We start from the raw sequence: 113,345 nt of genomic DNA on the forward strand, positions 1-113,345 counted from the left end.
CCTCCTGCAGGTCGGCGACCGACCGCCAGTCGTCGCCCGGGCCCGCGGTCCAGCCGGGCCGCTGCAACCGGAGGAGGGGGGTGCCCGCCCCGGCGCAGGCGGCCGCGGCGTTGGCGGTCATCCCGGCGGCGAAGGGGTGGGTGGCGTCCACGACCGCGGCCGGCCGGTGCCCGGCCAGCCAGCGCACCAACCCGGGGACGCCGCCGAACCCGCCCACGCGCACCTCGCCGTCGGGCAGCACGGGGTCGGCCAGCCGGCCGGCGAGGGAGGAGACCACGTGCTCGCCCCGGGCGGTGAGGACGGCGGCCAGCTCGCGCGCCTCCCCCGTGCCGCCCAGGACGAGGATCACCGCGCGCGCGTCGTGGAGTAGAGGTGGCTGTCGGGGAAGGCGGCCGCGGTGAGCACCGGGCCGACCACCACCACCGCGGTGCGGACGACGCCGGCCGCCGCGACCTGGTCGGCGATGTCGGCGAGGGTGCCGCGCAGCACCAGCTCGTCGTCGCGGGAGGCGCGGGCGACGACCGCGACGGGGCCGTCGGGGCCGTAGTGCTCGGCCAGCTGCGGGGCCAGCTCGGCGATCCGCTGCACGGCCAGGTGCAGCACGATCGTGGCGCCGGTGGCGGCGTAGGCGGCGAGCTCCTCCCCCGGCGGCATCGGCGTGGAGCGGGCCGACGTCCGGGTGAGCACCACGGTCTGGCCGACGCCGGGGACGGTCAGCTCGCGCTTGAGCGAGGCGGCCGCGGCGGCGAAGGCCGGCACCCCGGGGACGACGTCGTAGGGCACCCCGGCGGCGTCCAGCCGGCGCATCTGCTCGGCCACCGCGCTCCACACCGACGGGTCCCCGGAGTGCAGCCGGGCGACGTCGGAGCCGGCCTCGTGCGCGGCGACGAGCTCGGCGGTGATGGCGTCCAGGTCGAGGTCGGCGGTGTCGACCAGCCGGGCACCGGGCCGGGCGGTGTCCAGCAGCTCGCGCGGCACCAGCGCGCCGGCGTAGAGCACCACGGGGCACTGCGCGAGCAGCCGGGCGCCGCGCAGGGTCATCAGGTCGGCCGCCCCCGGGCCCGCGCCGATGAAGTGGACGGTCACCGGGTGCCGCTCCAGATGGTCACCGGCATGGCCGGCTTCCAGCCGAGGAACCCGCCGACCGGCTCGGCCCGCTGCACCGCCAGGCGCACCATCGAGCCGCCGTAGCGGGACTGCCAGTCGGCCAGCACGGCCTCGCTCTGCACGGTGACGGCGTTGACCACCATCCGGCCGCCGGGGGCCAGCGCGTCCCAGCAGGCGTCCAGCAGCAGCGGGGTGGTGGCGCCGCCGCCGACGAAGACGGCGTCGGGCTGCGGCAGCCGCCCGAACACCTCGGGGGCACTGCCGTGCACCACGCGCAGGTAGGGCACGCCCAGCCGCGAGGCGTTGCGGGCGATCCGCTCGGCGCGCTCGGCGACCGCCTCGACGGCGACCGCGCGGCAGCCGGGGTGGGCGCGCATCCACTCGATGCCGATGGAGCCCGATCCCGCGCCGATGTCCCACAGCAGCTGGCCGGGCACCGGGGCGAGCCGGGCCAGGGTGACCGCGCGGACCTCGTTCTTGGTCAGCTGGCCGTCGTGCTCGTAGGCGTCGTCGGGCAGGCCGGGGGTGGTGGGCATCGGCGCGGTGCCGCTGACCGCGCGGCACTCCACGGCGGTGACCACCAGCGGCTGCGGCTGCGCGCCCCAGTCGGCCGCCGTCCCGCTGGTGATGCTCTCCTCGGGGCCGCCGAGGGAGGCCAGGGCGGTGACCACCGACTCGCCGTAGCCCCGGGCGGTGAGCAGCCCGGCGACCGCGGCGGGGGTGCCGCCGTCCGACCCCAGGACCAGCAGGCGGCGGCCGGGGTGCACGTGCGGGTGCAGCAGCTCCAGCGGCCGGCCGACCAGCGACACCACCTGGGTGTCCTCGACCGCCCAGCCCAGCCGGGCGCAGGCCAGCGAGACCGAGGACGGCGCGGGCAGCACCCGGACGGCGTCGGCGCCCAGCTCGCGCACCAGCGTCGTCCCGACGCCGGACAGCATCGGGTCACCGGAGGCGAGGACGACGACCGAGCGGCCGGCGAGCTCGGCGAACAGGCCCGGGATCGCCGGGACCAGCGGCGAGGGCCACGGGCGGCGCTCGGCGTCGACCGGCACCAGGTCGAGCTGGCGGGGGCTGCCGACCAGCACGTCGGCGGCCTCGACCGCGGCGCGGGACAGCGGCGGCAGGCCGTCCCACCCGTCGGCGCCGATGCCCACCACGACGATCACGCGGGCAGGTCCCCCTGGGGCCCCGCGGCCTCGGCGAGCAGCTGCTCGCGCTGCTCGGCGGGCAGCCGGTCGACGTAGACGGTGCCCTCGAGGTGGTCGCACTCGTGCTGCAGGCAGCGCGCGGCCATGCCGGTGGCCTCGATGCAGGTCGGGTCGCCGTGCACGTCGACGCCGTCGACCCGGGCGCGGAAGGCCCGGTCCAGCTCGGCGTAGGGGCCCGGCACCGACAGGCAGCCCTCCTCGGTGCGCTCGATCTCCGGCTCGCCCTCCAGCGGCTCCAGCACGGTGAGCTTGGGGTTGACCACGTAGCCGACGACGTCGTTGCCCTCGGCGTCCGGGCAGTCGATGACGAAGACCTGCGCGTCGACGCCGATCTGGTTGGCGGCCAGGCCGACCCCGTCGGCGGCCTGCATGGAGGCGAACATGTCCAGCACCAGGTGCCGCAGGTCGCGGTCGAAGGCGGTCACGTCGGCGCAGCGCCGGTGCAGGACCGGGTTGCTGCCGTAGGTGACGATCGGCCGGGCGACGCCGTCGTAACGGCCGGGCAGGCGCATGGGCGCCGATCGTAGTTGGCACCATCGGCACCCGTGGACGTCGCGGGAGCTGCCGGGATCGCGCTGGGCGCGGCCGCCGACCTGGTGCTCGCCGACCCGCACCGCGGGCACCCGGTCGCGGGCTTCGGCCGGGTGGCCGCTGCGCTGGAGCGGCGGACCCACCGGGACTCCCGGACGGCGGGGGCGCTGCACTGGGCGGCCTTGGTGCTGCCGCTGGCCGCGGTCCGCACGCCGCGGGGACCCCTGGCGCGGACGGCGGCCACCGCGGTCGCGACCTGGGCGGTGCTCGGGGGGACGTCGCTGGGCCGGGCCGGCGCCCGGATGGACGCCCTGCTCGACGACCTGCCCGCCGCCCGCGCGCACCTGCCCACCCTGGCCGGCCGGGACCCGTCGTCCCTGGGCGGGGCCGAGCTGGTGCGGGCCACCGTGGAGTCGGTCGCGGAGAACACCTCCGACGCCGCGGTGGCGCCGCTGGTGTGGGGCGCGGTCGCCGGCGTCCCGGGCCTGCTGGCCTACCGCGCGGTGAACACCCTGGACGCCATGGTCGGGTACCGCTCGGACCGGTACGCCCGCTTCGGCTGGGCGTCGGCGCGGGCGGACGACGCCGCCAACTGGGTGCCCGCCCGGCTGACCGCCGCGTTGACCGTCGTCGTGGCGCCGCTGGTGGGCGGGTCGGCCTCCGGTGCGCTGGCCGCGTGGCGGCGGGACGGCGGCGCCCACCCCAGCCCGAACTCCGGCCGCTGCGAGGCCGCGGCGGCCGGGGCCCTCGGCGTCCGGCTGGGTGGGCGCAACGTCTACGGCACCCGGGTGGAGGACCGGCCCACGATGGGCGACGGCGAGCCCCCGGTCCGGGCCGACATCGGCCGGGCGGTGCGGCTGTCCCGCGCGGTGTGGACGACCGCCGCCGCCCTCGCCGTCGCCGCCCGCCTCCTCCGCCGGTAGGGCCCGGCCTCCGCCGGTAGGGCCCGGCATCGATCAGGTGGGTTGATCCAGGTCCGTCCTCCCTCGCCGGATCTGGTGCAGGGGGATGGACATGGATCAGGTGGGTTGATCGTCGTCCGTCCTGGCTCGCCGGTGCCGGTGAACCAGGACGGACCTCGACCAGCCGGGCTGATCAGTGCCGGACCGGGCGGAGGCGGTGGACGGCCGCCGGCCGCCGTGGCGCGCGGGCGGGTGCGGTGGCGCGGCGGTGCACGACACCGCGGGGTGCGGGCCAGCCGGCGCCCGGGTGGCTGCGCGGCGGGTCGGCCGGGCCGCGCCCACCGCGGGCGGTGACCACCACCGTCGCGACCAGCAGCGCGAGCAGGACCAGCAGGACAAGGACTCCACCGATGCTCATGCCGCCACGGTGGCACCGGGAAGTCTGGTCAAGAACGGTCCAGTCGGGCATGGTGGACCGCATGCCAGTGCTGACCGACCAGTCCACTCGGGCGCACGAGCTCGCCGCGCTGCTGGGGGCCCCGGCCGGCACGGGCCCCCGCTACGCCGCGCTGGCCGCCCGGGTGCAGGAGCTGCTGGGTACCGGGGCGCTGCCGGTGGGCACCCGGCTGCCCGCCGAGCGCGAGCTCGCCGAGGCGCTGGGGGTCAGCCGGGTGACCGTGGCCAGCGCCTACCGCACGCTGCGCGAGGAGGGCTACGCGCGCACCCGGCACGGGTCGGGCACCGTCACCGAGCTGCCGCACGGGCCCGGCGTCGAGTGGCCGCTGCCCCGCGACGGCGACGGCGTGGTCAACCTGGCGCACGCCGCTCCCCCGGCCTCGCCGCACCTGCTGCCTGCTTACACCCGCGCGCTGGAGCTGCTGCCCGGCGCGCTGGGCGACTCCGGCTACCACCCCGACGGGCTACCGGCGCTGCGCCGGGCGGTCGCCGACCGGTTCACCGCCCGCGGCCTGCCCACCGACCCCGACCAGGTCGTCGTCACCGCCGGGGTGATGGACGCCGTCGGCCTGGTCACCACCGCCCTGCTCTCCCCCGGCGACCGGGTGCTCATGGAGCACCCCACCTACCCGGGCGCCGTGCAGCTGGTCACCGAGCTGGGCGCGGTCCCCGTGCCCGTGCCGGTGGACCCGGCCGACCCCGACGCGCTGGTGCAGGCCGCGCACACCGCCGCGCGGCAGAGCGCCCCGCGGCTGGCCTACCTGATGCCCGACCACTCCAACCCCAGCGGCGCGACGCTGTCGGCCACCGGCCGGCGCCGGCTGGCGGCCACGCTCTGGCAGCAGGGCACGCTGACCCTGGTCGACGAGGTGACCACCGGTCTGCACCTGGACGAGGACGCCCCCGACCCGCCGCCGTTCGCCGCCGGGGTGCCCGACGCCGCCACCATCACCGTGGGCGGGCTGTCGAAGTCGGTGTGGGGCGGCCTGCGGGTGGGCTGGCTGCGCACCGACGCCGCGCTCGCCGCCCGGCTGGCCGACACCTACGGCCAGCGGCAGCTGACCGTCGGCGTGCTGGACCAGCTCACCGCCACCTTCCTGGTCGCCGACCTGGACCGGGTGCTCGCCGACCGCCGCGCCGAGCTGCGGGCCGGCCGCGACGTGCTCGGCGCCGCCCTGGCCGAGCTGCTGCCCGACTGGTCGCCCTACCCCTCGACCGGCGGGCTGGCCACCTGGTGCCGGCTGCCCGAGGGGGTCAGCTCGGCGGCGCTGGCCCGGGCGGCCCTGGTCGAGGGCGTGCGGGTCGCCGAGGGCCGGGCGTTCGGCACCGGCGCGGCCTTCGACGACCACCTGCGGCTGCCCTTCACCCGGCCGGCGGCGGAGGTCCGGTCCGCGCTGGCCGTGCTGGGCCGGGTCGCCGACCGGCTGGCCGGTCGCGGCGGCTCGACGACGCCGGTGCGCGCCGTCTGAGCCCCCGACCGGGGGACCCCGGCGGCGCCGGGGGATGATGCCCCGGTCGTCGGTGCCGAGGGAGGAGCGCAGGGTGTTCTACTTCCTCGCCAGGTTCGTGCTTCGGCCGCTGTTCGTGCTGGCCTGCCGGCCGACCGTGGTGGGCGAGGAGCGGGTGCCCCGCACCGGGCCGGTGCTGCTGGCCAGCAACCACCTGTCCTTCATCGACTCCATCGCCATCCCGCTGATGGCCCCCCGCAAGGTCGGCTACCTGGCGAAGTCGGAGTACTTCACCGGCACCGGGCTGAAGGGCTGGCTGACCAAGGTGCTGTTCACCGCGCTGGGCGCCCGCCCGGTCGAGCGGCAGGCCCAGCGCGCCGCGCAGGCCGGCCTGGACACCGTGCTGCACGCGCTCAACGACGGCGAGGCCTTCGGCATCTACCCCGAGGGCACCCGCTCGCGCGACGGCAAGCTCGCGCGCGGCAAGACCGGGGTCGCCTGGCTGGCGCTGACCGCCGACTGCCCCGTCGTCCCGGTCGCGGTGCACGGCACCGACCGGGTGCAGCCGGTCGGCGCACCGTGGCCCCGCCCGGCCAAGGTGACCATCACCTTCGGCGAGCCGCTGACCTTCCCCGAGCACCGCGGCCAGGCCGGCAAGGGCAAGGCCCGCCGCGAGGTCACCGACGCGATCATGACGGCGATCCACGGGCTCAGCGGGCAGGAGAAGTCCGGCTGGTGAGCGCGCTGCTGGTCGCCGGCACCACGTCCGACGCCGGCAAGTCCGTCGTCACGGCCGGCATCTGCCGGTGGCTGGCCCGCGAGGGCGTCTCGGTGGCGCCGTTCAAGGCGCAGAACATGAGCAACAACTCCTGGGTGACCGCCGACGGCGCCGAGATCGGCCGGGCCCAGGTGTTCCAGGCCGCCGCCGCCCGCGCCGAGCCCGAGGCGGCGATGAACCCGGTGCTGCTCAAGCCCGGCGGCGAGCGGTCCAGCCAGGTCGTCGTCCTCGGCCGAGCGGTCACCGACGTGACCGCGATGAGCTACCGCGGGCTCAAGGCGCAGCTGCTCGAGCAGGTGCTGGCCAGCCTGGCCGACCTGCGCAGCCGGTTCGACGTCGTGGTCTGCGAGGGCGCGGGCTCCCCGACCGAGATCAACCTGCGCGACACCGACATCGCCAACATGGGCCTGGCCACCGCCGCGCAGCTGCCCGTCGTGGTCGTCGGGGACATCGACCGCGGCGGGGTGTTCCCCGCCCTCTACGGCACGGTGGCGCTCATGCCGCCGGCCGACCAGGCGCTGGTCGCCGGGTTCCTGGTCAACAAGTTCCGCGGCGACCCCCGGCTGCTGGCCCCGGGCCTGGACCAGCTGCGCGACCTGACCGGCCGGCCCACCCTCGGCGTCCTGCCCTGGGTACCGGGGCTCTGGCTGGACGTCGAGGACTCCCTGGACCTGGACGGCGACCGCGGCCAGGCCGCGCCCCCGGTCGGCGAGGACGTGCTGCGGGTGTCGGTCGTGCGCCTCCCCCGGCTGTCGAACTTCACCGACCTGGACGCCCTGGCCGCCGAACCCGGCGTCCTGGTCCGGTACGCGACCAGCCCCGCCGAGCTGGCCGACGCCGACCTCGTCGTGCTGCCCGGCACCCGCGCGACCGTCGCGGACCTGGCCTGGCTGCGGGAGCGGGGCCTGGACGCAGCGATCGCCCGCCGGGCCGCCGAGGGCCGGCCGGTGCTGGGCATCTGCGGCGGCCACCAGATGCTGGCCCGCACCATCACCGACGACGTGGAGTCCCGGGCCGGCGCGGTCGCGGGCCTGGGCCTGCTGCCCACCGACGTCGTCTTCGGCGCCCAGAAGGTGCTGGCCCGGCCCACCGGGTCCTGGCGCGGCCACCCGGTGCACGGCTACGAGATCCACCACGGCGTGGTCACCCCCGACGGCGGCGAGCCGTTCCTGGACGGCGTGCGGGTGGGCGCCGTCAGCGGGACGACCTGGCACGGCGCGCTGGAGAACGACGGGTTCCGCCGGGCCTTCCTCGCCGACGTCGCGGCCACCACCGGGCGACGGTTCACCGTCGCCCCGGACACCGACTTCGCCGCGGTGCGGGAGCGCCGGCTGGACGCCCTGGGCGACCTGGTCGCCGAGCACGCCGACACCGCCGCGCTGTGGCGGCTGCTGGAGCAGGGCACGCCGCCCGGGTTGCCGCTGCTGCCCCCTGGTGCAGGCTGGACGGCGTGACGCTGCAGCGATTCGTGGATGCCCAGGACGAGGTGTGGGACGACGTCCTCGCCGAGCTGCGCGCCGGGCACAAGCGCACGCACTGGATGTGGTTCGTCTTCCCCCAGCTGCGCGGGCTGGGGCGGTCGGCGACCGCGCAGCACTACGGGATCGCCGACCTGGCCGAGGCCCGGGCCTACCTCGACCACCCGGTGCTCGGTGCACGGCTGCGGCAGGCCTGCGACGTGCTGCTCGAGCACGGGGACCGGACGGCGCACGAGGTGCTCGGCTCCCCGGATGACCTGAAGCTGCGCTCGTCGATGACGCTGTTCGCCACCGCGGACCCGGTGGAGCCGCGGTTCCCCGCCGTCCTCACCCAGTGGTACGACGGGCCGGACGACGCGACCGTGCGCCTCCTCGGCTAGGCCTTCTTCGTCTTCTTCGCGGCCCGCTCGGCCACCGCGGCCCGGTTGCGCTCGATCGCCGCGCGCACCAGGTCCTGGAAGGCCGAGGCGTTGATGGTGTCGCCCTCGAACAACTCGTAGGAGCGGCGCTGGTTGCCACCGAGCTCGCCGTTGAACAGCCCGGTCGGGTCGGGCAGCGAGGCGCCGTGCAGGAAGCCGAGCTTGACCTTGGCCTTGAAGACGTCGCCCACCACGAGGATGCCGTCGAGCTCCCACACCGGGGAGCCCATCCACTTCCAGGTCTCCTCGATCGCCGGGTCGACCGCCAGGATCAGCCGGCGGGCCTCGGCCAGGGTCTGCCCGCGCCAGTCGGCGTGCTTCGCGACCAGGGCGTCGATCTCGGCTGCGGGTTCCACGGGACCTCCGGTGTGCGGGACGGGGTCGGACGATAACCCGGTCCCCTGTGCGCCACGGGCGGGGTGGCCCGACGTCCCCGACGGTGGCCGACCGTCGTACCGGCCGGCCACCGTCGGGGATGTGCGGCGACCCGGGTCAGCCGTGCCGGCGGCGCCCCGCCACCAGCGCGACCCCGCCGGCGACCAGCAGCCCGGCGGCCAGCGCCGTCCAGCTGCCGACCTCGGCGCCGGTCTGCGCCAGCGCGGTCCGGGTCGGGTGCGTCCCCGTGCCCGACCCGCCCCCGGCGCCCGGACCGGCGACCGGCTGCGTGCCCGGCTGGGTGCCCGGCTGGGTGCCCGGCTGGGTGCCCGGGCCCGTCCCCGGCCCACCGGTGCCCGGGCCCGGCTCGGTGCCGGGGCCCGGGTCGGTGCCGTCCTCGGCGCAGGGGAAGGTTCCGGTGCGCAGGGAGAAGCCGTCGGTGTCGTTGTCGTCGGCGTAGTAGGTCGCCCGGTACCCGTCGACGCAGGTCGCCTCGGTGTCGATGGCGAACCCCTCGTTGGCGAGCGTCGGGTCGGCGCCGGCGGGCGGCGCGAAGGTCTCCACCGCGGTGAACGACCCCGACCCGTCGAGGGCGAACAGCGCCGTCTGACCACCGCAGACCTCGTCGCAGACCACCCAGAGCGCACCCAGGTCGGCGTCGAACTGCACGTCGGCGACCACCGGCTCGTCGTCCGGGCCGAACGGGGTGAACAGGTCCACCGGGATCGTCGCGACCCGGGCGAACCCGCCGTCGTCGGCCAGCGCGTAGGCGTGGACGCTGGAGGTGCCCTCGACGCCGACGAGGAACAACCCGTCGCCGTGGCCCGGGTAGCCCGCCGGGTCGTAGGCGCGGCCGGTCCGCTGGTCGACGAACCCGCCGTCGACCAGGTACGCGTCGGGCACCCACGTGATGCCCTCGAGACCGGAGTTGGCCCCCAGGCCCGGGAAGTCCGGCGCCAGGTCCCACTCCGTCGTCGCGACCAGGGTGCCGCCGGTGCCGGTGGGCAGGTAGCGCAGCACCGACGGGCGGCTGACGTCGTCGGCGCGGTCGTCGCGCTCGCTGGAGACGTACACCCCGCCGGCGGAGTCGTCGCCGGCCACGGTCACGCCCTCGGCGTCCACCACACCGCCGGGGCCACCCGGGTAGTCCAGCGTCCACTCCCCCGCGACCGTGCGGCCGCCGGCCCCGTCGTCGACGAGCCGGTACAGCAGGCCGTCACCGTTCTGCACCGCCCACAGCGTGCCGGGCGCCGCGGTGCCCGAGGGCTCGATGTCCAACCCGCTCAGGTCGCCGGTGACGGTGGCCTCGTCGTCGATCGCCGTCTCGTCCGGGCCCCCCGGCCACGGGGCCGGGACCGGGTAGCCGGCGCACGCGTTCCAGGAGCCCTTGGTCGGCTCGAGGGTGGTGACCAGGTCCCCGACGCCGTTCGGGCAGCGCCCGTAGGTCGTGCTCGCCTGCTGGGTCCAGGCGTAGCTGTCGTAGACCACGCCCCCGGGCGAGCTGAGGGTGACCGTGTCGGCCCCACCGAGGCCGAAGCCGAACTGCGCCTGGTCCAGCACCAGGTACCCGCGGCCGGGCACCTCGCTGCCCGCGGGCAGGGTCCAGCTGCCGCCGTCGGCGTCGGTCAGCACCGCGCCGGCCAGGTCGACCGGGGTGGTGCCGACGTTGAACAGCTCCACCCAGTCACCCGGGGTGCCGCCCTGGGACTCCACCTCGTTGATCTGCACCCGGGGCAGGCAGTTGTTCGCCGTCCCCTTGGTGGCGCGGGTGGTGTCGGTGAACTCGCCGGTCCCGTCCGGGCAGCGGCCCCAGGTGACGGTGGCGTGCTCCTCCCAGGCGTACTCGGCGACCAGCGTGCCGGCGGTGTCGGACAGCCGGACGGCGTCGGCGCCGCCCAGGCCGAAGGTGAACCCGGGCTGACCGCCCTGGGCCTGGTCGACGACGTAGAAGCCCCCGGCGGGGACGACCGCACCGGCCGGCAGCGTGAAGGCCGGGTTGGTCGGGTCGGAGTCGCGGAAGGTCCAGCCGCCGATCGCGACATCGGCGGTGCCGGTGTTGGTCAGCTCGGCCCAGTCGGTGTCGTCGCCGTTGCTCTCCACCTCGTTGACCACGACGGCGGACGCGACCGGCTGCGGATCGGGCTCCGGGTCGGGGGTGGAGCAGTCGTTGGCCGAGCCCTTCGTCGGGTTCGCCGTGGTGGTGAACGCGCCGGTGCCGTCCGGGCAGCGGCCGTAGCTGGTCGTGGCGTGCGAGGTCCACGCGTACTCGTCGACGACCGCGCCGTCCGCGCGCAGGAGCCGGACGGCGTCCGAGCCGCCCAGGCCGAAGGCGAAGCCGGTCCCCTCCTCCAGCACGAGGTGGCCCCCGGCCGGGATCGAGGTCCCGGCCGGCAGCTCGTACCGGTGGGTCGGGTCGCTGTCGGTGAGCACGAGGCCGCCCACGTCGACGGCGGTGGTGCCGGCGTTCGCGAGCTCCACCCAGTCGCCGGGGTCACCGCCCTGCGACTCCACCTCGTTGATCGTGACGGTGGACAGGTCGGCGTCGGCGGCCGAGGCGGACGGGGCCAGCAGCAGCGGGCCGGTGGCGGCGCCGGCCACGGCGAGCAGGAGGGCGCCGAGGCGGGCGGTGGACGAGCGCATGGGGTTCGGGGATCCGTTCGCCGGGGTCAGGACCCGGCGAGTCGAGCCCGGCCCGGCGACCCGGAGGTGAACGGCGGACGACCGGCGGGCGGCGCGGGCCGACACGCCGCGCCTATGCCTCAGCTGTGCGACGTCCTGGTCACGCTGCGTCAGGAGACGGCGGCGCGCACCTCGTCCGGCCACGGCACGGGCACCCCGTCCCGGGTGGCCACGTAGGTCGACCGGACGACGCAGCACAGCCGGTCGCCGACCCGGACCTCGAAGGCCAGCGTCAGGCTGGTCCGGCCGAGCTTCTCCAGGCCGCAGGCGACGTCCACGGTGTCGCCCCACACGGCCGACGACGACCACTCCAGGCTCGCCGCCTTGACCAACGGCTGCACCCCGCAGACGCCGTCGGGGTCCCAGCGCAGGCCGACCGAGGGCCACCAGGCGTTGGACGCCTCGTCGGCCCACACCAGGTAGTTGGCGTTGAACACCACGCGCTGGTCATCGCACTCGCTGTACCGGACCGGCGCGCTCCAGGTGACCGACACGGGCGCGATCGTAGGGGAGGCTGGTGACCATGGACGGCGCCCTGGACCACTACCGCGGACCCAACGCCCGGGCGGTCGACAAGGTCATCGACCACGTCGACCACCACTGCGCGGCCTTCATCGGGCTCTCGCCGTTCGCGACCCTGGCCACCGCCGACGCGGCCGGCTCCCCCGACGTCTCGCCCCGCGGCGGCGTCCCCGGCTTCGTGCGGGTGCTCGACCCGCGCACGCTCGTGCTGCCCGACCGGGAGGGCAACTACCGATTGGACAGCCTGCACAACCTGCAGGCCAACCCGCAGGTCGCGCTGATGTTCTTCGTCCCCGGCATCGACGAGACGCTGCGGGTCTACGGCCGCGCCCGGTCGGTGCCGACCGGGGAGGTCGACCTGGACCTCGTGGAGTTCGGCAAGCCGCCGCTGTCGGTGCTGCTCGTCGACGTCGAGCGGGCCTACTTCCACTGCGCCAAGGCGGTCATGCGCTCCCGGCTGTGGGACCCCGACGCCCGGGTCGAGCGGTCGGTCTTCCCGCCGATGGGCCAGGTCTGGCGCGAGCACACCGCCGCCGACTCCCCCGCCCAGCCCGACCACGAGATGCGCACCGAGCTGGCGGGCGAGCTCTAGGCGGTGCGGCGCTCGTAGACCCCGACGACCTCGCCGCGGAAGAAGTCCGTGATGCCCGGGAAGGCGGCCAGCACCTTGTCGTGGTCCCAGTCGTCGACCACGTGGATCTCGTGGTGGTTGTGCTCGAGCTCGCCCTGCGGGTAGTGCACGATCGGGATCGACATGTACACCGCGCGCCCGGCGGCCCGGCCGGCCCTCTCCCAGAGGTCCTGCGCCTCCTCCACCGTCATGTGCTCGGCCACGTCCCCGAGGACGACGACGTCGGCGGCGGGCAGCTCGGTCGTCCGCGCGTCGCCGAGCACGACCTCGTCGTAGAGGTCGCGCAGCCCGTAGGTCTCCACGTAGGGCTCGAACACCTCCAGCGCGGTCATCCGCGCCGGACGGTCGCCGGCCAGCAGCTTGGCGTAGGTGCCGGCGCCGGCCCCGACGTCCAGCAGCGACCCCGGCGCGAGGTCGACGATCTTCTTGCGGGTCCAGTCCTTGCCCTCGGGCGAGCTGATCGGCACCGCCGGAATCTACTGGCGGGCCGCCACCGCCGCAGAACCGTCGTACCCCGGTCCTAGCGTGCCGCCATGGCGCACACCTTCCAGGTCACCTTCGACTGCACCGACCCGCACCCGCTCGCCGACTGGTGGGCCGACGCGCTGGGCTGGCGGCGCGAGCCCAGCGACGAGGCGTTCATCCGCCGGATGGTCGCCGAGGGCCACGCCCTGGAGTCCGACACCACCACCCACCGGGGCGAGCTGGTCTGGGCCGAGGGCGCGGCGATCGTGCACCCCGACGGCACCATGCCGCGGATGCTCTTCCAGCGGGTGCCCGAGGCCAAGACGGTGAAGAACCGGGTGCACCTCGACGTCCGGGTGGGCCGGGACGCCGTGGAGTCCGAGGTGGCCCGCCTGGTCGCCGCGGGCGCCACGGAGCTGCACCGGGCCAGCCAGGGGCCGCACGGGTGGGTGACGCTCGCCGACCCGGAGGGCAACGAGCTCTGCATCAGCTGACCGGGTCGTCCCGGTCGAACTCCCGCGCCATCCGGCGCACCGCGACGGCCTGCTCGTTGCGGGCGCGGGTGCGCTGCCGCTTGCGCACGTGCTCGGGCGCGCGGTCCCGGGCGTCCTCGACCAGCTGGTAGGAGGCCAGCGCACTGGCGCGGACCCTCGAGGTCCCGAACAGGCCGTTGGTGGTGGCCGGCCGGACGGGCTCCGCGCTGGTCATGTGGCACCTCCCCGTGGGGGTGCGCCCCGCACCCAGGTCCATTCAATGACCTCGGCGGCGACATTCCAACCGTGTCCTGACCCACCTTCGTCCCACCGGGTGACAGCAGCAACGCAGGTCACGGGCCAGGCGGCGTGTCGGGGCGGCGCGCCGGGGGCTCTACGGTGGCCCCGTGGCGAGCGGCTGGAAGTCCCTGCTGTCCCAGGTGGTGTCGACCGTGGTCCGGGAGGCCACCCGGACGGCGACCCGACCGACCCGGCGATCGGGCCCGGCGGGTCCGCCCCGGCGCTCGCCGCTGCCGCCCTCCCCCGCCCCGGCCCGCCGGTCGGCCGCCGGCGACTTCACCGGCCGGGGCGAGATCTCCTACTCCCCGCGCGCCGACGGCCGCCCCGACCCGGGGGAGGTCGTCTGGGCGTGGGTGCCCTTCGAGGAGGGCGACGGCCGGGGCAAGGACCGCCCGGTCCTGGTGGTCGGCCGGCACGGGGACGACCTGCTCGGGCTGATGCTCACCAGCAAGGACCACGACCGCGACGCCGCCGACGAGGCCCGGCACGGCCGGGTGTGGGTGGACATCGGCAGCGGCGACTGGGACCGGCAGGGCCGGCCCAGCGAGGTCCGCGTGGACCGGGTCCTGCTCATGGGCACCGACGACGTCCGCCGCGAGGGCGCCGTGCTCGACCGGCGCCGGTTCGACCAGGTCGCCGACGAGGCCCGCCGCGTGCTGGGCTGGTGACTCAGCCGCCGCGGCGCAGCCAGCGCGACAGCAGCGGGGCGGTGAGCAGCATGACGAACAGCCGCAGCACCTGGACGGCGAGCACCACCGTGGCGTCGGCCCCGCTGCCGGTCGCGGTGGCCAGCACCGCGTAGAGCCCACCCGGGGTGGTGGCCAGGTAGGCGGTGAGCGGGCTGACGTCGGCGGTGGCCGAGAGCACCAGGCCCAGGCCCGCCGAGGCCACCACCAGCGCGACGATGAGCAGCAGGGCCAGCGGCAGCGCGCGGCCGACCACCCGCAGGCTGTCCCGGGTGAAGGACAGCCCGACCTGCAGGCCGATCACCAGGAACGCCGCGGCCTCCAGCAGGGCCGGCACCGACGCGTCCCGGGACAGCCCGGTCAGGTCCAGCGTCGCCGCGACCAGCATCGGGCCGAGCAGCGCGGCCACGGGCAGCCGGAGCAGGCGGGCCAGGGGGTAGCCGACCCCGGCGCTGACCAGGGTGAACAGCAACCCCGCCCAGACCCCGGGCCCGGCGTCGACCGGCACCGTCCCGCTGCCGGAGGCACCGAACGCGACGGCGGCGACCACCGGCATCGTGACCACGATCAGCAGCACCCGCAGGTACTGCAGGACGGCGACCATCCGGGCGTCGGCACCCAGCTCGCGCGCCATCACCGTGATCCCGGAGGCGCCGCCGGCGATCATCGCGAAGGCCCCGGTCACCCGGCTGACCCCGCGCTGCAGGGCCATCAGCCGGCCGGCCAGCACGCTGAGCAGCAACGTCCCCACGGTCACCGCCAGGACCGGCAGCCAGTCGGCGGCGATGGTCTCCAGCGTCGACAGCGAGACCAGCGCGCCGATGGAGACCCCCACCACCGCCTGCGCGACGGTCATGCCCTGCTTGGGCGGCACCGGCGGCCCGGCGACGAGCAGGGCGCGGCCCAGGCCCGCGACCAGCCCGGCGAACAGCGTCGCCGAGGGCACCGAGAGCAGCTCCAGCACGACCGACAGGACGACCGCGACGGCCAGCACGGCCAGCCAGTCCAGGAGCAGCCGCCGGTTCATCGGGGCCCACTCTGCTCCTGGGGCGCAGGTCACGCCGCCGGCGAGGGAGGACGACGCCGTGGAGCCGAGCCGCACCCGCCCCGCCGACGCGGCCCGGTCGCCCACCGCGCCGGGGTGGCGGGCGCTGGTCAGCCGCCGGTGATGCGGCGCAGCTCGGCGACGTGGGCGGTGAACGCCGCACGGCCGGCCCGGGTCAGCGACAGCGACGTGCGCTGCCGGGACGCCACGGTGGCCTTGCTGACCCGCACGTAGCCGGCGTCCTCGAGCTGCTTGACGTGCTTGGACAGCACCGAGTCGCTGACCCCGACGGTGTCGCGGACGGCCGCGAAGTCCATCACGTCGACGGCCGCGAGCAGGCCGCAGACCTGCAGCCGCGGCGGGGCGTGCACGACCTGGTCGAACCGGGGCTCGACGGCGGTCACCGCCCTGCCCGGAGGTCGCGCTGGTAGGCCGTCGTCCAGCGGGAGCTGAGCACCGCGGCACCGACGCCCAGCAGGACGCCGGCCCCGACCATGGCGTACCGGACGTCGAGCACCAGCTCGGCGACCAGGCCCACGGCCAGCACGACCGCGCAGGCCAGCGCCCACACCCGCACGAGCGGCCTGGTCGACGGGCTGCCGTGGAACCCGCTGACCCACATCCCCGTGTGCCGCCGGTAGGCCGCCGCCAGCAGGCCGGTGCCGATCGCGAAGACCGGCAGCGCGGCGAGGGTGGCCCAGGGGAAGGCGAAGGAGTACGTCGCGAGGAAGCCGCCCAGCAGCACGCCCAGCGCGGGGTCGTACCAGCGGGGCTGGCGGGCGCGGTCGGCGAGGGCCGCGCGGTCGGTGTCCAGCGCGGCCAGCGAGGCCGCGGCGTCGTCTCGACTTTCCATGCCGGAAAGTCTGCCGGACGACTTTCCGGATCGTCAAGTCTGCGGCGTGGTGAGATGGACGCGAACTGCGACGGCAGTGCAGGAAGCCGGTGCGACTCCGGCGCGGTCCCGCCACTGTCAGCCCCCCGGGGTGAGCCAGGAACTGCCGCCGTCGCCACCTGCCACCTCCGGGCGCGGACACCCGGGGAGAGGAACCCCCGTGGTCTACCCCTTCAGCGCCGTGGTCGGCATGGACGACATGCGCCTGGCCCTGCTGCTCAACGCCGTCTCCCCCGCCGTCGGCGGCGTGCTGGTGCGCGGGGAGAAGGGCACGGCGAAGTCCACCGCGGTCCGCGCGCTGGCCGCCGTCCTGCCCGCGGTGGACGTCGTCCCCGGCTGCCGGTTCGGCTGCGACCCCGCCGCCCCCGACCCGGCCTGCCCCGACGGCCCGCACCCGGCCGACGGCCCGGCGGCGCAGCGGCCGGCCCGCCTGGTGGAGCTGCCGGTCGGCGCCTCGGAGGACCGGCTGGTCGGCTCGCTGGACATCGAGCGGGCGCTCACCGAGGGCGTGAAGAGCTTCGAGCCCGGGCTGCTGGCCGCCGCGCACCGCGGCGTGCTCTACGTCGACGAGGTCAACCTGCTGCACGACCACCTGGTGGACCTGCTGCTGGACGCCGCCGCGCTGGGCCGGGCCTACGTCGAGCGCGAGGGCGTGTCGGTGCAGCACGCCGCCCGGTTCCTGCTGGTGGGCACGATGAACCCCGAGGAGGGCGAGCTGCGGCCGCAGCTGCTGGACCGCTTCGGCCTTACCGTGGAGGTCGCCGCCCCCCGCGACGCCGCGCTGCGCGCCGAGGTGGTGCGCCGCCGGTTCGCCGCCGACGCCGACCCCGCCGGCTTCGGGGCCCGCTGGTCGTCCGAGGAGCGGGAGCTCGCCGACCGGATCGCCGCGGCCCGGGCGCTGCTGCCCGACGTCGTGCTCGGCGACGCCGCGCTGGCCCAGGTCACCGCGGTGTGCGCCGCGTTCGGCGTCGACGGGCTGCGCGCCGACATCGTCACCGCCCGCGCCGCGATCGCGCACGCCGCCTGGTCGGGCCGCGCGGAGGTGACCGAGGACGACGTCCGGGTCGCCGCCCGCCTGGCGCTGCCGCACCGCCGCCGCCGCAACCCCTTCGACGCCCCCGGCCTGGACGAGGAGACCCTCGAGCAGGCCCTGGACGACGCCCGCCCCGACCCCGAGGACGACCCCACCCCCCCGGAGGGCGGTCCGGGTGGCCCGGGCGGACCCACCGACACCGACGCCGACGCCCCGCCCCGCGAGGGCGAGGGAGCCCCTCCCCCACGGTCCGGGCCGCAGGGTGGTGCAGGGGATCCCCTGCCCCCCACCGGCGGGACCGGGGAAGGCGAGGGCGACGTCGCCGGCCCGGCGCCCGAGCGGGCCGCCGTGGCGCCCGACGCGGCGTTCCGCGCCCGGCGCCTGGAGGTCCCCGGCATCGGCGCGGGCGTGGCCGGCCGGCGCTCCAAGGCGCGCAGCGAGCGCGGCCGGGTGGTCGGCTCCCGCCGTCCCGAGGGCACGGTGACCCGGCTGCACCTGGTCGACACCGTCGTGGCCGCCGCCCCGCACCAGCGCGAGCGCGGCCGCACCGGCCCCGGGCTGCGGCTGGAGCGCGCCGACCTGCGGCAGGCCGAGCTGGAGGGCCGCGAGGGCAACCTGGTGCTGTTCGTGCTCGACGCCTCGGGCTCGATGGGCTCCCGCAGCCGGGTGGCCGCGGTCAAGGGCGCCGTCCTCTCGCTGCTCACCGACGCCTACCAGCGGCGGGACAAGGTGGGCCTGGTGACCTTCCGCGGCGCCGGGGCCGAGCTGGCGCTGCCGCCCACGTGGTCGGTGGAGGCCGCCGCGGCCCGGCTGACCGACCTGCCCACCGGGGGCCGCTCGCCGGTCGCCGCCGGGTTGCTGCGGGCCCACGAGGTGCTGCGGGTGGAGCGGGTGCGCGACCCCCGCCGCCGTCCGCTGCTGGTCGTGGTGACCGACGGCCGGGCGACCGGCGAGCGCGGCACCGACCACCTGGGCCAGGCGCACCGCGCCGCCGGGCTGCTGCGGGCCGCGGGCACCGCGTCGGTGGTCGTGGACTGCGAGTCCGGCTTCGTGAAGCTCGGCCTGGCGCAGGTCCTGGGCGCGCACCTGGGCGGGCAGGTGCTCCGCATGGAGGACCTGGGCGCGCTGGTGCAGGACGTGAAGGACGCCGCCTGATGCCGCAGGGGCAGGTCACCGCGGTCCCGGTCGACGGGCTGACCACCAAGCAGCGCCGCAACCGGCCGCTGCTGGCGGTGCACACGGGGACGATGAAGGGCAAGTCCACCGCCGCCTTCGGCATGGCCCTGCGCGCGTGGAACCAGGGCTGGTCGATCGCGGTCTACCAGTTCGTCAAGAGCGCGAAGTGGAAGGTCGGCGAGGAGAACGTCATGACCACCCTCGGCCGGCTCCACACCGAGACCGGCGAGGGCGGCCCGGTCGTCTGGCACAAGATGGGCTCGGGCTGGTCCTGGTCGCGCAAGCAGGGCGACGAGACCGACCACGCCGCCGACGCCGCCGAGGGGTGGGCGCAGATCAAGCGCGACCTGGCCGCCGAGGCGCACCGGTTCTACGTGCTCGACGAGTTCACCTACCCCATGACGTGGGGCTGGGTGGACGTCGAGGACGTGGTGGAGACCATGCGCACCCGGCCGGGCAACCAGCACGTGGTGATCACCGGGCGCGACGCCCACCCGGCGCTCGTGGCGGCCGCGGACCTGGTCGTGGAGATGACCAAGGTCAAGCACCCGATGGACGCCGGCCAGAAGGGCCAGCGGGGCATCGAGTGGTGACCATCCCCCGCGTCGTCCTCGCGGCACCGTCCTCCAGCGCGGGCAAGACGTCGATCGCCACCGGGCTGATCGCCGCGCTCACCGACCGCGGGCTCACCGTCTCCCCGCACAAGGTGGGCCCGGACTACATCGACCCCGGCTACCACTCGCTCGCCGCCGGGCGGCCGGGCCGCAACCTGGACAACTGGCTGGTCGGCGAGGAGCGGATCGCGCCGCTGTTCCTGCACGGCGCCCGCGGGGCCGACGTCGCCGTCGTCGAGGGCGTGATGGGCCTGTTCGACGGCGCCAGCCACCCCTCGGTCGAGCCCGGCTTCGGGTCGACCGCGCACGTGGCCACCCAGCTGCGCGCCCCCGTCGTCCTCGTCGTGGACGCCTCCGCGCAGGCCCGCAGCGTGGCCGCCGTGGTGCACGGGTTCGCCACGTTCGACCCCACCGTGCGCCTGGGCGGGGTCATCCTCAACCGGGTCGGCTCCGACCGGCACGAGGCCATCCTGCGCGAGGCGCTGGGCTCGGCCGGGGTGCCGGTGCTGGGGGCGGTCCGCCGGATCGCCGACCTGGAGACGCCGTCCCGCCACCTGGGCCTGGTGCCCGCCGCCGAGCGGTCGGCCGAGGCGGTGCGCACCGTCCGCGCGCTGGGCGCCGTGGTCGGGTCGTCGGTCGACCTGGACGCCGTCCTGCGGCTGGCCCGCAGCGCCCCCGACCTGGACGCCCGCCCGTGGGACCCCGCGGCCGAGGTCGAGCGGGTCGGGGGCCGGCCGGTGGTCGCCGTGGCCGGCGGTCCCGCGTTCACCTTCGGCTACGCCGAGACCGCCGAGCTGCTCGCCGCGGCCGGCGCCGAGGTGGTCACCGTGGACCCGCTGCGGGACTCCGCGCTGCCGCCGGGCACCGCGGGCCTGGTGGTCGGCGGCGGCTTCCCCGAGGTGCACGCCTCCGCGCTGGCGGCCAACGTCGGCCTGCGGACGGCGATCGCCGAGCTGGCCGCCTCGGGCGCACCGGTCGCGGCCGAGTGCGCCGGGCTGCTGTACCTCGCCGGGTCCCTGGACGGCGAGCCGATGTGCGGGGTGCTCGACGCGCAGGCCGCGATGCACCCGCGGCTGACCCTGGGCTACCGCGCCGCGGTCGCGATGACCGACAGCGTGCTGGCCCCCGCGGGCACCCGGGTGCGCGGGCACGAGTTCCACCGCACGCGCACCTCCCCCGGCGCCGGGCCCTCGCCCGCGTGGCAGTGGAGCGCCGACGGGCCCGAGGGGTTCGTGCAGGGCGGGGTGCACGCCTCCTACCTGCACCTGAACTGGGCCGGGTCCCCGCAGCTGGCCTCGCGGTTCGTCGCGGCGGCCGCCCGAGCCCGGGCGGGGGCGCCGGCGTGACCGTCCAGCGTGGATCAGGGGAGCTGATCCAACTTCATCCTGGTGCACCAGATCTCGTGCAGGAGGACGGACGTCGATCAACCTCCCTGATCAACGCTGAGCAGGAGGTGGTCGTCGGGATCGGGGCGCGGCCGGGTGTCACCGCCGACGTCGTGCTCGCCGCCGTCGACGCCGTCCTGCCCGCCGGTTCCCGGGTGCGGGCCCTGGCCACCGTGGACCGGCGCGCCGCGGAGCCCGGCGTGCGCGGGGCCGCGGCCGCCCGGGGCTGGCCGCTGGTCGCGTTCCCGGTCGAGGCGCTGGCCGCCGTCCCCGTGCCGTCGGTCTCGGCCCGGGTCGCCGCCGCCCTCGGCACGCCGTCGGTGGCGGAGGCCGCCGCCCTCGCCGACGGCGGCCGGCTGGTGGTGCCCAAGACCGTCCGCGGCCCGGTGACCGTGGCCGTCGCGTCCCGGTGACCGACCTGCACCACCACGGGGACGTCGAGGCCACCCCCGGGCTGGTCGACCTGGCGGTCAACGTGCGCGCCGGCGCTCCCCCGGCCTGGCTGCGCGCGGTGCTGCGCGCCGCGGTCGACGACTGCGCCGCCTACCCCGACCCCGCCCGCGCCCGGGCCGCCGTCGCCGCCGCGCACGGCCGACCCGTCGAGGAGGTGCTGCTGACCGCCGGCGCCGCGGAGACGTTCACCCTGGTCGCGCGTGCCCTTCGGCCGCGCCGCGCGGTCGTGGTCCACCCGTCCTTCACCGAGCCCGAGGCGGCGCTGCGCGCGCACGGCCACCCGGTGCACCGGCACCTGCTCGCCCCGCCGTCCTACCGCCTCACCCCGCCGCCGGGGGACGCCGACCTGGTGGTGCTGGGCAACCCGACCAACCCCACCTCGGTGCTGCACCCCGCCGCCGACGTCGCCGCGCTGTGCCGGCCCGGCCGCACCGTGGTCCTCGACGAGGCCTTCGCCGACACCGACCCCGGCGAGCCGCAGTCGCTGGCCGCCCGCCGGGACCTGCCCGGGCTGCTGGTGGTGCGCAGCCTGACCAAGACCTGGGGGCTGGCGGGTCTGCGGGTCGGCTACGCCCTCGGCCCGGCCGACCTGGTGGCCGCGCTGGCCGCCGTCCAGCCGCACTGGCCGGTGTCCACCCCGGCGCTCGCCGCGCTGGAGGCCTGCGCCGGCGTCGACACCGACGGCTGGGCCCGGGAGCTCGCCGGTCACCGGGCAGCCCTGCTGGACCTGCTGCCGGACGGCGTCGAGGTGGTCGGCACCCCGGCGTCGTCGTTCGTGCTGCTGCGGGTCCCCGGCGCCGAGGCGGTGCGGCTGCGGCTGCGCGGGGCCGGGTTCGCCGTCCGCCGCGGCGACACCTTCCCCGGGCTCGACCCGGACCACCTGCGGGTCGCCGTGCGCGACCCGGCGACCTCCGCGGCGTTCGCCGCGGCCCTGGCTGCGATCCTGGAGCGACCATGAGCCTGCTCGACGAGACCATCGCCGCCGTCGCACCCCGCGACCCCGCCGCCGAGCGGGCCGCCCGCGAGCGCCTGGACCGGATGACCAAGCCGCCGGGTTCCCTCGGCGTGCTGGAGGACGTCGCGGCGCAGCTGGCCGGCACCGCCGGGGCCTGCCCGCCGCCGCTGCCGGTCCCGGCCGCCGTCGCGGTCTTCGCCGGCGACCACGGCGTGCACGCCCAGGGCGTCACCCTGTGGCCGCAGGAGGTCACCGCGCAGATGGTGGCCAACTTCGCCGCCGGCGGCGCCGTCGTGAACGCCTTCGCCGCGCAGCTGGGCGCCGACGTGGTCGTGGTCGACGTGGGCGTCGCGGCGCCGTCGGGCCCCGCGCCCGGGCTCTGGGACCGCAACGTCCGGCGCGGCACCGCCGACCTGGCCGAGGGCCCGGCCATGACGCCGGACGAGGCCCGCCGGGCCGTCGAGGTCGGCATCGAGGTGGCCACCGCGCTCGCCGCCGACCACGGCTGCCTGGTCACCGGCGACATGGGCATCACCAACACCACCGCCTCCGCCGCGCTGGTCTGCGCGTTCACCGGCGCGGCCCCCGCCGAGGCCACCGGTCGCGGCACCGGCGTCGACGACCCGACGCTGGCCCGCAAGGTCGCCGTCGTCGAGCGCGCCCTGGCCCGGCTGGACGGGGAGCGCGACCCGCTGACCGTGCTGGCCGAGGTCGGCGGGCTGGAGCACGCCGCGCTGGCCGGCTTCGTGCTGGGTGCGGCCGCCGCGCGGGTGCCGGTCGTGCTCGACGGCGTCATCGCCGGCTCGGCCGCCCTGGTCGCCGCGGCGCTGTGCCCGCCGGCGCTGGAGCACGCACTGGCCGGCCACGTGTCCGCCGAGCCCGGTCACGCGCTCGCGCTGCGCCACCTGGGTCTGCGCCCGCTGCTGGGCCTGGACCTGCGCCTGGGCGAGGGCACCGGCGCCCTGCTGGCCTCCCCGCTCGTCGCCAGCGCCGCCCGCGCACTGGCCGACGTCGCCACGTTCGACTCCGCCGGCGTCACCGAGAAGGCCTGATGCCGGCCACCCCCGTCGACCCCGCCTCCGGGTCGGTCTACCCGATTGGGCTGCGGCTGGCCGGCAAGCGGGTCGTCGTCGTCGGCGGCGGCCAGGTCGCCCACCGCCGGGTGGCCGGGCTGCTGGACGCCCACGCGGTGGTCACCGTGGTCAGCCCGGAGCTCACCCCGGCACTGGAGGCGCTGGTCGAGCCCGGCTCGGTCACCTGGGCGCGGCGGCCCTGGGCCGGGGGCGACCTCGCCGACGCCTGGTACGCCGTCGCCGCCACGGACGACCCCGAGGTCAACGAGGCGGTGGCCGACGAGGCCGAGGCGCGCCGGATCTTCTGTGCCCGGGCCGACGACCGGTCCCGCTCCAGCGTCTGGACCCCGGCGGTCGGCCGGGTCGGGGACGTCGTGGTGAGCGTGCACGGGGGCGGCGACCCGCAGCGCGCCGTCGGCATCCGGGACGCCGTGCTGGTCGGGCTGACCGACGGCACCGTGGCCGACACGGTCTCCCGCCCGCGCGACGGGCGGGGCAGCGTCGTGCTGGTCGGCGGCGGCCCCGGTGACCCCGGTCTGGTGACCGTGCGCGGCCGGCAGGCGCTGGCCACCGCCGACGTCGTGCTCGCCGACCACCTGGCGCCGCAGTCGCTGCTGGCGTCGCTGCCGCCGCACGTCGAGGTGGTCGACGCCTCGAAGCTGCCCCGCGGCCGCTCGATGGCGCAGGAGCAGATCAACGCGCTGCTGGTGGAGCACGCGCTGGCCGGCAAGCGGGTGGTGCGGCTCAAGGGCGGCGACCCGTTCGTCTTCGGCCGCGGCTACGAGGAGCTCGAGGCCTGCGCCGCCGCCGGGGTGCCCGTCGAGGTGGTGCCCGGGGTGACCAGCGCGATCGGCGTCCCCGGGCTGGCCGGCGTCCCGGTGACCCACCGCGGGATGACCCACGAGTTCGTGGTGGTCTCCGGGCACGTGCCGCCGGACCATCCGTCGTCCCTGGTCGACTGGGCCGCCCTGGGCCGGCTGCGCGGCACGCTGGTGGTGCTCATGGGCGTGGAGACCGCGCCGGCGATCGCCGCCGCCCTGGTCGAGCACGGCCGGGCCGCCGACACCCCGGTGGCCGTGGTCGTGGACGGCGCGGGCCCGGCGCAGCGGCTGTTCCGCACCACGCTGGCCGGTCTCGGCGCCACCATCGCCGCCGAGGGCGTGCGCCCGCCCGCCGTCTGGGTGGTCGGCGACGTGGTCGGCCTGGGCGCCTGACCCGCGGGGTGCTCAGACCACCGAGGCGAAGACGACCACGTTCTCCTCGCTGGCACCGGCCGACTCGTCGTAGGTGCCGCCGCAGGTGACCAGCGCGACGTCGGCGCCCTCGGGGTGGCCGTTGAGCGCGTCGGACAGGTCCGACGTCGACTTGTCCAGGCCCGTCAGCGGCGCCTCGATGACCTGCAGCTGCAGCTGGCTGCCGTCGGCCGAGGTGAGGACGACGGGGTCGCCCACCTGCAGCTCGCCGAGCCGGTCGAAGACGCCGGGCGCGTCACCGGGGACGTCGTGGCCGAGCACCACCGCCATCTGGCCCGAGCCCGGCTCGGGGCCGTCGGACCACCACGACGTCGACGCCATGTCCTCGGGCACGCCGTACCCGGCGACCTGCTGGCCGGTGAAGGGGTTGGTGTAGTCGACCGTGCCGCGCTGCTCCACCGGCGCCTGCACGCCGATGGAGGGCACGCTCAGCGCCGCCGGGACCAGGGGCACCTCGGCCGCCGACGTGGCCGGCACCGCCGGGGTGGTGTCGCGGCCGTAGCCGTACCACCAGCCGCCGGCCAGCAGGGTGACCAGGACCAGCAGGACGACCAGGCCGGACGACGACCCGGCGTCGCGGTCAGCCGGCGACGCCACGGCGGGCCCGCAGCCACAGCGCACCGCCCCCGCTCGCGGCGACCAGCGCGCCCAGGCCGAGGAGCCCGGCCGGGGAGGAGTCGTCGGAGGGGGCGCCGCCGGTCGGCGCGTAGCCGGGGTAGGCCACCGCCTGGGTCGGTGCGGCGCTGGTCGTGACGGCCGGCGCGGCGGACTCCACCGGTGCCGTGGTCGGCGGGGTGGTGGTCGTGGGCGCCGCGGGGGCCGGGGTCGGGATGAGCGCGGCCAGGCACTCGGCGAAGTCCAGGACCACCTGCACCGTCCTGGTCACCCCGTCGACGACGACGTCGACGACCATGGTGAGCGACTCCTGGCCGTTCTCGAACAGGTCGGCGAGCTGGTCGGGGTCCAGGTCGAGCAGGCCCAGCAGCTGGTCCTGGGTGATCGGGATGGTCGTGGTGGCCTCGCCGCCCTCGACCGGGGCCGTCGTGCTGCCGCCGCCGAGCAGGCCGATGAGCGCCTCGGTCAGCCCGGTCGCCAGGCCGGTGACCGACACCTGGATGCCGGTGACGAGGCCCTGCACGCAGGCCGCACCGCCCGAGATGATCTCCGTCGGGTCCGGGGTGCCTGCGCCGCCGCCGGTCGGCAGACCGGGCAGGCCGGGCGCACCCGACGTCGGGAACGCCGGCACGACCGAGGTCGGGGCGGCCGCCCCGCCACCGCCGGCACCGGGGAGCTGCTCCAGCACGGAGCCGAGCGGGTCGCTGTCGTCGGCGGACGCGACGGCCGGGGCACCGAGGACGGCGACGGCGGCGATCGCGCCGGTGGCGAGCAGTCGCCGGCCGGTGCGGCGGGACAGGTGGAGCTGGGGCACGGCGGCGACCTCCGTTGGTCGTGCTGGCGGGAGCAGGTGACCGGACAACGACACCCGTGACGGGAGGTTACGGCTAGCTGTGACGGAACGTTCCGGACGACCTGGAGCAGCTATGGTCGACGGGGTACGCCGGTGCCGGGCGTGCTCGAGGCGGAGGTGCCCCGTGGAGTTCGTGCTCACCCTGGTCGTCGTGCTGGTGGTGCTGGCCGGCCTGGTCACCACGGCCCTGGTGCTGGCCACCCGGCGCGCCGTGCGCGCGGTGCAGGGCAGCCGGGCGGTGCGGCACGGCCGCGAGCTGTCCCAGCTCGCCGGCACCGCGGTCGCCGTCGTCCGCAACCCGGCCCGGGCCGACCGCACCGCCGCCGCGCTGGCCGCCCGGGTGACCGGCGCGTCGATGACCCTGCACCGGGAGGTCGACGCCGCCCGCCGGGCCGGGGTGCACCTGGGCGAGGTGCCCGACGTGCTGCCCCGCCTCGTCGCCGAGGGGTCCGCGCTGTCCCGGGCGCTGCGCGCCGAGGTCGGCGCGCCGTCCGCGCACGGCCCCCGGCTGGCCGACGCCGCCCGCGCCCACCTGGCCGCCGTCGGCGAGGTGACCGCCGCGGTGCGGGCCAGCGCCGCGCTCCCGGCCGCGCACGGGTCGGTCTCGGCCGAGGCGTCGCGGGTCGCCGCCGGCCTGCAGTGCTACAGCGACGCCTACCTGGAGCTCGTCGAGCGGGACCGCACCGCCTGAGCCGGGGGTTGCGGCGGCGCTGCGCCCGGCGAGACGGGGGTCACGGCGGTCACTAGGGTCGTGCACGAGGCAGCGTCGCCGGACCTCCGCCGGCCGACGCCCGACCCGTCGACCGATGCGAGGTAGCGATGAGCGAGGCCCACAGCCTGACCGACGAGATCCCCGCCGGCGGGGTGTTCGAGCCCCCCGCCGAGCTCGCGGCGCACGCCAACGTCACCGCCGACACCTACCGGCGCGCGGAGGAGGACCGGCTGGGCTTCTGGGCCGAGGCGGCGCAGCGCCTGGAGTGGACCAAGCCGTGGGACGAGGTCCTGGACTGGAGCAACCCGCCCTTCGCGAAGTGGTTCGTCGGCGGTGAGCTCAACGTCGCCGCCAACTGCGTGGACCGGCACGTCGCCGCCGGCAACGGCGAGAAGGTGGCCTACCACTGGGTGGGCGAGCCCGGCGACACCCGCACCATCACCTACGCCCAGCTCAAGGACGAGGTCAGCAAGGCCGCCAACGCGCTGCTGTCCCTCGGCGTGCAGGCCGGCGACCGGGTGGCGATCTACCTGCCGATGATCCCCGAGGCGGTCATCTCCATGCTGGCCTGCGCCCGCATCGGCGCCGTCCACATGGTCGTGTTCGGCGGCTTCTCCCCCGACGCGCTGGCCTCCCGCATCGAGGACGCCGGCGCCAAGGTGGTCATCACCGCCGACGGCGGCTTCCGCCGCGGCGCCCCGTCGGCGCTCAAGCCCGCCGTCGACGAGGCGCTGACCAAGGTCGGCGGGGTCGAGCACGTCCTGGTGGTCAAGCGGACCGAGCAGGACGTCGAGTGGACCGAGGGCCGCGACCAGTGGTGGCACGACCTGGTCGACGGCCAGTCGCCCGAGCACGAGGCGCAGCCCTTCGACGCCGAGCACCCGCTCTACATCATGTACACCTCGGGCACGACGGCGAAGCCCAAGGGCATCCTCCACACCTCCGGCGGCTACCTGACCCAGGTCTCCTTCACCCACTGGGGCACCTTCGACCTCAAGGCCGACACCGACGTCTTCTGGTGCGCCGCCGACGTGGCCTGGGTGACCGGCCACTCCTACATCGTCTACGGCCCGCTCTCCAACGGCGCCACCTCGGTGATGTACGAGGGCACCCCGGAGACCCCGCACCGCGGCCGCTGGTGGGAGATAGTGCAGCAGTACGGCGTGACCATCCTCTACGCCGCCCCGACCGTCGTCCGCACGTTCATGAAGTGGGGCGCCCAGGAGCTGGAGCCCTTCGACACCTCGACCCTGCGGGTGCTGGGCTCGGTCGGCGAGCCGATCAACCCCGAGGCCTGGCTCTGGTACCGCAAGGTCGTGGGCGGCGGGACGGCGACGGTCGTGGACACCTGGTGGCAGACCGAGACCGGCGCGCACATGATCGCCCCGATGCCCGGCGTGGTGGCCACCAAGCCCGGCTCGGCCCAGCGCGCGGTGCCCGGCATCTCGGCGTCGGTGGTCGACGAGGAGGGCAAGCCGGTGCAGCCCGGCGCCACCGGCTACCTGGTGCTCACCGAGCCGTGGCCGTCGATGCTGCGCACCATCTGGGGCTCCGACGAGCGGTACGTGGACACCTACTGGTCCCGCTACGGCACCTCGGTGTACTTCGCCGGGGACGGCGCCAAGCTCGACGAGGACGGCGACATCTGGCTGCTCGGCCGGGTGGACGACGTGATGAACGTGTCCGGGCACCGCATCTCCACCACCGAGGTGGAGTCGGCGCTGGTCAGCCACCCGACGGTGGCCGAGGCCGCGGTCGTCGGCGCCACCGACCCCACCACCGGGCAGGGCATCGTCGCCTTCGTCATCCTGCGCGGCGGCGCGGAGGACTCCGGCGAGGACCTGGTGAAGGAGCTGCGCCAGCACGTGCGCAAGGAGATCGGCCCGATCGCCAGCCCCCGGCAGATCATGGTCGTGGCCGAGCTGCCCAAGACCCGCTCGGGCAAGATCATGCGCCGCCTGCTGCGCGACGTCGCCGAGAACCGCGAGCTCGGCGACGTGTCCACGCTGACCGACTCCTCGGTGATGGACCTCATCGGGCAGCGGATGCCCGCCTCCTCGGAGGACTGACCCGGGGTGCGCGGGGGCCGGGTCCCGGCCCCCGCGCACTCCACGTCGGGCCGGTGGGGCCCGGATGAGGCACGATCATGGTTCGACAGCGCGGTCCCGCCGCGTCGCACCGCCGAGGAGAACCCGTGGCCCACAGCGCCCCCACCACTCGACTGTCCGGTCAGCCGGTCGGCCCCGAGGAGCCCTCCGTCGGCTCGCTGGTGCAGAGCGCCATGTCCGACGTCTCCACCCTGATCCGCAACGAGGTCGAGCTGGCCAAGGCCGAGATCGGCGGGTCGGTCAAGAAGGTAGGCCTCGGCGGCGGGCTCGTCGCCGTCGGCGGCGTGATGGCCCTGTACTGCTCGATCTTCCTGTTCATCGGCATCGCCGAGCTGCTCACCTGGCTGGGCCTGCCCCGCTTCGTGTCCTACTTCATCGTCTTCGGGGTCCTGCTCCTGCTGGCGGGGCTGCTGGTGCTGGTCGGCATCCGGACCACGAAGAAGTTCCGCAAGCCCGAGCGCACCATCGAGACGCTCAAGGACCTGCCCGACGTCATGCGGCGCGAGGCCCCGGGCCAGCGCCAGCACGACCTGCCGGTGGTCCGCGACGGCCACATCGAGCGCGCCGCCCCGCACGCCCGCCTGGGGTGAGTGCACCCGACGCGACCAGCGCGCTGGTCCCGGGCCCCTGGCGGCACCGCGACATCTCCGCCAACGGCGTCCGGCTGCACGCCGCCGAGGCCGGCGATGGCCCGCTGGTCCTGCTGGTGCACGGCTACCCGCAGTTCTGGTGGGCCTGGCGGCACCAGCTCACCGCGCTGGCCGACGCCGGTTTCCGGGCGGTGGCGGTGGACCTGCGCGGCTACGGGGGCAGCGACAAGCCCCCGCGCGGCTACGATCTGCCCACCCTGGCGGCCGACGTGGCCGCGGTGGTGCGCGCCCTGGGCGAGCCCGACGCGGTGGTGGTCGGCCACGACTGGGGCGGGTTGGTGGCCTGGACGATGGCCGCGCTGCACCCCCGCACGGTGCGCGGGCTGGTGGTCGTCTCCTCGGCGCACCCCCGGGAGCTGCGGTCGGGCATGACCGACGCGGCCCAGCGGCACGCCTCGCGCTACGCGCTGCGCTACCAGCTGCCCCGGCTCCCCGAGCGCCGGCTGACCCGCGACGACGACGACCCGGTCGCCGACCTGCTGCGCCGGTGGGCCGGCCCGGGCTGGGTGCACACCGCCGACTTCGCCGACGCGGTGGCCCGCTACCGGGACGCGGCCCGCATCCCGCAGGCCGCCTACGGGGCGATGGAGTTCCACCGCTGGGCCTTCCGCTCCCAGTTCCGCCCCGACGGGCTGCGGTACGCCCGCCGGATGACCGCGCCGGTCACCGCGCCCACGCTGCAGCTGCACGGCACGCTGGACCCCTGCGTGCTGCCGCGCACCGCCGCCGGGTCGGGCCGCTACGTGGCCGGGGCCTACGAGTGGCGGGAGCTGGCCGGCGTGGGCCACTTCCCGCACGAGGAGACCCCCGACGTCGTCAGCGACGCGATCGCGGCCTGGGCCCGCTGATCACTCGCAGGGCCCGGTGTCGACCGGGGTGGTGGCGGTGCTGCCCTGGGTGACGGCGTCGGCCACCTCGGCGTCGGTGAGCGCGTAGCCGGTGTTCGGGTCGTCGACGGCCGAGGCGAAGACCACCCCGAGCACCGACCCGTCGGCGGCCAGCAGCGGGCCGCCGGAGTTGCCCGCGCGGACCTGCCCGTAGAGGGCGTAGACGTCGCGGACCACCGTCTGCTGGGAACGGAAGTCCGGGCCGCTGATGGCCCCGCGGTCGCGCACCCGGGCGGCGCCGACGTAGAGCCCGCCACCCCCGGGGTAGCCCATGATGATCGCGTCGGAGCCCGAGCCGACCGGGTCGGCCGCGAAGTCCAGCGGCACCTGCGGCAGCCCCGGGACGGCGAGGACGGCCACGTCGGTCTCCTCGTCGACGTAGACCGGGACGGCGTCGTAGGTCTCGCCCTCGGCGGTCACCACGGGGTCGGTGACGCCGGCCAGCACGTGGGCGTTGGTCATCACCCGCTCGTCGGCGAAGACGAAGCCCGAGCCGTCGATCTGCCGCGAGCACGAGGGCGCGACCCCGCTGATCTTGACCACCGAGCCCTGCACCTGGCCGACGACGGCGCTCTGCGCCAGCGTCTGGTCCGGCACCGGCACGTCGCGCACCTGGGTGGGGGTGAGCGGGTCGAGGACGTCGGGCAGCCCGCGGCGGTCGATGGCCTCGCGCAGCGAGTCGTACAGCGACCGGACGCCGGAGGGCACGCCGCGGTCGACGGCCTGCACCAGCGTGGACTGCCGCACCTGGCTGGCCACGGCCGGGAAGGCGGAGTTGGCCAGCGGGGTGGCCACCATCCACGCGACCAGCAGCACCGCGACCGCGGAGATCAGCGCACCGGCCACCGAGTCGACGATCTTCGCCGGCTCCCAGGTGACCTTCTTCCGGATGGCCCGCCCGAGCCAGCCCGCCACCAGCTGGCCCAGCAGCGCCCCCGCGAGGACGACGACCAGGGCCACGAACACCCGCGACAGCGTCGACCCGCCCAGCTCGTCGGCCACCGGCCCGGACAGCTGCGCCCCGGCCACGGCGCCGCCGAAGAAGCCGATGAACGACGCCGCCGAGACGATCAGGCCCTGCCGGAAGCCCGAGAGGGCGAACAGCAGGGCCAGCGCGATGAGCACCAGGTCGACGAGGGACACCGGTCAGCCGCTCGCCGAGGGCGACGCCGCCGCCCCGCTGACCGTCATGGTCCCGACCTGCCCGAGCGCGGTGTGGAAGGTGCACTCGAAGGGGTAGTCGCCCGGCTGGGTCACCGTGAACTCGATGGTCTCGCTCTGGCCGGGGGCCAGCAGCGGGATCTGCTCGGTGATGTCCGCCGGACCCGCCCCGGTGGTGAACATGAAGTTGTGGGTCAGCTGCGTGGCGGTGTTGGTGACCGTCAGCCGCACCGTCCCGGGGGCGACGGTGAACGCGTCGGGGGTGAAGACGTAGTCGTCGCCGGTCTCGATGGTGACCTCCTGGACGCCCTCGGCGTCGGTGGTCACCTCGCCCACGCCCGCGTCGGGGGTGCGGGTCGCCTCGGGCGTGGCGGGGGTGCGGTTGCTGCAGCCCACAAGACCCAGGGCGAGCAGCACCGCGGCCACCAGCACGCGCGCTCGGTTCGACGTCATCGCCCGAGGACCGTACGCGGCGCAGCTGTGGAGCGCGGCTCGTCGGCGACCGTCGGCGCGGCGCGGTCGGCGGGCTCCTCGACGACGTCGCGGCGCCCGCGCACCCGCTCCTGCTCGGGGGCGAGGTCACGGACGTCGGCAGTGTCCCAGGGCCGGGCGACCCCGGCCGCGGTGAGGACGGCGTCCAGCACACCGGCGGTGAACCCCCACACCACCATCCCGGCGACGTCGAAGGCCGGGCCGACGTAGCCCGAGGGGTGCCGCACCCGGAACCGGCGGGCCGGGTCGACCAGCTGGGCCAGCGGCACCCGGGCGACCTGCGCGACCTCGAAGGGGTCGCCGGTGACGGTCTCGCGGGGGTCGTCCCACCAGCCCACGACGGGGACGACGACGTTGTCGCTGGGCCCCAGGTACAGCTCGGGCAGCACCCCCAGCACCCGCACCGACGCCGGGTCCACCCCGGCCTCCTCGTGCGCCTCGCGCAGCGCCGTCGCGACCGGGTAGTCCTCCCCCGCCTCGGCCCCACCCCCCGGGAAGGCCGGCTGGCCGGCGTGCGTGCGCAGCCGGTCGGACTTCTCGATGAGCAGCAGGTCGTCGCCACGGGGTGTCCGCCCGAAGAGGACCAGCACCGCCGAGCGCCGGGCGGTGCCGCTCGCCCCGCCCGTGCGGTGCCGCAGCGGCAGCTCGTCGGCCGCGGCGAGCAGCGCCCGGACGTGCTCGGGGACCCCGGTCAGGTCCGGGCTCACAGGGTGACGCCGAGGTGGTCGGCGACCAGCTGCTCGAACTCGGCCAGGTCCTGCACCGGCCCGATCTGGGTGTAGGCCAGGGTGCCGTCGGCGGCGACGAAGTAGGTGTAGGGCAGGTTGTTGATGCCCAGCTCGGCCATCAGGTCGCGGTACTTGTCGAAGGCGTTGGGGAAGGTGACGCCGGCGTCGGCGGCGAAGGAGTCGGCCGCGGTGAGCGAGTCGCCGCTGTTGACGCCCGCGACGAGCAACCGGGAGCCCGCCGCGTCGGCCAGCTGCTGCACGACCGGCAGCTCCTCGCGGCACGGCCCGCACCAGGAACCCCAGAGGTTGAGCACCATCGGCGTGCCCGGCGCCCGGGACAGGTCCAGCGTGCCCCCGCCGATGCAGTCGAAGGACATCGGCGGCAGCGCGTCGGTCGCCTCCACGGTGTCGCCGGTCTGCTCGGGGCAGGACTGCAGCGCGGTGTCGACGTCCTGCACCGCCGGGTCCGACGACGGGCCGGCCGCCGGGTCCGGGGAACCGGTGCAGCCGGCGAGCAGGACCAGCGCGGCCGCGGCCAGCAGCGCGCGCCTCACAGCGTGTCCGAGGCGGCCGGGCCCTTGACCAGCTTGGCCGCGGCCAGCGGGTCCAGCGGCCCGAGACCGAAGGACGGGCAGGAGCGGGCCAGCCCGCAGGCGCCGCAGGCCGGCTTCTTGGCGTGGCAGACCCGCCGCCCGTGGAAGATCACCCGGTGGGAGAAGTCGGTCCACTCCTTCTTCGGGACCAGGTCGGCGACCTGCGCCTCGACCTTGACCGGGTCCTCCTCGGCGGTCCAGCCGAACCGGCGGACCAGCCGGCCGAAGTGGGTGTCGACGGTCAGCCCCGGCACCCCGAAGGCGTTGCCGAGCACCACGTTGGCGGTCTTGCGGCCCACCCCGGGCAGGGTGACCAGGTCCTCGAGCCGCGCCGGCACCTCGCCGTCGAACTGCTCGACCAGCGCCCGGCCGAGGCCCAGCACCGAGTTGGCCTTGGCCCGGAAGAAGCCGGTCGGCTTGAGGATGGTCTCCAGCTCGGTGCGGTCGGCGGCGGCGTAGTCGGCGGCGGTGCGGTACCGGGCGAACAGCGTGGGCGTGACCGTGTTGACCGTGCGGTCGGTGGTCTGCGCGGACAGCACGGTGGCCACCAGCAGCTCCAGCGGCGTGGTGAAGTCCAGCTCGCAGTGCGCGTCGGGGTGGATCAGCGCCAGCTCCCGCGCCATCCGCCGGGCCCGCCGGGTGCGGCCCAGCGGGGTCTCCCCGTCGTCGAACGGGGGCAGGCCCAGCCGGACGGCGCGGGCCGGCCGGGACGGCACGGGAGGAGCGGGTGCGGACACGCGATCGAGGGTAGGCGGGGGCACCGACGGCGGCGTTCTGTCATCCTGGTCCCACCTGGCCCTCCCGTCCCGCGGGGTGGCCGGGCCGCCGTCCCGAGCCGAGGAGGTGCTGGGTGGTCGCCCTCATCGTCATCCTGTTCCCGCCGCTGGTGATCGCGTTCCTGCTGGTCATGGAGCGGGTCGAGGAGCCGCTGCGGCGGCCCACGTCGCAGCGCCAGGTCGAGGAGTTCCTGGCCACCGCCACGCCCGGCGACGTCGACGCGCTGGCCACCTCGGGCATCCGGCGGGCGATGGACCGGTGGCGCGGACGGCGCCGTGGACGGGTGGTCCGCGGCACCGAGGCCGTCACCGCGCAGCGCTCGTCCGACTGACCCCCGGCCCACCCGTCGTGGGCAGTCCGGTGACGCTCCGCATTGTGGGTCTGCCCACAGGCCCTAGACTCGCCCCGGACGTGGGTGTCACTGCACCCGCCATGACGTCGTACGAGAGGTGCACTGGTGGACGAGGTCCTTGCCCAGTCCGGTCTGTTCCAGGGGCTGTCGGCCGAAGCCGCGGAGCCCACGGCGAGCGGCCTGGAGACCGTGAGCCTGCCCCGCGGGCGGGTGGTCTTCAACGAGGGCGAGCCCGGTGACAGCCTGTACGTGGTGCTGGCGGGCAAGATCAAGCTGTCCCGTCGTTCCCCCGACGGCCGCGAGAACGTGCTGGCCGTGATGGGCCCCTCCGACCAGTTCGGCGAGCTGTCGGTGTTCGACCCCGGCCCGCGCACGGCGACCGCCACCGCGGTCACCGACGTGCGGCTGGCCAAGATGCCCCAGCAGATGCTGCGGCCCTGGATCGAGGCCCACCCCGAGGTCGGCGAGCGCCTCCTGCAGGTGCTGGCCCGTCGGCTGCGCCGCACCAACGACTCCCTCGGCGACCTGATCTTCACCGACGTCCCCGGCCGCGTGGCCAAGGCGCTGCTGCAGATGGCCGACCGGTTCGGGTCGCGCGAGAACGAGGGCCTGCGGGTCAAGCACGACCTCACCCAGGAGGAGCTGGCCCAGCTGGTGGGTGCCTCCCGCGAGACGGTGAACAAGGCGCTGGCCGACTTCGTGCACCGCGGCTGGATCCAGCTGCAGGGCAAGTCCGTCGTCGTCCTCGACGAGGAGCGCCTGCGCCGCCGCGCGCGCTAGCCGTCCCGACTCCGCACGACCGAGGCCCAGGACCCGTCGGGTCCTGGGCCTCGCGCGTCTACAGCGGCACCACCATGCGGATGCGGGTGCCGTCGGGGAGCACGGCCCACGTCTGGCCGTCGGGGTCCTCGGCGAACGTCGGGCTGATCGGCTCCAGCGGCGCGGGCGGGCTGCCGGCCAGCACCGCGGCGACGTCGGGGAACCCGGCCAGCTGGCCCAGGGTGTGGATCGTCGGCGGCAGCATCGGCCGGGTCCCCGCCGCGTGCTCGGCCAGGGCCGCCGCGGGGGTCGACCAGCCCGCCTCGTCGGCCTCGCCGGAGACGTCCTGCGCCTCCTGGCCCGCCGGCAGCGCCGCGGCGAAGAACTTGGTGTCGTAGCGGCGGGGCTCCTCGGGCGGGGTGATCCAGTGCGCGAAGGGCCGCAGCAGGTCCGAGCGCAGCGCCAGACCGCGGGCGGCCAGCAGCTCCGAGAGCGCCAGCTCGCGGGTCAGCAGCGCCCGCCGCTGGGCCTCCCACCCGGCCCCCGACACGTCGGGCACGACCCCGCCGGACGCCGGCCCGGCCAGCAGCACGCCGGCCTCCTCGAAGGTCTCCCGCACCGCGGCGCAGACCAGCCCGCGGGCCGTCGCCTCGTCGCAGCCCCAGGTGCGGGCCCAGGCGGCCGGGCCCGGACCCACCCAGTCCAGGTCGGCCCCGCCGTCCCGCGGGTCGACGCCGCCGCCGATGTAGGCGGTCATCCCACCGGCGAACGGCATGCCCCGGGTGCGCCGCTGCAGGTGCACCTCGACGCCCGCCGGGCCGTCGCGCAGCAGCAGCACGGTCGCCGCCTGGCGCGGCTGCGCGGGGGTCTGCGCGGCCGGCGCCACCGGGATCAGCGCAGCTCGACGGTGAGCTCGACCTCGACCGGCGCGCCCAGGGGCAGCTCGGCGACGCCGACGGCGGACCGGGCGTGCTCCCCGTCCTTGCCGAACACCTTGCCGATCAGCTCGGAGGCGCCGTTGATCACCCGCGGCTGCCCGGTGAAGCCCTCGGCGGAGGCCACGTAGCCCACCACCCGGACCACCCGGGCCACGGCGTCCAGACCGACCAGGTCGTCGACGGCGGCCAGCGCGTTCAGCGCGCACACCTTGGCGTCGTGGGCGGCGTCCTCGGCCTCCACCGAGCCGCCGACCTTGCCGGTGCGGCGCAGGCCGCCGTCGACGAAGGGCAGCTGGCCGCTGGTCATCACCAGGTTGCCGGTGCGCACCGCCGGGACGTAGGAGGCCACCGGCGCGGCCACCGGCGGGAGCCGCAGGCCCAGCTCCGCCAGGCGGGCGTGCCAGCTCTGCGGCTCGCTCACGCCGAGGGCCGCTTCAGGTAGGCGACCAGCTGGTCGCCGCCGCCGGGACCGGGCAGCACGGTGACCAGCTCCCAGCCGTCGACGCCCCAGGAGTCGAGGATGGCCTTGGTGTTGTGGGTCAGCAGCGGGATGGTGGCGTACTCCCACGTGGTCCGTTCGCTCATGGCCCGGGACGCTAGCCTCCCCGGCCGCGACGTGCCCGGACGGCCCCCGCGCTCGTAGGCTCGTCCCCGTGACGACCGACCCGCCCGTGCGCTGCCACGTCGTCACCGGCAAGGGAGGCACGGGCAAGACCACGGTCGCCGCCGCGCTGGCCCTGGCCCTGGCCGCCGGGGGGCGGCACACCCTGCTGGTGGAGACCGAGGGGCGGCAGGGCATCGCCCAGCTGTTCGACACCCCGCCGCTGCCCTACGAGGAGCGCCGGGTCGCCGTCGCCCGCGGCGGGGGCGAGGTCAAGGCGCTGGCCATCGACCTGGACGAGGCTCTGCTGGAGTACCTGGAGCTCTTCTACTCCATGAAGCGCGCAGGCCGGGCGCTGCGGAGGATGGGTGCGATCGACTTCGCCACCACCATCGCCCCGGGCCTGCGCGACGTGCTCCTCACCGGGAAGATCAAGGAGGCCGTGACCCGCAAGGTCGACGGCCGCCGGGTCTACGACGCCGTCGTCGTCGACGCCCCGCCCACCGGCCGCATCACCCGCTTCCTCAACGTGACCGACGAGGTCGCCGGGTTGGCCCGCTCCGGGCCGATCAAGGCCCAGAGCGACGGCGTCATGGCGGTGCTGCGGTCGCCGCAGACGGCGGTCCACCTGGTGACGCTCCTGGAGGAGATGCCCGTGCAGGAGACCGCCGACGCCATCGCCGAGCTGACGGCCACCGGCCTGCCGGTCGGGTCGGTGCTGGTGAACATGGCCACCGAGCCGCTGCTGCCGGCCGCGAGCCTGGCCCGCGCCGCCGAGGGCCGCCTGACCGCCGCCGAGCTGGCCCCCGCGCTGGCCGCCGGCGGGCTGCCCGACGACCCGGCGGTCGCCGCGGGCCTGGCGGAGGAGGCGGTGGAGCACGCCCGCCGCTGGCAGTCCCAGGACGCGCTGCGCGGCCGGGTCGCCGAGCTCGGCCGCCCGGTCACCGAGCTGCCCCTGGTCACCGGCCCGGTCGACCTCGGCGCCCTGCAGGAGCTCGCCTCCCGGCTGGAGGTGCTCCGGTGAGCGCCGGTCTCGAGCTCGACGCCGTGGTGCGCGACCCGGCCACCCGCATCATCGTGTGCTGCGGTGCCGGCGGGGTCGGCAAGACCACCACGTCGGCGGCCCTCGGCCTGGCCGCCGCGGCCGCCGGGCGCTCGGTCGTGGTGCTGACCATCGACCCGGCGCGGCGGCTCGCGCAGTCCCTCGGCCTGGCCGAGCTGGACAACGAACCCCGCCGGGTCGAGACCGGGGGCCCCGGCGAGCTGCACGCGATGATGCTGGACATGAAGCGGACCTTCGACGACGTCGTGGTCGCGCACTCCACCCCGGAGCGGGCCGAGCAGGTGCTGGCCAACCCCTTCTACCAGGCGCTGTCGTCCTCCTTCGGCGGGACGCAGGAGTACATGGCCATGGAGAAGCTGGGCCAGCTGCGGGCCCGCGACACCTGGGACCTGATCATCGTCGACACCCCGCCGTCCCGGTCGGCGCTGGACTTCCTCGACGCCCCCGACCGGCTCTCCCGCTTCCTCGACGGCACGATGATCCGGGTGCTGACCGCCCCCGCGCGGGCCGGTGGCCGGGCCGGGCTGCGGATGGTCAGCGCCGGGTTCGGGCTGTTCAGCCGGGTCATCTCCAAGATCCTCGGCGGTCAGCTGCTGGGCGACATCGCCACGTTCATCGCGGCGCTGGACTCGATGTTCGGCGGGTTCCGCGAGCGCGCCACGGCGACCTACGAGCTGCTCAAGCAGCCCGGGACGGCGTTCCTGGTGGTCGCCACCCCCGAGCCCGACGCGCTGCGCGAGGCCTCCTACTTCGTCGACCGGCTCTCCGCCGAGGGCATGCCGCTGGCCGGCCTGGTGCTCAACCGCACCCACCCGCCGGCCACCACGGCGCTGTCGGCCACCCGCGCCGAGGCCGCGGCCGAGGCGGTCGCGGAGGCCGGCGGGAAGGGCGCCAAGCTGGCCGCCGGCGCGCTGCGGGTGCACGCCGACCGGATGGCGCAGGCCGCCCGGGAGCAGCGCCTGGCCGACCGGTTCGCCCGCGCGCACCCCGACGTCGCCGTCCGCGCGGTGCCCGCCGCCGCCGGGGACGTGCACGACCTGGACGACCTGGCGGTCATGGCCGCCGCGCTGACCGCCGCGGACGGCGACACCGGCACCGGCACCCCGCGCTCGCGGATCCTGCCCGCCCGGCCCTGAGCCGCCCGGGACGGGTGTGACCGCACGGTCCGCGCGTCCGCCTCGACACGCCCGATCGGGTGATCCCGGCAGGTACCTTGGCTGGCGATGTCCGAGACCCGTGCACCCTCCAGAGCCGGCACGCTGGCCAAGCTCGCGGCGACCATCGTGGTCGCCGGCGCGCTGGTCGCGGGCATGATGCTGCCCTTCGTCGGCGGGAGCGGGCTGGTCGCCCGCAACTCCGCCTCGCTTCTGGACGCGCTGCCGGTGGAGCTGACCGACCAGACGCCGAACGGCATGACGACGGTGCTCGCGGCCGACGGCACGGTCATCACGCACTTCTACGAGAACAACCGCACCCCGGTGACCGCCGACCAGATCTCGCCGATCATGAAGCAGGCCCTGGTCGACATCGAGGACAGCCGGTTCTACGAGCACAACGGCCTCGACGTGCAGGGCACCCTGCGCGCGCTGGTCACCAACCTCGCCGCCGGCGGCGTCGAGGAGGGCGGCTCGACGCTGACCCAGCAGCTGGTCAAGCAGACCCTGCTGCAGACCGCCGACACCCCCGAGGAGCGCGAGGCCGCCGACGAGCAGACCGTCGGCCGCAAGCTGCGCGAGGCGCGGCTGGCGCTGGCCCTGGAGGAGACCTACTCCAAGGACGAGATCCTCACCCGCTACCTCAACATCGCCTACTTCGGCGCCGGCGCCTACGGCATCCAGGCCGCCTCGCAGCGCTACTTCTCGGTCAACGCGGCCGACCTGACCCTGCCGCAGGCCTCGGTGCTGGCCGGGCTGGTGCAGAGCCCGACCAACGACGACCCGCTGGCCAACCCGGAGAACGCGCAGACCCGCCGCGACCAGGTGCTCAACCGGATGCACACGCTGGGCCACATCAGCGACCAGGAGCTGGCCGACACCCTGGCCCAGCCGGTCGTCACCGCCGAGGGCCAGCCCCCGTCGAACGGCTGCGTCAACGCCAGCATCGGCGGCTTCTTCTGCGACTACCTCGAGGGCCACCTCATCAACGACCTGGGCATGACCCAGCAGCAGATCGACAACGGCGGCTACACCATCCAGAGCACGCTGCGGCCGGACATGCAGGCCGCCGGCGAGCAGGGCATCCTCAACACCCTGCCCATGGGCGATGCACTGGTCGGCACCTACACCGTGGTCGAGCCCGGCACCGGGCACCTGCTGGCGATGGCCAACAACCGGCAGTTCTGCTCGGACGCCAACAACCCGGCGTGCGAGTCGGTGAACTTCAACGCGGTGGCCAGCAAGGGCGCCGGCTCCACCTACAAGGTGTTCACCGCCGCGGCCGCCCTGGAGCAGGGCTACTCGCAGTACTACACGATCACCACCAGCGACCCCTACGTGTCCCGGGTCTACCGGGGTGGCTGCAACGCCACGGGGAACCGGAACGCCTCCTCCCCGTACTGCGTCGTCAACGCCGGCAACTACCCCGGCACGCTCGACCTCGAGCAGGCGCTGGTGCGCTCGTCGAACACCTACTTCGTCGCGCTGGAGGACGCCCTCGGCTCCGTCGAGGCCCCGGTCCGGATGGCCGAGCGGATGGGCATGCACTTCGACCGGGCCAACCAGACCCCGGCCGACCAGATCATCGCCGAGAACCAGGGGTCGTTCACCCTGGGCCCGTACGCGACCAGCCCGCTGGACCTGGCCTCGGCGTACTCCACGCTGGCCTCGGGCGGCACCCAGTGCGACCCGAACCCGGTCATCTCGATCACCGACCCCACCGGGGCCCCGGCCACCCTGGCCGACGGCACCGTGGTCAACACCGGCGACTCCTGCAACCAGGACGCCATCCCCTCCGGCGTCGCGTCGACGATGAACCAGATGATGATCGGCGACACCGTGGCCTCCTACGGCACCGCCCGCCGGGCCGCCATCCCGGGCCACCAGATCGCCGGCAAGACGGGTACGTCGCAGGGCAACGTCTCGGTCAGCTTCATCGGCTCGACGCCGCGCTACACCGCCAGCGTGATGGTCTTCAACCCCATCGGGAACCAGAACGTCGGCGGCTTCGGCGGCAACAAGCCCGCGACGATCTTCAACGACGCGATGTCGCCGATCCTGGCGAACGAACCCGCCCAGGAGTTCCCCGCCGCCGACGCCACGGTGGCCAACGGCAACACCGTGCTGGTGCCGACCTGCGGCTCGTCCAGCGAGTGCCAGTCGGCGATCACCGGCGCGGGGCTGCGCTACGGCGGCCAGGTGAGCGTGGACTCCGACCAGCCGGCCGGCACCTTCCTCGGGGTCAGCCCGGCGCCGGGCACGCGGGTGCAGCGCGGCGGCTCGGTGCAGGTGCAGGTGAGCAACGGCTCCGCGGTGCCGCCGGCGGCACCCACGGAGGGCCAGCCGGCACCCCCGGTGGACCCGAACGCCCCGGACACCAACGGGGACGGCCAACCCGGCTGACACCCGACAGCACCGACGACGAGGGCCGGACGACCAGGAGGTCGTCCGGCCCTCGTCGCGTCCGGGTCAGCGCGTCCGGGATCAGCGCGTCCGGGTCAGGCGGACAGCTGGCGGCGCACCTCCGCGGCCACCCGGCCGCCCTCGGCGCGCCCGGCGACCTGCCCGTTCGCCCGGCCCATCACCTTGCCCATGTCGCCCATGCCGCTGGCCCCGGTGGCGGCGACGACCTCGGCGACCAGCGCGGCCAGGTCCTCGTCGGACAGCTGGGCGGGCAGGTAGGCCGCGACGACGTCGCCCTCGGCCTGCTCGCGCGCGGCCTGCTCGGACCGCCCGGCGCCGGCGAACGCCTCGGCGGCCTCGCGGCGCTTCTTGGCCTCGCGCCGCAGCACCGCCTGCACCTCGTCGTCGGACAGCTCGCGGGCCTCCTTGCCGGCCACCTCCTCGGCGCTGACCGCGGCCAGCACCATGCGCAGGGTGGCGGTGGTCAGCTCGTCACGGGCCTTCATGGCCGTGGTGAGGTCGTCGCGCAGCTTGCTCTTGAGGTCGGGCACGACGACCAGCGTCCCACGGGCCGCCAACCGGGTTGGCACCTAAGCTCCCCGCGTGCGCCCCGCCCTCGCCGTCCCCGCCGCCCTCCTCGGCGCGGGTGCCGCCACCGTCGGCTACGCCAGCCTGGTCGAGCGGGTGCACTGGACGCTGCGCCGGTTCACCGTGCCCGTGCTGCCGGAGGGCCAGCGGCCGCTGACCGTGCTGCACCTGTCCGACCTGCACATGACCGCCGCGCAGACCGCCAAGCGGGACTGGGTGGCCGCGCTGGACGCCCTGGACCCCGACCTGGTGGTCAACACCGGCGACAACCTGGCCGGCCACGACACCGTGCCGATCGTGCTGGCCGCGCAGGAGCCGCTGCTGGACCGGCCGGGCCTGTTCTGCCTGGCCAGCAACGACTACTTCGCGCCCCGGCCGAAGAACCCGCTCAAGTACTTCAAGACCGACCACAAGCGGGTGCACGGAGACGAGCTGCCCTGGCGCGACCTGCGCGACGGGATGACCGCCCGCGGCTGGGCCGACGTCACCAACGCAGGCGTCACCGTCGAGGTCGACGGGCGCACGATCGCCGTCCGCGGGGTCGACGACCCGCACCTCGAGCGCGACGACTACGACGCCGTCGCCGGCCCGACCGACCCCGGTGCCGACCTCCGGCTGGGTCTGGTGCACTCCCCCGAGCCGCGGGTGCTCGACCGGTTCGCCGCCGACGGCCACGACCTGGTGCTGTCCGGGCACACCCACGGCGGGCAGCTGCGGGTGCCCTTCTACGGCGCGCTGGTGACCAACTGCGGCATCAGCCGGGACAAGGCGCGCTGGCTGCACCGGTGGACCGGTGACACCTGGCTGCACGTGTCCGCCGGCCTCGGGACCAGCCCCTACGCGCCCTACCGGTTCTGCTGCCCACCCGAGGCGACGCTGCTGACCCTGGTCGCCCGGGACACCCCCGTCGGGTCGCCGGAGACGGTGGGTTAGGCTTCGGGACGGCTCTCGGGGTGTGGCGCAGCTTGGTAGCGCGCGTCGTTCGGGACGACGAGGCCGCAGGTTCAAATCCTGTCACCCCGACCACCACCAGAAGGCCCGCTCCCCCGTGGAGCGGGCCTTCTGCGTTCCTCCGGCAGGCGAACCTGTGCCTGTGCCATGATCCGCGCCGTGAACCGCGCCACCGGTCTCCGCCGGGTCCCCGCCCTCACCGCGGCCATGGTGCTGGCCTTCACCGCGTCGGGCTGCTCCAGCGGCGAGGACGAGGTCGCCTACTGCGTCGACCAGTCCAACCAGGTCGTCGACGACGACTACTGCGACTCCGGCTACAGCGGCGGCGGGGGCTACTTCATCTGGCTGGGCTCCCCCGGCCGCTCCCTGTCCCGGGGCTCGGTGGTGCCCTCCGGCGGCACCACGATCAACCCGACCGACTCGACCGCCCGCGCCAACGCCGGCCTGCCCTCCTCGGGCAGCTACACCAGCGGCAGCGGGGGCAGCCGCTCCGGCGGGTTCGGCACCAGCATCGACGGCGGCGGCAGCAGCAGCCACGGCGGCTTCGGCTCCTCGGGGAGCTGAGGTGCGCCGCGTCCACGACGGCGTCGTCCGCCCCGGCTGGCAGGACACCGTCACCGCCCAGGGCCTGACCTACTGGGAGACCGTGCTGCCCGACGGCAGCAGCACCAGCTACTGGCGCGAGGGCGAGTTCTACGACTTCACCGCCGTCGAGATCGCCCAGCTCGAGCGGGACGCCGCCACCCTGTTCGAGATGTGCGTCGAGGCCGGCGACCACATGGTCGCCCACCCCGAGCTCATGCTGAGGATGGGCATCCCGGAGTACACCCACGCGCAGGTCATCGGCACCTGGAACGACGAGCCCTCCAAGCAGAGCGTCTTCGGCCGGTTCGACGTCCGCTACGGCGGGGACAGCCGGCAGTCCCTCACCGACCCCACCCTCCGCCGTCCGCAGCTGCTGGAGTTCAACGCCGACACCCCCACCTCCCTCCCGGAGTCGGCGTACGTGCAGTGGGAGTGGTTCCGCGACACCGGCCAGGGCACCGACCAGTGGAACTCCGTCTTCGAGCGGCTCACCCGCGCCTGGGAGCGCAACCTCGGGCTCATCGAGCGCGACCTGCGCAAGGACCCGGTCGTCTACTTCGCCTGCGACGGCGCCGACCGGTCCGGCGAGGACCTGTTCAACACGTTCCTGATGCGCGACGCCTGCACCCAGGTCCGCGACGCCGGGCGGCCGCGCTACGCCACCCGGTCGATCATGATGAACCAGATCACCCTGGACGAGGCCACCGGCGGCTTCTTCGAGGGCGACCCCGCCGACGGCCGGCACATCGACGTCCTCTTCAAGCTCTACCCCTGGGAGTGGATCGTCCAGGAGGAGTTCGGCCGGGCCGCCTTCGCCGACATGGCCCGCCCCGGCGGCACCGTGTGGATCGAGGCCCCCTGGAAGATGCTCTGGAGCAACAAGGGCCTGCTCCCGGTGCTCTGGCAGCTGTTCGGCACCGACCCCGCCCGCAGCCCGCTGATCCTGCCCGCCTACTTCGCCGACGACGACGTCCCCGGGTGGATGCAGGAGTCGCACGTGCGCAAGCCGCTGCTGTCCCGCGAGGGCGCCAACATCACCATCTACGAGGACGGCCGCACGCTGGCCTCGACCGGCGGCGGCTACGGCGAGGAGGGCTACGTCCTGCAGTCCTTCGCCCCGCTGCCGGACTTCCCCGGCCCGGACGGCTCCCACCACCCCGTGCTCGGCATCTGGATGGTCGACGGCGAGCCCGCCGGCCTCGGCATCCGGGAGAGCGCCGGCCTGATCACCGACAACCAGAGCCACTTCGTGCCGCACGTCGTCGGCCACGGCAGCCCCACCCAGCAGGGAGCCTGATGTTCCTCGACACCGCCCGCGACTACCTCGCCAACTGGCCGATCGCCGCCCTGCAGGTGGTGGTCGTCGCCGCGTTCGTGGCCGCGTTCTGGTACCTGGTCAACGCGCTGACCTCCTTCGACGACAACGCCGAGATCATCAGCCGCGGCAACACCGGCTACATGGTGCAGCGGCTCTCGCTGTCGGCCGCCCTGGTCGTCGGGATGCTCAACTCGCTGGAGTACCGGTTCGACGAGATCGGCTGGGGCGCCGTCACCAACCTGCTCGTCGAGGGCGCCTGGGTCTTCGTCGCGCTGCTGGTCGCCCGGGTCGTGGTGGACAAGATCGTGCTGCTGCGGGTGGACAACGTGCAGGCCATGCGCGAGGGCAACGTGGCCGTCGGGGTCGTGGAGGCCGGCTTCTACCTCGGTCTGGGGCTCATCCTCAACGGCTCGCTGATCGGCAGCTCGCCGTCCTGGCAGACCGGGCTGGCCAGCACCGTGGTGTTCGCCGTCCTGGGCCTGGCCGTGGTCATCGGGGTGTACTTCCTGCACGACGTCGTCACCCGCGGGGTCATCCGCCGCGGCATCGCGGCCGGCTCGCTGCCCGCGGCGTTCGAGATCGCCGGCATCCTGGTCGCGGTGTCGCTGGTCGTGCGGGTCGGCGTGGCCGGGGACTTCACCGGCTGGGGGGCGGGGCTGGCCGCCTTCGCCGCCACCGTGCTCATCGCCGTCGTCACCCTGTACCTGTTCCGGTTCCTCATCGACCTGGTCGTGCTGCGCGGGGTCACCGTGGCCTCCATCCAGCGCGACGGGCAGGTCGTCGCCGCCGGGCTGATGTCCGGGCTGTTCGTCGTCGTGGCGCTGCCGGTCGCCACCGTCGTCGCGGCCCAGCTGTAGGGCCGTGGACCCCGTGAGCCGCACCGAGCGCCTCGACCTCGCCCGCGCCCGCACCGGTGGCACCGCCGCCGAGCAGCTGGCCGCGGCCGCCGCCCGGGCGCACGCCGTCGACGACCTCGGCGCCTTCCTCGCCGTCGTCGACCCCGGGCGAGCCGACCCCGACGCCGCCCCCGAGGGCCCGCTGGCCGGCATCCCGGTCGCGGTCAAGGACAACGTGGACGTCGCCGACCTGCCCACCAGCGGCGGGACGCCGGCCCTGCACGGCTCGCGGCCCGGCCGGGACCACCACGCCGTCGCCCGGCTGCGCGCCGCCGGGGCCCAGGTCGTCGGCAAGACCAACCTGCACGAGCTGGCGTTCGGCATCACCAGCAACAACGCCGCCTACGGCCCGGTCCGCAACCCGCACGACCCCACCCGCTCGGCCGGCGGCTCCTCCGGCGGCTCGGCCGTCGCGGTGGCCACCGGCGTCGTGCCGGTGGCCATCGGCACCGACACCGGGGGGTCGGTGCGGGTGCCCGCGGCGCACTGCGGCGTGGTGGGCTACCGACCCACCGTCGGCCGCTGGGGCGGGCTGGAGGGCGTCGTCGGGCTGTCCGGCACCCGCGACACCGTCGGTGCGCTGACCAGCACCGTGGCCGACCTCGTCCTGCTCGACCAGGTCGTGGCAGGGGCCACGCCGGCCACCGTGCCGCACGCCCGCGTGCTGCGCCTGGGCGTCCCGCTGCCCGGGTTCTTCGACGGCCTGGCCGCCGACGTCGCCGACGCGGTCGGCCGCGCCCTGGACCGGCTCGCCGACGCCGGGGTCGAGCTGGTCGAGGTCGACGTCGACGCCGCGCACGAGCTCGACGCCCGCTGCGGCTTCCCCATCGTCTTCCACGAGGTCCTGCGCACCCTGCCCGCCTACCTGGGGTCGCTGCCGGCCGGGCCGTCCTTCGACGAGCTGGTGGCCGGGGTGGTCAGCCCCGACGTCCGCGGGGCGCTGGAGCACGCGGTCGGCGACCCGGTGCCCGGGTCGGTCTACGCCGAGTGCCTGCAGCTGCGCGAGGAGCTGCGCGCGGCCTACGCGAGCGCCCACGAGCTGGACGGCGGCGGCCGGCTGGACGCGCTGGTCTACCCCACCGTGCCGCTGACCGCCCCGCCGCTGGGCGACGACGACACCACCGACCTCGGCGGCGAGCAGGTGCCGGTCTTCGGCACCACCATCCAGAACACCGGGCCCGGCTCCACCGCCGGCATGCCCGCGGTGTCCCTGCCCTGCGGTACCGGCCCCACCGGGCTGCCGGTCGGGTTGTCGCTGGAGACCCTGCCCGGCGAGGACGCCGCGCTGCTGGCCGTGGCCCGCCGGGTGGAGCAGCTGCTGTCCTGAAGGGCACACCGCGCCACCGCGCGCAGCCGGTGCACAGGCCCCACCCTGGCACCCGATGTCCGAATGGTTGCTCCTGCTCGCCGCGGTGCTGCTCACCGTGCTCACCGGGTTCTTCGTCGCCGCCGAGTTCTCCTTCACCACCGTCGACCGCGGCCAGGCGCAGGAGGCCGCCGACGAGGGACGGCGGGGTGCGGGCGGCGTCGTCGAGGCGCTGAAGGGGCTGTCCACCCAGCTCTCGGCCGCGCAGCTGGGCATCACGCTGACCACGCTGCTCGTGGGCTACCTCGCCGAGCCGGCCCTCGGCGGGCTCATCGACGGGCCGCTGGAGTCGCTGGGCCTGTCCCCCGCCGCGGCCACCACGGTCGCCGTCGTCCTGGGCATCACCCTGGCCACCACGCTGCAGATGCTCATCGGCGAGCTCGGCCCCAAGAACCTGGCCATCGCCAGCCCGCTGACCGTCGCCTCGGTCGTCGCCCCCGGCATGCGCGCGTTCACCGCCGTCTTCGGCGTGGTGGTGCGCGCCCTGCAGCGGCTGGCCAACGCCATCGTCCGCAAGCTCGGCTTCGAGCCCCGCGAGGAGCTCGACGACGCCCGCGGCGCCGGCGAGCTGGCCGCGGTCGCCCGGCGCAGCGCCGAGGAGGGCGACCTGTCCCCCACCGCCGCCCGGCTGCTGGACCGCTCGCTGGGCCTGCGCGACAAGTACGCGACCGACGTGATGACCCCGCGCACCCGGCTGGTCACCCTGCCCGACACCGCCACCGCCCAGCAGGTCATCGACACCGCGATCGCCAGCGGCGCGAGCCGGTTCCCGGTCTGGCACGGCGACCTGGACGACGTCACCGGCCTGGTGCACGTCAAGCAGGCCGTCGCCGTCCCCGAGGACGACCGCGGCACGGTGACCGCCGGCGAGCTGGCGCGTCCGGTGCTCGCCGTGCCCAGCTCGCTGCACCTGGACCCGCTGCTGGACCTGCTGCGCGACGAGGGCCTGCAGCTGGCCCTGGTGGTCGACGAGTGGGGCGCCACGCACGGCATCGTCACCCTGGAGGACATCGTCGAGGAGCTGGTCGGGGAGATCACCGACGAGACCGACCGGCCGCTGCGCCAGCTGCGCCGGCGCGGCGACGGCTGGGACGTCTCCGGCCTGCTGCGCCCCGACGAGGTCCGCGAGCGCACCGGCGTCCCCGTCCCCGAGGGCCGGTGGGAGACCGTCGCCGGGTTCGTCGCCGCCCAGCTGGGCCGGCTCCCCGCCGAGGGCGACACCGTCGACGTCGAGGGCCACCGGCTCACCGTCACCCAGCTCGACGGCCGGCGGGTGGCCGGGCTGCGCACCGACCCCCTCCCGGACGCCGCCGAGCTCCCGGCCCGCCAGCACGAGGTGGCGCAGGCGTGAACGACGTCCTCGCCCTGGCGATCCTGGTCGCCCTGCTGCTCGGCAACGCCTTCTTCGTCGCGGCCGAGTTCGCGCTCGTGTCGGCCCGCGTCGACCAGATCGAGCCCCGCGCCGCCGCCGGCTCGGCCCGCGCGCAGCGGACGCTGGCCGCGATGCGCAACGTGTCGCAGATGATGGCCGGCGCGCAGCTGGGCATCACGCTGTGCTCGCTGGGCCTGGGCGCGGTCGGCGAGCCCGCCGTCGCCCACCTCATCGAGGTGCCGCTGGAGTCCGCCGGTGTCCCGGAGGGCCTGCTGCACCCCATCGCGCTGGTGGTGGCCCTGAGCCTGGTCACCGTGCTGCACATGGTGCTCGGCGAGATGGTGCCCAAGAACATCACCATCGCCGGCCCCGACCGCGCCGCGATCGCGCTCGGCCCGCCCATGGCCAAGGTCGTCACGGTCCTCAAGCCGCTGATCTGGTTCTTCAACGGCGCGGCGAACGGCTTCGTCCGGCTGTTCGGGGTCACCCCCACCGACGAGGTCGCGGCCAGCTTCGACAGCGACGAGATCCGCTCGATGATCACCCAGTCGCGCAGCCAGGGCCTGCTCGGCGACGAGGTGTCCTCCCTCGCCGAGGGCGCGCTGTCCTTCGAGACCCACGACGCCCGGTCGGTGCTGCTGGCCGCCGACGACCTGGTCGCCGTCCCCCGGTCGGCCACCCCGCGCGACCTGGAGTCGGTGGTGGCCGCGCACGGGTTCAGCCGCTACCCGGTGGTGGAGCCCGACGGCCGGTGGGCCGGCTACGTGCACGTCAAGGACGTCCTGGGCCTGGCCGCCCGCGACGAGCCGGTACCCGACGACGCGCTCGAGCAGTTCGTCGAGGTCGCCCCCGACGAGCCGCTGCCCGAGGTGCTGCAGGCCATGCGCAAGGCCGGCGTCCACCTGGGCACGGTCACCGAGGACGGCGCACTGCTGGGCGTCGTCGCGCTGGAGGACGTGCTGGAGCAGCTGATCGGCGACGTCCGCGACGCCGCCCTGCACACCCCCGCGGGCAGCGCGGCACCGTCGGTGGGCAGCGGCGCCGGGGGGCGGTAGAGGATGGGGGCGTGCTCCCCGACGACGTGACCGCCCGCTGGCAGGCCCGCTTCCGCGCTCCCCGCGTCTCGCTCCCGGACTGGGCCGAGGACGCCCCGCAGCGCTGCCTGTTCGCCTCCGACGTCAGCGGCGTGGTCGAGCAGTACACGTGGGACCGCGACACCGGGGAGCAGCGGCAGGTCACCGACCGCCCCAACGGCACGCTGGCGGCCACGCTGAGCCCCGACGGGGAGACCGTGTGGTGGTTCGCCGACACCGACGGCGACGAGTTCGGCGTCTGGCGGACCCAGCCCTTCGCCGGCGGCGAGGACGTCGTCGCCGTCCCCGAGGTGGCGGCGGCCTACCCCGCCGGCCTGGAGATCGGCCGCACCCTGGTCGTCATCGGCCGGTCCACCGACGACGGCAGCGAGCTGTGGCTGGCGCCGCGCGGCGGCGCGCCCCGGGTGTTCTACCGGACGCCGGACACCGCCTCGGTCGACGCGCTGTCCCGCGACGAGGACCGGCTGGTGCTCTCCCACTCCGAGCACGGCGACCCCCGCTACCCCGCCCTGCGGGTGCTCGACGTCGCCCGCATCCCCGAGGGCCACTCCCAGGCCGAGCCGGACAGCCCGTGGGTGGTCGCCGAGAAGTGGGACGGCGCGGAGCTGGGCCTGCACGCGCTGGGCTTCTCCCCCGTCCCCGGTGACCTCCGGTTGCTGGTCGGCCACGAACGCCGCGGCCGCGAGGAGCTGCTGGTGTGGGACCTGGCCACCGGCACCGAGACCGAGCTGGTGCTCGACCTGCCCGGCGACGTGACCGCCGGCTGGTACCCCGACGGCTCCGCGCTGCTGGTCGGGCACGACCACGCCGCCCGCAGCGAGCTGTACCGCTACGAGCTGGCCAGTGGTGAGCTGACCCAGCTGGACACCCCGCCCGGCGTGGTCCGCGGTGCCACCGCCCGGCCCGACGGCACCGTGGAGCTGGCCTGGTCGTCCTCCGAGCGCCCGCCGGTGATCCGCCGGGCCGACGGACCGGTCGTGCTGGCCGCCCCCGGCGACGAGCCGCCGGCCGGTTACCCGGTCGAGGACCGCTGGGTGCCCGGGCCCGGCGGCGACGTGCACGCGCTGCTGGTCCGCCCCGCCGGCGAGGGTCCCTTCGCCACCGCGTTCCTGGTGCACGGTGGCCCCGAGGCCGCCGACGACGACTCCTACCGCGCCCGCCGGGCCGCCTACGTGGACGCGGGCTACGCCGTGGTGCACGTGAACTACCGCGGCTCCTCCGGCTACGGGTCGGCCTGGCGCGACGCGCTCACCGGTCGGCCGGGGCTCACCGAGCTCGAGGACGTCGCCGCGGTGCAGGACGCGCTGGTCGCCGAGGGCGTGGTCGACCCGGCCCGCTGCATCCTCTCCGGCGGCTCGTGGGGCGGGTTCCTCACCCTGCTGGGCCTGGGCACCCAGCCCGACCGCTGGGCCGCCGGCATCGCCGAGGTCCCCGTGGCGGACTACCTGGCCGCCTACGAGGACGAGATGGAGGGCCTGCGCGCCTACGACCGCGCGCTGTTCGGCGGCTCCCCGGACGAGGTGCCCGAGGTCTACCGGCGCTCCTCCCCGCTGACCTACGTCGACGCGGTCACCGCGCCGGTCCTGGTCGTCGCCGGCGCCAACGACCCGCGCTGCCCGATCCGGCAGATCGACAACTACCTGGCCGCGCTGACCGAGCGGGGTGCGCCGCACGAGGTGTACCGCTTCGACGCCGGCCACGGCTCGCTGGTGGTCGAGGAGACCATCCGGCAGGTCGAGACCGCGCTGGACTTCGCGCTGCGGCACGTCACCCCGTGAGAGCGCGCTCCCGGGGCCTGGTCGGGAGCGCGACGAGCAGGACCAGGGCGAGCCAGACGTAGGCGTTCTCGACCAGCAGGGTGATCGGCCCGAGGCCGCGCAGCGGCGCGTCGGGCCCGTTGGCCCACCAGTTGACGCCCAGCGCCAGCACGGTGCCGACGGCGACCGCGCCGCGGGTGGCGGCCCGGCCACCGCGGACGACCAGCAGCAACCCGGCCACGGTGAGCGGCCACAGGTGGTGGGTCCAGGAGATCGGGCTGATCAGGCCACCGGCGATGCCGACCAGGGTGGCGCCGGTCAGGTCGTCGCCGGCGCGGAAGGCCCGCAGCCCCCGGACCAGCGCGGTGACCAGGACGGCGGTCGCCAGCACCGCCCAGAGCACGTGCGGTGGGTGCGCCGCGCCGCCGTGGACGCGGCTGAGCAGACCCAGCAGCGACTGGTTGTCGGTGATGTCGACCTTGCCGACCCGGTCGGTCTCCCACAGCGCCTGCGTCCAGAACCGCACCGACGCGGCGGGCGCGACGGCGAGGGTGAGCAGCGTGGCGCCCACCGCGGTGCCGACGGCGACCAGCAGCGCCCGGTGCCGGCGGGTGACCAGCAGGTAGAGCAGCAGGACGCCGGGGGTCAGCTTGACCGCGACCGCCAGCCCGATGCCGACGCCGGCCCACCGCGCACCCCGGCGCAGCGCGGCGACGTCGGCCAGCACCAGCGCGGCGAGGAAGAGGTTGACCTGCCCGAAGGCCATGGACTGCCGCACCGGCTCGCTGAGCAGCACCAGCGGCAGCGCCGTCCCCAGGACCGCCCAGACCGGCCAGGTGGTGCGGCGCAGCAGCGGCTGCAGCAGCCACGCGGTGCCGGCCGCCACCAGCACGACCGAGGCGACCAGGTTGAGCGCCACCGCGGTCTGCAGGCTGACCCAGGTCATCGGCAGCATGAGCAGCGCCGCGAACGGCGGGTAGGTGAAGCCGTAGGGCGTGCCCGGCTTGAGGTAGTCGTACAGCTGCGCCGTCGAGGTCCCCGCGGCCCGCCAGCTGCCGACCGCGCCGTCGTAGACCGACAGGTCGAACCAGTCGTGCTGGGCGTTCTGCACGAGGTGGGTGAAGACCAGCAGCGACCCCAGCGCCGAGGCCGCCACCACGCCGGCCAGCCGCCGGTCCGACGGGCGCCCGGGCCGGGTGCCGGCCCGGGACAGCTGCCCGGTCACGACCGGGCGGCGATCAGCTCCGCGATCTGCACCGTGTTGAGCGCGGCGCCCTTGCGCAGGTTGTCGTTGGAGACGAACAGCGCGAGCCCGGTCGGGCCGTCCTGCCGGATCCGGCCCACGTAGGAGGGGTCCTTGCCGGCGGCCTGCAGCGGCGTGGGGACGTCGACCAGCTCGACCCCGGGCGCGGTGGCCAGCAGCTCCCGCGCCCGCTCGACCGACAGCGGCCGGGCGAACTCGACGTTCAGCGAGAGCGAGTGGCCGGTGAAGACCGGCACCCGCACGCAGGTGCCGGAGACCCGCAGGTCGGGGATGTGCAGGATCTTGCGGCTCTCGTTGCGGAGCTTCTGCTCCTCGTCGGTCTCGAACGAGCCGTCGTCGACGACCGAGCCGGCCATCGGCAGCACGTTGAACGCGATCGGCGCGACGTACTTCTCCGGCGCGGGGAACTGCAGCGCCTGCCCGTCGTAGGCCAGCGCGTCGGCTCCCTCGACCACGGCCTGCACCTGGCCGTGCAGCTCGCGCACGCCGGCCACGCCCGAGCCGGACACCGCCTGGTAGGTGCTGGCCACGATGCGGGTCAGCCCGGCCTCGGCGTGCAGCGGCTTGAGCACCGGCATCGCGGCCATGGTCGTGCAGTTGGGGTTGGCGATGATGCGGCCCGGGGTGTCGCCGGCGAGCGCCAGGTCGACGTCGTCGGGGTTGACCTCGCTGCAGACCAGCGGGATGTCGGGGTCCTTGCGGAACGCCGAGCTGTTGTCGATGACGACCACGCCGGCCGCGGCGAACCGGGGCGCCTGGGCGCGGGAGGTCGTGGCGCCGGCGGAGAACAGCGCGACGTCCAGGCCGGTGGGGTCGGCGGTGGCGGCGTCCTCGACGACGACCTCCCCCTCGCCCCAGGGCAGCCGGGTGCCGGCCGAGCGGGCGGAGGCGAAGAACCGGACGCTCGCGGCCGGGAAGCCGCGCTCGGCGAGGATCTGCCGCATCGCGACGCCGACCTGGCCGGTCGCGCCGACGACGCCGACGTGCAGCGGGCGGCTCACCGGCCGGTCCCGCCGTAGACGACGGCCTCGACGTCGGAGCCGAGCTCGAACGCGTCGTGCACCGCCCGGACGGCGAGGTCCAGGTCGGTGTCGCGGCAGACCACCGAGATGCGGATCTCCGAGGTGCTGATCAGCTCGAGGTTGACCCCGGCGTCGGCGAGCGCGCCGAAGAACTTCGCGGAGACGCCCGGGTGGGAGCGCATGCCGGCGCCCACCAGGGAGACCTTGCCGATGTGCTGGTCGAACTCGACGTGGTCGAACCCGACGGTGTGCTTGACCTTCTCCAGGGCGGCCAGCGCGGTGGGGCCGTCGGACTTGGGCAGCGTGAAGGAGATGTCGGCGAGCTTGGAGGCCGCGCCCGACACGTTCTGCACGATCATGTCGATGTTGATCTCGGCGTCGGCGATGACGCGGAACAGGGCCGCGGCCTCGCCCGGCCGGTCCGGCACGCCGTAGACGGTGATCTTGCCTTCGCTGCGGTCGTGCGCGACGCCGGAGATGATCGCCTGTTCCACCGTGAGGTCCTCCATCGAGCCGGTCACCGTGGTGCCGGGGAGCTGGGAGTAGGAGCTGCGGACGTGCACCGGGATGCCGTAGCGGCGGGCGTACTCGACGCACCGCAGCATGAGGACCTTCGCCCCGCAGGCGGCGAGCTCCAGCATCTCCTCGTAGGTGACGGTGTCCAGCCGTCGGGCGTTGGGGACGATCCGCGGGTCGGCGGTGAAGACGCCGTCCACGTCGGTGTAGATCTCGCAGACGTCGGCCCGCAGGGCGGCGGCGACGGCCACCGCGGTGGTGTCCGAGCCGCCGCGGCCCAGCGTGGTGATGTCCTTGGTGTCCTGGCTGACGCCCTGGAAGCCGGCGACGATGACGATCGAGCCCTCGTCCAGCGCGGAGCGCAGCCGGCCGGGGGTGACGTCGATGATCCGGGCCTTGCCGTGGCTGGAGGTGGTGATCACCCCGGCCTGGGAACCGGTGAACGACCGCGCCTGGTAGCCGTGGGTGGAGATGGCGATGGCCAGCAGCGCCATCGAGATGCGCTCGCCGGCGGTGAGCAGCATGTCCAGCTCGCGACCGGGCGGGTCGGGGGTGATCTGGGACGCCTGGTCGAGGAGGTCGTCGGTGGTGTCGCCCATCGCGGAGACCACCACGACGACGTCGTGGCCGTTCTTCTTGGCCTGGACGACCCGTTCGGCGACGCGCTTCACGCGCTCGGCGTTGGCGACGGACGAACCGCCGTACTTCTGCACGACCAGGGCCACGGGGCCCGAGACTACCGGCGCGAGCAGCGGGGACCCGGAACCGGTGGTGTGATCACGGGCGTGCCCGAGACCGAGGACGACGTCACCGCCTGGCTGCTGACCGGGGCCGAGCGGGACAACCCGTCCTCGGCCCTGCCCGCGTGGACGGAGGGCAACCTCGCCGAGGCGCTGGTGCACGGCGCCGTCTACTTCGACCGGCTGGTCGACGCGGTGCGCGACCTCGGCCCGGGCGACCACCTGTTCTTCACCGACTGGCGGGGCGACCCGGACCAGAAGCTGCGGCCCGACGGGCCCACGGTCGACGAGCTGTTCTCCGACGCCGCACGGCGCGGGGTGTGCGTGCGCGGGCTGGTCTGGCGCTCGCACTGGGACGCGCTGAGCTTCTCCAAGGAGCAGAACGCCTCGCTGGACCGCGAGCTGGAGGAGGACGGCGCGGTCGTCGTGCGCGACCAGCGGGTGCGGCGGCTGGGCAGCCACCACCAGAAGATCGTCGTCTGCCGGCACCCCGACGACCCCGCGCGCGACGTGGCGTTCGCCGGCGGCATCGACCTGGGCCACACCCGGCGGGACGACGCCGAGCACCGGGGCGACCCCCAGCCGCAGCCGATGTCGTCGGCCTACGGGGACACCCCGCCCTGGCACGACGTGCAGCTGCAGGTGCGCGGGCCGGTGGTCGGGGTGCTCGACGACGCGTTCCGGGAGCGCTGGGACGACCCGACCAGCCCGGCGGTGGAGCACCCGCTGGCGTGGGTGCACGACAAGGCCGAGCAGGCGCTGGGCCGCAACCGGATGGACCCCGACGAGCTGCCCGCCCAGCCCCCGCCGCCCCCGCCGTGCGGCCCGCACGTGGTGCAGACGCTGCGCACCTACCCGAAGATCTGGCCGGCCTACGACTTCGCGCCCGAGGGCGAGCGGTCCATCGCCCGGGGCTACACCAAGGCGCTGGAGCGGGCCCGCCGGTTGGTCTACCTGGAGGACCAGTACCTGTGGTCCTCCGACGTCGCCGACCACCTGGCCGCCTCGCTGCGGGAGCACCCCGGGCTGCAGCTGGTGGTCGTGGTGCCGAGGGTCCCCGACCAGGAGGGCGCGTTCTCCGAGCGGCCCCAGCAGCTGGGGCAGGCCCAGGCGATGACGCTGCTGCAGGAGGCCGCGCCGGGTCGGGTGCACGTGTTCGACCTGGAGAACCACGAGGGCACGCCGGTCTACGTGCACGCCAAGGTGTGCGTGGTCGACGACGTGTGGGCGGAGGTCGGCAGCGACAACGTCAACCGCCGGTCCTGGACGCACGACAGCGAGCTGTCCAACGCCGTGCTCGACCCCACCCGGGACCCTCGCGAGCCGCAGGACCCCGCGGGCCTGGGCGACGGCGCGCGCACCTTCGCCCGCGACCTGCGGCTGCAGCTGGGGCGCGAGCACCTGGACGCGGCCGACGACACCGGCCTGCTCGACCCCGACGAGTTCGTGGCCGCCTGCGTCGCGTCCGCCGAGGCCCTGGACGCCTGGCACGCCGGCGGCCGGGTGGGCCCGCGTCCGCCGGGCCGGTTGCGGGTGCACCGCCGTCCGGAGCTGACCCGCCTGGAGCGCCTGTGGGCGACCCCGCTGTACCGGTTGGTCCACGACCCCGACGGCCGCCCCCTGCGCCTGCGCCTGCGCCGCACCTACTGACCGGGCGTCCTCGGGCCCGCGAGGCGGCGAGCACGTCTTCCCACCCGATGTCGTGCCCTGCCCACACCCCGGGGGCAGGGCACGAGCACCTGCCCACCCCGGGTGGGCAAGCACCCCTTGCCCACCTCGGGTGGGCAGGCACCCCTTGCCCACCTCGGGTGGGCAGGCACCCCTTGCCCACCTCGGGTGGGCAGGGCACGAGGTCGCACGGGGAGACGTGTCGGCGGGCCGGGGAGCTCCGTCGTGTCCACAGGCCGGCGGCCCGTCCACACATCGGCCAGGGGTCTGGTGCCGACCTCGCCTCCGCGTGACGGTGGAGTCGTGAGCGAGGCAGCGCAGGGACACCCACCCGCGGACTTCGACCTCTCGGGCACCGTGCGCCGCATCCGACGGACCGCCCGCCTCTCCCAGCGCGAGCTCGCCCTGGCCGCGGGGCTGTCGAAGTCGACGATCGCGCAGGTCGAGACCGGCCGCCGAGGCCTGTCGGCCGACGCCCTCGCCTCGCTGGCGACCATCGCCGGGCTCCGCCTGGCCCTCGTCGACGGCGACGGCGTCGAGGTGCTCCCGATGCGTGGGTCCGCCGCCCGCGACGACGGCGGTCGCCGGTACCCGGCGCACTGCGACGTCCGGCACGGCGACGAGGGCTGGTGGTACCTGCCGCACCGGGCCGCCCGTCCGGTGCCCTGGTTCACCTTCGACCTCCGTCGGTCCGAGCCGCTGGCCGACGACGACCACCCGGTGCAGGTACCCGAGGACGACCCCCGCTGGCGCGCGGAGCAGCGCCGGGTGGAGAGCCTGACGGCCTGGGCTGCGCGCCAGCAGCAGCTCAGGGAGGACTACCTGCGCCGGCTCGGGGCCGGCGAGGTCCCGCCGCTGCGCGACGACCCGTGCACCTGCCCACCCGGCTGCGAGGAGCTGCTCGTGGGGGACGACCCGGCGGGCCAGGCCGACCCGCACGTCCCCGACTGCCCCTGCCGGTGCGACGTCCACTGACCCCGGCGCTGCTACGGTGGCCCCGTGCGCGGCAGCCTCCTCCTTATCCGCCGCGGCGAGGCCCTCTCCTAGGTCGGCCCCCTCGCCGCGGTGTCCGCGCGTGCCCGTCCCGCGCTGCCGGTCCGCACACCACGGCACCCAGGAGAGCCACCAGCCATGAGCACCCACCCGCACGCCCGCAACGCCCAGCAGCCCTCGGCGATGCCGATCGGCAAGTACGCGCCCTTCGCCGCGATCGCCCTGCCCGACCGCACCTGGCCGGAGAAGGTCACCACCACCGCCCCCCGCTGGTGCGCGGTCGACCTGCGCGACGGCAACCAGGCGCTGATCGACCCGATGACCCCCGACCGCAAGCGGCGCATGTTCGAGCTGCTGGTGCAGATGGGCTACAAGGAGATCGAGGTCGGCTTCCCGGCGGCCAGCCAGACCGACTACGACTTCGTCCGGCAGCTGATCGACGAGGACCTGATCCCCGGCGACGTCACCATCCAGGTGCTGACCCAGGCCCGCGACGAGCTGATCGAGCGCACCTTCGAGTCCCTGGCAGGTGCCAAGCAGGCGATCGTGCACCTGTACAACTCGACCTCCACCCTGCAGCGCCGCGTCGTCTTCAACTCCGACAAGGCCGGGATCGTCGACATCGCCGTCCACGGTGCCCGGCTGGTGCGCAAGCTGGCCGAGGGCATGCCGGAGACCGAGATCCGCTACGAGTACTCGCCGGAGTCCTTCACGGGCACCGAGCTGGAGTTCGCCGTCGAGATCTGCAACGCGGTCACCGACGTCTGGGAGCCCACCCCGGAGAACCCGACGATCCTCAACCTGCCGGCCACCGTCGAGATGGCCGAGCCGACCGTCTACGCCGACCAGATCGAGTGGATGCACCGCAACCTGGGCCGGCGGGACTCCGTCGTCCTCTCGCTGCACCCGCACAACGACCGCGGGACGGCGGTCGCGGCCGCGGAGCTGGGCTACCGCGCCGGCGCGGACCGCATCGAGGGCTGCCTGTTCGGCAACGGCGAGCGCACCGGCAACGTCGACCTGGTCACCCTGGGCCTGAACCTGTTCAGCCAGGGCATCGACCCGCAGATCGACTTCTCCGACATCGACGAGATCCGCCGCACCGTCGAGTACTGCAACCAGATCGGCGTGCACGAGCGGCACCCCTACGGCGGCGACCTGGTCTACACCGCCTTCTCCGGCTCCCACCAGGACGCCATCAACAAGGGCTTCGCGGTCATGAAGGCCGACGCCGCGGCCTCCGGGGTCGGCGTCGACGACATCCCGTGGGCCGTGCCCTACCTGCCCATCGACCCCAAGGACGTCGGCCGCAGCTACGAGGCCGTGATCCGGGTGAACAGCCAGTCCGGCAAGGGCGGCGTCGCCTACATCATGAAGACCGAGAACCAGCTGGACCTGCCGCGCCGGCTGCAGATCGAGTTCTCCGCCGTCGTCCAGCGGCACACCGAGGACGAGGGCGGCGAGGTCACCGCCGAGCAGATGTGGGCCGCGTTCTCCTCCGAGTACCTGCCCGACCCGCACGCCCCCTGGGGCCGGCTCTCGCTGACCGGGCACCAGCACACCGCCGACGGCTCCGGCACCGACCAGATGACCGTCGAGCTGGTCGACGACGGCGTCCCGGTGACCCTGACCGGCCGCGGCAACGGCCCGATCGCGGCCTTCGTGGACGCGCTGCGCGCCCTGGACGTCGACGTGCGGGTGCTGGACTACGCCGAGCACGCGCTGTCCTCCGGCGGCGACGCGCGGGCCGCGGCCTACGTGGAGTGCGCCGTCGGCGAGCGGGTGCTCTGGGGCGTGGGCATCGACCCGAACATCGTGAGCGCGTCCCTGCGCGCGGTGGTCAGCGCCGTCAACCGCGCCCTGCGGTAGCCCCCGGCGGCCCGTTCACCCGGCCGGGTGAACGGGCCCCGCCCCCGGCGTGCCGGTTTGACATCGATCGAACACGTGTTCGATCCTTGCCCGGTGACCGTCCTGCCGCCCGAGCTCGCCGAGCGGCTGGCGGCCGCCCGGTCGGCGGCGGCGCGGGCCGACCGGCGCTTCGGCACCACCACCGCCCGGCGGGCGCTGGAGACGCTGCCGGCCCTGGCCGCGCTGCTGCCCGGCGGGGCGCTGCACACCGGCTCGGTCTACTCCGTGCAGGGGTCGGTCGCGCTGGCCACCGCGCTGCTGGCCGGGCCCTCGGCGGCCGGCGAGTGGTGCGGCGTGGTCGGGGTGCCCGGGTTCGGCGCCGAGGCCGCGGCGGGCATGGGCGTCGACCTGTCCCGCACCGTGCTCGTGCCCGACCCCGGCGCCGAGCCGGTGGCCGTCGTCGACGCGCTGGTCGGCGCGCTGACCGTGGTGCTGGTCGGGCCGGTCGGCCGGGTCGGCGGCGCCGCGGCCGAGCGGCTCACCGCCCGGCTGCGGCAGCGCGGCACCGCACTGGTGGCGTGCACCCCCCTCGGCTCCCCGAGCTGGCCGCAGAGCACCGCCGAGCTCGCCGTGACCGGCAGCGACTGGCAGGGCCTCGGCGACGGCCACGGCCACCTGACCGGGCGGGTCGCCGAGGTCGTCGTGCAGTCCCGCCGGTCGGCCCGGCCGCAGCGGGCGCGGCTGTGGCTGCCCGACCACGAGGGCCGGGTCGCCCCGGTGACCACGCCGGTCGAGCAGGTCGTCCGGGCCGCCGGGTGAGCACCCGCCGGACCCTCGTGCTGTGGTGCCCCGACTGGCCGGTCACCGCTGCGGTCCTCGGCGGCCAGGGCGCCGGCCCGGGCGGTCCCGGCGGGCCGGGCCGGCGGCCGGTGGCCGTCGTCGACCGCGGCCAGGTGCTGGCCGTCTCCCCCGCCGCCCGGGCGGCGGGCGTGCGCCGGGGGCTGCGGGTGCGCGAGGCGCAGTCCCGGTGCGCCGAGCTGGTGGTGCTGCGGCATGACCCGGGCGCCGAGGCGCGCGCCTTCGAGCCGGTGCTGCGCGCGGTCGAGGCGGTCGCCCCCGGGGTGCAGGTGCTCCGGCCGGGCACCTGCGCGGTGCCCGCCCGCGGGGCGGCGAGCTACCTCGGCGGGGAGACCGCGGCCGCGGCCGTGCTGCTCGACGTGCTCGAGCAGGCCGGCGTCCCCGACGCCCGGGTGGGCGTGGCCGACGGCCCGTTCAGCGCCGAGCAGGCCGCCCGCACCGCCGAGCGGCTGCCCGGCTACCAGGTGGTGCCCACCGGCGGTGACCGGCCGTTCCTGGCCGGGCTGCCGGTCGAGGTGCTGGCGCCGGTCCTGGACCCCGACGCCCCCGACCTGCTGCGCCGGCTCGGCCTGCGCACCGTGGGCGCGTTCGCCGACCTGGCGCCCGGCGACGTGCTGGCCCGCTTCGGCAGCTCCGGCGGCCGGGCGCACCGGCTGGCCCGCGGCGACGACGTGGCCGCCGCGGGCGGGCGCGCGCCGCTGCCCGAGCTGGGCCGCACCGTCGAGCTCGACCCCCCGCTGGACCGCGCCGACCAGGTCGTGGCCACCCTGCGACCGGCCGCCGAGCAGCTGGTCGCCGGGCTGGCCGGCCAGGTGCTGGTCTGCACCGGGCTGCGGGTCGAGCTCACCGACGACCTCGGCGGGGCGGTGTCCCGCCGCTGGCTGCACCCCCGCTTCTTCACCGCCGCCGACGTGCTGGACCGGGTGCGCTGGCAGCTGGCCGGCGGCGGCCTGGGCGCACCGGTCGCCCGGGTCGACCTGCTGCCCGAGGACGTCGAGCCGCAGGGCGCGCACACCGAGGGTCTGTGGGGCGGCGGCCCCGACGACCACGTGCACCAGGCGCTGACCCGGGTGCAGAGCCGGCTGGGCCACCGCGCGGTGGGCACCAGCGTCGTCGGCGGCGGGCGCGGCCCGGCCGACCGCACCACCTTCGTGCCCTGGGGCGACCGGCCGCTGCCCACCCGGCCCGGCGAACCGCCGTGGCCGGGCCGGCTGCCGCCCCCGCTGCCCTCCACGGTGCTCACCCGCCCCGCGCAGGCCACCGTCGTCGGGGCCGCGGGCTCCCCCGCCGTCCTCGACGACCGGGGCACGCTGTCGGTCCCGCCGGCCCGGTTCCGGGTCGACGAGGGCGGCCGCCCGGCCGCGGGCTGGCCGGTGGGCTGGCAGCCGGTGCAGGCGTGGGCGGGTCCGTGGCCGGCCGACGAGCGCTGGTGGACCGACGACACCCGCGGCCACCCCACCGGCGGCCCCACCGGCTTCCTCGCCCGGCTGCAGGTGGTCGGCGTCGACGGCAGCGCCTGGCTGCTGCTGGTGTCGGCCGGCCACTGGTGGGTCGAGGCGCGCTATGACTGAGACCTGCTGGGCAGAGGAGTCCTGATGGGCTGGCAGAACCCACCCATCCCGTGGTCGGAGCTCGAGCGCAAGCTCTCCGACCGGCACCGGCCCGGCCGGCCCGAGCAGGGCGACGGCGGCGACAGCCCGGCGTGGTCGCGCAAGCGGCAGCCCTACGTCCCGCCGGCCGACCTGCTGCCCCAGCCCCCGGTGCAGCCGGTCGTGCCCTACGCCGAGCTGCACTGCCACACCAACTTCAGCTTCCTCGACGGCGCCAGCCACCCCGAGGACCTGGTCGCCGAGGCGGTGCGGCTGGGGCTGTCGGCGCTGGCGGTCACCGACCACGACGGGTTCTACGGCGTGGTGCGCGCCGCCGAGGCCGCCCGCGCGCACGGGCTGCGCACCGTGGTGGGCGCCGAGCTGTCGCTGGGGCTGACCGGGCCGCAGAACGGCGTCGCCGACCCCGAGGGCACCCACCTGCTGGTGCTGGCCCGCGGCACCGCCGGCTACCACCGGCTGGCCGCGGCGATCACCCGGGCCCAGCTGCGCGGGGCGGAGAAGGGCCGCCCGGTCTACGACCTCGAGGAGCTAGCCGCCGACGCCGACGGCGACTGGCTGGTGCTCACCGGCTGCCGCAAGGGCACCGTGCGCAGCGCGCTGGCCACCGGCGGGCCGGACGCCGCGGCCGCCGAGCTCGACCGGCTCACCGCCCTGTTCGGCCGCGACAACGTGGTCGCCGAGCTCATCGACCACGGCCACCCCACCGACTCCCGGACCAACGACGCCCTGGCCGAGCTCGCCGCGCGGGCCGGGCTGCCGGTGGTGGCCACCGGCAACGTGCACGTGGCCACCCCCGACGGGCGCCGGCTGGCCGGGGCGCTGGCCGCCGTCCGGGCGCGGCGGGACCTGACCGGCATCGACGGCTGGCTGCCCGCCACGGGTGCGGCGCACCTGCGGTCGGGGGCGGAGATGGCCGCCCGGTTCGCCCGCTACCCGGGTGCGGTGGCCCGGTCGGTGCAGATCGCCGACGCGCTGGCCTTCCCGCTGGAGCTGGCCCGCCCGAAGCTGCCCCGGATGGACCTCCCGCCGGGGCACACCCCGATGAGCTGGCTGCGCGAGCTGGTGGCCCGGGGCGCGGCCGCGCGGTTCGGGCCGCCGGGCACCTGGTCGGCGGCGTTCGAGCGCGACTACGCCCGGCGGGTCGACCGCGAGCTCGACGTGATCGAGGAGAAGGACTTCCCCGGCTACTTCCTCATCGTCCACGACCTGGTCGCCTACGCCCGGCAGCGCGGCATCCTCTGCCAGGGCCGCGGGTCGGCGGCGAACTCGCTGGTCTGCTACCTGCTGGAGATCACCGCGGTCGACCCGGTGCGCTTCGGGCTGCCCTTCGAGCGGTTCCTGTCCACCACCCGCGACGAGGAGCCCGACATCGACGTCGACTTCGACTCCGACCGCCGCGAGGAGGTCATCCAGTACGTCTACGGCCGCTACGGCCGGCGCAACGCCGCGCAGGTGGCCAACGTGATCACCTACCGGCCCAAGCTGGCGGTGCGCGACGTGGCCAAGGCGCTGGGCTACAGCACCGGCCAGCAGGACGCCTGGTCCAAGCAGGTCGAGACGTGGGGGTCGGTGGCCACCACCGACGAGCACGACATCCCGCCGGCGGTGGTGGAGATGGCCGAGCAGCTGCTGGGCTTCCCGCGGCACCTGGGCATCCACTCCGGCGGCATGGTGCTCACCGACCGTCCGGTGGGCGAGGTGTGCCCGATCGAGCACGCCCGCAAGGAGCAGCGCACCGTCCTGCAGTGGGACAAGGACGACTGCGCGGCGATGGGGCTGGTCAAGTTCGACCTGCTGGGGCTGGGCATGCTGGCCGCGCTGCAGTACTGCTTCGACCTGGTCGCCGACCACACCGGCGAGCGCTGGACGCTGGACTCGGTGCCCAAGGAGGAGCCCGGGGTCTACGACATGCTCTGCCGGGCCGACTCCGTCGGGGTGTTCCAGGTCGAGAGCCGGGCGCAGATGGGCACCCTGCCCCGGCTGCAGCCGCGCGAGTTCTACCACCTGGTCATCGACATCGCGCTGATCCGGCCCGGGCCCATCCAGGGCGGGGCGGTGCACCCCTTCATCCGGCGCAAGCTGGGCCAGGAACCGGTCACCTACCCGCACCCGCTGCTGGAGCCGGTGCTGGCCCGCACGCTGGGCGTCCCGCTGTTCCAGGAGCAGCTCATGCAGATCGCGGTCGCGGTCGGCGGGTGCACCGGCGACGACGCCGACCTGCTGCGCCGGGCGATGGGGTCCAAGCGGGGCAAGGAGCGGATCGGGTCGCTGCGGGCGACGCTGTTCGCCGGGATGGCCTCGCACGGCATCACCGGGGAGCTGGCCGAGAGCATCTACGCCAAGATCGAGGCGTTCGCGAACTTCGGGTTCGCCGAGAGCCACTCGATCAGCTTCGCGCTGCTGGTCTACACCTCCAGCTGGTTCAAGCTGCACTACCCGGCGGCGTTCCTGGCCGCGCTGCTGCGCGCCCAGCCGATGGGCTTCTACTCCCCGCAGACCCTGGTCGCCGACGCCCGCCGGCACGGCGTGCAGGTGCTCACCCCCGACGTCCTGCGGTCCGGGGTGCACGCCGACCTGGAACGCACCGACGACGACCCCCGGCCGACCGGGTCCGCCGCCTGCCGGGCACCCGACCAGCCGCCGACCGGCGAGTTCGACCCGCACGCCCCCTTCGACACCGCCGACCACCGCCTCGACGACGGGTTCGCCGTCCGGCTGGGGCTGGCCGGGGTGCGGTCGATCGGCGAGGCCGACGCCGAGCGCGTCGTGGCCGCCCGCGACGAGGGCGGGCCGTTCACCTCGCTGGCCGACCTGGTGCTGCGCACCGGGCTGACCGCTCCCCAGCTGGAGGCGCTGGCCACCGCGGGTGCCTTCGACGGGCTGGGGCTCACCCGCCGGCAGGCGCTGTGGGAGGCCGGCCGGGCGGCGCAGGAGCGGGCCGACCGGCTGCCGGGGTCGGGGGTGGTGGAGCCGCCGCCGATGTTGCCGGGCATGAGCCCCGCCGAGGAGACGATGGCCGACCTGTGGGCCACCGCGATCTCCCCGGCCAGCCACCCGGTGCAGCACGTGCGCGCCCAGCTGGACGCCGCCGGGGTGCTGCCGGCGTCCGGGCTGCTGACCGCGACCTCGGGGACCCGGGTGCGGGTGGGCGGGGTGGTGACCCACCGGCAGCGGCCGGCGACGGCCGGGGGCACCACGTTCCTCAACCTGGAGGACGAGACCGGGCTGGTCAACGTCATCGTGTCCACCGGGGTGTGGGCCCGGCACCGGCGGGTCGCGCGGGAGTCCTCGGCGCTGGTGGTGCACGGCCGGCTGGAGCGGAACGAGGGCGTGGTGAACCTGGTCGCCGAGCGGCTGGAGACGCTGGCGATCACCGCCCGGACGACGTCGCGCGACTTCCGCTGACGCCTCAGCGGCCGGTGCGCTCCGGGCCGTCGGCGGGCTCGTCGGCCCGGGTGTCGGCGGCGGTGGACCCCGCCGGGCCGGGCGTCCCGGGCACCCCGAGCTCGTCGACCAGCAGCAGGTCGCGGCGCACGTGCCGGCGCCGGTAGGCCACCCGGCTGACCAGGTGTGCGCTGACCGGTGCGGTGAGCAGCTGGAAGACCCCGACCAGCACCAGCATCCAGACGACCGGCTGGCCGGTGAGCCGGATGACCGCGCCGGTCATCACCAGCAGCACCCCGAGCACCTGCGGCTTGGTGGCCGCGTGCATCCGGTTGAGCACGTCGGGGAAGCGGACCAGACCGAGCCCGGCGGTCAGGCACAGGAAGCTGCCGGCGACCAGGCAGACCGAGGCGACGACGTCGGCGGCGCTCATCGGCGCTCCTCCGGTGTGGTGTCGGCCTTGACCAGCATCCCGCCGATGTAGCGGGCCACCGACACCGAGCCGACGAAGGCCAGCAGCGCCACGACCAGCAGCACCGGTTCCAGCGAGATGTCCCGGTAGACCGCGCAGTAGACGGCGATGCCGCAGGCGATGGTGACCAGCAGGGCGTCGGTGGACACGACCCGGTCCAGCAGCGACGGGCCCAGGGCCAGCCGGGTGAGGATCAGCACCGCGGCCGCGCCCAGCAGTGCGAAGCAGACGATCGCGACGACGGTCATCGCCGGCCCACCCCCTCGGTCTCGGGCGTCTCGGTGCTGGGGTCGTCCAGGCGCGCGATGTCCTCGGCCGACCCGAACGCCCGCACCACGCGGTCCTCCATGGCCAGCACGTTCGCCCGCTGCCGCTCCACGTGCGCGGCGTCGCGGACCTGCACCAGGTGGAGGGCCATCACCCGGCGCTCGCGGTCCAGGTCGAGCACCAGCGACCCGGGCACCAGCGACAGCGCCTCGGCGATGACGGTGAGCAGCAGGTCGGAGTCGGTACGCAGCTGCACGGTGATGATCGCCGAGCGGTGCCGCCCGGGCCGGAACGCCAGCCAGGACACCTCGGCGCTGGACACCAGCAGGTCGACGACGAACGTGCCCAGGAACCGGAGCGCGGGCAGCGGCCGGAACCGCCCGCTGGTGGGCACCGACGGCAGCGGCAGCAGCGTGGTGACGACGACGGCCAGCACGACCCCGCTGATCAGGTTGGCCCAGGAGAAGGTGCCCCAGAGCAGGTTCCACACCACCACGAGCCAGACGAGCAGGAGCGCCTGCTGCCGCAGCCGGGCCCTCACCGGATCACCTGCAGGCCGAACACCGACTCCAGGTAGGGCGTGCGGTCGACCAGGTCGACCGCGGCCCGGTCGGCGACGCCGTAGAGCACCCCGCCGAAGACGGTCAGCGCCAGGGTGACGACGACGAAGCCCGCGGTGGCCGCGACCATCAGCCGGGGCAGCCGGTTCTCCTGCAGCTGCGCGGTGGTGGCCGAGGTGCCGGCGGCCGGGCGGATGGCCTCGAGGTCCTCCTCGGCGGTGTCGACCGCGCGCGGCCGCCAGAAGGCCCGGCCCCACACCCGGGCCACCGCGACCAGGGTGAGCAGGCTGGTGAGCACCGCCCCGCCGACCAGCACGTAGGGCCCGGCACCGCCCAGGGCCACGCCGGCCTCGATGAGCCCGAGCTTGCCGATGAACCCCGACAGCGGCGGGATGCCGGCCAGGTTCATCGCGGGCACGAAGAACAGGATCGCCAGCAGCGGCGAGGCCTTGGCCAGCCCGCCGAGCTTCTCGGTGTTGGTCGTGCCGCCGCGGCGCTCGACCAGGCCGGTGGCCAGGAACAGCGTGGTCTGGATGGCGATGTGGTGCACCACGTAGAACACCGCGCCGGCCAGCCCCGCCGTCGTCCCCAGGGCGATGCCGAACACCATGTAGCCGATGTGGCTGACCAGGGTGAACGACAGCATCCGCTTGATGTCGGTCTGCGCGACCGCGCCCAGGATGCCGATGACCATCGTGGCCAGCGCGGCCCACAGCAGGACGTCGTCCAGCGCCCCGTCGGGGAACAGCAGCGTGTTGGTGCGGATGATCGCGTAGACGCCGACCTTGGTCAGCAGCCCGGCGAACACCGCGGTGACCGGCGCGGGGGCGGTCGGGTAGCTGTCGGGCAGCCAGGCCGACAGCGGGAAGACCGCGGCCTTGATGCCGAAGGCCACCAGCAGCATCGACTGCAGCAGCAGCTGGGTGCCCGCGGGCAGCTCCCCGAGCCGGACGGCGAGCTGGGCCATGTTCACCGTGCCGGTGGCGGCGTAGACCAGCGCGATGGCGGCCAGGAAGACCAGCGAGCTCATCAGGCTGACCACCACGTAGGTGATGCCCGCCCGGATGCGGCCCGCGGTGCCGCCGAGGGTGAGCAGCACGTAGCTGGCCGCCAGCAGCACCTCGAAGCCGACGTAGAGGTTGAACAGGTCACCGGCCAGGAAGGCGTTGCTCACGCCGGCGACGAGCACCAGGTAGGTCGGGTGGAAGATCGACAGCGGGGTGTCGGTCTCCTCGCCGTCGGCCATGCCCTGCCCGACGGCGAACACCAGCACGCCGAGGGTGACGGTGTTGGCGACCACGAGCATCAGCGCTGACAGCCGGTCGACCACCAGCACGATGCCCAGCGGCACCGGCCAGCCGCCGACGGAGACCGAGGTGGCGCCCTGGTCGTCGGCGAGCACCAGCAGCGCGACCGAGACGGCCAGCACGCCCGAGAGCACGACGATCGAGAGCACCCGCTGCGTGCGCGGGTGCCGGCCGACCAGCAGCGCACCGGCGGCGCCGAGCAGCGGCAGCAGCACCGGCAGCGGGGTGAGCACCCGGATGAGGTCCTCCATCAGTGCTCCTCCCGCCGGTCGACGGGGCGGCCGCCCGGGGGCGTGCGGCCGGGGTCACCGGCCGCGCGGGCCTCCGCGGACTCGTTCTCCGCCGCCTCCGCGCGCGCCAGCTCGAGGTCGACGTCGTCCGAGGGCGGGACGACCTCACCGGCCAGGGGTTCGCGCTCGACGGTGAACCCGTCGCCGGGCCCGCGGTCGGCCAGCGGCATGTCCTCGGGGTCGCGCTCGTCGGCGTCGACCTCCTCGCGGGTGGCCACCCGCAGGTCCTCGGCGTCGTCCTGCACGACCTCGTCGCGGACCAGCCGCCAGGAGCGGTAGATCATCGCCAGCACGAAGGCGGAGATGCCGAAGGTGATCACGATGGCGGTGAGCACCAGGGCCTGCGGCAGCGGGTCATTGATGTCGCCGACGTCGTCGACCGGGAGGATCGGGGCCAGCCCGGCCACCCCGCCGGCGGACAGGATCAGCACGTTGGTGGCGTTGCCCAGCAGCAGGAAGCCCAGCAGCACCCGGGTCAGGCTGCGGTCCAGCAGCAGGTAGACGCCGGCGGCGTAGAGGCCGCCGACGATGACCGGCAGGACGACGGTGGGGATCACCGGTCACCTCCCGCGGTGGTGGCCAGCGCCTGGCCCTCGGCCGGGTCGGGGTCCTCGTCGTGCTCGTCGTCGGCGTCGATCTGCGCGCCGAGGCTGCGCAGCACGTCGAGCACCAGGCCGACGACGATGAGGTAGACGCCCATGTCGAAGAACAGGGAGGTCACCAGCTTGACGTCACCCAGGACCGGCACGGTGCGCTCGAGGATGGTGGTCTGCAGCGCATCGACGCCCAGCAGCAGGCCGGCGATGCCGGTGGTGCCGGCCAGCAGCAGGCCCGACCCGAGCAGCTTGCCGGGGTCGACCGGCGCGGCCTCGCCGAGCTCGTAGCGCCCGCCGGCCAGGTAGCGCAGCACGAGGGCGAGCCCGGCCACCAGGCCGCCGGCGAACCCGCCGCCGGGCACGTTGTGGCCGCTGAACAGCAGGTAGACGCTCAGCACGACGATGGTGTGGAACAGCACCCGGGTGACCACCTCGAGGATCACCGAGCGGCGCTGCGGGGAGAGGGTGGCGCTGGCGGCCAGCCAGCGGTCCCGCGGCGCACGCCGACCGCGGGCCGACCGGGTGTCGCCGGTGGCCCGGGCCACCGCACCGGTGCGCTGCCGGATGAACACCAGGCTGGCCACACCGGTGGCCACCACCACCAGCAGCGAGATCTCCAGCAGGGTGTCCCAGGCCCGGATGTCGACCAGGGTGACGTTGACGATGTTCTCGCCGCCGCCGAAGGAGTAGGCCTGCTCGGGGAAGTCGACCGACACCGGCGTCGCCGTGCGGGCGCCGAGCGCGACCACGCCGACCCCGGCCATCAGGGCGCCGACGGCGAGGGCGATGACCCCGCGGGCGGTGCGCTCCTTGGCGCGGTGCCGCTCGGAGATGTCCTTGGGCAGCTTGCGCAGCACCAGCACGAAGGTGACCAGGGTGAGCGTCTCGACGAGGAACTGGGTGAGCGCCAGGTCGGGGGCGCCCTGCAGGGCGAACAGCACGCCGACGCCGTAGCCGGTGACGCCGACGACCAGCACCGCGGACAGCCGCTGCCGGATGCGGACCGCCAGCGCGGCCGACCCCAGGACGACCACGCCCACCAGTGCCTGCACGGGGGTGTCCCACGGCCGGACGGCGTCCGGCCACGGCGCATGCAGCACCAGCACCGAGCCCGGCAGCAGGACCAGCACGGTCAGGATGACGCCGAGGTAGGTGGGCAGCGAGCCCCGCTGCGTGCTGCGGGTGCTGGTCTGGGCGACCCGGTCCAGCCCGCGCATGGTGTGCCAGTAGCCCTCGTCGGCGGAGGCGTCGACGGCGATCCGGCGCTGCAGGCGGGCGACGGCGTCCCTGCCGGTGAACAGCGCGAGGCCGCCGAGGACGGTGACCAGCGAGAGCAGCAGGGCCGGCTGCAGGCCGTGCCAGAGCTTGAGCTCCTCGGCCTCCTCGGCGACCAGCGGGAGGGTGTCGGCGTAGGGCGCGACCAGCGGCTCGAGCAGGGAGGAGAACGGGCCGGCGAGCAGACCCAGGGCGGCGAGCAGCACCGGCGCGGCGAGGAACGCCGGGCCGGGCCGGTGCAGGTGGGCCGGCTTCGGCTCGCCGGCGGCGCAGCGGCGGACCGCTCCCCCGCTGCCGAAGGCGCCCCAGAGGAAACGCGCGGTGTAGGCGACGGTGAGCACCGACCCGAGGACCAGGCCCAGCAGCGTGAGCAGCGCCCAGGTGCGCGACTCCAGGCCGCCGTCCAGGAAGGCGGTGAACGCCGCCTCCTTGCCCACGAAGCCCAGCAGCGGCGGCAGCCCGGCCATCGAGGCGGCGGCCAGCCCGGCGGTGACGGCCAGCACGGGCAGCCGCCGGCCCAGCCCGGAGATCTCGCGCAGGTCGCGGGTGCCGCAGGCGTGGTCGACGACGCCGACGCAGAGGAACAGGGTGGACTTGAACAACCCGTGCGCCAGCAGCATGGCCACGCCGGCGGCCGCGGCCTCCCGGCTGCCGGTGCCGAGCAGGACCATGAGGAAGCCCAGCTGGCTGACGGTGCCGAAGGCGAGCAGCAGCTTGAGGTCGTACTGGCGCAGCGCGCGGTAGCCGCCCAGCAGCATGGTCGCCAGGCCCAGGCCGATGAGCACCGGCCGCCAGCCCGGGGTGTCGGCGAAGCCGGGGGCCAGCCGGGCGACCAGGTAGATGCCGGCCTTCACCATCGCCGCGGCGTGCAGGTAGGCGCTGGTCGGGGTGGGTGCCTCCATGGCGGCGGGCAACCAGAAGTGGAAGGGCACCATCGCCGACTTGGTGACCGCGCCGGCGAGCACCAGCAGGATGCCGACGGTGACCTGCGGGCCGCTGCCGGGGTTCGCCACGACCTCGCTGAGCAGGTAGCTGCCGCTGGCCTGGCCGACCATGACCAGGCCGACGAGCATCGCCAGCCCGCCCGCGGTGGTGACGACGAGGGCCTGCTGGGCGGCGCGGCGGCCGGCGACCTTGGCGCCGCTGCCGCCGATCAGCAGGAAGGAGAAGACGGTGGTGAGCTCCCAGAACACGTAGAGCAGGAGCATGTCGTCGGCGACGACCAGGCCGAGCATCGAGCCGGCGAAGGCCATGAGGACGCCGGCGAACCGGCCCAGGCCCTCGTCCCCGGGCTCGAAGTACCGGGCGCAGTAGACGAACACCAGGGCGCCGACCCCGGTGACCAGCGCGGCGACCGACAGCGCCAGGACGTCCAGGCGCAGGGTGACGTCCAGGTCGAGCGCGGGGATCCACGTCGTCCGCTCGTCCACGGTGCCGCCGTCGAGCACCGTGGACAGCTGCGCCAGCAGCCAGCCGAACCCGGCCGCGGGGACCAGCGCCAGGGCGTAGTACGCCGAGCGGCCCCACCAGCGCACCAGGACGGGCGCCAGCACGGCGGCCACCAGGTGTGCGAGGAGGAGCAGGCCCACGGGTCTCCATAGGGGTCGGGGACGCCGATCGGCGCGCGCGTTCGTTTCGTTCGATTTACAGTCTGCCGGTGGATTCCCGGGGGCGCGAGTCGACGGTGCACCCGCCGGCCTCGCTGCCGGTGCTGCCGCCGGGTCCGTGGCAGCTGTGCGGGTCCGACGGGAGGGCGGTGGCCCTGCCCCCCGAGGTGGCCGAGGTGCTGGTCACGGCGCTGGAGGCCTTCGCCCACGGCGCCGCGGTGACGCTCGTGCCGCACGAGCGCACGCTGACCACCCAGGAGGCGGCCGACCTGCTCGGGGTGAGCAGGCCCACCGTCGTCCGGCTGCTGGAGCACGGCGCGATCCCCTACGACCAGCCGGGCAGGCACCGCCGGATCAGGCTGGCCGACGTGCTGGAGCACCAGCGCCGCTGCCACCACGAGGAACCCGCAGCCGACTGACGCGGGCAGGGGGAGGGTCAGCCCTCGGCGAGCTCGGCGGCCTCCAGCCAGGCGGTCTCGACCTCGTCCTTCTCGGCCTGCACGGCCAGCAGCCGGGCGTTGAGGTCGGCGACCTTCGTGTGGTCGGTGGCGGCGGCCAGCAGCTGCTCGTGCAGCTTCTTCTCGTCGCCGTCCAGCTTCAGCATCCGGCGCTCGAGCTTCTGCACCTCCTTGCGCGCGGCCCGCGCGTCGGCGGCGCTGACCTGCGGGGCCGACGGGGCGCCGCCGGACGGCGACCCGGCCGCCGTGGACAGCTGGGCCTGGCCCGCGGCGCGGCGGCGCAGGTACTCCTCGACCCCGCCCGGGAGCTGGGCCAGCGAGCCGTCGCCGAGCAGCGCCACCACGGTGTCGCAGACCCGGTCGACGAAGTACCGGTCGTGGCTGACCACCAGCACGGTGCCGGGGAACCCGTCGAGCAGGTCCTCCAGCGCCGTGAGGGTGTCGATGTCCAGGTCGTTGGTCGGCTCGTCGAGCACCAGCACGTTGGGCTCGGCCATGAGCAGCCGCAGCAGCTGCAGCCGGCGCCGCTCGCCGCCGGAGAGGTCGCCGACCGGCGTCCACTGCCGGTTGGCGGCGAACCCGAACCGCTCGGCCAGCGTCGAGGCGGAGACCTCCTGGTTGCCCAGCCGGGCGATCCGGGAGACCTCCTGCACGGCCTCGAGCACCCGCGCGCGCGGCGGCAGCTCGGTGACGTGCTGGGAGAGGTAGGCCACCGAGACCGTCTGGCCGACCTTGACCGTGCCGGCGTCGGGCTCGTTCTCCCCCACCAGCAGCTTGAGCAGCGAGGTCTTGCCGGCGCCGTTGACGCCGACCACGCCGATCCGGTCGCCCGGGCCGACGTTCCAGTCCAGGTGGCTGAACAGGGTGCGCGGGCCGTCGTCGGTGGGGACGGCGTAGGACACGTCCTCGAGCTCGTAGACGGTCTTGCCCAGCCGGCGGGCGGCGAAGTTGGCCAGCTGCATCGAGTCCCGGGCCGGCGGCTCGTCGGCGATCAGCGCCTGCGCGGCCTCGATCCGGAACTTCGGCTTGCTGGTGCGGGCCGGCGGGCCCCGTCGCAGCCAGGCCAGCTCCTTGCGGACCAGGTTCAACCGGCGCTCCTCGGTCACGTTGGCGATCCGGGCGCGCTCGGCGCGGGCCAGCGTGTAGGCGGCGTACCCGCCGTCGTAGGCGTGCACCGAGCCGTCGGCGACCTCCCACGTGGTGGTGCAGACCTCGTCGAGGAACCAGCGGTCGTGGGTGACCACCAGCAGGCCGCCGGCGCGCGCCTTGACGTAGTCGGCCAGCCAGGCCACGCCCTCGACGTCGAGGTGGTTGGTGGGCTCGTCGAGCACCAGCAGGTCCAGCGGGCGCACCAGCTGCGCGGCCAGCGCCACCCGGCGCCGCTCGCCGCCGGACATCGGCGCGACGGGGGCGTCCAGACCGAGCCGGTCCAGCTCCAGGCCGGTGAGCACCGACCGGACGGCGGCGTCGGCGGCCCACTCGTGCTCGGCGCCGAACCCGGACAGGACGACGTCGTGCACCGTGGCCCCCGGCGGCAGCGTGCCGCTCTGGTCCAGCACGCCCAGCGCGGTGCCGCCGCGCATGGTGACCCGGCCCTCGTCGGGGGGCTCCGCGCCGGTGATGACCGACAGCAGGGTGGACTTGCCCCCGCCGTTGCGGCCGACGACGCCGATCCGCTCCCCCGCGGCGATGCCCAGGGAGACGTCGTCGAGCAGGACCGTGGTGCCGTGGGCCTTGGAGACGCGTTCCAGGGAGACCAGGTTGAGCGGAGATGTCATGAGGTCCCCGAGTGTTCCAGGCCGGGTCGGCCGCACGTCGGCGGAGGGCTGTCCGGCCCGTGACCAGCTGATCGGTACCGACCGGGTCGTGCACTGCCGATAGGCGCGCCGTGACCTCCCGCCTGCTCGCCCGCCGCCCCCTCCAGCTGGGCGGCCTGCTCCTCGCCGCCACGACCCTCGGCATGGCCACCGCACCCGCCGCCCTGGCCGAGGAGACCCCGGCGCCGCAGACCGACCCGTCGGCCACGACCTCGGCCCCGGAGGTGCTGCCCCCGGCGGCCACGACCACCGCGACCGGCACCGACGGCCCCGCGAGCACCACCGACGGCACGGCGGCCACCACCACGGCGCCGTCGTCGGCCACCTCCACGTCCGCGGCACCGTCGACGGCGGCCGCCGCCACGGAGACCGGGCCCGACGTGGTGGCCGGCACGACCACCCCGACCGGCGCGCACTTCGGCACCGGCAAGCTGAACCTCTACCTGGACACCTCCGAGGACGAGCTGCCCGACGGGGTCGACCTCGACGTCACCGGTGCGCAGCTGGAGCTGCGCTTCAGCCAGGTGGACGGAGCCCCCTCGACCGCCCACGGCATCTGCGACGTGGACGCCGGCCTCGTCAACTTCCCCTTCGGGAGTTCGTGCGAGTTCCAGCCGGGCAGCACGGTCCCGACCGAGAACTACTACGGGCTCGCACAGGTCCCGTCGCTGCCCGCGGACTCCGTCTTCACGCTCACGCTCGTGACCCCGCCCTCCTCGGGCCAGCTGCTGGACGCACCCATGTCCATCCAGGGCTACACCGACAGCAGTCCCGCCCCCGTCGGCGACTCCAGCGACCTGGGTCTGCCGGTCCTGCACGGCTACCGCACCCTCGGCGTGTCCGTGGTGGACGGTGCCCCGGCCGGCACCCAGGTGCAGCTGTGCCCGGAGGTGGCCGGCGCCTGCGCGACCGGGTCGACCCCGGTCGTCGCGACCACGGACGCCGCCGGGCGGGCCACGTTCGACGGCCGCTACCTGCCCGGTGACTACCTGGTGACCCGCGGCGGCACCAGCACCGCGTTCGCCGTGCCCGCCGCCACCAGCACCACCGAGCGGGACGCCGTGCTGCGCGCCACCGTCGGCGTCCCCGTCGCGCCGCCCACCACCGCCCCCCGCACCACCGGGACCGCCACCGCCGCGGCCCCCACGGTGGCCGCCGGCCGTCAGCAGACGATCACCGCCGGCGGGTTCACGCCCGGCGAGACCGCGCGGGGCACGCTGTACTCGACCCCCGTCGACCTCGGCACCGCGGTGGCCGACGCCCAGGGCATGGCCACGTTCACCTTCACCCTGCCCGCCGGGTTTGAGCCCGGCACCCACACCGTCACCGCGGTGGGGCTGACCAGCGGCGCGACCAGCAGCGTGACCTTCACCGTGACGTCCGGGAGCACGCCCGCGCTGGCGCAGACCGGTGTCGAGGTCGCCCCGCTGCTCGGCCTGGGCGCCCTGGCCCTGGGCGGCGGCGCGGCGCTCACCGTCGCCGGCACCCGGCGGCGGCGCACCGCGTGAGCTCCCCGGTCGGGACGGCGGTCTGGTACGCCCGGCACGCCGTCCCGGCGGGCGGGGTCGTGCTGGTGTCCGTCGCCGGCCCCGGCTTCCCCGACGGCACCGTCGTCGACCTGCCCGGCCCGCCGGCCCACCCGGCGGGCTGGCTGGCGCAGGCGCACGTGCGCGACGCCGGCCACGTACCGGTGACGGTGCAGGTCTCGCCCGAGCTCGCCGCGGGCTCCCCGCACCTGTGGTTCGTGCTCGGTCCCGCCGGGGACGGGGACGCCGTCGACCTGGTCGCGTTCTCCACCGCCGCGCTGGCCGACGGCCGGGTGGTGGGCGCCGGGACCCTGGCCACCGCGGGCGTGACCTGGGCCGACCAGGTCGCCGCGGTGCGCTGGTCGCCGTCGACCGGCCTGGTGTCGCAGGTGTACGTCTCCCCGCGGGCCCGGCGACGGCGGATCGGCACCCGCGTCGTGGTGACGGCCGACGCCGTCCGGTCCGCGCTCGGGTGGGCACCCCTGGTCAGCGACGGCCGGGTCACCGACCTGGGCGATGCCTGGTTGTCGGCGCAGTCGCCGGCGTGGCGGGCCCGGGTCCCCGCGGGCGGCGAGCGGCCGCCGCCGATGACGCCCGCGGACGAGGCCGTCGGCGTCCCGGCCCGCCAGCTCGTCCCCGACCCGCCCCGGTCCTGACCCGGTGGTCACGACCCGGCCCGGGCCCGCCGATAGGCCGGGCGTGACCTCCCGCGCCCGCCTGTCCCGCCGTCCGCTCCAGGTCGGCGGGCTGCTGCTCGCCACCGTCGCCCTGGGCACGGTGACCGCGCCGGCCGCCTCGGCGATGGTCGACCCGTCCGCCCCGGCCGACCAGACCCCCGAGCAGGCCCCCGCGGTCGCGCCGCAGGTGCTCACCAACGGCCCGGCCTCCTACCTGGGCACCCCCGACCAGCCGGTCGACTTCGGCCTGGGCAAGCTGCAACTCTCGGTCGCCCCCGAGCCCGGCGTCGACGCGCCCGAGGACGAGGACATGTCCGGCGCCGTCGTGGAGGTCGCCTTCCCGGACGACCTCGACGACGAGGGCACGCCCGTCACGATCTCCTGCACCACCGACGCGGCCGGGGAGTGCTCGTTCCCCGAGGGCAGCGACTACGTCGACCCCGACACCGGCCTGCTGCGCGTGTGGGGGAACCAGGCCTTCACCATCACGCAGGTGCAGCCGCCGTCGTCGGGCCTGTTCGCCCTGCCGGCGGGCGACGACGCGGTGGTCCACGGCATCGGCACGTGGCCGCGGTTCGAGCTGCCCGTCCTGGAGGACACCGGCCCGGACCAGGTGCTGGACGTCGCACCGACCGTGACCCCGGCCGCCGACGGGATGGACGCCGAGGGCGCCACCGGGTCGGTCGTGCTCTTCGACCCGCTGGCCCAGGTCGCCGGCGACGTGCCCGTCGACCCGACGGTCGCGCCGAGTGCCCCCGCACCGGACTCGACCGCGCCGGCCGCACCCGTCGTCCCCGTGGAGCCCGCGGCCGCGACCCCGGCCACCGCCGCGCCGACCCTGGCGACCACCGGGTTCGACGCCGTCCCGGCCGCGCTCGTCGGCGGCGGGCTGCTGGTCGCCGGCGCCGGTGCAGTCGTCGTCGGGCGTCGCCGGGCGGTCCGCTGACCTCGCTCTGGTACGCCCGGCACGCCGTCGGCACCGGGCACGTCCTGGTCGGCACGGCGTCCGACGCCTTCCCCGACGGCGCCGTCGTCGACCTCCCCGGCCCCCCGACCCGCTCGGCGGGGTGGCAGGTCGAGGCGCACGTGCCGCAGCCGGGGCGGGCGCCGTCCCGGGTGCTGGTCTCCCCCGACGTCGCGCCGCGGGCCCCGCACCTGTGGTGCGTGCTGCGCGCCGCCGGGCCCGGCGCCCCCGGCGGTGACGTGGACCTGGTCGCCTTCTCCACCGCGCACCTGGACGACGGCGCGGTGGTCGCCGCGGACGCGCTGTCCTGGCTCGACGTCGGCTGGGCCAACCAGGTCGGCGCGGTGCGCTGGACGGCGGCCACCGGGGTGGTCGGCCAGGTGTTCGTCGCCCCGGAGCACCGCCGGCTGCGGGTGGCCGCCAAGCTGCTGATGGTGGCGGCCGGGGTCCGGGTGGCCCTCGGCTGGGCGTCGCTGCGCAGCGACGGCCGGCTCACCGACCTCGGCGACAGCTGGCTCACCGCGGCCCCGGAGTGGTGGCGGCACCGGGTGCCGGGGCGGGCGGCCCACCTGCCCCCGATGGACCGCCCACCCACCGACGACCTCAGGCCAGGCGGGTGACCTCGACGACGACCGAGTGCCCCTCGCTGCGCGGGCCGGAGAAGATGCCCTTCAACGGCGGCACGTCCTTGTAGTCGCGGCCGCGGCCCAGCGTCACGTGCCGGGTGGCAACCTCGACGACGTTGGTCGGGTCGTAGCCGGTCCAGGAGCCGTCCCACCACTCCACCCACGCGTGGCTCTCGCCCTTGACCGGCTCGCCGATCGCCGCGCCCGGGCGGGGATGCAGGTAGCCCGAGACGTAGCGGGCCGGGATGCCCAGCGCCCGCAGCAGGCCGACGGACACGTGCGCCATGTCCTGGCAGACCCCGCGGCCCGAGGTCCAGGCCTGCATCGCCGTGGTCTTCACGTGCGTGGACCCCGACAGGTACTGCATGTGGTCGTGCACGAACCGGCAGACCCGGTACCCGGCCTCGCGCGGGTCGGCGTCGCCGACGGCCTCGCGCACCGCCCGGACGACCGGGGGGTCCATGGCGGTGAGCCGGGTGGGCGCCAGCATCTCGCCGAACCGGTCGAGGACGTCGGGGGTGGCGAGCTCGGCCCAGTCGACGACGGGGGCCTGCTCGGGCTCCGGGCCGGCCTCGACCACCGAGGTGGCCACCAGGGACAGCTCGCGGTGCGGGCCGTGCAGGTCGAACGCGGTGACCGTGGAGCCCCAGTAGTCGCGGTAGGCCTGCATCGTCGCGGCCGGCTCCACCTCGACGCGGGAGCGCAGCGTGGTCTGGCGGGTCGAGTTCTCCGGGGTCATCCGGGCCTCGTTGTAGGAGCTGCGCACCGGGCCGGCGTAGGAGAACTTCGTCCGGTGCACGACCTGCAGCCGCCACCGCTCGACACCGGCCGGGGCCGAGGCGGGCTGCGCGGTCTGCGGCACCGCGGCGCGGGGCAGCGGACCGGTGACCGGCTCGGGCACGCGCTGGGACTGCGACTGGGTCATCGCGCTCACCCCACGGCTTCCGGCACCCAGACCTGGGGCGCCTGCTCGGTGAAGAACCTGCTGGTCACGGCCTCGCTGGCGGCCGAGCAGGTGCGCTGCAGCTCGTCCAGGCGGGTGGGCAGCCGATCGAGGATCTCGTCGGTGCCCATGAACTCCAGCATCGTGCGCGCGCGGCCGACGATGCGGTGCGCCTCCCCGGCCACGCCGATGCGGTGGCCGTCGCGCACGTTGGAGCGCTCCAGCTCGGCCAGGCAGCCCTCGGCCTGCTCCAGCGCGGCGAACACCGAGCGCGGGAACAGCCGGTCCAGCAGCAGGAACTCCGCCGCCCGGCTGGAGTTCACCGCCCCCCGGTAGGTGCGCAGGTAGGGCTCGTAGGCACCGGTCGAGCGCAGCACCAGGGTCCAGGACGGCGCGGCGTCCCCGGCGAGCACGCGGGTGGACAGCATCCGGCTGGTCATGTCGACCCGCTCCAGCGACCGCCCCAGGATGAGGAACAGCCAGCTCTCGTCGCGGCTCATCGTGGCGTCGGCCAGCCCGAACACCATCGCCGACCGCTCGCGGACGAAGCGGAACAGCGAGTGCGGGCCGTACCGGCGGGCCATCGTGCGCTGCTGCGGCAGCGCGTTGTGGGTGACGTTGAGCGACTCCCAGATCTCCGCCGACAGCACCTCGCGGGCGCCACGGGCGTTCTCCCGGGCGGCGCTGAGGGCACCGACGATGGAGCTGGGGGCGATCCGGTCGAAGGCCAGGGTCGCCAGCACCCGCTCGGTGTCGGCCTCGGCCGGGTCGCACGGGATGCCCATGAGCGAGAGCAGGTTGTGGCAGGCCCGCCGCTCGTCGATCCACGGGTCCTCGACCAGGCGCTGGGTGTGCACGTCGAGGATCCGGGCGGTGTCGTCGGCCCGCTCCACGTAGCGGCCGATCCAGAACAGCGACTCGGCGATCCGGCTCAGCATCGGGAACCTCCAACGGCCTGCTCGTCGCCACCAGCCGTCGGCCCCGTCCCGAGGCTCGGTGCGAGCGTGCGAGCACTGAGGAGGACGGGGTCCTTCACCTGCTGCTGCTGTTGCTGCTGGCCCTGGCCGACCGCGTTGTCGTTGGCCGGTCCGGGGTCCTGCGCCGGCGGCTCGGCCGGCAGGTCGGCGGTGGTGAACTCGATCTGGGTGCGGTCCGGCGGGGGCCCGTCGGCCGGCCGCGGACCGGAGATGACCCAGGTGTCCTTGGACCCGCCGCCCTGGCTGGAGTTGACCACCAGCTCGCCCTCCGGGAGGGCCACCCGGGTCAGCCCGCCGGGCAGCACCCACACGTCCTTGCCGTCGTTGACCGCGAAGGGCCGCAGGTCGACGTGCCGGGGGGCGATCCGGCCGTTGATCAGCGTCGGGGACGTCGACAGCCCGATCGGCTTCTGCGCGATCCAGTCGCGGGGGCTCTCGCGCACCTTCACCGCCAGCGCCTCGAGGGTCTGCTCGTCGGCCCGCGGGCCGATCACGATGCCCTTGCCCCCGGACCCGTCGACCGGCTTGAGCACCAGCGAGGACAGGTTCTCCAGCACCCACTCGGTCGCGTCGCGGTGGTCGAGCCGGTAGGTGTCGGCGTTGGCCAGCACCGGCTCCTCGCCGAGGTAGTAGCGGATGAGGTCGGGGACCCAGGTGTAGATGAGCTTGTCGTCGGCGACGCCGTTGCCGACGGCGTTGGCGATGGTCACCCGGCCGGCCCGGGCGGCGTTGAGCACGCCGGCGCAGCCGATGACCGAGTCGGAGCGGAAGTGCACCGGGTCGAGGAACTCGTCGTCGATGCGCCGGTAGATGACGTCGACCCGCTGCTGGCCGTCCGTCGTCCGCATGCTGACCTGGCCGCCCGAGCAGACCAGGTCGCGGCCCTCGACCAGCTCGACGCCCATCTGGCGGGCCAGCAGGGCGTGCTCGAAGTAGGCGGAGTTGTAGACGCCCGGGGTGAGGACGACGACGACCGGGTCGCTGACCGACGGCGGCGCGGCGGCCTTGAGCGCGGCCAGCAGCTTGCTCGGGTAGTCCGCGACCGGCTGGATGCGGTGGTCGCCGAACAGCTCGGGCAGCACCTGGCTCATCGCCGCCCGGTTGGTGATCACGTAGCTGACGCCCGACGGCGAGCGCAGGTTGTCCTCGAGCACCCGGAAGTCACCGGCCTCGTCGCGGACCAGGTCGATGCCCGAGACGTGCACCCGGACGCCGTTGGGCGGCACCAGGCCGTGCGCGGCGCGGTGGAAGTGCGCGCTGGTGGTGATCACGCTGCGCGGCACGACGCGGTCGGCGAAGACCTGGCCGGCGCCGTAGACGTCGGCCAGGAAGGCCTCCAGCGCGTGCACCCGCTGGGCCACCCCGCGCTCGACGTGGGCCCACTCGTCGGCGCCGATGATGCGCGGGACGATGTCCAGCGGGAAGGGCTGCTCCTCCCCCGCGTGGGCGAAGGTGACCCCGGCGTCGCGGTAGGTCTGGCTCAGCACGTCGGCGCGGGCGGCCAGCTCCTCCCCCGACATCGGTTGCAGCGAGCCGAACAGGCCGGCGTACGGCGGCCGCGGCTGGGCCGGTGCGCCGAACATCTCGTCCCACTGCTCCCCGAGGGGGTAGCCGTCGAAGAGGTCCGCCATGGCGCAGAACCTAACCAGGGGCGGTGAACGGCGCGTTTCGACGCGCACGGGGCCGCATCAGGCGGACGCGCGGCGGACCAGCCGGGTGGGGCAGGTGCGGGTCTCGGCGGGCGCGGCGACACCCTCGATCTGGCGGCGCAGCAGCTCCACCAGCTCCCCGGTCATCAGGTCCAGCGGCTGGGCGACGGTGGTCAGCGGGGGGTCGCAGGTGGTGGCCACCGCCGCGTCGTCGAAGCCGACCACGGCGACGTCCTCGGGCACCCGGCGCCCGGCGGCCCGCAGCGCGCGCAGGGCGCCGACGGCCATGGGGTCGGAGGCGACGAAGACGGCGTCCAGGTCGGGCGCCTGCGCCAGCAGCCGGGCCATCGCGGCCTCGCCGCCGGCCTCGGTGAAGTCGCCGTGCGCGACCAGCGACGGGTCCACGGCCCGGCCGGCGTCCTCGGTGGCCCGCTGCCAGCCGAGGTACCGGTCGACCCCGGCGATCATGTCGGTCGGCCCGGTCAGCGTGGCCACCCGGCGGCGCCCCAGGCCGAGCAGGTGCTCGGTGGCCACCCGCGCACCGCCGACGTTGTCGGCGTCGACGTAGGCCACCGACCGGCCGTCGTAGGGCCGCCCGCACAGCACCAGCGGGACGCCGGCCCCGCTGAGCACGTCGGGCAGCAGGTCCTCGCTGTGCAGCGACATGAGGACGACGCCGTCGACGTGGCCCTGCCGGGCGAAGCGGGCGATCTTCTGCTGCTCGCGGGCGTCGCGCGCGGTGAGCAGCACCAGGGTGAGCTCGGTGTCGGCCAGCGCGGCCGAGACCCCGTGCACGATGCTGGCGAAGAACGGGTCGCTGAACACCTGCGTGTTGGGCTCGCTGAGCACCAGCGCGACCGTGTCGGTGCGCCGGGTGACGAGGCTGCGGGCCATCCGGTTGGGCACGTAGTGCAGCTGCGCGATGGCCGCCTGCACCGCCTCCCGGGCCTCGGGGCTGACCTTCGGGGACTCGTTGACCACCCGCGAGACGGTCGCCCGCGACACCCCGGCGAGCACCGCCACCTCGTCCAGCGTGGGCGTGGCCGACCGCGCGCCGCTGGTCAGCTCGGTGGTCACGGGGGCCATCGTGCGGCATCCGGGCCCCGGACGGAAGAGGTCCGTGGAAGCGCTCCCACGAATTTCCCCGAAGTCCTTGACAGGCTGCTGTGACCGCCGCCACGCTTCCGTCCGAAACCCGTGAGAGCGTTCTCACGGGCCCCGTCGGCGGGCAGCGGTGCACGACCCGACGGCTACCTGGGAGGTCCGATGACGGTACGACGACGGGCGCGCGCAGCCGCCGGAGCAACGCTCGCCCTGGCCCTGCTCACCACCGGCTGCGGAGGGTCGGACGGGGGCGACGACGGTGACCAGATCACCCTCACCCTCGGCCTGTACGGCACCTTCGGCTACGAGGAGGCCGGCCTCTACGACGAGTACATGCGGCTGCACCCGGAGATCACGATCGAGCAGTCGGTCGTCGCCCAGTCCGGCCCCTACTACCAGGCCCTGCAGACCCGGCTGGCCGCCGGCTCGGGCATGGCCGACATCCAGGGCATCGAGATCGGCTTCGTCTCCGACGTCGCGGCCAACCACGCCGACGCCTTCGTCGACTTCGCCGCCGAGGAGAACGCCGACGAGCTGGAGAGCCAGTACTACGACTGGAAGTGGGACCAGGCCAGCACCGACGACGGCCGGGTGATCGGCCTCGGCACGGACGCCGGCCCGCAGGCCATGTGCTACCGGCAGGACCTCTTCGAGCAGGCCGGGCTGCCCACCGACCCGGCCGCGGTCAGCGCGCTGTGGCCGACGTGGGAGGACTACCTGGCCACCGGGCAGCAGTACCTGGCCTCGCCCACCCGGCAGGAGGGCAGCGCCTTCGTCGACAGCCCGAACTCGGTCTTCGCCCCCGCCGTCCGGCAGGGCGACACGACCTACGCCGACGAGGACGGCAACCCCGTCGTCGAGGACAGCGACGGCGTGCAGTCCGCCTGGGCGCTGGCCAGCCAGGCCGCCGGCGACGGGCTGACCGCCCGGCTGGCCCAGTTCAGCGACGAGTGGAACGCCGCCTTCTCCAACGGCGCGTTCGCCACCATCGCCTGCCCGTCCTGGATGCTCAGCTACATCACCTCCCAGCTGGGCGACGAGGGCGCCGGGCTGTGGAACATCGCCACGCTGCCCGGGCAGTCGGAGTCGGGCAGCACCTGGGGCGGCTCGTGGCTCGGCGTGCCCAGCAGCGGTGAGCACGTCGCGGAGGCGACCGCGCTGGCCGAGTGGCTGACCGCCCCGGAGCAGCAGGTCCGGATGTTCACCGAGCAGGGCTTCTTCCCCTCCAGCTCGGTGGCCGCCGAGAGCCCGGAGGTGGCCGGCGCGACCAGCGACTACTTCAGCGGCGCGCCCATCGGCCAGGTCTTCGGCGACGCGGCGGCCGCCGTCCGGCGCACCCCGATCAGCCCGTACGACACCCAGATCCAGGACGCGTTCTCCGCGGCCCTGACCACGGTGGCCGACGGCAGCCGGGACCCCGACCAGGCCTACGCCGACGCGCTGGCCGCGATCGAGCAGATCACCGGCTGACCGGCACGGCGCCCCGGGTCCCCCGCCCGGGGCGCCGTCCCCCGTCCACCCCCGGCCCAGGAGAGCCCGTGACCCTCGCCGACGACAGCCCGCGCACCGTGACCGCGCCGGCCGTCCCCGCCCCGCCCGACCCGACCCCGCCCCCCGTCCCGCGCCGTCGCGGCCCGTCGCTGTCGCGCAACCGGTGGGGCTACGCCTACGTCGCCCCGTTCTTCGTGGTCTTCGGCGCCTTCAGCCTGTTCCCGTTCCTGTTCACCGCGTGGGTCTCCCTGCACGACGCCCGGCTCTCCGACATCAGCGGCGGCACCTTCGTCGGTCTGGACAACTACGCGGCGCTGCTGGGCAACGACTTCTTCTGGAACGCGCTGCGCAACACCATCACCATCGGGGTCCTGTCCACGGTCCCGCAGCTGTGCCTGGCCCTGGGCCTGGCGCACCTGCTGCACTACAAGCTGCGCGGCCGGACCTTCTTCCGCACGGTCATGCTGGTCCCCTACGCCACCAGCATCGCCGCGGCGACCCTGGTCTTCGCCACCCTCTTCGGCCGCGACTACGGGATCATCAACACCGCGCTGGAGGCCGTGGGCCTGGACCGCGTCGACTGGGAGTCGGGCACCCTGTCCAGCCAGGTCGCCATCGCCGTCATCGTGACCTGGCGGTGGACCGGCTACAACGCGCTGATCTACCTGGCCGCGATGCAGTCGATCCCCGGCGAGCTCTACGAGGCCGCCGAGATGGACGGCGCCAGCAAGTGGCGGCAGTTCCTGCACGTCACGATCCCGTCGCTGCGGCCCACGATCCTGTTCACCGTCGTGGTCTCCACGATCGGTGCGGTGCAGTTGTTCGGCGAGCCGCTGCTGTTCGGCGGCAACGGGGCGACCACCGGCGGGGCGCGCAACCAGTACCAGACCCTGGGCCTGCTGATGTACCAGCAGGGCTGGACCAACTTCAACATCGGCCAGGCCGCCACCACGGCGTGGGCGATGTTCCTGATCATCCTGGCCGTCGTCGGGTCCGCCGCCCTGGTCGGCCGGTACCGCGCGCGCCGCGAGGGAGCCCGCCGATGACCGCCGTCCTCACCCCGCCGACGGCCACGACGCCCCGGACCACCGGGCGCCGACCGAGCACCCGGGCCGGCCGCGCCGGGCCGGTCGCCTACACCCTGCTGGTGCTGGCCGGCCTGCTGTCGGTCTTCCCGCTCTACTGGAGCCTGGTCGCCGGGTCGCACACCAACGCCGAGATCGCGGCCACCCCGCCGCCGTTCCTGCCGAACGCGACCTTCTTCGAGAACGTCTCGGCGGCGATGGACCAGGCCCCGCTCGGGCTGGCGATCGTCAACTCGGTCGTCGTGGCCGGGTCGATCACCGTGGGCACCGTGCTGTTCTGCACGCTGGCCGGCTTCGCCTTCGCCAAGCTGCGCTTCCGCGGCAGCGGCCCGCTGCTGGCACTGGTGGTCGGCACGATGATGGTGCCCACCCAGCTCGCGGTGATCCCGCTGTTCATGATGATCGCCGAGCTGCAGTGGGTCGACTCCCTGCAGGCGGTCATCCTGCCCACGCTGGTCAGCGCGTTCGGCGTGTTCTTCATGCGCCAGTACCTGGTCACTGCGCTGCCCGACGAGCTGCTGGAGGCCGGCCGGGTCGACGGCGCCTCGACGCACCGGATCTTCTTCTCCATCGTGCTGCCGGTGGCCCGCCCGGCCATGGCGGTGCTGGCGATGCTGACCTTCCTGACCGCCTGGAACGAGTTCTTCTGGCCGATCATCGCGCTCACCGCGGCCAACCCGACCGTGCAGGTCGCCATCGCCAACCTCGGCTCGGGCTACGTGCCCCAGCGCGCCGTGATCATGGCCGGCACCCTGCTCGGCACCCTCCCCGTCCTGCTCGTCTTCGCCCTCCTGGGCAAGCAGATCGTCGGCGGCATCATGGCCGGCGCCGTGAAAGGTTGATCATGACGACCACCGCACCCTCCCCCCGCGCCACCGGCCTCCGGTTCCCGCCCGGCTTCACCTTCGGCGCGGCCACCGCCGCCTACCAGATCGAGGGCGCCGTCACCGCCGACGGCCGCGGTCCCTCGATCTGGGACACCTTCAGCCACACCCCCGGCACCACCTTCCAGGGCCACACCGGTGACGTGGCCGTCGAGCACCACAGCCGCTACCCCGAGGACGTCGCGCTGATGGCCGAGCTGGGGCTGTCGGCCTACCGGTTTTCCACCTCGTGGTCGCGGGTGCTGCCCGAGGGCGCCGGCCGGGTCGAGCAGCGCGGGCTGGATATCTACTCCCGCCTGGTCGACGAGCTGCTCGGCGCCGGCGTCGAGCCCTGGCTGACGCTCTACCACTGGGACCTGCCGCAGGCCCTGCAGGACCGCGGCGGGTGGACCGACCGGGACACCGCGCACCGGTTCGCCGACTACGCGCAGGTGCTGCACGGCGCGCTCGGTGACCGGGTGACCCACTGGTCGACCCTGAACGAGCCGATGTGCAGCGCGCTGCTGGGCCACATGGCCGGCCAGCACGCGCCGGGGGTGCGCGACGCCGTGGCCGCCTCCCGGGCCACCCACCACCTGCTGCTCGCGCACGGCCTGGGCACCCGGGCGCTGCGCGAGCAGGGCGCCACCTCGCTGGGGCTGACGCTGAACTTCACGCCGATGACCCCGGCCACCGACTCCCCCACCGACGTCGACGCCGCCCGGCGCTGCGACGGCCAGCAGAACCGGATGTTCGTGACGCCGGTGGTGACCGGCGCCTACCCGGCCGACGTGGTCGCCGACCTCGAGGCCGCCGGCGCCCCGCTGCCCGTGCAGGACGGCGACCTCGAGGTCATCGCCGCGCCGCTGGACTGGCTGGGCGTGAACTACTACTTCAGCTCCGTCGTCCGGGACACCGGCGCCCCCACCGGCGGGCACTCCCCCTTCATCGGCGCCGGGCAGATCGAGGACCTCGAGCCCGAGGGCCCCACCACCACGATGGGCTGGGGCATCGACGCACCGGCGTTCACCGCGCTGCTGCGCTGGCTGGGGTCGCTGGCGCCGGACCTGCCGCTGGTGGTCACCGAGAACGGGTCCGCCTGGCCCGACGAGGTCTCCTCCGACGGCCGGGTGCACGACCCGGAGCGGGTGGCCTACCTGCTCGAGCACCTCGCCGCGGTGGCCGACGCGGTCGACGCCGGGGTCGACGTCCGGGGGTACTTCGCCTGGTCGCTGCTGGACAACTACGAGTGGGCCCGCGGGTACGCCCAGCGCTTCGGCATCGTGCACGTGGACTACGCGACCCAGGTGCGGACGCCGAAGGACAGCGCCCTGGTCTACGCCGACGTGCTGCGGGAACATCGGGCGGCGTCGATGCCTTAGGGTGGCCGACAGGTAGTTGAGCACTCAACTCAGGAGGTCGGGATGCCCGCCGTCACCGTCGAGGACACCACCACGCTGGCCCGGGTCCCGGTGCCCGCGCCGAGGACCGTGCGCCGCCGGGTCCGCTCGGTCACCACCGCGCCGCGCGGGTTCGAGGGCGAGGGGTTCCCGGTCCGCCGGGCCTTCGCCGGGGTCGACCTGCGCGACCTCGACCCGTTCATCCACATGGACCAGATGGGCGAGGTCGAGTACGCGCCGGGTGAGCCCAAGGGCACCTCGTGGCACCCGCACCGGGGCTTCGAGACCGTCACCTACATCATCGACGGCACCTTCGAGCACGCCGACAGCCACGGCGGCGGCGGGTCGATCACCAACGGCGACACGCAGTGGATGACCGCCGGCGGCGGCGTGCTGCACATCGAGCGGCCGCCGGAGTCGCTGGTGGTCAGCGGTGGGCTGTTCCACGGCCTGCAGCTGTGGGTCAACCTGCCGCAGGCGCAGAAGTGGGTGGAGCCCCGCTACCAGGACCTGCGCGCCGACCAGGCCGTGCTGCTGGCCAGCCCGGACGCCGGGGCGTTCCTGCGGGTGATCGCCGGCGACGTGGGCGGCCACGCCGGGCCGGGGACGACCTACACCCCGATGGCGATGGTGCACGCCACCATCGCGCCCGGGGCCACCCTCGACCTGCCGTGGGACCCCTCGTTCAACGCGCTGGTCTACGTGCTCAGCGGCAACGGCAAGGTCGGCATCGACGACCACCCGGTCACCGGCGGGCAGCTGGCGGTCTTCGGCCCCGGCGACACGATCACCGTCAAGGGCGCCGAGCACCAGGACAGCCGCACCCCGGCGCTGGACGTGGTCATCCTCGGCGGCCGGCCGATCCGCGAGCCGATCGCCATGTACGGGCCGTTCGTGATGAACACCCGGCAGGAGGTCATGGACGCCTTCACCGACTTCCAGGCCGGCCGGCTGGGCAGCATCCCGGCCGCGCACGTGCCGCACACGGGGGTGCGCGACACCGTCGACGTCGGCCAGGACTCCTGACGTGAGCGACCTCGAGCCCCGGCCCGCCCCGCACGTGCTCGGGGGGCTGGGGCCCGTGGCACCGCGCCCGGTCCTGGACCTGCTGCCCGGCAAGACCGTCACCCTGGGCGAGCGGATGCAGGTCCGCCGGCTGCTGCCCACGCTGGGCCGCCGGATGGTCGGGCCCTGGGCCTTCGTCGACCACTACGGCCCCGACGACATCTCCGTCGGCGACGGCATGCAGGTCATCCCGCACCCGCACACCGGGCTGCAGACGGTGTCCTGGCTGATCGAGGGCCGGGTGCACCACAAGGACTCCCTCGGCAGCGACGTCTCCTTCGGCCCGGGTGAGCTGGCGCTCATGACGGCCGGGCACGGCATCAGCCACTCCGAGCAGTCCCCGGTCCCCCACCCCCGCCTGCTGCAGGGCGCGCAGCTGTGGGTGGCGCTGCCCGACGCCTCCCGCGACACCGCGCCGGCCTTCGAGCACCACGCCGTCCTGCCCGGCTTCGACGTCGACGGCGTGCGGGCCACGGTCCTCATGGGGTCGCTGGCCGGGGCGACCTCCCCGGGCACCGCGTGGTCGCCGATGGTCGGCGTCGACCTGGCGCTGGACGCCGGCGCCGACGTCGAGGTGCCGCTGGAGCCCGGCTTCGAGCACGCCGTGCTCGCGTCGTCGGGGTCCTCGGTGGTCGAGGGCGCCCCGGTCGAGCACGGCTCGATGCTCTACCTCGGCACCGGACGGCGGACGCTGCGCGTGTCCGCCTCCGCCCCCTCGCGCCTGCTGCTGCTGGGCGGCGAGCCGTTCGAGGAGCAGATCGTGATGTGGTGGAACTTCGTCGGCCGCGAGGGCGACGAGGTGGCCGGGTTCCGCGAGCAGTGGGAGGCCGGGGAGCGGTTCGGCCACGTCGAGGGCTTCGAGGACGGCGAACGCACGCCCGCCCCGCCGATGCCCCCGGTGCCGCTCAAGCCCCGCGGCCGCGAGCGCTAGAAACCCCCACCGTCCCCGAAGTCCCCGCCGCCGAAGTCGCCGCCACCCCCGAAGTCGCCGTCCCCGCCGCCGTAACCCCCTCCGAAGCCGCCGCCGAGGCCGCCGAAGAGGATGTTGCCCAGCGCCGCGCCGGCGATGCCGCCGATCATGGCCTCGCCCACGCTCCCGCCACGCCGACCGTAGCCACGGCCGTACCCGCCGGGGGCGTAGCCGCCGTACTGGTCGTAGCCCGCGGCGCCCTGCTGGTACGCCTGCACGTCGCGCTGGGCGGCGGCCAGGGCCTCCTGCGCCATGCGCTGCGCCTGCTGGGCCTCGCGCAGCGCCGAGACCGGGTCCTTCGCGGCGGCGAGCCGGTTGGCCTCGTCCAGGTGCCGGTCGGCCTCGGCCAGCCGGGTGCGGGCCTGCGCACCCACCGCGCCGCGGCGGGTGGCCACGTAGTCGCTGGTGGCGTCGACCGCCGCGGCCGCGGCGGTCAGCGCCTGGCCCAGGTGGGCCAGCGCCCGCTCCTGCTGCTGGCGGGCGTCGCGGGCCGGCTCGAGCGCGGACTCCAGCGCCTGGTCGGCGTCGTCGAGCGCGCGGGTGGTCGCGACCGGGTCGGGCAGCTGCCCGGCCGGGGTCGGCCGCAGCGCCGCGGTGAGCGCGGACTCCGCGCGGGCCAGCTGCTCACGCAGGCCGGGGGTGTCCACCCCGCGCTCCAGCAGGGCCCGCGCCTCGGCGATGTCCCGCTCGGTCTCCTCGCGCACCGCGGCGAACCGTTCGGGGGCGGCCTGCAGGTCGGCGACCAGCTTGTCGACCGCGGCGAGCAGCCGGCGGGCCTGGGCCAGCGCCTCCTCGGCGGCGCGGACCGCCGGGACCGCACCGGGCCGGCGGCCGGCGGCCAGCTCCTCCCGGCCGTGCGCGACCGCGCGCCGGGCCAGCTCGACCCGCTCGCCGGCCTCGCGGCCGTTGTCGGCGACCGCGTCCCAGGTGGAGCGGGCGTACCGGCCGGCCAGGTCGGCGAGGGTCTGCTCGGCGGGGGCGATGCGCCCGGCCACCTGGTCGATCTGGGGCTCGAGGCGCTGCAGCGCGGCCGGCGCGTCCTCCTCCAGGCGCCGCAGCTCGCGGTGCGCCGAGGCCTGCTGCTGCAGCCGCGCCCGCGCCGACCCGGTGAGGGCCAGCAGCTCGGCGAGCATCCGCCGCTGCGTGGGCTCGTCCTCCGGGACCTCGTCGTCCAGCTCCTGCCGGATCTGGAAGGCCTGAGCAAGCTCGTCGCGCGACTCCTGCAGCGCGGCCGCCGAGGCGGTCACCGACTCGGGCCCGTACTGGGCCCGGGCGTAGTCGACGTCGATGGCACTGGTCTTCACGGCCTCGTCCAGCGACAGCAGCTCCGCGCTGGCCCGGTAGTGCAGGTCCTGGGTGGGCGTGCCGTGGAACGGGTCGCGGGCGGCCTCCTCGGCGGCGGCGATCTCCGCGGCCCGGGCGCGGGAGGCCGCCAGCACCTTCTTCTTCCGGCGGTTGCGGGCCAGGGCGTAGCCGCCGGCGCCGAGGACGGCGAGACCGACCAGCCCGCCGAACACGTAGGTCCCGGTGTCGCTGGGCTGGAGTTCCTGCGCGAGCGTGGTCGCCGCGCCCGCCCAGTCCTGCTGCGACAGGAGGGGCTCGACGTCGCTGGCGACGATCGAGTTGAGCTGGTCCAGGGAGGTGGCGCCGTTGTCGTTGCCGGCGAGGCTGTAGTTCCGGTCGTCCACAGCGACGGCGAAGAGCACGTCGTTCCCGCCGAGGCCGCGCAACTGGTAGGCCTGCTCGGCCCAATCGCCGGAGCTGGCCCCGTCGAAGGTGTCGACGTACACCACGAACAGCTGCGTGCCGTCCTCGGTCTGCAGCTGCTGCAGGGCGTCGGTGACCTGCGCCTCCTGACCACCGTCCAGCACGTCGGCGGTGTCGGTCAGCTGGCTCGTCGGCGCGAAGGGCTCCTCGGCCAGCGCCGGACCGGCCCCCGTGAGGGCGACGACGAGACCCAGGGCGGAACCGGCCAGCAGGCGAAGCGGGAGGCGCATGCCCCCATCGTCCCCGTCCCGGGACGACGCCGCCGCAGCGCCTCGGGCCGGCGGCCCCGGGCAGGTCAGAAGCGGCCGCCCCGGCTGCGGCGGCCACCCGACCGGCTGCCGCCGGACCGCCGGCCCGACGACGACCGGGAGGACGACCGGGACGACGAGGAGCGCGACCGGCCCGAGGAGCGGGAGGACCGGCCACCGCCCCACGAGCCGCCGGAGCTCCACCCGCCGGAGGACCCACCCCAGCCCGAGCCGCCACCCCACCCGGTGTCGCGCTCCTGCGCGACGCGGCGGGCGGCGTCCAGGTCGGCCTGCAGCTGCTGCCGGGCCGCGTCCGCGGCGCCCCGCGCGGCGACGGCGGCGGCCAGCGCGGCGACCGGGTCGACCCCGGCGGTGCTCTCGGCCGCGGTGAGCTGCTGCTCGGCGGCGGTCAGCCGGGTGCGGGCCGAGCTGCCGATCGAGCTGCCGCCCAGCGACAGCCGGCCGCGGACGTCGCCCACCGCCGCCCGCGCCGAGGCCAGCGCGGCGGGCAGCTGCTCGACGGCCTTCGCGGTGCGCTCGCGGGCCTGGTCCACCGACAGCAGCGCGGCGTCAAGCACGGCGTCGGCCTCGGTCAGCCGGGTGAGCGCGGTGAGCGGGTCGCGCGGCGTCGTCCGGAAGGCCTGCTCCGCGGCGGTGCGGGCGGCCCCGGCGGAGGAGAGCACTCCCGCCGCGTCGCCTCCGCCGGCGGCGGCGAGCTCGGCCGGCGGCACGGTCTGCAGCCGGGCGAGCTCGGTGTCGACCTCGGCCAGCAGCCGGGGCACCTCGGTGTCGGCCGCGGCGAGCCGCTGCTCGTGCCGGCCGACGCCGTCCAGCAGCGTCTGCGCCGCGGTGACGGCGGCCTCGCAGGCGTGCACCGGGCCGACCGCCTGGCCGCTCGTGCCGGCCGCCACCGCCTGCTGCCCGGCGGCCAGCGCCGCCTCGGCCGCGGCGACGGCCTGCTCGGCGCGGGGCAGTAGGTCGGCCACCTCGGCGGTCGACGCCGGGGCGTAGCGCTGCTGGAGCGACGCCACTCGGGTGGCCTCCCCGGGCAGCCGCCCGCGCAGCGCGGTCACCCGGCCGGCCAGGCCGGCGAGCACCTGCGGGGCGGTGTTCTGCAGGTCGCGCAGCGCGGCGAAGTCGGCGGCCGCGGCGTCCAGGCGGGTGTCCGCGGCGTGCAGCAGCTCCAGCTGCTCGGCCAGCTTCTCCCGCACCGCCCGGTCCTCCGTCGGGGTGTCCGGCGTCTCGACCAGGTCGAGCTCCTGCTGGAGGGCGAACGCACGGTCCAGCTCGCCGCGGGCTGTGGCCAGGGTCGCGGCGTGCTCGGCGACCGGCTGCTCGCCGAACTGCAGCCGGCCGTAGTCGAGGTCCAGCTGGCTGGCCCGCACGGCCTCGTCGACCTCGAGCAGGCCGCTGCCGACCCGGTTGCGCAGCTGCTCGGTGGTCTCGTCGGGGAACGGGCCGCTGCGGCGCACGGCGTCGGCCTCCGCGGCGGCCCGGCGCCGACGGCGGACCAGCAGGTACCCGCCGCCGCCCACGGCGGCCGCGCCGACGACGCCGGCCAGCACGTACTGCGGGGTCCGGCTGGGCCGCAGCTCGTCGGTGAGCGCCTGCACGCCGCCGACCCAGTCCTGGTCCCGGAGGCGGTCCTCGACGGCGGCGGTGAGGTCGGCGAACTGCGCGTCGTCGACCAGCTCGTAGGACGCCGACACCGAGAACGACCGGTCCTGCACGGCCACCGCGAGCAGCACGTCGTCGTCGCCGAGGTCCGACAGCCGGGCGGCCTGCTCGGTCCAGTCGTCGGCCGCGGTGCCGTCGAAGGAGTCGACGAAGGCCACGAAGACCTGGGTGCCCTGGTCGTCACGCAACCCGTCGACCGCCTGCTGGACGGCGGACCGGTCGGCGTCGGAGAGCACCCCGGCGTCGTCGGTGACCTCGCCGGCCAGCCGGGACGGCGCCTCCGCCGCGGCCGGGCCGGCCAGCAGCACCGGCCCCACCACCAGCGCGAGGGCGACCGCCAGGCGGAGCGGGACGGGCAGCACGGCACGGCGTCGTGGCATGCGGCCATCCTGGCGCACCACCCGGGTCAGCCGGCCTCGCCCGAGGTCTGCATGAGCGAGAACGCCGCGCCCTGCGGGTCGGCCACGACCGCGTAGCGGCCGTAGGCGGAGTCCTGCGCGGGCAGCAGCACCGAGCCGCCCCGCTCGGTCACCGCGGCGACCACGGCGTCGGTGTCGGTGACCGCGAAGCAGACGCCCCAGCCGGGCACCGGCGAGTCCTCGACGGCGCCGAGCCCACCGAGCCAGCGGTCGCCCAACCGGAAGGTCTGGTAGTCGTCCATGCCCTCCACCTGGTCCCAGGACCAACCGAACAGCGCGGTGTAGAACTCCCGCGCGGCGGCCGGGTCGGTCACCGCGGCCTCGTTCCAGACCAGCGAGCCGTGCTCGTTGTACCGCTCGACGCCGGGGTGCTGGCCGGCCTGCCACAGCCCGAACACGGCCCCGGTCGGGTCGGCCAGCACGGCCAGCGAGCCCAGCGGGCCGACCTGGTCGGGGCCTGCGTGCACGGTGGCCCCCGCCGAGCGGGCGGTGGCCAGCGACGCCTCGAGGTCGTCGGTGGCGACGTAGGTCAGCCAGGCGGACGGCTGGCCCTCGCGCACGGTCGGCCCGAGGCCCGCCACCCGCGCGCCGTCGATGTCCGCGCTGGCGTAGCCCCCGAAGGCCGCGACGCCCTCGGGCAGGTGCCAGCCGAACACCTCGGCGTAGAAGGTGCGGGCGGCCGGCAGGTCGGTGCTGGCCAGGTCGATCCAGCACGGCGTGCCGGCGGGCCAGGGCGTGCTCCGGGTGGGCATCGGGTCCTCCTCGGTTCCGGTGGGGGGCACCCTCCCACCGGGGTCCGACAGGAGTCCAGCGCCGCCCGCGGTCAGCGCAGGGCGGCCCACCGGGCGCGGCGCTGCGCCTGCTCGGCCGGGTCGGGCACCGGCAGGGAGGCCAGCAGCCGCTGCGTGTAGGGGTCCTGCGGCGCGCCGAGGACCTGCTCGCCGGTGCCCTCCTCGACCAGCCGGCCGTGGTGCAGCACCGCGATCCGGTCGGCGAGCAGGTCGACCACGGCCAGGTCGTGGCTGATGAACAGCGCCGCGAACCCGAACTCCCGCTGCAGCTCGTCGAACAGCTCCAGCACCCGGGCCTGCACCGACACGTCCAGCGCGGAGGTCGGCTCGTCGGCGATGAGCAGCTCGGGCTGCAGCGCCAGCGCCCGGGCCAGCGAGGCCCGCTGCCGCTGGCCACCGGAGAGCTCGTGCGGGAACCGGTCGCCGAACGCCTTGGGCAGCTGGACGGCCTCGAGCAGCTCGTCCACCCGGCCGCGGGCGTCGTCGGTGTCCCCGGCCCGCCCGTGCACGACCAGCGGCTCGGCCACCGCGTCGGCGATGGTCAGCAGCGGGTTGAAGCTGGTGGCCGGGTCCTGGAAGACGAACCCGATCCGGCGGCGGACCGGCCGGAAGGCCTTCTCCTTGATGCCGGCGACCTCGGTGCCCAACACCGTGAGCGACCCGCCCGACACCGGCGTCAGGCCGGCGATGGCCCGACCGATGGTGGACTTGCCGCTGCCGGACTCGCCCACCAGGCCCAGGACCTCGCCCGGGGCGATGGTGAAGGAGACCCCGTCGACGGCGGTGAAGTCGGGCTTGCGGAACCGGCCCGGGTAGACGATCCGCAGGTCGCGGGCGGCCACCACCGGCGGCTGGTCGGCCCAGCCCTCGGGACGGCGGGCGGCCCGGTCGCGGGCGCGGGCGGCGCCCTGGCCGAGCTTGGGCACCGAGCCCAGCAGCGTCCTCGTGTACTCCTGCTGCGGGTCGGCGAACAGCGTCGCCACGTCGGCGGTCTCCACCAGCTCGCCCTGGTACATCACGGCCACCCGGTCGGCCAGGTCGGCCACGACGCCCATGTTGTGCGTGATGAGCACGATCGAGGCGCCGAACTCGTCGCGGCAGCGGCGCAGCAGGTCCAGGATCTCGGCCTGCACGGTGACGTCGAGGGCGGTGGTCGGCTCGTCGGCGATGATCACCCCGGCGTTGAGCGCCAGGGCCTGGGCGATGACGATGCGCTGCTTCTGCCCGCCCGAGAACTGGTGCGGGTAGTGGTCGACCCGCTCCTCGGGGTCGGGGATGCCCACCCGGCGCAGCACGTCGACGGCGACCTCGCGGGCCTCCTTCTTGGACACGTCGCCGTGCGCCCGCAGGCCCTCGGCGATCTGCCAGCCCACCGGGTACACCGGGTTGAGCACGCTGCCCGGCTCCTGGAAGACCATCGCGGCGTCCCGCCCGCGCACGGCGCGCAGGTCGCGGCCGTCCAGGGTGGCCACGTCGGCGGTCGAGCCGCCGTCCCGGCTGCGCAGCACGACCGCGCCGCGGGTCAGCGCGGTCTCGGGCAGCAGGCCGAGCACGGTGCGGGCGGTGACGGTCTTGCCGCTGCCGGACTCCCCGACGATGGCCAGCACCTCCCCCGGCTGCAGCTGCAGGGAGACGCCCTTGACGGCGGCGACGTCCCCGCCGTCGGTGGCGAAGGTGACCCGCAGGTCCCGGATGTCGACCACCGGCTCCAGGTCGCGCGCGGTCATCGCAGGTCTCCTTCGGGGCCGGCGGCGGTGCCCGCGGCGAGGCCGCCGCCGGGGGTGACGGCGACGTCGGCCGGGGGCGGGACGTCGGCGGCGCGGCGGCGGCTGCGCAGCCGCGGGTCGGCCAGGTCGTTGAGGCTCTCGCCGACCAGGGTCAGCCCGAGCACGGTGAGCACGATCGCCGCACCCGGGAAGATCGACGTCCACCAGATGCCGCTGGTGACGTCGGAGATCGACCGGTTGAGGTCGAAGCCCCACTCGGCCGCGGCGGTGGGCTGGATGCCGAAGCCGAGGAAGCCCAGCCCGGCCAGCGTCAGGATCGCCTCGGAGGCGTTGAGCGTGACGATCAGCGGCAGCGAGCGGGTGGCGTTGCGCAGCACGTGCCGGGTCATGATCCGCCAGGTGCCGGTGCCCACGACCCGCGCGGACTCCACGAACGCCTCGCTCTTGATCCGCACCGTCTCGGCGCGCACCACCCGGAAGTACTGCGGGATGAACACCACGGTGATCGAGATGGCCGCGGCCAGCACCCCGCCGACCAGGCTGGACTGGCCACCGCTGATCACGATGGCCGCCACGATCGCCAGCAGCAGCGACGGGAAGGCGTAGACGGCGTCGGCGACCACCACCAGCACGCGGTCCAGCCAGCCGCCGAGGTAGCCCGACACCAGGCCGAGCAGCACGCCGGCCACGATCGACAGCACGATCGCCACGACGATGACGAACACCGCCGTCCGGGAGCCGTAGATGACCCGCGACAGCACGTCGTAGCCGCCGACCGTCGTGCCGAGCAGGTGGTCGCCCGAGGGCGGCTGCTGGGCACCGAACGCGCCGTCGGCGTCGCGCAGCTGGCCGTAGCCGTAGGGCGCGAGCAGCGGGGCGAAGACCGCGGCGAGCAGCAGGACGCCGGTGAGCACGAGGCCGGTGACGAGCATGCCGCGCTGCAGGCCGACGCTCTGCCGCAGCTGGTGGACGACCGGGAGGGACCGCCAGGTCCGGCGGCGGCTCACGAGTACCTCACCCGGGGGTCGATGAGCGCGGCGACGACGTCGACCACGAAGTTGGTGAGCGCGACGATGACGGCCAGCAGCGCCACGATGCCCTGCACGGCGACGAAGTCGCGGGCCTGCAGGTACTGGGAGAGCTGGAAGCCCAGCCCGCGCCACTCGAAGGTGGTCTCGGTGAGCACCGCCCCGGACAGCACGAGCGCGACCTGCAGGCCGATGACGGTGATGATCGGGACCAGTGCCGGCCGGTAGGCGTGCTTGCGCACCAGCCGGGACTCGCTGACCCCGCGCGAGCGGGCGGCCTCGACGTAGCCCGAGCCGAGCGTGCCGATCATGTTGGTGCGGACCAGCCGCAGGAAGACCCCGGCGGTGAGCAGGCCCAGGGCCAGCGAGGGCAGGACGGCGTAGCGCAGCACCTCGACCACCAGGTCGCCGTTGCCGGAGCTGATCGCGTCGATGAGGTAGATGCCGGTGCCCGACCCGCTGCGGTTGAGCTGGATCTGCCCGCGGGTGGAGATCCGCCCGGCGACCGGGAGCCAGCCCAGCCACACCGAGAAGACCAGCTTGAGCAGCAGACCGGCGAAGAAGACCGGGGTCGCGTAGCAGAAGATCGCGAAGAACCGCAGGACGGCGTCGGGGTACCGGTCGCGCAGCCGCGCGGCGACCATGCCCAGCGGGATGCCGACGACCAGCGCCACGGCCAGGGAGTAGACCGCCAGCTCCAGCGTCGCCGCGCCGTAGGTGGTGAGCACCTCGGTGACCGGACGCCGGTCGCTCAGCGTCGTGCCGAAGTCGCCCCGCAGCAGACCGCCGAGGTAGTCCAGGTACTGCACCAGCAGCGGGCGGTCGTAGCCGGCCTCGCGGACCCGCTCGGCCAGCTGGTCGGCGGGCAGCCGCCCGCCCAGCGCCGCGGTGATCGGGTCACCGGTGGTGCGCATCAGGAAGAAGACCGTGGTCACCAGGATGAACACGGTGGGGATGATCAGCAGCGCGCGGACCAGCAGGTAGCTGCCCAGCCCGCTGCTGCGGCGTCGTCGTCCGGCGGGTGCGTCCGCGGGCGCCGGCGGGGCCGGGTCCTGGGTCGCGGTGGTCATCGGGTCCTCACGGGGTGCTCGCTCCATCGGTGGTGTGCAGCGCGGTGACGCAGTGCGGCCCCGGGCCGCCCCGCGAGGGGCGACCCGGGGCCGGGTGTGCTGGGTGGATCAGCCGGCCGACAGCGCGCCGTACCGGAACTTGAAGGAGGCGTCGAGGGTGTCCGAGGCACCCGTGACACCGGACCGGACGACGGCGACCTGGGCACCCTGCAGGTAGGGCACCGTGGACAGGTCCTGGGCGACCAGCTGCTGGATCTGCTCGATCAGCGCCGTCCGCTCGGTGGCGTCCGGGGTGCTGGCCTGCTGCAGGATCAGGTCGTTGACCTGCTGGTTCTCGTAGTGGTTGCCGAGGAAGTTCTCGGTGAGGAAGAACGGCGTCAGGTAGTTGTCGGCGTCGGAGTAGTCCGGGAACCAGCCGAGCTGGTAGGCCGGGTAGACGTCGGCGGTGCGGTCCTCGGAGTACTGGGTCCACTCCGTGGTCTGCAGGTCGACCTGGAACAGGCCGGTGGCCTCCAGCTGGTCCTTGATCAGCGCGTACTCGTCACCCGAGCTGGGCCCGTAGTGGTCGTTGGAGTACTGCAGGGACAGCTGGACCGGGGTCTGCACGCCGGCGGCCTGCAGGGTCTGCGCCGCCTTGTCGGCGTCCGGGCCGCCCTGGCCGTCGCCGTAGAGGGTCTCCAGCGGGGTGGCCGCGCCGGTCAGGCCGTCGGGCACGTAGGAGTACAGCGGGGTGTAGGTGCCGCGGTAGACCTGGTCGGCGATCTCCTGGCGGTCGATCAGGTCCGCGACGGCCTGCCGGACGGCGAGGGCCTTGGCCGGGTCGGCCTCGGACGTCGTGGCGCCGAAGGGCTGGGTGTCGAAGTTGAAGACGATGTAGCGGATCTCGCCGCCGGGGCCGTCCACGACCTCGACGTCGTCGTTGCCGCGCAGGTCGTCGATGTCGGTGGCCGACAGGCTGCGGAAGGCCACGTCGATGTTGCCCTGCTCGATGTCGAGCTTGAGGTTGGAGGCGTCGGCGTAGTAGGTGACGTCGACGTTCTCGGTCTTCGGCGCGCCGAGCAGGCCCTGGTAGTCCGGGTTGGCCTGGTAGGAGACCAGGCTGTTGATCTCGTAGTCGGTGATCGTGTACGGGCCGGCGAAGGCGTTGCCGGACACGATGTCGTCGTCGGAGGTCAGCGAGTCGGCGGAGAACACGTCCTCGTCGACGATCGGGCCGGCCGGGCTCGACAGGATCTGCGGGAAGATCTGGTCGTCGGCGGTCTTGAGGGTGAACACGACGGTGGTGTCGTCGGTGGCCTCGACCGAGTCCAGGTTGTAGAGCAGCGAGGCCGGCCCGTTGGGGTCGTTGATGGCCACCATGCGCTCGAAGGTGAAGACGACGTCGGAGCTGGTCAGGTCGTTGCCGTTGGCGAACGTCAGACCGGGCTTGAGCGTGACGGTGTACTCGGTCGGCGAGGTGAACTCGGCGGACTCGGCGATGTCGGGCTCGACGTCGGGGCTGCCCAGCGGGGTGTTCATCAGGAACGGGTAGACCTGGTTCATCACCGCGAACGAGCCGTTGTCGTACGAGCCGGCCGGGTCGATGGTGGTGATCTTGTCGCTCGTGCCGATGAGCAGCGAGTCGCCGTCGCCGCCGGAGCTGCTGCCGCCCCCGCCGGAGTCACCGCCGCCGCAGGCGGCCACGGACAGGGCGGTCAGGGTGGCGGCGGAGGCCGCGAGCACCCGGGTGGTTCGGCGCTGCATGCTGGAGGACCTGCTTCCTCGGCTGGTTCGGGCCGGACGAGCTGTGTGCTGGGCAGGCCGTGGCGGGAGGAACTCCCGGCGACGGCTGGCCGAACACTAGGTCGTCCCCGAGCAGGACCTGTGCGGCGGGGCAGTGATCGTCACCGGATCGAGACCTCGGGGTCCGCCGGGCAGGATGGGTCCCCGTGAGCGCTGACCTGGGACTCGGCCTGGCCGCGATCGGCCGCCCCGCCTACATCACCCTCGGCCGGGACGCCGACCTGCCCGGCGACCGCTCCCCCGCCGCGCTGGAGGCCCGGGCGCACGAGCTGCTGGACACCGCCGTGGCGCTGGGCATCCGCTGGTTCGACACCGCCCGCTCCTACGGCCGGGCCGAGCAGTTCCTGTCGACGTGGCTGGCCGCCGGCCGGGACGCGCCGGGCACGGTGTCCAGCAAGTGGGGCTACACCTACACCGCCGAGGACCCGGCGGTGGACGCCGACGAGGTCAAGACGCACGACCTGGCCACCTTCGAGCGGCAGTGGGCGGAGACGCAGGCCCTGCTCGGGGAACACCTGCGGCTCTACCAGGTGCACTCCCTCACCCCGGACAGCCCGCTGTTCACCGACACCGCACTGCAGCGGCGCATGTCCCAGCGCCGGGCCGATGGTTCGACGTCCCTGGGCTTCTCCACCTCCGGCCCGCGGCAGGCCGAGGCCGTGCGCCGGGCCCTCGAGCTCACCGTCGACGGCCGCCCGCTGTTCACCGCGGTGCAGAGCACCTGGAACCTGCTCGAGCCCTCGGTCGGACCGGCGCTCGCCGAGGCCGCCGAGGCCGGGGCGTTCGTGCTGGTCAAGGAGGGCGTGGCCAACGGGCGGCTGACCGACCGCGGCCTGCCCGCCGACTCGCCCGTGCGCGCCGCCGCCGAGGCCGCCGGGGTGGGCCCGGACGCCGTCGCGCTGGCCGCCGCGCTGGCGCAGCCGTGGGCCGGCGTCGTGCTGTCGGGGGCGGTGACGCCGGCGCAGCTGCGCGCCAACGCCGCCGCCCGCGGGCTGGACCTGCCCGACCTGCCGGACCTGGCCGAGGAGCCCGAGACCTACTGGGCCACCCGCTCCGGGCTGCCCTGGGCCTGAGTCAGATCCGGCGGCGGCCCTCGAAGGCGCGGCCGAGGGTGACCTCGTCGGCGTACTCGAGGTCACCACCCACCGGCAGGCCGCTGGCCAGCCGGGACACCGCCAGCCCCATCGGGGAGACCAGCCGGGCCAGGTAGGCCGCGGTCGCCTCGCCCTCGAGGTTGGGGTCGGTGGCGATGATCAGCTCGGTGACCGAGCCGTCCATCAGCCGGCTCATCAGCTCCTTGACCTTCAGGTCGTCGGGGCCGATGCCCTCGATCGGGCTGATCGCGCCGCCCAGCACGTGGTAGCGCCCCCGGAACTCCCGGGTGCGCTCGATGGCCACGACGTCCTTGGGCTCCTCGACCACGCAGATGGTGTCCAGGGAGCGCCGGGGATCGCGGCAGATGCGGCACTGCTCGGCCTCGGCCACGTTGAAGCAGATGCTGCAGAAGCGGACCTCGGCCTGCACCCGCTGCAGCGAGGCCACCAGCCGGCCGACGTCGGCGGCGTCGGCGGCCAGCAGGTGGAAGGCGATGCGCTGCGCGCTCTTGGGACCGACGCCGGGCAGCCGGCCGAGCTCGTCGATCAGGTCCTGGACGGCACCCTCGTACATCAGAAGCCGGGCAGGCCCAACCCGCCCGCGGCACCGGCCAGCGGGCCCATGGTCTGCTGGGTCAGCTCACCGGCGGCACGGTTGGCGTCGCGGACGGCGGCGACCACGAGGTCCTGCAGGGTCTCCACGTCGTCGGGGTCGACGGCCTGGGGCGAGATCTCGACGGCGGTGAGCTCACCGCTGCCGGTCATCCGGGCGGTGACCATGCCGCCGCCGGCGGTGCCGGTGACCTCGGCGGCGGCCAGCTGCTCCTGGGCCGCGGCCAGCTGCTGCTGCATCTTCTGCGCCTGCTTCATCAGCTGGGCCATGTCGGGCTGTCCACCGGGTCGCATGCGGTCGAGGGTATGCCGTGGGTCCGACAGCCCGTGGCACGCTGCGGGGCGTGCGGGCAGCGGCGGTCCTCCTGGCGGCGGTGGTGGTGCTCGCCGGGTGCGGCGCCGACCCCGCCCCGCGGGCCGCGGCCCCGGCCACCGGCTCGGCCACGACCGCCGACCCGACGACGGGCCCGCCGAGCACCCCGCCGACCACGACCGCTCCCCCGACCACCACCCCGGCACCCACCACCACGGCACCCACGACGCCGGCCCCGGTGGTCGTCCTGGACCCCGGGCACAACGGCGGCAACGCGGCGGCCCCGGGGACGATCGACGCCCCGGTGCCCGACGGCACGGGCGGCACCAAGCCGTGCGGCACGGCCGGCACCGCGACCGACGCCGGCTACCCCGAGCACGCCTTCACCTGGGACACCGCGCTGCGGGTGCGCGACCTGCTGACCGCGGCCGGCGTCCAGGTCGTGCTGACCCGGCAGGACGACACCGGCGTCGGCCCGTGCGTCGACGTCCGCGGGCAGCTGGGTGCGCAGGTCGGGGCGGCGGCGTTCGTCGGCATCCACGGTGACGGCGCGGCCGCCGGCGGGCGCGGGTTCCACGTCATCACGTCCTCGCTCGACCCCGGCGGGCCGCAGGTCGCGGCGGCCACCTCGACGCTGGACACCGACCTGCGGGACGCGCTCACCGCCGTCGAGCCGGTCAGCGACTACCTGGGCACCGACGGGCTGGACAGCCGCGGCGACCTGGCCGGGCTCAACCTCAACACGGTGCCGGCGGTCTACGTGGAGTGCGGGAACATGCGCAACGCCGCCGACGCCGCGCTGATGAGCTCGGACCCCGGTCGCCAGGCGCTCGCCGACCGGCTCGCCGCGGGGGTGCTCGCCTTCCTCGGCCGCTGACCGGTCAGCGGGGTCGGCGCACCGGCTCGAAGACCTGCGCCATGTCCTCCTCGGTCGGCAGCACCGGCGGCAGCGGGGTGGGGGCGTCGCGGCGCACGCACAGCCCGTCGAGCACCAGCGCGGTGAACCGCTCCCGCAGCTCCGCCCGCTCGGGCCCGCCGACCCGGCCGATCATCGCCACCGCGAGCCCGAGGTCCAGCCCGCCGACGTCCGGACGCAGCACGCCGGCCTCCTGCGCGTGCCGGACCAGCGCGTCCACCGCGGGCGCCAGCCGGTCGCGGCCCTGGGCCACGCGCTCGTGGCCGTGCCCGGCGGCGGCCAGCACCTGGGCGAGCCCCCGGTCGGCGGCCTGCGCCTCGGCGCCCCAGCGCAGGAACCCGGCCAGCCCGTGCCACGGGTCGGGGTCGGCCGCGGCCTCCTGCGCCCGGGCGACGACGGCGTCGACCTCCTCCTGGAACAGCGCCTCGACCAGGTCACCCCGCTCGGGGAAGCGCCGGTAGACCGTGCCCACCCCGACGCCGGCGACCCGGGCGACCTCGTCGAACCCGGCGTCCAGGCCCTGCGCGGCGAACACCTCGCGGGCCGCGGCCAGGATCAGCGCCCGGTTGCGCTCGGCGTCCCGACGCAGCGGCCGGGGTGCCGCCGGGTCGTCGGGGGTGACGGAGGACATGCACCGGATGTTAACCGAAACGGAACCCGCTCTCCGGTTCCACCGGTAGGGTGCAGAAGAAAACGGAAAGACGGTTCCACTTCGCTCGGAGGACGCATGACCAGCACGGCCCGCACCGACCGGGAGGCCCGCCCGGGCACCGGAGCCGACGGCGGACGACGGCGGTGGCTCGTGCTCGCGGTCGTCGCGCTGGCCCAGCTGATGGTGGTGCTGGACGCCACCATCGTGAACATCGCGCTGCCCACCGCGCAGGCCGACCTCGGGTTCGGCGACGACAGCCGCCAGTGGGTGGTCACCGCCTACGCGCTGGCGTTCGGGTCGCTGCTGCTGGTGGGCGGGCGGCTGGCCGACCTGGTGGGCCGCCGGCCGGTCTTCCTGGTCGGGCTGGTCGGGTTCGCGCTGGCGTCGGCGGTGGGCGGCGCGGCCGACGGGTTCGGGCTGCTGGTGGCCGCGCGCGGCGCGCAGGGCGTGTTCGGCGCGCTGCTCGCCCCGGCCGCGCTGAGCCTGCTGACGGTCACCTTCACCGATGGCCGGGAGCGCGGGCTGGCCTTCGCCGTGTTCGGTGCGCTGTCCGGGGCGGGCGGGGCGATCGGCCTCATCCTCGGCGGCGCGCTGACCGAGTACCTGTCCTGGCGCTGGTGCCTGTACGTCAACGTGCCGATCGCCGTGCTCGCCGTCGTGGGTGCGCTGCTGTTCCTGCCCCGCTCGGGCGGGCGGGCGGGCGGGCCGGGGATCGACGCCCCCGGTGCGGTGCTGAGCGTGGCCGGCCTGGTGGCCCTGGTCTACGGCCTGGCCAGCGCGGAGACCGACGGCTGGTCGGCCGGGTCGACGCTGGGGTTCATCGCGGCCGGCGTGGTCCTGCTGGCGGTCTTCGTGGTGGTGGAGACCCGCGTCGCCCACCCGCTGCTGCCGATGCGGGTGGTCACCGACCGGGCCCGGGGCGGTGCGTTCCTGGCCGTGGGGGTCGTCGGCGCCGGCATGTTCGGCGTCTTCCTCTTCCTCACCTACTACCTGTCCACCGTCCTGGGGTACGCGCCGCTGCCCACCGGCGTGGCCTTCCTGCCGCTGATCGCCGGGATCACGCTGTCGGCGCAGACCTCCCCGGCGCTGGTCACCCGGATCGGGGTCAAGGTGCCCATCGCCGCGGGCTTCGCCGTCGGTGCGCTGGGGCTGCTGGTCTTCACCACGCTCGGCACCGACAGCGGCTACTGGACGCAGGTCTTCCCGGGGCTGGTGGTCACCGGCCTGGGCATCGGGCTGGTCATCGCGCCCGCCTTCAGCGCGGCCACCCTGGGCGTGCAGGCCTCCGACGCGGGGGTGGCCTCGGCGGCGGTGAACACCTTCCAGCAGATCGGCGGGTCGATCGCCACCGCCGTGCTGTCGGCGCTGGCCGCCGCGGCCGCCTCCGACGCGCTCGCCGCCGACCCGTCGGCGCCGCTGCAGGCCGCGGTGACCAGCTACACGACGGTGTTCGCGTGGTCGGCCGGCATCTTCGCGGCGGGTGCGCTCGTCTGCGGGCTGCTGCTGCCGCACGGCGCCGTCCGCACCGACCCCGACGCCGCCCCGGTCGTCGGGCACTGACGCCGGGCGCGCCCGGTCAGCTGTCGATCGGGTGCGCCCCCAGCTGGGTGCGCAGCAGCTGCAGCGCGGCCTGCTCCGGGTCGACCGGCGGCGGGGCGTCGCGGCCGTCGGCCGGGTCGGCGGACCGCTCGGCCATCAGCTCGTCGGCCTCGGCGCTCTGCGCGGCGTGCTGGGCCTGCTGGGTCTCCTGCGCCGACGGCGGCGGCCCGCTGCGACCGGCCGGGCCCGACGGCGGGGCCGTCCCGCCGTCGACCACGGTGGCCACCCGCCACCGCACGCCGAGCAGCTCGTTGAGCGCCTCGCGGATGACGTCCTTGTTCAGGTCGTCGCCGAGCCGCCGGGACAGCGCGGGCGAGGTGGTGGACAGGGTCAGGACGCCGCCGGTGAGGTCGTGCACCTGGGCGTTCTTCAGCAGCGCCTCGGTGGTGCGCTTGTGCCGCTTGACCACGCCCATCAGCTCCGGCCAGATCCGCCGGACGTCGGTGGTGGTCAGCTCGCCGTCGCCGGGCTGCTGGTCGGGCGGGTTCGCCGACACCAGCGGCATCGGCTCGCCGCCGCGGGGCGCGGGGTCGTGCTCGGCCGCCGCGCGGGGCTCCTCGTCGGGGCGCTGCGAGCTACCCGGGCGGGGTGCCCGGCTGTCCTGGGCCTGCTCGGCGGGGCGCGGCGGCGGGGCCCGACGGGGCGGCTCGGCCGGGCGCGCCGGGGCCGAGCGCGCGGCGGGCCGCGCGGGCTCGGGCCAGTCCTCGTCGTCGGTCGGCTCGGGCGGCAGCGGGATGTCCGGCTCACCGGTGGCCACCCGCTGGGTGCGGGGAGCGGGCCGCTCCTCGGCCGGCGCGGACGGCGGGGCCGCCGGCGCCGCGGGCCGGGCGGACCCGGGCGCCGCGATCTCCGGCCAGCCGTCGACCTCGGGGGGAGCCGCGGGTGCGGGCACCGACGCGGCCGAGCCGGGCGCCGCGATCTCGGGCCAGTCGTCGTCCGCCGCGGCCCCGCCGCCGGGGGCCGCCGGGGCCGAGGTGGCCGGGGCGGACGCGGCCGGAGCGGAGGTGGACGCGGCGGGGGCCGGCCGAGCCGGCGTCGAGGGCGCCGGGGCGGACGCGGTCGCCGCAGCCGGGGACGGCGCGGCCGGCCGGTCCTCGGCCGCGGGTCGGCCGGCCGTGCCCGGTGCGGCGGGGGCAGCAGCGGGCTCGGCGGCCGCCGCCGGGCGGGGTGCGGACTCGGCCGCCGCCGGGCGCGGGGCGGCCTCGGCCGCGGGGCGGGCCGGGGCCGTCTCGGCGCGGGCCTGCGAGGGCCGCACGTACTCCCGCCGTGCCCCCTGGTCCCGGGGGGCCGGGGCCGGTGCGGCCGCCGGGGACGGGGTGGCGGCGGGCGCCGGCGCGGGGGCGGGATCGGCCGAACCGCCCGTGTGCTCCCCGGCGATGGACAGCCGGCGCTCCAGCCGCTCCAGGCGCTGCAGGGTGGCCGCGGCCGACCCGTCGACGCCGGGCAGCAGCATGCGGGCGCAGACCAGCTCGAGCAGCAGCCGGGGCGCGGTGGTGCCGCGCATCTCGGTGAGGCCCTCGTGCACGGTGTCGGCCAGCCGCGACAGCGTGGCCGCGCCCATCGCCTGGGCCTGCCGGCTCATCAGGTCCAGCCGGTCGGGCGGGCAGTCGAGCAGGCCGTTGCCGCCGGCCTCGGGCACGGCGTCGAGCACGATGAGGTCGCGGAGGCGGTCGAGCAGGTCGGTGGCGAACCGCCGCGGGTCGTGGCCGGCCTCGACCACCCGGTCGACGGCCTGGAACACCCCGGGCGCGTCGTGCACGGCCAGCGCGTCGACGGTCTCGTCGAGCAGGGCGTCGTCGGTGACCCCGAGCAGCCCCACCGCGGTGCGGTAGGTGACGCCCTCGGGCCCGGCGCCGGCCAGCAGCTGGTCCAGGATCGACAGCGAGTCGCGCACCGAGCCGCCGCCGGCCCGGACCACCAGCGGGAAGACCGTCTGCTCGACGACGACGCCCTCGCGCTCGCAGGTGTCCTCCAGCAGCTGGCGCAGCGTCGTCGGCGGGACCAGCCGGAACGGGTAGTGGTGGGTGCGCGACCGGATGGTCGGCAGCACCTTCTCCGGCTCGGTGGTGGCGAAGACGAAGACGAGGAACTCCGGCGGCTCCTCGACCACCTTGAGCAGGGCGTTGAAGCCCTGCGTGGTGACCATGTGCGCCTCGTCGACGATGTAGACCTTGAACCGGCTGTGCACCGGGGCGAAGAAGGCCCGCTCGCGCAGGTCGCGGGCGTCGTCCACACCGCCGTGGCTGGCCGCGTCGATCTCGATGACGTCGATCGAGCCCGGGCCGTCGGGGGCGAGCGCCACGCAGGAGGTGCAGACCCCGCACGGGGTCGAGGTGGGGCCCTGCTCGCAGTTCAGCGACCGGGCCAGGATGCGCGCCGAGGACGTCTTGCCGCAGCCGCGCGGCCCGCTGAACAGGTAGGCGTGGTTGATCCGGCCGGCGTCGACCGCGTTCACCAGCGGCGCGGTGACGTGCTCCTGCCCGACCACCTCGGCGAAGGTCGCCGGGCGGTACTTGCGGTAGAGCGCCAATGCCACGGGCCGAGGCTACTGGCCGGCACCGACATCCCCGGTGCGTCCCGTCGGCACCGGGCGGGGTGCCGACGGGGCGCGGTCACCCGGTCACTGCACGAGCGACAGGAAGAACTCCACCGACCCGCTGTCCTCGACCGACACGAAGCCGAGGTCGGGCGGGGTGATGTCGTAGTCGGCGAAGGCCACGGGGATCGAGCCGGACGCCTGCACGCCGTCAGCGGTGCGCACGACCGACAGGTCGACGGTCACGTCCTGGGTCACCCCGCGCACGGTGAGCGTCCCGTCGACCGGCACCGTCACCGGCGTCCCGGTCAGCTCGGGGAGGTCCACGGCCTGGTCCACGGCGAAGGTGGCGGTCGGGAAGTCCGCGACGTCGACCACGTTCTCCCGGAAGTAGGAGTCGCGGCGGTCGCTGTCGGTGGCCACGGAGGCCATGTCGACGTCGACCTGGGCCGACTGCAGGTCCCCGCCCGAGACGACGACCGAGCCGCTGACCTGGTCGGTCGTGCCGGCGACGGTGACGTCGGCACCGTTGAGCACCTCGTCGACCCGGTAGCCGGCCGACGACCCGGCACCGACGGTCCAGGTGCCGTCGGTGACCTCGGACAGCGGGGCGTCGGACTCCTGCACCTGCACGGTCTGCGCCGGTGCGGCGTCCTCCTGGAGGGCGGCGTACACCAGCGGCCCGGCGACGGCGCCGACCACGACGACCCCGGCCAGGGTCCCGGCGATGACCCACGTACGACGACTCGGCATGCGGATGAGCTCCTCTGCTTGAAGGTTCATGCAGTGAACCAGCCGAACCCGTGAGCGAGCTGTGCACCCACGGAACGACGGGCGGCGCGGGCCGGTTCCCCGCCTCCGCCACGCCCTTGACCTCCGCTCGTGGCGCCGATCACAGTGCACCCATGACGACGGCGCAGGGGGTCCCCGTGGAGGTCCAGGTCACCGGCGGCACGGTGCGCGGCGTCGACGAGGGCGGGGTGAGCCGGTTCCTCGGCGTGCCGTACGCGGCCCCGCCCTTCGGCGAGCACCGAATGGCACCGCCGGCGCCGGTCCAGCCGTGGGGCGGCGTCCGCGACGCCTCCGCCTACGGGCCCACCGCACCCAAGGGCGACTACCCGCCGCAGTACCAGCCGTTGCTGCCCGAGCAGGTCATCCCGGGCGAGGAGTGCCTCAACCTCAACGTCTGGACGCCGACCGACGCGGTGGGCACCGGCCGGCTCCCCGTGCTGGTGTGGGTCCACGGCGGGTCGTTCATGAACGGTTCCGGGTCGGTCCTGGAGTACGACGGCACCGCGTTCGCCCGGGACGGCGTGGTCTGCGTGACCATCAACTACCGGCTCGCCGCCGAGGGCTTCCTGTTCACCGACGGCGACGCCGGTGCCGGGAGGGCGAACCTCGGCCTGCAGGACCAGGTGGCCGCGTTGCGCTGGGTGCAGGAGAACGTCGCGGCGTTCGGCGGTGACCCGGCCCGGGTGACCGTCGCGGGCGAGTCGGCGGGCGCGATGAGCGTGACCACGCTGCTGGCCATGCCCTCCGCCGAGGGCCTGGTCGCCCAGGCGATCACGCAGTCCGGCGCCGCCGCGCACACCCTCACCCCGGAGACCGGCCGACAGGTCGCGGCGACCCTGGCCGACGCGCTCGGCGTCGCCCCCACCCGCGAGGCGATCGCCGCGGTCCCGCTGGGCACGCTGGTCGAGGCGGCCTCGGACCTGGTCGTCGAGGTGCAGACCGCCCCCGACCCGGCGAGGTGGGGCTCGCTGGCGCTGAGCCTGCTGCCGTTCGCCCCGGTCGTCGACGGCACGGTGCTGCCCCGGCACCCGCTGGAGGCCTTCGCCGCGGGCGCGTCGGCCGGCGTCCGGGTGCTGGTCGGGTCCAACCGCGAGGAGGCCCGGCTGTTCCTGGTCGCACCCGGCGCCATCGACCTGGTCGACGAGCCCACCCTGGTCGGGGGTGCGGGCGCCTACGGCCTGCAGGCGGAGGGCCTGGACCTGTACCGGCGCAACCGGCCGGGTGCCTCGCCGGGCGACGTGCTGGCCGCCGTCGTCACCGACTGGTTCTTCGCCGTCCCGGCGATCCGGCACGCCGAGGCACGCGAGGCCGGTGGGGGCACCACCTGGGCCTACCGGTTCGATTGCCCGCACCCGGCCGAGAACGGCGGGCTCGGCGCGGCGCACGCGGTGGAGATCCCGTACGTCTTCGCCACCGCGCACCAGCCGTCGGCCCACCCGCTGGCCGGCGCGTCGCCGTCCGACGACGTGGTCGCGACCGCCCACGGCACGTGGGTCGCCTTCGTGACCACCGGCGACCCGGGGTGGGCGCCCTACACCTCCGCGACCCGGACGACGGGTGTGCTGACCGAGCGGGTGAGCGTGGTCGACGACCCGGACGGCGCCGAGCGGGCGGCGTGGGACGGGATCCGCTGAGGGCTGCCCCGGACATGCAGGGACCCCCCGCACACCCGCCAGAGCCCGCTTATCCTTGCTGCCTTCCGGCCCTGGGGAGGTTCACGGGGTGACGCCGCACGAGGGGTCTGCGGAGGAGTCTAGAGGACGCCCCCAGGTCGACGGAGCCGGGGACGTGGAGCGGAGGATGGGAGATTCGAACTCCCGAGGGCTTGCACCCAACCCGCTTTCCAAGCGAGCGCCATAGGCCACTAGGCGAATCCTCCAACGTGCGCGGGTCAGACTACCGGGCCCGGTGCAGCCGTGTGGTCGCCACCCCGTGCGCACGGCACGATCGGCCCCTGACGTCCCCTGCCGCCGGGAGCCCGCGATGACCGAGACCGACCGCATCCGCCCCGAGGTGGTCGAGGCCATCGTGGCCGCGCTGACCGCGACCGACCCCGCCGGTCTGCCCGGGGACGCCACCCGGGCCGAGAAGGACGCCGCCCGCGACCTGTTCTTCACCCGGACGGCGGCCGAGCGGGCCCAGCGCGACCGCCAGTCACGCGCCTGGGAGCTGCTGCTCACCCGCAGCTACGACGAGCCGCCGACCTGGGCGCAGCTGTTCGACGACCTGCCCCCGGGCAGCGTGACCGAGCTGGGCGAGCTGCACGACGCCCTGCCGGCCGGCGCGCAGGCCGAGTACGACCGCCGCTTCGGGTCACCGGGCCGGTGAACGGTCGCGCACAACGGGCCGACCTGCACCGACGCCGGTAGCGTCGAGGAGATGACGCCCCCTGGCCAGGTCGGTCCCGGTTACCGGGTCGCCGGCCGCTACCTGCTCGCCGAGCGCATCGGCGGCGGCGGGATGGGCGCGGTGTGGGTGGGCACCGACGAGCGGCTGGGCCGCCGCGTCGCGGTCAAGCAGCTGGTGCTCCCGGTGGGGATCACCGACGAGTCCGCCCGCGAGCAGCGCGAGCGGATGATGCGCGAGGGCCGCATCGCCGCCCGGATTAGCCACCCGCACGCCATCGCCGTCTACGACGTCGCCGAGGACGCCGGGGTGCCCTGGCTGGTCATGGAGCACCTGCCCTCCCGCAGCCTGGCCGCGGTGCTCTCCGACGACGGCGTGCTGCCCGTGCTGCAGGTCGCCCAGATCGGCGCGCAGCTGGCCGACGCCCTGGTCGCGGTGCACGCGGCCGGGATCGTGCACCGCGACGTGAAGCCGGGCAACGTGCTGGTCGGCCGGGGCGAGAAGCTCGAGGGCCTGGTCAAGATCACCGACTTCGGCATCTCGCACGCGCAGGGCGACGTCAAGCTGACCCAGACCGGCATGGTCACCGGCACCCCGGCGTTCCTGTCCCCCGAGGTCGCCCGCGGCGAGACCGCCGGCCCGGCCGGTGACGTCTGGTCCCTCGGCGCCACCCTGTTCACCGCGCTGGAGGGCCAGCCGCCCTTCGGCAGCAGCGGCAACTCCCTGGAGCTGCTCTACCGGGTGGCCGGCACCCAGCCCGACCGCCCGGTGCGCTCGGGTGCGCTGACGCCGGTGCTCGAACGGATGCTCACCACCGACCCCGCCGGGCGCCCGAGCATGACCGAGGTCCGCGACTCCCTGGCCCGGGTCGCCGCCGGGGACGACGGCGACGTCACCGCGGTGCTGACCGCCCGCACGCCGCTGCGGGTGGTGCCGCCCCCACCGGTCGACCCCACCCGCGTCGAGCTGCCCGCGCAGCAGGCCCCGCAGCAGGCCCAGCAGCAGGCCCCACCGCCCCACCGCACGGTCGTGACCCCGCGCGCCGCCGCGAGGAGGTCCTGGCTGCCGGCCGGCGCGGTCGGCGGCGTCGTCATCGCCGCGCTGGCCGCGGGTGCCCTGTGGCTGAACCTGCGCGAGGACTCCGACAGCAGCGCTGCCGCGCCCACCTCCACCGCGGCCACCTCGACCCAGGCCGCTGCCCCGCCCCCGTCGGCCGAGGCCCCGACCACGACGGCGGGGACGACGACGGAGGAGACCACCACGGCGCAGACCACCACCGAGGCCTCCCCCACCACCGGGGCCGACGCCCTCACCGCCGCCGACGTCGAGCAGGCGGTGACCGGCTACTACGCCCTGCTGCCGCAGGACCCGCAGAGCGCCTGGCAGCTCACCGGCCCGACCCTGCAGGGCGTGATCAGCCGCGGGGGCTACATCTCGTTCTGGAACGGGTTCTCCGCGGTCCGGCTGGGCGCGGTGACCGCGCAGGAGGGGTCGCTGACGGCGTCGGCGCAGGTGACCTTCGTGGACCGCGACGGCACCGAGCAGGTCGAGCAGCACCAGTTCACGCTGGTCCAGGGCCCGGACGGCCGGTTGCTCATGGACCGCGACGTCGCGGTCTGAGGACGCAGCGAGGGCGGCACCCTGGTCGGGTACCGCCCTCGGTCGCACTGGCGGTGGCGGTGGGATTTGAACCCACGGAGGCTTTTACACCTCACCCGCTTTCGAGGCGGGACCCTTCGGCCGCTCGGACACGCCACCGTCGAGCAGACTACAGGCCGCGTCTGGCCCGGAAGAAGGCACGTAGCTGCGTGGCGCACTCCTCCTCGCGGATCCCGGCCACCACCTGCGGCCGGTGGTTGAGCCGCCGGTCCCGGACGACGTCCCAGAGCGACCCGGCGGCGCCGGCCTTGGCGTCGGCCGCGCCGTAGACCACCCGGCCCACCCGGGACAGCACCGCGGCCCCGGCGCACATCGTGCAGGGCTCCAGCGTCACCACCAGCGTGCAGCCGGTCAGCCGCCAGCCGTCGCCGTGCACCCGGGCGGCCCTGCGCAGCGCCAGCACCTCGGCGTGCGCGGTCGGGTCGCCGTCCTTCTCGCGCTCGTTGGCCGCCTCGGCCAGCACGGCGCCGTCCGGCCCGAGGACGACGGCGCCGATGGGCGTGTCACCCCAGCCGGCGGCGTCCGCGGCCAGCTCCAGGGCCCGCCCCATGGCCCCGTCCAGGTCGTCGTGCGGGGAGGTCGTCATGTCGACAGGTCGACCCCGGTGGCGCGCGCCAGCTCGGCGAGCGCGTCGGCCGGGTCGACCACCTTGATCGTGCGCCAGCCCAGCTCGCGGGCGGGCTTGAGGTTCGGGCCGAGGTCGTCCAGGTAGACCACCTCGTCGTCGGCGACCCGACGCCCGACGGCGGTGGACAGCCGCTCCAGGGTCAGCGGGTAGATGGCCGGCTCGGGCTTGCGGATGCCCTCGACCGAGCTCTCCACCACGACGTCGAACAGCTCCATCAGCGCGCCGTGCTCGGTGGTGGGGTCCATCGGTGCCGCGTTGTTGCTCAGCAGCGCCCGCGGCACCCCGGCGTCGCGCAGCGCCCGGACCGCGGCCACCATCGCCGGGCGCACCGAGCCGCGCAGCGCGTCGAGCACCTGCGTCGCGTCGACCTCGTGGCCAGCGGCGCGGGCCTCGGCCTCGAACACCTCGACGAACCCGTCGCGGTCGAGCTCGCTGCGCTCGAACCGGGCCCAGGCGTTCTCGTGCGGGTTCGTGGTGTTGAGCCGCGCGACCAGGCCCTCGGGCAGCCCGGCCGACCGCTCGTAGGCCCGGAACGCGGCCAGCGGGCTGGTGGTCAGCACGCCGCCGAGGTCGAACACCACCGCGGTCACGGGGCGACCGCCGCGGCCAGCTCGTCGGCGAAGCCCAGCCGGCCGGCGATCTCGGCGACCATCTCGTCGGCCCACAGGTCGGCGAGCAGGATCTGCT

At 75.3% G+C, this 113,345-nt stretch carries 108 protein-coding genes, 3 tRNA genes, 1 other RNA gene and 1 riboswitch (2 of these 113 only partly in view); of the genes, 56 read left to right on the top strand and 56 right to left on the bottom strand.

All coding sequences use genetic code 11. The annotated features are described in order from the left end of the window. The 4 genes in view from BLT39_RS02300 to def are tightly spaced (each overlapping or abutting the next) and all read right to left on the bottom strand, a layout consistent with a single transcriptional unit that may run on beyond the window. On the bottom strand, positions 1-349 hold the 5' portion of the coding sequence (locus BLT39_RS02300) for a cobalt-precorrin-6A reductase (protein WP_207507524.1). The gene continues 362 nt to the left of window position 1, outside the view; 349 of the gene's 711 nt are visible here — the first part of the coding sequence; its start codon is at positions 347-349; its stop codon lies off the left edge, out of view. Continuing rightward, the gene (gene cobM, locus BLT39_RS02305; protein WP_091057927.1) at positions 346-1,086 is read right to left on the bottom strand and encodes a precorrin-4 C(11)-methyltransferase; all 741 of its coding nucleotides are present in this window, start codon (positions 1,084-1,086) and stop codon (positions 346-348) included. The genes BLT39_RS02300 and cobM overlap by 4 nt, the downstream gene beginning before the upstream one ends. Beyond that, a complete protein-coding gene (gene cbiE, locus BLT39_RS02310; protein ID WP_091057931.1) occupies positions 1,083-2,273 on the bottom strand; it encodes a precorrin-6y C5,15-methyltransferase (decarboxylating) subunit CbiE in 1,191 nt (396 codons plus the stop codon). Before cbiE ends, cobM begins: the two co-directional genes overlap by 4 nt. Beyond that, entirely contained in the window at positions 2,270-2,827 is a 558-nt protein-coding gene (gene def / locus BLT39_RS02315) for a peptide deformylase (RefSeq protein ID WP_091057936.1), read from the bottom strand. The genes cbiE and def overlap by 4 nt, the downstream gene beginning before the upstream one ends. A 33-nt stretch (positions 2,828-2,860) precedes the next feature. Here def and BLT39_RS02320 point away from each other — a divergent pair, with 33 nt between their 5' ends. After that, a complete protein-coding gene (locus BLT39_RS02320; RefSeq protein WP_091057939.1) occupies positions 2,861-3,769 on the top strand; it encodes a cobalamin biosynthesis protein in 909 nt (302 codons plus the stop codon). A gap of 172 nt (positions 3,770-3,941) precedes the next feature. Here BLT39_RS02320 and BLT39_RS02325 read toward each other — a convergent pair whose 3' ends face one another. Beyond that, the gene (locus tag BLT39_RS02325) at positions 3,942-4,166 is read right to left on the bottom strand and encodes a hypothetical protein (RefSeq protein WP_091057943.1); all 225 of its coding nucleotides are present in this window, start codon (positions 4,164-4,166) and stop codon (positions 3,942-3,944) included. A 61-nt stretch (positions 4,167-4,227) separates the two neighbouring features. Between BLT39_RS02325 and yczR the strand changes: the two genes are divergently transcribed. From yczR to BLT39_RS02345, 4 genes are all read left to right on the top strand, one after another. Next, positions 4,228-5,673 carry a MocR-like transcription factor YczR gene (gene yczR / locus BLT39_RS02330; protein WP_091059296.1) on the top strand — a complete coding sequence of 482 codons (1,446 nt, stop codon included), beginning with the start codon at positions 4,228-4,230 and terminating at the stop codon, positions 5,671-5,673. Between the two features lie 73 nt (positions 5,674-5,746). After that, the gene (locus BLT39_RS02335) at positions 5,747-6,391 is read left to right on the top strand and encodes a lysophospholipid acyltransferase family protein (protein ID WP_091057947.1); all 645 of its coding nucleotides are present in this window, start codon (positions 5,747-5,749) and stop codon (positions 6,389-6,391) included. Next, complete coding sequence (locus BLT39_RS02340; protein ID WP_242658100.1) at positions 6,388-7,884, top strand: cobyric acid synthase; 1,497 nt, start codon at positions 6,388-6,390, stop codon at positions 7,882-7,884. The genes BLT39_RS02335 and BLT39_RS02340 overlap by 4 nt, the downstream gene beginning before the upstream one ends. Further along, positions 7,881-8,288, top strand: coding sequence for a DUF1810 domain-containing protein (locus BLT39_RS02345; protein WP_242658101.1), 408 nt, complete (start codon positions 7,881-7,883; stop codon positions 8,286-8,288). The genes BLT39_RS02340 and BLT39_RS02345 overlap by 4 nt, the downstream gene beginning before the upstream one ends. Here the strand turns inward: BLT39_RS02345 and BLT39_RS02350 are convergent. From BLT39_RS02350 to BLT39_RS02360, 3 genes are all read right to left on the bottom strand, one after another. Continuing rightward, entirely contained in the window at positions 8,285-8,683 is a 399-nt protein-coding gene (locus BLT39_RS02350) for a DUF1801 domain-containing protein (protein WP_091057950.1), read from the bottom strand. The genes BLT39_RS02345 and BLT39_RS02350 overlap by 4 nt on opposite strands. 136 nt (positions 8,684-8,819) lie before the next feature. Continuing rightward, positions 8,820-11,342 carry a lamin tail domain-containing protein gene (locus BLT39_RS02355; protein ID WP_091057954.1) on the bottom strand — a complete coding sequence of 841 codons (2,523 nt, stop codon included), beginning with the start codon at positions 11,340-11,342 and terminating at the stop codon, positions 8,820-8,822. Positions 11,343-11,491: 149 nt separating this feature from the next. Beyond that, a complete protein-coding gene (locus BLT39_RS02360) occupies positions 11,492-11,875 on the bottom strand; it encodes an acyl-CoA thioesterase (RefSeq protein WP_091057958.1) in 384 nt (127 codons plus the stop codon). Between the two features lie 29 nt (positions 11,876-11,904). Here BLT39_RS02360 and BLT39_RS02365 point away from each other — a divergent pair, with 29 nt between their 5' ends. Next, positions 11,905-12,495, top strand: a complete 591-nt coding sequence (locus tag BLT39_RS02365; RefSeq protein ID WP_091059305.1) for an MSMEG_1061 family FMN-dependent PPOX-type flavoprotein — start codon at positions 11,905-11,907, stop codon at positions 12,493-12,495. Here BLT39_RS02365 and BLT39_RS02370 read toward each other — a convergent pair. Continuing rightward, complete coding sequence (locus BLT39_RS02370) at positions 12,492-13,001, bottom strand: methyltransferase domain-containing protein (protein WP_165640100.1); 510 nt, start codon at positions 12,999-13,001, stop codon at positions 12,492-12,494. The two genes, BLT39_RS02365 and BLT39_RS02370, sit on opposite strands and share 4 nt — an antisense overlap. A 66-nt stretch (positions 13,002-13,067) precedes the next feature. Here BLT39_RS02370 and BLT39_RS02375 point away from each other — a divergent pair, with 66 nt between their 5' ends. Continuing rightward, on the top strand, positions 13,068-13,493 hold the full coding sequence (locus tag BLT39_RS02375; RefSeq protein WP_091057965.1) for a VOC family protein: 426 nt from the start codon (positions 13,068-13,070) through the stop codon (positions 13,491-13,493). On the opposite strand, the gene BLT39_RS02380 is transcribed toward BLT39_RS02375, so the two are convergent. Continuing rightward, the gene (locus tag BLT39_RS02380; RefSeq protein WP_091057968.1) at positions 13,486-13,707 is read right to left on the bottom strand and encodes a hypothetical protein; all 222 of its coding nucleotides are present in this window, start codon (positions 13,705-13,707) and stop codon (positions 13,486-13,488) included. The genes BLT39_RS02375 and BLT39_RS02380 overlap by 8 nt on opposite strands. Positions 13,708-13,879: 172 nt before the next feature. Here BLT39_RS02380 and BLT39_RS02385 point away from each other — a divergent pair, with 172 nt between their 5' ends. After that, on the top strand, positions 13,880-14,440 hold the full coding sequence (locus BLT39_RS02385) for a type II toxin-antitoxin system PemK/MazF family toxin (protein ID WP_207507528.1): 561 nt from the start codon (positions 13,880-13,882) through the stop codon (positions 14,438-14,440). Between the two features lies 1 nt (position 14,441). Here BLT39_RS02385 and BLT39_RS02390 read toward each other — a convergent pair whose 3' ends face one another. The 3 genes from BLT39_RS02390 to BLT39_RS02400 are packed head-to-tail and all read right to left on the bottom strand — an operon-like array spanning position 14,442 to position 16,356. Continuing rightward, complete coding sequence (locus BLT39_RS02390) at positions 14,442-15,590, bottom strand: AbrB family transcriptional regulator (RefSeq protein ID WP_242658102.1); 1,149 nt, start codon at positions 15,588-15,590, stop codon at positions 14,442-14,444. Between the two features lie 23 nt (positions 15,591-15,613). Continuing rightward, positions 15,614-15,907 carry a transcriptional regulator gene (locus BLT39_RS02395; RefSeq protein ID WP_091057975.1) on the bottom strand — a complete coding sequence of 98 codons (294 nt, stop codon included), beginning with the start codon at positions 15,905-15,907 and terminating at the stop codon, positions 15,614-15,616. Further along, positions 15,904-16,356 (bottom strand): hypothetical protein, encoded by a 453-nt coding sequence (locus BLT39_RS02400; RefSeq protein WP_091057979.1) that lies wholly within the window; start codon positions 16,354-16,356, stop codon positions 15,904-15,906. The genes BLT39_RS02395 and BLT39_RS02400 overlap by 4 nt, the downstream gene beginning before the upstream one ends. Positions 16,357-16,380: 24 nt before the next feature. Beyond that, a riboswitch (cobalamin riboswitch) is annotated at positions 16,381-16,521 on the top strand. A 34-nt stretch (positions 16,522-16,555) separates the two neighbouring features. Here BLT39_RS02400 and BLT39_RS02405 point away from each other — a divergent pair. From BLT39_RS02405 to cobA, 7 genes are read left to right on the top strand one after another with little or no spacing between them, the layout of a single operon-like run. Continuing rightward, positions 16,556-18,583: a putative cobaltochelatase gene (locus tag BLT39_RS02405; RefSeq protein WP_091057983.1), complete on the top strand. Its 2,028-nt coding sequence runs from the start codon at positions 16,556-16,558 to the stop codon at positions 18,581-18,583. Next, positions 18,583-19,197: a cob(I)yrinic acid a,c-diamide adenosyltransferase gene (gene cobO, locus BLT39_RS02410; RefSeq protein WP_091057987.1), complete on the top strand. Its 615-nt coding sequence runs from the start codon at positions 18,583-18,585 to the stop codon at positions 19,195-19,197. Before BLT39_RS02405 ends, cobO begins: the two co-directional genes overlap by 1 nt. Next, positions 19,194-20,564, top strand: coding sequence for a cobyrinic acid a,c-diamide synthase CobB (locus BLT39_RS02415; RefSeq protein ID WP_091059312.1), 1,371 nt, complete (start codon positions 19,194-19,196; stop codon positions 20,562-20,564). Before cobO ends, BLT39_RS02415 begins: the two co-directional genes overlap by 4 nt. Before the next feature lie 56 nt (positions 20,565-20,620). Next, complete coding sequence (locus BLT39_RS02420; RefSeq protein WP_242658103.1) at positions 20,621-21,016, top strand: cobalamin biosynthesis protein; 396 nt, start codon at positions 20,621-20,623, stop codon at positions 21,014-21,016. Next, positions 21,013-22,014: an Rv2231c family histidinol phosphate aminotransferase CobC gene (gene cobC, locus BLT39_RS02425; RefSeq protein ID WP_091057995.1), complete on the top strand. Its 1,002-nt coding sequence runs from the start codon at positions 21,013-21,015 to the stop codon at positions 22,012-22,014. Before BLT39_RS02420 ends, cobC begins: the two co-directional genes overlap by 4 nt. Further along, positions 22,011-23,063 carry a nicotinate-nucleotide--dimethylbenzimidazole phosphoribosyltransferase gene (gene cobT, locus BLT39_RS02430; protein WP_091057998.1) on the top strand — a complete coding sequence of 351 codons (1,053 nt, stop codon included), beginning with the start codon at positions 22,011-22,013 and terminating at the stop codon, positions 23,061-23,063. The genes cobC and cobT overlap by 4 nt, the downstream gene beginning before the upstream one ends. After that, positions 23,063-24,298 carry a uroporphyrinogen-III C-methyltransferase gene (gene cobA, locus BLT39_RS02435; protein ID WP_091058003.1) on the top strand — a complete coding sequence of 412 codons (1,236 nt, stop codon included), beginning with the start codon at positions 23,063-23,065 and terminating at the stop codon, positions 24,296-24,298. Before cobT ends, cobA begins: the two co-directional genes overlap by 1 nt. Before the next feature lie 12 nt (positions 24,299-24,310). Here the strand turns inward: cobA and BLT39_RS02440 are convergent, their stop codons facing one another. Next, positions 24,311-24,934 carry a class F sortase gene (locus tag BLT39_RS02440; protein ID WP_165640101.1) on the bottom strand — a complete coding sequence of 208 codons (624 nt, stop codon included), beginning with the start codon at positions 24,932-24,934 and terminating at the stop codon, positions 24,311-24,313. Continuing rightward, a complete protein-coding gene (locus tag BLT39_RS02445) occupies positions 24,918-25,766 on the bottom strand; it encodes a hypothetical protein (protein ID WP_091058009.1) in 849 nt (282 codons plus the stop codon). Before BLT39_RS02445 ends, BLT39_RS02440 begins: the two co-directional genes overlap by 17 nt. A 163-nt stretch (positions 25,767-25,929) precedes the next feature. Between BLT39_RS02445 and BLT39_RS02450 the strand changes: the two genes are divergently transcribed. From BLT39_RS02450 to BLT39_RS02465, 4 genes are all read left to right on the top strand, one after another. Further along, positions 25,930-26,496 (top strand): hypothetical protein, encoded by a 567-nt coding sequence (locus BLT39_RS02450; protein WP_091058013.1) that lies wholly within the window; start codon positions 25,930-25,932, stop codon positions 26,494-26,496. 128 nt (positions 26,497-26,624) lie between these two features. Continuing rightward, a complete protein-coding gene (gene acs, locus BLT39_RS02455; RefSeq protein ID WP_091058017.1) occupies positions 26,625-28,586 on the top strand; it encodes an acetate--CoA ligase in 1,962 nt (653 codons plus the stop codon). Positions 28,587-28,711: 125 nt separating this feature from the next. Then, positions 28,712-29,215: a phage holin family protein gene (locus tag BLT39_RS02460; RefSeq protein WP_242658104.1), complete on the top strand. Its 504-nt coding sequence runs from the start codon at positions 28,712-28,714 to the stop codon at positions 29,213-29,215. After that, positions 29,212-30,123, top strand: a complete 912-nt coding sequence (locus tag BLT39_RS02465; RefSeq protein WP_091058024.1) for an alpha/beta fold hydrolase — start codon at positions 29,212-29,214, stop codon at positions 30,121-30,123. Before BLT39_RS02460 ends, BLT39_RS02465 begins: the two co-directional genes overlap by 4 nt. Here BLT39_RS02465 and BLT39_RS02470 read toward each other — a convergent pair whose 3' ends face one another. Genes BLT39_RS02470 through nth form a run of 5 tightly spaced genes read right to left on the bottom strand, consistent with a single transcriptional unit; the run spans position 30,124 to position 33,873 of the window. Further along, positions 30,124-31,305, bottom strand: a complete 1,182-nt coding sequence (locus tag BLT39_RS02470; RefSeq protein WP_091058027.1) for a MarP family serine protease — start codon at positions 31,303-31,305, stop codon at positions 30,124-30,126. 3 nt (positions 31,306-31,308) lie between these two features. After that, a complete protein-coding gene (locus tag BLT39_RS02475; protein WP_091058030.1) occupies positions 31,309-31,776 on the bottom strand; it encodes a plastocyanin/azurin family copper-binding protein in 468 nt (155 codons plus the stop codon). Continuing rightward, the gene (locus BLT39_RS02480; RefSeq protein WP_091058033.1) at positions 31,773-32,522 is read right to left on the bottom strand and encodes an NUDIX hydrolase; all 750 of its coding nucleotides are present in this window, start codon (positions 32,520-32,522) and stop codon (positions 31,773-31,775) included. The genes BLT39_RS02475 and BLT39_RS02480 overlap by 4 nt, the downstream gene beginning before the upstream one ends. Beyond that, complete coding sequence (locus tag BLT39_RS02485) at positions 32,519-33,097, bottom strand: TlpA family protein disulfide reductase (RefSeq protein ID WP_091058036.1); 579 nt, start codon at positions 33,095-33,097, stop codon at positions 32,519-32,521. Before BLT39_RS02485 ends, BLT39_RS02480 begins: the two co-directional genes overlap by 4 nt. After that, positions 33,094-33,873, bottom strand: coding sequence for an endonuclease III (gene nth / locus BLT39_RS02490; RefSeq protein WP_242658105.1), 780 nt, complete (start codon positions 33,871-33,873; stop codon positions 33,094-33,096). Before nth ends, BLT39_RS02485 begins: the two co-directional genes overlap by 4 nt. A 113-nt stretch (positions 33,874-33,986) precedes the next feature. Between nth and BLT39_RS02495 the strand changes: the two genes are divergently transcribed. After that, complete coding sequence (locus BLT39_RS02495) at positions 33,987-34,244, top strand: hypothetical protein (RefSeq protein WP_091058039.1); 258 nt, start codon at positions 33,987-33,989, stop codon at positions 34,242-34,244. Between the two features lie 126 nt (positions 34,245-34,370). Further along, positions 34,371-35,045, top strand: a complete 675-nt coding sequence (locus tag BLT39_RS02500; protein WP_091058043.1) for a Crp/Fnr family transcriptional regulator — start codon at positions 34,371-34,373, stop codon at positions 35,043-35,045. A 58-nt stretch (positions 35,046-35,103) separates the two neighbouring features. On the opposite strand, the gene BLT39_RS02505 is transcribed toward BLT39_RS02500, so the two are convergent. From BLT39_RS02505 to sp36, 3 genes are read right to left on the bottom strand one after another with little or no spacing between them, the layout of a single operon-like run. Next, complete coding sequence (locus tag BLT39_RS02505; RefSeq protein ID WP_091058047.1) at positions 35,104-35,910, bottom strand: NUDIX hydrolase; 807 nt, start codon at positions 35,908-35,910, stop codon at positions 35,104-35,106. Positions 35,911-35,915: 5 nt separating this feature from the next. Beyond that, on the bottom strand, positions 35,916-36,383 hold the full coding sequence (locus BLT39_RS02510; protein WP_091058050.1) for a RidA family protein: 468 nt from the start codon (positions 36,381-36,383) through the stop codon (positions 35,916-35,918). Continuing rightward, entirely contained in the window at positions 36,380-36,547 is a 168-nt protein-coding gene (sp36, locus tag BLT39_RS22190; RefSeq protein WP_091058056.1) for a Sp36 family protein, read from the bottom strand. Before sp36 ends, BLT39_RS02510 begins: the two co-directional genes overlap by 4 nt. A 68-nt stretch (positions 36,548-36,615) precedes the next feature. Here sp36 and bagA point away from each other — a divergent pair, with 68 nt between their 5' ends. The 3 genes from bagA to BLT39_RS02530 all read left to right on the top strand — a co-directional run bounded on the left by bagA (position 36,616) and on the right by BLT39_RS02530 (position 41,183). Continuing rightward, a complete protein-coding gene (gene bagA / locus BLT39_RS02520) occupies positions 36,616-37,587 on the top strand; it encodes an ATPase BagA (protein WP_091058059.1) in 972 nt (323 codons plus the stop codon). Continuing rightward, positions 37,584-38,762 (top strand): ATPase BagB, encoded by a 1,179-nt coding sequence (gene bagB / locus BLT39_RS02525; RefSeq protein ID WP_091058062.1) that lies wholly within the window; start codon positions 37,584-37,586, stop codon positions 38,760-38,762. Before bagA ends, bagB begins: the two co-directional genes overlap by 4 nt. Positions 38,763-38,849: 87 nt before the next feature. Further along, complete coding sequence (locus BLT39_RS02530; protein ID WP_091058066.1) at positions 38,850-41,183, top strand: penicillin-binding protein; 2,334 nt, start codon at positions 38,850-38,852, stop codon at positions 41,181-41,183. A gap of 95 nt (positions 41,184-41,278) precedes the next feature. Here BLT39_RS02530 and BLT39_RS02535 read toward each other — a convergent pair whose 3' ends face one another. Further along, positions 41,279-41,773 carry a GatB/YqeY domain-containing protein gene (locus BLT39_RS02535; protein WP_242658106.1) on the bottom strand — a complete coding sequence of 165 codons (495 nt, stop codon included), beginning with the start codon at positions 41,771-41,773 and terminating at the stop codon, positions 41,279-41,281. 13 nt (positions 41,774-41,786) lie between these two features. Here BLT39_RS02535 and BLT39_RS02540 point away from each other — a divergent pair, with 13 nt between their 5' ends. The 9 genes from BLT39_RS02540 to BLT39_RS02580 all read left to right on the top strand — a co-directional run bounded on the left by BLT39_RS02540 (position 41,787) and on the right by BLT39_RS02580 (position 51,131). Further along, on the top strand, positions 41,787-42,704 hold the full coding sequence (locus tag BLT39_RS02540; protein WP_091058069.1) for a metallophosphoesterase: 918 nt from the start codon (positions 41,787-41,789) through the stop codon (positions 42,702-42,704). Between the two features lie 16 nt (positions 42,705-42,720). After that, positions 42,721-42,797, top strand: a tRNA-Pro gene (locus BLT39_RS02545). Between the two features lie 84 nt (positions 42,798-42,881). Next, entirely contained in the window at positions 42,882-43,286 is a 405-nt protein-coding gene (locus BLT39_RS02550) for a hypothetical protein (RefSeq protein ID WP_091058072.1), read from the top strand. Between the two features lies 1 nt (position 43,287). After that, entirely contained in the window at positions 43,288-44,604 is a 1,317-nt protein-coding gene (locus tag BLT39_RS02555) for a glutathionylspermidine synthase family protein (protein WP_091058076.1), read from the top strand. Continuing rightward, positions 44,604-45,482, top strand: coding sequence for a DUF350 domain-containing protein (locus BLT39_RS02560; RefSeq protein ID WP_091058080.1), 879 nt, complete (start codon positions 44,604-44,606; stop codon positions 45,480-45,482). The genes BLT39_RS02555 and BLT39_RS02560 overlap by 1 nt, the downstream gene beginning before the upstream one ends. Positions 45,483-45,495: 13 nt before the next feature. Continuing rightward, a complete protein-coding gene (locus BLT39_RS02565) occupies positions 45,496-46,848 on the top strand; it encodes an amidase family protein (protein WP_091058084.1) in 1,353 nt (450 codons plus the stop codon). A gap of 55 nt (positions 46,849-46,903) precedes the next feature. Continuing rightward, positions 46,904-48,238 carry a hemolysin family protein gene (locus BLT39_RS02570; protein ID WP_091058087.1) on the top strand — a complete coding sequence of 445 codons (1,335 nt, stop codon included), beginning with the start codon at positions 46,904-46,906 and terminating at the stop codon, positions 48,236-48,238. Continuing rightward, entirely contained in the window at positions 48,235-49,314 is a 1,080-nt protein-coding gene (locus BLT39_RS02575; protein WP_091058091.1) for a hemolysin family protein, read from the top strand. Before BLT39_RS02570 ends, BLT39_RS02575 begins: the two co-directional genes overlap by 4 nt. Before the next feature lie 11 nt (positions 49,315-49,325). Beyond that, positions 49,326-51,131 (top strand): S9 family peptidase, encoded by a 1,806-nt coding sequence (locus tag BLT39_RS02580; RefSeq protein ID WP_091058095.1) that lies wholly within the window; start codon positions 49,326-49,328, stop codon positions 51,129-51,131. Here the strand turns inward: BLT39_RS02580 and BLT39_RS02585 are convergent. From BLT39_RS02585 to BLT39_RS02595, 3 genes are read right to left on the bottom strand one after another with little or no spacing between them, the layout of a single operon-like run. Next, a complete protein-coding gene (locus tag BLT39_RS02585; protein ID WP_091058099.1) occupies positions 51,121-52,335 on the bottom strand; it encodes a glycosyltransferase 87 family protein in 1,215 nt (404 codons plus the stop codon). The two genes, BLT39_RS02580 and BLT39_RS02585, sit on opposite strands and share 11 nt — an antisense overlap. Beyond that, positions 52,332-53,375: an aspartate-semialdehyde dehydrogenase gene (locus tag BLT39_RS02590; RefSeq protein ID WP_091058104.1), complete on the bottom strand. Its 1,044-nt coding sequence runs from the start codon at positions 53,373-53,375 to the stop codon at positions 52,332-52,334. The genes BLT39_RS02585 and BLT39_RS02590 overlap by 4 nt, the downstream gene beginning before the upstream one ends. Next, complete coding sequence (locus tag BLT39_RS02595) at positions 53,372-54,637, bottom strand: aspartate kinase (RefSeq protein ID WP_091058107.1); 1,266 nt, start codon at positions 54,635-54,637, stop codon at positions 53,372-53,374. The genes BLT39_RS02590 and BLT39_RS02595 overlap by 4 nt, the downstream gene beginning before the upstream one ends. Before the next feature lie 60 nt (positions 54,638-54,697). Here BLT39_RS02595 and BLT39_RS02600 point away from each other — a divergent pair, with 60 nt between their 5' ends. From BLT39_RS02600 to BLT39_RS02625, 6 genes are all read left to right on the top strand, one after another. Next, positions 54,698-56,302, top strand: coding sequence for a phospholipase D family protein (locus tag BLT39_RS02600; protein ID WP_091059321.1), 1,605 nt, complete (start codon positions 54,698-54,700; stop codon positions 56,300-56,302). Positions 56,303-56,623: 321 nt separating this feature from the next. Continuing rightward, the gene (locus BLT39_RS23215) at positions 56,624-57,295 is read left to right on the top strand and encodes a helix-turn-helix domain-containing protein (protein ID WP_165640103.1); all 672 of its coding nucleotides are present in this window, start codon (positions 56,624-56,626) and stop codon (positions 57,293-57,295) included. Positions 57,296-57,451: 156 nt separating this feature from the next. Continuing rightward, complete coding sequence (leuA, locus tag BLT39_RS02610; protein WP_091058113.1) at positions 57,452-59,182, top strand: 2-isopropylmalate synthase; 1,731 nt, start codon at positions 57,452-57,454, stop codon at positions 59,180-59,182. A 93-nt stretch (positions 59,183-59,275) separates the two neighbouring features. Next, complete coding sequence (locus BLT39_RS02615; protein ID WP_091058116.1) at positions 59,276-59,980, top strand: hypothetical protein; 705 nt, start codon at positions 59,276-59,278, stop codon at positions 59,978-59,980. Continuing rightward, on the top strand, positions 59,977-61,590 hold the full coding sequence (locus tag BLT39_RS02620) for a DNA polymerase Y family protein (RefSeq protein ID WP_091058119.1): 1,614 nt from the start codon (positions 59,977-59,979) through the stop codon (positions 61,588-61,590). The genes BLT39_RS02615 and BLT39_RS02620 overlap by 4 nt, the downstream gene beginning before the upstream one ends. 24 nt (positions 61,591-61,614) lie before the next feature. Beyond that, on the top strand, positions 61,615-65,034 hold the full coding sequence (locus tag BLT39_RS02625; protein ID WP_091058121.1) for an error-prone DNA polymerase: 3,420 nt from the start codon (positions 61,615-61,617) through the stop codon (positions 65,032-65,034). Positions 65,035-65,038: 4 nt separating this feature from the next. On the opposite strand, the gene mnhG is transcribed toward BLT39_RS02625, so the two are convergent. The 6 genes from mnhG to BLT39_RS02655 are packed head-to-tail and all read right to left on the bottom strand — an operon-like array spanning position 65,039 to position 71,369. Beyond that, positions 65,039-65,446: a monovalent cation/H(+) antiporter subunit G gene (gene mnhG, locus BLT39_RS02630; protein WP_091058124.1), complete on the bottom strand. Its 408-nt coding sequence runs from the start codon at positions 65,444-65,446 to the stop codon at positions 65,039-65,041. Continuing rightward, a complete protein-coding gene (locus tag BLT39_RS02635; protein ID WP_091058126.1) occupies positions 65,443-65,733 on the bottom strand; it encodes an MrpF/PhaF family protein in 291 nt (96 codons plus the stop codon). The genes mnhG and BLT39_RS02635 overlap by 4 nt, the downstream gene beginning before the upstream one ends. Then, a complete protein-coding gene (locus BLT39_RS02640; RefSeq protein WP_091058130.1) occupies positions 65,730-66,293 on the bottom strand; it encodes a Na+/H+ antiporter subunit E in 564 nt (187 codons plus the stop codon). The genes BLT39_RS02635 and BLT39_RS02640 overlap by 4 nt, the downstream gene beginning before the upstream one ends. Further along, positions 66,290-67,870: a Na+/H+ antiporter subunit D gene (locus tag BLT39_RS02645; RefSeq protein ID WP_091058134.1), complete on the bottom strand. Its 1,581-nt coding sequence runs from the start codon at positions 67,868-67,870 to the stop codon at positions 66,290-66,292. Before BLT39_RS02645 ends, BLT39_RS02640 begins: the two co-directional genes overlap by 4 nt. Further along, a complete protein-coding gene (locus BLT39_RS02650; RefSeq protein WP_091058138.1) occupies positions 67,870-68,466 on the bottom strand; it encodes a Na(+)/H(+) antiporter subunit C in 597 nt (198 codons plus the stop codon). Before BLT39_RS02650 ends, BLT39_RS02645 begins: the two co-directional genes overlap by 1 nt. Further along, on the bottom strand, positions 68,463-71,369 hold the full coding sequence (locus BLT39_RS02655; RefSeq protein ID WP_091058141.1) for a Na+/H+ antiporter subunit A: 2,907 nt from the start codon (positions 71,367-71,369) through the stop codon (positions 68,463-68,465). Before BLT39_RS02655 ends, BLT39_RS02650 begins: the two co-directional genes overlap by 4 nt. 68 nt (positions 71,370-71,437) lie before the next feature. Between BLT39_RS02655 and BLT39_RS02660 the strand changes: the two genes are divergently transcribed. Next, positions 71,438-71,806 (top strand): helix-turn-helix domain-containing protein, encoded by a 369-nt coding sequence (locus BLT39_RS02660; protein ID WP_207507530.1) that lies wholly within the window; start codon positions 71,438-71,440, stop codon positions 71,804-71,806. 17 nt (positions 71,807-71,823) lie between these two features. On the opposite strand, the gene BLT39_RS02665 is transcribed toward BLT39_RS02660, so the two are convergent. Continuing rightward, positions 71,824-73,623 (bottom strand): ABC-F family ATP-binding cassette domain-containing protein, encoded by a 1,800-nt coding sequence (locus tag BLT39_RS02665; protein ID WP_091058145.1) that lies wholly within the window; start codon positions 73,621-73,623, stop codon positions 71,824-71,826. Between the two features lie 110 nt (positions 73,624-73,733). Between BLT39_RS02665 and BLT39_RS02670 the strand changes: the two genes are divergently transcribed. The 4 genes from BLT39_RS02670 to BLT39_RS02685 all read left to right on the top strand — a co-directional run bounded on the left by BLT39_RS02670 (position 73,734) and on the right by BLT39_RS02685 (position 77,449). After that, complete coding sequence (locus BLT39_RS02670) at positions 73,734-75,170, top strand: hypothetical protein (RefSeq protein ID WP_091058148.1); 1,437 nt, start codon at positions 73,734-73,736, stop codon at positions 75,168-75,170. Beyond that, complete coding sequence (locus BLT39_RS02675; RefSeq protein ID WP_091058151.1) at positions 75,167-75,844, top strand: hypothetical protein; 678 nt, start codon at positions 75,167-75,169, stop codon at positions 75,842-75,844. The genes BLT39_RS02670 and BLT39_RS02675 overlap by 4 nt, the downstream gene beginning before the upstream one ends. Positions 75,845-75,887: 43 nt before the next feature. Continuing rightward, on the top strand, positions 75,888-76,811 hold the full coding sequence (locus BLT39_RS02680) for a hypothetical protein (protein ID WP_091058154.1): 924 nt from the start codon (positions 75,888-75,890) through the stop codon (positions 76,809-76,811). Between the two features lie 140 nt (positions 76,812-76,951). Beyond that, on the top strand, positions 76,952-77,449 hold the full coding sequence (locus BLT39_RS02685) for a GNAT family protein (RefSeq protein ID WP_091058159.1): 498 nt from the start codon (positions 76,952-76,954) through the stop codon (positions 77,447-77,449). Here BLT39_RS02685 and BLT39_RS02690 read toward each other — a convergent pair. From BLT39_RS02690 to BLT39_RS02705, 4 genes are read right to left on the bottom strand one after another with little or no spacing between them, the layout of a single operon-like run. Next, the gene (locus BLT39_RS02690; protein WP_091059328.1) at positions 77,433-78,380 is read right to left on the bottom strand and encodes a transglutaminase family protein; all 948 of its coding nucleotides are present in this window, start codon (positions 78,378-78,380) and stop codon (positions 77,433-77,435) included. The genes BLT39_RS02685 and BLT39_RS02690 overlap by 17 nt on opposite strands. Before the next feature lie 5 nt (positions 78,381-78,385). After that, a complete protein-coding gene (locus BLT39_RS02695; protein WP_091058161.1) occupies positions 78,386-79,336 on the bottom strand; it encodes an alpha-E domain-containing protein in 951 nt (316 codons plus the stop codon). After that, positions 79,330-81,006: a circularly permuted type 2 ATP-grasp protein gene (locus BLT39_RS02700; RefSeq protein ID WP_091058164.1), complete on the bottom strand. Its 1,677-nt coding sequence runs from the start codon at positions 81,004-81,006 to the stop codon at positions 79,330-79,332. Before BLT39_RS02700 ends, BLT39_RS02695 begins: the two co-directional genes overlap by 7 nt. Before the next feature lie 57 nt (positions 81,007-81,063). Next, positions 81,064-82,101: a LacI family DNA-binding transcriptional regulator gene (locus BLT39_RS02705; protein WP_242658107.1), complete on the bottom strand. Its 1,038-nt coding sequence runs from the start codon at positions 82,099-82,101 to the stop codon at positions 81,064-81,066. A 189-nt stretch (positions 82,102-82,290) separates the two neighbouring features. Between BLT39_RS02705 and BLT39_RS02710 the strand changes: the two genes are divergently transcribed. From BLT39_RS02710 to BLT39_RS02735, 6 genes are all read left to right on the top strand, one after another. After that, a complete protein-coding gene (locus BLT39_RS02710; protein ID WP_091058172.1) occupies positions 82,291-83,598 on the top strand; it encodes an ABC transporter substrate-binding protein in 1,308 nt (435 codons plus the stop codon). 68 nt (positions 83,599-83,666) lie between these two features. Continuing rightward, positions 83,667-84,665: a carbohydrate ABC transporter permease gene (locus BLT39_RS02715; protein WP_091058177.1), complete on the top strand. Its 999-nt coding sequence runs from the start codon at positions 83,667-83,669 to the stop codon at positions 84,663-84,665. Further along, positions 84,662-85,546: a carbohydrate ABC transporter permease gene (locus tag BLT39_RS02720; protein WP_091058180.1), complete on the top strand. Its 885-nt coding sequence runs from the start codon at positions 84,662-84,664 to the stop codon at positions 85,544-85,546. Before BLT39_RS02715 ends, BLT39_RS02720 begins: the two co-directional genes overlap by 4 nt. Before the next feature lie 2 nt (positions 85,547-85,548). Beyond that, the gene (locus tag BLT39_RS02725) at positions 85,549-86,949 is read left to right on the top strand and encodes a GH1 family beta-glucosidase (RefSeq protein ID WP_091058183.1); all 1,401 of its coding nucleotides are present in this window, start codon (positions 85,549-85,551) and stop codon (positions 86,947-86,949) included. A gap of 42 nt (positions 86,950-86,991) precedes the next feature. Further along, positions 86,992-87,993, top strand: coding sequence for a pirin family protein (locus BLT39_RS02730; RefSeq protein WP_091058186.1), 1,002 nt, complete (start codon positions 86,992-86,994; stop codon positions 87,991-87,993). 1 nt (position 87,994) lies between these two features. After that, entirely contained in the window at positions 87,995-88,963 is a 969-nt protein-coding gene (locus tag BLT39_RS02735; RefSeq protein WP_091058189.1) for a pirin family protein, read from the top strand. Here the strand turns inward: BLT39_RS02735 and BLT39_RS23220 are convergent. The 7 genes from BLT39_RS23220 to BLT39_RS02770 form a co-directional block, all read right to left on the bottom strand. Next, a complete protein-coding gene (locus tag BLT39_RS23220; protein ID WP_131801383.1) occupies positions 88,960-90,999 on the bottom strand; it encodes a TPM domain-containing protein in 2,040 nt (679 codons plus the stop codon). The genes BLT39_RS02735 and BLT39_RS23220 overlap by 4 nt on opposite strands. 65 nt (positions 91,000-91,064) lie before the next feature. Next, positions 91,065-93,074 (bottom strand): TPM domain-containing protein, encoded by a 2,010-nt coding sequence (locus BLT39_RS02745; protein WP_091058196.1) that lies wholly within the window; start codon positions 93,072-93,074, stop codon positions 91,065-91,067. A 26-nt stretch (positions 93,075-93,100) separates the two neighbouring features. After that, positions 93,101-93,865, bottom strand: a complete 765-nt coding sequence (locus BLT39_RS02750) for a VOC family protein (protein ID WP_091058202.1) — start codon at positions 93,863-93,865, stop codon at positions 93,101-93,103. Positions 93,866-93,936: 71 nt separating this feature from the next. Continuing rightward, positions 93,937-95,631, bottom strand: a complete 1,695-nt coding sequence (locus BLT39_RS02755) for a dipeptide ABC transporter ATP-binding protein (protein WP_091058205.1) — start codon at positions 95,629-95,631, stop codon at positions 93,937-93,939. Continuing rightward, positions 95,628-96,638, bottom strand: a complete 1,011-nt coding sequence (locus BLT39_RS02760) for an ABC transporter permease (RefSeq protein ID WP_091058209.1) — start codon at positions 96,636-96,638, stop codon at positions 95,628-95,630. Before BLT39_RS02760 ends, BLT39_RS02755 begins: the two co-directional genes overlap by 4 nt. Continuing rightward, complete coding sequence (locus BLT39_RS02765; protein ID WP_091058212.1) at positions 96,635-97,729, bottom strand: ABC transporter permease; 1,095 nt, start codon at positions 97,727-97,729, stop codon at positions 96,635-96,637. The genes BLT39_RS02760 and BLT39_RS02765 overlap by 4 nt, the downstream gene beginning before the upstream one ends. A gap of 108 nt (positions 97,730-97,837) precedes the next feature. Next, on the bottom strand, positions 97,838-99,472 hold the full coding sequence (locus BLT39_RS02770) for an ABC transporter substrate-binding protein (protein ID WP_091058215.1): 1,635 nt from the start codon (positions 99,470-99,472) through the stop codon (positions 97,838-97,840). A 185-nt stretch (positions 99,473-99,657) separates the two neighbouring features. Here BLT39_RS02770 and BLT39_RS02775 point away from each other — a divergent pair, with 185 nt between their 5' ends. Further along, entirely contained in the window at positions 99,658-100,584 is a 927-nt protein-coding gene (locus BLT39_RS02775; protein ID WP_091058219.1) for an aldo/keto reductase, read from the top strand. A 1-nt stretch (position 100,585) separates the two neighbouring features. On the opposite strand, the gene recR is transcribed toward BLT39_RS02775, so the two are convergent. Together recR and BLT39_RS02785 are read right to left on the bottom strand one after the other, a co-directional pair. Beyond that, entirely contained in the window at positions 100,586-101,179 is a 594-nt protein-coding gene (gene recR, locus BLT39_RS02780) for a recombination mediator RecR (protein ID WP_091058223.1), read from the bottom strand. Then, the gene (locus tag BLT39_RS02785) at positions 101,179-101,511 is read right to left on the bottom strand and encodes a YbaB/EbfC family nucleoid-associated protein (RefSeq protein WP_091058225.1); all 333 of its coding nucleotides are present in this window, start codon (positions 101,509-101,511) and stop codon (positions 101,179-101,181) included. Before BLT39_RS02785 ends, recR begins: the two co-directional genes overlap by 1 nt. A gap of 50 nt (positions 101,512-101,561) precedes the next feature. On the opposite strand from BLT39_RS02785, the gene BLT39_RS02790 reads away from it, so the two are divergent. Next, a complete protein-coding gene (locus BLT39_RS02790) occupies positions 101,562-102,407 on the top strand; it encodes an N-acetylmuramoyl-L-alanine amidase (protein WP_207507532.1) in 846 nt (281 codons plus the stop codon). A 4-nt stretch (positions 102,408-102,411) separates the two neighbouring features. On the opposite strand, the gene BLT39_RS02795 is transcribed toward BLT39_RS02790, so the two are convergent. Further along, positions 102,412-103,077: a TetR/AcrR family transcriptional regulator gene (locus tag BLT39_RS02795; protein ID WP_091058229.1), complete on the bottom strand. Its 666-nt coding sequence runs from the start codon at positions 103,075-103,077 to the stop codon at positions 102,412-102,414. A gap of 96 nt (positions 103,078-103,173) precedes the next feature. Between BLT39_RS02795 and BLT39_RS02800 the strand changes: the two genes are divergently transcribed. Then, positions 103,174-104,658, top strand: a complete 1,485-nt coding sequence (locus tag BLT39_RS02800; RefSeq protein WP_091058233.1) for an MFS transporter — start codon at positions 103,174-103,176, stop codon at positions 104,656-104,658. 16 nt (positions 104,659-104,674) lie between these two features. Here the strand turns inward: BLT39_RS02800 and BLT39_RS02805 are convergent, their stop codons facing one another. Further along, positions 104,675-107,233, bottom strand: a complete 2,559-nt coding sequence (locus BLT39_RS02805; protein ID WP_091058236.1) for a DNA polymerase III subunit gamma and tau — start codon at positions 107,231-107,233, stop codon at positions 104,675-104,677. A gap of 84 nt (positions 107,234-107,317) precedes the next feature. Beyond that, positions 107,318-107,986, bottom strand: coding sequence for a YceI family protein (locus BLT39_RS02810; protein ID WP_091058239.1), 669 nt, complete (start codon positions 107,984-107,986; stop codon positions 107,318-107,320). A gap of 152 nt (positions 107,987-108,138) precedes the next feature. Here BLT39_RS02810 and BLT39_RS02815 point away from each other — a divergent pair, with 152 nt between their 5' ends. Further along, positions 108,139-109,659, top strand: a complete 1,521-nt coding sequence (locus BLT39_RS02815) for a carboxylesterase/lipase family protein (RefSeq protein WP_091058242.1) — start codon at positions 108,139-108,141, stop codon at positions 109,657-109,659. 15 nt (positions 109,660-109,674) lie between these two features. Here the strand turns inward: BLT39_RS02815 and ffs are convergent. Both ffs and BLT39_RS02825 read right to left on the bottom strand, forming a co-directional pair. Beyond that, positions 109,675-109,770, bottom strand: an RNA gene (gene ffs, locus BLT39_RS02820) — signal recognition particle sRNA small type. Between the two features lie 49 nt (positions 109,771-109,819). Beyond that, positions 109,820-109,904: transfer RNA gene (locus tag BLT39_RS02825), tRNA-Ser, on the bottom strand. A gap of 104 nt (positions 109,905-110,008) precedes the next feature. On the opposite strand from BLT39_RS02825, the gene BLT39_RS02830 reads away from it, so the two are divergent. Both BLT39_RS02830 and BLT39_RS02835 read left to right on the top strand, forming a co-directional pair. Beyond that, a complete protein-coding gene (locus tag BLT39_RS02830) occupies positions 110,009-110,353 on the top strand; it encodes a hypothetical protein (protein WP_091058245.1) in 345 nt (114 codons plus the stop codon). 51 nt (positions 110,354-110,404) lie between these two features. Next, positions 110,405-111,991 (top strand): serine/threonine-protein kinase, encoded by a 1,587-nt coding sequence (locus BLT39_RS02835; protein WP_091058248.1) that lies wholly within the window; start codon positions 110,405-110,407, stop codon positions 111,989-111,991. A gap of 48 nt (positions 111,992-112,039) precedes the next feature. On the opposite strand, the gene BLT39_RS02840 is transcribed toward BLT39_RS02835, so the two are convergent. The 4 genes from BLT39_RS02840 to BLT39_RS02855 form a co-directional block, all read right to left on the bottom strand. Next, positions 112,040-112,129, bottom strand: a tRNA-Ser gene (locus BLT39_RS02840). Between the two features lie 10 nt (positions 112,130-112,139). Then, a complete protein-coding gene (tadA, locus tag BLT39_RS02845) occupies positions 112,140-112,616 on the bottom strand; it encodes a tRNA adenosine(34) deaminase TadA (RefSeq protein WP_242658108.1) in 477 nt (158 codons plus the stop codon). Continuing rightward, positions 112,613-113,248 carry an HAD-IA family hydrolase gene (locus BLT39_RS02850; RefSeq protein ID WP_207507534.1) on the bottom strand — a complete coding sequence of 212 codons (636 nt, stop codon included), beginning with the start codon at positions 113,246-113,248 and terminating at the stop codon, positions 112,613-112,615. Before BLT39_RS02850 ends, tadA begins: the two co-directional genes overlap by 4 nt. Beyond that, positions 113,245-113,345, bottom strand: partial view of a tRNA adenosine deaminase-associated protein gene (locus BLT39_RS02855; protein ID WP_091058251.1) — the 3' end only. The gene runs 361 nt beyond the window's last position; the window shows 101 of its 462 coding nt (coding positions 362-462); the start codon falls outside the window, past its right edge; its stop codon occupies positions 113,245-113,247. The genes BLT39_RS02850 and BLT39_RS02855 overlap by 4 nt, the downstream gene beginning before the upstream one ends.

It is taken from the genome of Klenkia brasiliensis, assembly GCF_900100695.1.
Classification (GTDB): Bacteria; Actinomycetota; Actinomycetes; order Mycobacteriales; family Geodermatophilaceae; genus Klenkia; species Klenkia brasiliensis.

Excerpts from the sequence above, each read along its gene's own strand:
- BLT39_RS02695 (WP_091058161.1), bottom strand. The coding sequence starts at position 79,336 with ATGCTGAGCCGGATCGCCGAGTCGCTGTTCTGGATCGGCCGCTACGTG.
- BLT39_RS02800 (WP_091058233.1), top strand. The coding sequence starts at position 103,174 with ATGACCAGCACGGCCCGCACCGACCGGGAGGCCCGCCCGGGCACCGGA.
- BLT39_RS02725 (WP_091058183.1), top strand. The coding sequence starts at position 85,549 with ATGACGACCACCGCACCCTCCCCCCGCGCCACCGGCCTCCGGTTCCCG.
- cobT (WP_091057998.1), top strand. The coding sequence starts at position 22,011 with ATGAGCCTGCTCGACGAGACCATCGCCGCCGTCGCACCCCGCGACCCC.
- recR (WP_091058223.1), bottom strand. The coding sequence starts at position 101,179 with ATGTACGAGGGTGCCGTCCAGGACCTGATCGACGAGCTCGGCCGGCTG.
- BLT39_RS02355 (WP_091057954.1), bottom strand. The coding sequence starts at position 11,342 with ATGCGCTCGTCCACCGCCCGCCTCGGCGCCCTCCTGCTCGCCGTGGCC.
- BLT39_RS02560 (WP_091058080.1), top strand. The coding sequence starts at position 44,604 with ATGTTCCTCGACACCGCCCGCGACTACCTCGCCAACTGGCCGATCGCC.
- BLT39_RS02700 (WP_091058164.1), bottom strand. The coding sequence starts at position 81,006 with ATGGCGGACCTCTTCGACGGCTACCCCCTCGGGGAGCAGTGGGACGAG.
- BLT39_RS02475 (WP_091058030.1), bottom strand. The coding sequence starts at position 31,776 with ATGACGTCGAACCGAGCGCGCGTGCTGGTGGCCGCGGTGCTGCTCGCC.
- BLT39_RS02830 (WP_091058245.1), top strand. The coding sequence starts at position 110,009 with ATGACCGAGACCGACCGCATCCGCCCCGAGGTGGTCGAGGCCATCGTG.
- BLT39_RS02625 (WP_091058121.1), top strand. The coding sequence starts at position 61,615 with ATGGGCTGGCAGAACCCACCCATCCCGTGGTCGGAGCTCGAGCGCAAG.
- BLT39_RS02720 (WP_091058180.1), top strand. The coding sequence starts at position 84,662 with ATGACCGCCGTCCTCACCCCGCCGACGGCCACGACGCCCCGGACCACC.
- sp36 (WP_091058056.1), bottom strand. The coding sequence starts at position 36,547 with ATGAGCGAACGGACCACGTGGGAGTACGCCACCATCCCGCTGCTGACC.
- BLT39_RS02810 (WP_091058239.1), bottom strand. The coding sequence starts at position 107,986 with ATGCCGAGTCGTCGTACGTGGGTCATCGCCGGGACCCTGGCCGGGGTC.
- BLT39_RS23220 (WP_131801383.1), bottom strand. The coding sequence starts at position 90,999 with ATGCGCCTCCCGCTTCGCCTGCTGGCCGGTTCCGCCCTGGGTCTCGTC.
- BLT39_RS02785 (WP_091058225.1), bottom strand. The coding sequence starts at position 101,511 with ATGCGACCCGGTGGACAGCCCGACATGGCCCAGCTGATGAAGCAGGCG.
- BLT39_RS02750 (WP_091058202.1), bottom strand. The coding sequence starts at position 93,865 with ATGCCCACCCGGAGCACGCCCTGGCCCGCCGGCACGCCGTGCTGGATC.
- def (WP_091057936.1), bottom strand. The coding sequence starts at position 2,827 with ATGCGCCTGCCCGGCCGTTACGACGGCGTCGCCCGGCCGATCGTCACC.
- BLT39_RS02835 (WP_091058248.1), top strand. The coding sequence starts at position 110,405 with ATGACGCCCCCTGGCCAGGTCGGTCCCGGTTACCGGGTCGCCGGCCGC.
- BLT39_RS02570 (WP_091058087.1), top strand. The coding sequence starts at position 46,904 with ATGTCCGAATGGTTGCTCCTGCTCGCCGCGGTGCTGCTCACCGTGCTC.
- BLT39_RS02325 (WP_091057943.1), bottom strand. The coding sequence starts at position 4,166 with ATGAGCATCGGTGGAGTCCTTGTCCTGCTGGTCCTGCTCGCGCTGCTG.
- BLT39_RS02530 (WP_091058066.1), top strand. The coding sequence starts at position 38,850 with ATGTCCGAGACCCGTGCACCCTCCAGAGCCGGCACGCTGGCCAAGCTC.
- BLT39_RS02665 (WP_091058145.1), bottom strand. The coding sequence starts at position 73,623 with ATGACATCTCCGCTCAACCTGGTCTCCCTGGAACGCGTCTCCAAGGCC.
- BLT39_RS02745 (WP_091058196.1), bottom strand. The coding sequence starts at position 93,074 with ATGCCACGACGCCGTGCCGTGCTGCCCGTCCCGCTCCGCCTGGCGGTC.
- cobO (WP_091057987.1), top strand. The coding sequence starts at position 18,583 with ATGCCGCAGGGGCAGGTCACCGCGGTCCCGGTCGACGGGCTGACCACC.
- BLT39_RS02380 (WP_091057968.1), bottom strand. The coding sequence starts at position 13,707 with ATGACCAGCGCGGAGCCCGTCCGGCCGGCCACCACCAACGGCCTGTTC.
- cobA (WP_091058003.1), top strand. The coding sequence starts at position 23,063 with ATGCCGGCCACCCCCGTCGACCCCGCCTCCGGGTCGGTCTACCCGATT.
- BLT39_RS02770 (WP_091058215.1), bottom strand. The coding sequence starts at position 99,472 with ATGCAGCGCCGAACCACCCGGGTGCTCGCGGCCTCCGCCGCCACCCTG.
- BLT39_RS02755 (WP_091058205.1), bottom strand. The coding sequence starts at position 95,631 with ATGACCGCGCGCGACCTGGAGCCGGTGGTCGACATCCGGGACCTGCGG.
- mnhG (WP_091058124.1), bottom strand. The coding sequence starts at position 65,446 with ATGAGCGCCGCCGACGTCGTCGCCTCGGTCTGCCTGGTCGCCGGCAGC.
- BLT39_RS02690 (WP_091059328.1), bottom strand. The coding sequence starts at position 78,380 with ATGACCCAGTCGCAGTCCCAGCGCGTGCCCGAGCCGGTCACCGGTCCG.
- yczR (WP_091059296.1), top strand. The coding sequence starts at position 4,228 with ATGCCAGTGCTGACCGACCAGTCCACTCGGGCGCACGAGCTCGCCGCG.
- BLT39_RS02815 (WP_091058242.1), top strand. The coding sequence starts at position 108,139 with ATGACGACGGCGCAGGGGGTCCCCGTGGAGGTCCAGGTCACCGGCGGC.
- BLT39_RS02645 (WP_091058134.1), bottom strand. The coding sequence starts at position 67,870 with ATGGAGGACCTCATCCGGGTGCTCACCCCGCTGCCGGTGCTGCTGCCG.
- BLT39_RS02375 (WP_091057965.1), top strand. The coding sequence starts at position 13,068 with ATGGCGCACACCTTCCAGGTCACCTTCGACTGCACCGACCCGCACCCG.
- leuA (WP_091058113.1), top strand. The coding sequence starts at position 57,452 with ATGAGCACCCACCCGCACGCCCGCAACGCCCAGCAGCCCTCGGCGATG.
- BLT39_RS02795 (WP_091058229.1), bottom strand. The coding sequence starts at position 103,077 with ATGTCCTCCGTCACCCCCGACGACCCGGCGGCACCCCGGCCGCTGCGT.
- BLT39_RS02730 (WP_091058186.1), top strand. The coding sequence starts at position 86,992 with ATGCCCGCCGTCACCGTCGAGGACACCACCACGCTGGCCCGGGTCCCG.
- BLT39_RS02765 (WP_091058212.1), bottom strand. The coding sequence starts at position 97,729 with ATGACCACCGCGACCCAGGACCCGGCCCCGCCGGCGCCCGCGGACGCA.
- BLT39_RS02400 (WP_091057979.1), bottom strand. The coding sequence starts at position 16,356 with ATGGAAAGTCGAGACGACGCCGCGGCCTCGCTGGCCGCGCTGGACACC.
- tadA (WP_242658108.1), bottom strand. The coding sequence starts at position 112,616 with ATGACGACCTCCCCGCACGACGACCTGGACGGGGCCATGGGGCGGGCC.
- BLT39_RS02635 (WP_091058126.1), bottom strand. The coding sequence starts at position 65,733 with ATGACCGTCGTCGCGATCGTCTGCTTCGCACTGCTGGGCGCGGCCGCG.
- BLT39_RS02710 (WP_091058172.1), top strand. The coding sequence starts at position 82,291 with ATGACGGTACGACGACGGGCGCGCGCAGCCGCCGGAGCAACGCTCGCC.
- BLT39_RS02365 (WP_091059305.1), top strand. The coding sequence starts at position 11,905 with ATGGACGGCGCCCTGGACCACTACCGCGGACCCAACGCCCGGGCGGTC.
- acs (WP_091058017.1), top strand. The coding sequence starts at position 26,625 with ATGAGCGAGGCCCACAGCCTGACCGACGAGATCCCCGCCGGCGGGGTG.